This is a genomic window from Bradyrhizobium betae (assembly GCF_004123905.1).
Classification (GTDB): Bacteria; Pseudomonadota; Alphaproteobacteria; order Rhizobiales; family Xanthobacteraceae; genus Bradyrhizobium; species Bradyrhizobium betae_A.
Genome location: NZ_MZXW01000038.1, coordinates 1 through 112,908, shown reverse-complemented (window position 1 = coordinate 112,908; position 112,908 = coordinate 1). Strand labels below are relative to the sequence as shown.

The 112,908-nt window shown below is 60.8% G+C and carries 109 protein-coding genes, 1 tRNA gene and 4 pseudogenes (1 of these 114 only partly in view); 49 read left to right on the top strand and 65 right to left on the bottom strand.

Going from position 1 to position 112,908, the window contains the following annotated elements:
• Together B5V03_RS29075 and B5V03_RS29070 are read right to left on the bottom strand one after the other, a co-directional pair.
• Window positions 1-1,296 carry the 5' portion of a cytochrome-c peroxidase gene (locus B5V03_RS29075; protein ID WP_164988360.1) on the bottom strand. The gene continues 63 nt to the left of window position 1, outside the view, so only the first 1,296 of its 1,359 coding nucleotides appear in the window; it begins with the start codon at window positions 1,294-1,296; its stop codon lies off the left edge, out of view.
• Between the two features lie 222 nt (window positions 1,297-1,518).
• A complete protein-coding gene (locus B5V03_RS29070; protein ID WP_129273833.1) occupies window positions 1,519-2,088 on the bottom strand; it encodes an NADPH-dependent FMN reductase in 570 nt (189 codons plus the stop codon).
• Window positions 2,089-2,329: 241 nt separating this feature from the next.
• On the opposite strand from B5V03_RS29070, the gene B5V03_RS29065 reads away from it, so the two are divergent.
• Window positions 2,330-2,881, top strand: a complete 552-nt coding sequence (locus B5V03_RS29065) for a cytochrome b (RefSeq protein WP_129273832.1) — start codon at window positions 2,330-2,332, stop codon at window positions 2,879-2,881.
• 575 nt (window positions 2,882-3,456) lie between these two features.
• On the opposite strand, the gene B5V03_RS29060 is transcribed toward B5V03_RS29065, so the two are convergent.
• Both B5V03_RS29060 and B5V03_RS29055 read right to left on the bottom strand, forming a co-directional pair.
• On the bottom strand, window positions 3,457-4,524 hold the full coding sequence (locus tag B5V03_RS29060) for a hypothetical protein (RefSeq protein ID WP_129273831.1): 1,068 nt from the start codon (window positions 4,522-4,524) through the stop codon (window positions 3,457-3,459).
• 205 nt (window positions 4,525-4,729) lie between these two features.
• Window positions 4,730-5,491 carry a GntR family transcriptional regulator gene (locus tag B5V03_RS29055; protein WP_129273830.1) on the bottom strand — a complete coding sequence of 254 codons (762 nt, stop codon included), beginning with the start codon at window positions 5,489-5,491 and terminating at the stop codon, window positions 4,730-4,732.
• A 116-nt stretch (window positions 5,492-5,607) separates the two neighbouring features.
• Between B5V03_RS29055 and B5V03_RS29050 the strand changes: the two genes are divergently transcribed.
• The 5 genes from B5V03_RS29050 (at window position 5,608) to B5V03_RS29030 (ending at window position 10,478) form a co-directional block, all read left to right on the top strand.
• Window positions 5,608-6,816 carry a pyridoxal-phosphate-dependent aminotransferase family protein gene (locus B5V03_RS29050; protein ID WP_129273829.1) on the top strand — a complete coding sequence of 403 codons (1,209 nt, stop codon included), beginning with the start codon at window positions 5,608-5,610 and terminating at the stop codon, window positions 6,814-6,816.
• A 160-nt stretch (window positions 6,817-6,976) separates the two neighbouring features.
• A complete protein-coding gene (locus tag B5V03_RS29045; protein ID WP_129273852.1) occupies window positions 6,977-7,936 on the top strand; it encodes a Bug family tripartite tricarboxylate transporter substrate binding protein in 960 nt (319 codons plus the stop codon).
• Between the two features lie 169 nt (window positions 7,937-8,105).
• On the top strand, window positions 8,106-8,648 hold the full coding sequence (locus B5V03_RS29040) for a tripartite tricarboxylate transporter TctB family protein (RefSeq protein ID WP_129273828.1): 543 nt from the start codon (window positions 8,106-8,108) through the stop codon (window positions 8,646-8,648).
• 8 nt (window positions 8,649-8,656) lie between these two features.
• Window positions 8,657-10,222: a tripartite tricarboxylate transporter permease gene (locus B5V03_RS29035; RefSeq protein ID WP_129273827.1), complete on the top strand. Its 1,566-nt coding sequence runs from the start codon at window positions 8,657-8,659 to the stop codon at window positions 10,220-10,222.
• Between the two features lie 43 nt (window positions 10,223-10,265).
• A complete protein-coding gene (locus B5V03_RS29030) occupies window positions 10,266-10,478 on the top strand; it encodes a hypothetical protein (RefSeq protein WP_129273826.1) in 213 nt (70 codons plus the stop codon).
• 111 nt (window positions 10,479-10,589) lie between these two features.
• Here the strand turns inward: B5V03_RS29030 and B5V03_RS29025 are convergent.
• Window positions 10,590-10,964 (bottom strand): annotated as a pseudogene (locus B5V03_RS29025) (hypothetical protein).
• A gap of 417 nt (window positions 10,965-11,381) precedes the next feature.
• On the opposite strand from B5V03_RS29025, the gene B5V03_RS29015 reads away from it, so the two are divergent.
• Together B5V03_RS29015 and B5V03_RS29010 are read left to right on the top strand one after the other, a co-directional pair.
• Window positions 11,382-12,194: a hypothetical protein gene (locus tag B5V03_RS29015; RefSeq protein WP_129273825.1), complete on the top strand. Its 813-nt coding sequence runs from the start codon at window positions 11,382-11,384 to the stop codon at window positions 12,192-12,194.
• Window positions 12,195-12,336: 142 nt separating this feature from the next.
• The gene (locus B5V03_RS29010) at window positions 12,337-16,119 is read left to right on the top strand and encodes a hypothetical protein (RefSeq protein ID WP_129273824.1); all 3,783 of its coding nucleotides are present in this window, start codon (window positions 12,337-12,339) and stop codon (window positions 16,117-16,119) included.
• 221 nt (window positions 16,120-16,340) lie between these two features.
• Here B5V03_RS29010 and B5V03_RS29005 read toward each other — a convergent pair whose 3' ends face one another.
• The 3 genes and pseudogenes from B5V03_RS29005 to B5V03_RS28995 form a co-directional block, all read right to left on the bottom strand.
• Window positions 16,341-17,750, bottom strand: a complete 1,410-nt coding sequence (locus tag B5V03_RS29005) for a DUF2130 domain-containing protein (protein ID WP_129273823.1) — start codon at window positions 17,748-17,750, stop codon at window positions 16,341-16,343.
• A 334-nt stretch (window positions 17,751-18,084) separates the two neighbouring features.
• On the bottom strand, window positions 18,085-18,543 hold the full coding sequence (locus tag B5V03_RS29000) for a hypothetical protein (RefSeq protein WP_129273822.1): 459 nt from the start codon (window positions 18,541-18,543) through the stop codon (window positions 18,085-18,087).
• 14 nt (window positions 18,544-18,557) lie between these two features.
• Window positions 18,558-18,962: pseudogene (locus B5V03_RS28995) on the bottom strand (ArdC-like ssDNA-binding domain-containing protein); the annotation flags it as partial.
• 529 nt (window positions 18,963-19,491) lie between these two features.
• Here B5V03_RS28995 and B5V03_RS28990 point away from each other — a divergent pair.
• Complete coding sequence (locus tag B5V03_RS28990; protein ID WP_129273819.1) at window positions 19,492-20,943, top strand: patatin-like phospholipase family protein; 1,452 nt, start codon at window positions 19,492-19,494, stop codon at window positions 20,941-20,943.
• 313 nt (window positions 20,944-21,256) lie between these two features.
• On the opposite strand, the gene B5V03_RS28985 is transcribed toward B5V03_RS28990, so the two are convergent.
• The 8 genes from B5V03_RS28985 to B5V03_RS28950 all read right to left on the bottom strand — a co-directional run bounded on the left by B5V03_RS28985 (window position 21,257) and on the right by B5V03_RS28950 (window position 27,796).
• Complete coding sequence (locus tag B5V03_RS28985; RefSeq protein WP_129273817.1) at window positions 21,257-21,601, bottom strand: KTSC domain-containing protein; 345 nt, start codon at window positions 21,599-21,601, stop codon at window positions 21,257-21,259.
• A gap of 37 nt (window positions 21,602-21,638) precedes the next feature.
• Window positions 21,639-22,610 carry a hypothetical protein gene (locus B5V03_RS28980; RefSeq protein WP_129273815.1) on the bottom strand — a complete coding sequence of 324 codons (972 nt, stop codon included), beginning with the start codon at window positions 22,608-22,610 and terminating at the stop codon, window positions 21,639-21,641.
• 53 nt (window positions 22,611-22,663) lie between these two features.
• Window positions 22,664-23,848, bottom strand: coding sequence for a His-Xaa-Ser system radical SAM maturase HxsC (gene hxsC / locus B5V03_RS28975; RefSeq protein WP_129273813.1), 1,185 nt, complete (start codon window positions 23,846-23,848; stop codon window positions 22,664-22,666).
• Window positions 23,845-25,293, bottom strand: coding sequence for a His-Xaa-Ser system radical SAM maturase HxsB (hxsB, locus tag B5V03_RS28970; protein ID WP_129273811.1), 1,449 nt, complete (start codon window positions 25,291-25,293; stop codon window positions 23,845-23,847). Before hxsB ends, hxsC begins: the two co-directional genes overlap by 4 nt.
• Before the next feature lie 17 nt (window positions 25,294-25,310).
• Window positions 25,311-25,658 carry a hypothetical protein gene (locus B5V03_RS28965; RefSeq protein ID WP_164988359.1) on the bottom strand — a complete coding sequence of 116 codons (348 nt, stop codon included), beginning with the start codon at window positions 25,656-25,658 and terminating at the stop codon, window positions 25,311-25,313.
• The gene (gene hxsA2 / locus B5V03_RS28960) at window positions 25,642-25,917 is read right to left on the bottom strand and encodes a His-Xaa-Ser repeat protein HxsA2 (RefSeq protein ID WP_129273807.1); all 276 of its coding nucleotides are present in this window, start codon (window positions 25,915-25,917) and stop codon (window positions 25,642-25,644) included. Before hxsA2 ends, B5V03_RS28965 begins: the two co-directional genes overlap by 17 nt.
• Window positions 25,918-26,106: 189 nt before the next feature.
• The gene (locus B5V03_RS28955; RefSeq protein WP_129273805.1) at window positions 26,107-26,691 is read right to left on the bottom strand and encodes a hypothetical protein; all 585 of its coding nucleotides are present in this window, start codon (window positions 26,689-26,691) and stop codon (window positions 26,107-26,109) included.
• A 115-nt stretch (window positions 26,692-26,806) separates the two neighbouring features.
• Window positions 26,807-27,796, bottom strand: coding sequence for a hypothetical protein (locus B5V03_RS28950; RefSeq protein WP_129273803.1), 990 nt, complete (start codon window positions 27,794-27,796; stop codon window positions 26,807-26,809).
• A 217-nt stretch (window positions 27,797-28,013) separates the two neighbouring features.
• Here B5V03_RS28950 and B5V03_RS28945 point away from each other — a divergent pair, with 217 nt between their 5' ends.
• Window positions 28,014-29,018, top strand: a complete 1,005-nt coding sequence (locus tag B5V03_RS28945) for a hypothetical protein (protein ID WP_129273801.1) — start codon at window positions 28,014-28,016, stop codon at window positions 29,016-29,018.
• A gap of 283 nt (window positions 29,019-29,301) precedes the next feature.
• Window positions 29,302-29,481, top strand: coding sequence for a hypothetical protein (locus B5V03_RS28940; RefSeq protein WP_129273799.1), 180 nt, complete (start codon window positions 29,302-29,304; stop codon window positions 29,479-29,481).
• 59 nt (window positions 29,482-29,540) lie between these two features.
• Here B5V03_RS28940 and B5V03_RS28935 read toward each other — a convergent pair whose 3' ends face one another.
• The 4 genes from B5V03_RS28935 to B5V03_RS28920 all read right to left on the bottom strand — a co-directional run bounded on the left by B5V03_RS28935 (window position 29,541) and on the right by B5V03_RS28920 (window position 32,496).
• Window positions 29,541-30,020, bottom strand: coding sequence for a hypothetical protein (locus B5V03_RS28935; RefSeq protein ID WP_129273797.1), 480 nt, complete (start codon window positions 30,018-30,020; stop codon window positions 29,541-29,543).
• A 177-nt stretch (window positions 30,021-30,197) separates the two neighbouring features.
• Window positions 30,198-31,055 carry an AlbA family DNA-binding domain-containing protein gene (locus tag B5V03_RS28930; RefSeq protein ID WP_129273795.1) on the bottom strand — a complete coding sequence of 286 codons (858 nt, stop codon included), beginning with the start codon at window positions 31,053-31,055 and terminating at the stop codon, window positions 30,198-30,200.
• A gap of 142 nt (window positions 31,056-31,197) precedes the next feature.
• Window positions 31,198-31,860, bottom strand: a complete 663-nt coding sequence (locus B5V03_RS28925; RefSeq protein WP_129273793.1) for an SOS response-associated peptidase — start codon at window positions 31,858-31,860, stop codon at window positions 31,198-31,200.
• An 18-nt stretch (window positions 31,861-31,878) separates the two neighbouring features.
• Window positions 31,879-32,496: a hypothetical protein gene (locus tag B5V03_RS28920; RefSeq protein ID WP_245502368.1), complete on the bottom strand. Its 618-nt coding sequence runs from the start codon at window positions 32,494-32,496 to the stop codon at window positions 31,879-31,881.
• Here B5V03_RS28920 and B5V03_RS28915 point away from each other — a divergent pair.
• Both B5V03_RS28915 and B5V03_RS28910 read left to right on the top strand, forming a co-directional pair.
• A complete protein-coding gene (locus B5V03_RS28915) occupies window positions 32,495-32,704 on the top strand; it encodes a hypothetical protein (protein ID WP_129273791.1) in 210 nt (69 codons plus the stop codon). The genes B5V03_RS28920 and B5V03_RS28915 overlap by 2 nt on opposite strands.
• A 9-nt stretch (window positions 32,705-32,713) precedes the next feature.
• The gene (locus tag B5V03_RS28910; protein ID WP_129273789.1) at window positions 32,714-32,962 is read left to right on the top strand and encodes a hypothetical protein; all 249 of its coding nucleotides are present in this window, start codon (window positions 32,714-32,716) and stop codon (window positions 32,960-32,962) included.
• 94 nt (window positions 32,963-33,056) lie between these two features.
• Here B5V03_RS28910 and B5V03_RS28905 read toward each other — a convergent pair whose 3' ends face one another.
• The 4 genes from B5V03_RS28905 to B5V03_RS28890 form a co-directional block, all read right to left on the bottom strand.
• Entirely contained in the window at window positions 33,057-33,431 is a 375-nt protein-coding gene (locus B5V03_RS28905) for a hypothetical protein (RefSeq protein WP_129273787.1), read from the bottom strand.
• A 262-nt stretch (window positions 33,432-33,693) separates the two neighbouring features.
• The gene (locus B5V03_RS28900; protein WP_129273785.1) at window positions 33,694-34,452 is read right to left on the bottom strand and encodes a restriction endonuclease; all 759 of its coding nucleotides are present in this window, start codon (window positions 34,450-34,452) and stop codon (window positions 33,694-33,696) included.
• 55 nt (window positions 34,453-34,507) lie between these two features.
• Complete coding sequence (locus B5V03_RS28895; RefSeq protein ID WP_129273783.1) at window positions 34,508-35,515, bottom strand: nucleotidyl transferase AbiEii/AbiGii toxin family protein; 1,008 nt, start codon at window positions 35,513-35,515, stop codon at window positions 34,508-34,510.
• The gene (locus B5V03_RS28890) at window positions 35,508-36,107 is read right to left on the bottom strand and encodes a DUF6088 family protein (RefSeq protein ID WP_129273781.1); all 600 of its coding nucleotides are present in this window, start codon (window positions 36,105-36,107) and stop codon (window positions 35,508-35,510) included. The genes B5V03_RS28895 and B5V03_RS28890 overlap by 8 nt, the downstream gene beginning before the upstream one ends.
• 219 nt (window positions 36,108-36,326) lie before the next feature.
• Between B5V03_RS28890 and B5V03_RS28885 the strand changes: the two genes are divergently transcribed.
• Window positions 36,327-37,094 (top strand): S1 family peptidase, encoded by a 768-nt coding sequence (locus tag B5V03_RS28885; RefSeq protein ID WP_129273779.1) that lies wholly within the window; start codon window positions 36,327-36,329, stop codon window positions 37,092-37,094.
• Window positions 37,095-37,106: 12 nt separating this feature from the next.
• On the opposite strand, the gene B5V03_RS28880 is transcribed toward B5V03_RS28885, so the two are convergent.
• Both B5V03_RS28880 and B5V03_RS28875 read right to left on the bottom strand, forming a co-directional pair.
• A complete protein-coding gene (locus B5V03_RS28880) occupies window positions 37,107-38,015 on the bottom strand; it encodes an ImmA/IrrE family metallo-endopeptidase (protein ID WP_129273777.1) in 909 nt (302 codons plus the stop codon).
• A gap of 1 nt (window position 38,016) precedes the next feature.
• Window positions 38,017-38,397 carry a helix-turn-helix domain-containing protein gene (locus tag B5V03_RS28875; RefSeq protein WP_129273776.1) on the bottom strand — a complete coding sequence of 127 codons (381 nt, stop codon included), beginning with the start codon at window positions 38,395-38,397 and terminating at the stop codon, window positions 38,017-38,019.
• 163 nt (window positions 38,398-38,560) lie between these two features.
• Between B5V03_RS28875 and B5V03_RS28870 the strand changes: the two genes are divergently transcribed.
• From B5V03_RS28870 to B5V03_RS28840, 7 genes are all read left to right on the top strand, one after another.
• A complete protein-coding gene (locus B5V03_RS28870; RefSeq protein ID WP_129273774.1) occupies window positions 38,561-39,274 on the top strand; it encodes a multiubiquitin domain-containing protein in 714 nt (237 codons plus the stop codon).
• On the top strand, window positions 39,271-39,603 hold the full coding sequence (locus B5V03_RS28865) for a hypothetical protein (RefSeq protein ID WP_129273772.1): 333 nt from the start codon (window positions 39,271-39,273) through the stop codon (window positions 39,601-39,603). The genes B5V03_RS28870 and B5V03_RS28865 overlap by 4 nt, the downstream gene beginning before the upstream one ends.
• A complete protein-coding gene (locus B5V03_RS28860; protein ID WP_245502367.1) occupies window positions 39,522-40,103 on the top strand; it encodes a hypothetical protein in 582 nt (193 codons plus the stop codon). Before B5V03_RS28865 ends, B5V03_RS28860 begins: the two co-directional genes overlap by 82 nt.
• Window positions 40,100-40,999 (top strand): HesA/MoeB/ThiF family protein, encoded by a 900-nt coding sequence (locus B5V03_RS28855; protein ID WP_129273768.1) that lies wholly within the window; start codon window positions 40,100-40,102, stop codon window positions 40,997-40,999. Before B5V03_RS28860 ends, B5V03_RS28855 begins: the two co-directional genes overlap by 4 nt.
• A gap of 155 nt (window positions 41,000-41,154) precedes the next feature.
• Window positions 41,155-42,300, top strand: a complete 1,146-nt coding sequence (locus tag B5V03_RS28850) for an AAA family ATPase (protein ID WP_129273766.1) — start codon at window positions 41,155-41,157, stop codon at window positions 42,298-42,300.
• Window positions 42,297-44,519, top strand: a complete 2,223-nt coding sequence (locus B5V03_RS28845; RefSeq protein ID WP_129273764.1) for a S8 family peptidase — start codon at window positions 42,297-42,299, stop codon at window positions 44,517-44,519. The genes B5V03_RS28850 and B5V03_RS28845 overlap by 4 nt, the downstream gene beginning before the upstream one ends.
• A gap of 40 nt (window positions 44,520-44,559) precedes the next feature.
• A complete protein-coding gene (locus B5V03_RS28840; protein WP_129273762.1) occupies window positions 44,560-45,783 on the top strand; it encodes a hypothetical protein in 1,224 nt (407 codons plus the stop codon).
• A gap of 337 nt (window positions 45,784-46,120) precedes the next feature.
• Here B5V03_RS28840 and B5V03_RS41740 read toward each other — a convergent pair.
• The 5 genes from B5V03_RS41740 to B5V03_RS28815 form a co-directional block, all read right to left on the bottom strand.
• A tRNA-Met gene (locus tag B5V03_RS41740) sits at window positions 46,121-46,252 on the bottom strand.
• Complete coding sequence (locus B5V03_RS28830) at window positions 46,227-47,297, bottom strand: relaxase/mobilization nuclease domain-containing protein (protein WP_129273761.1); 1,071 nt, start codon at window positions 47,295-47,297, stop codon at window positions 46,227-46,229. Before B5V03_RS28830 ends, B5V03_RS41740 begins: the two co-directional genes overlap by 26 nt.
• Complete coding sequence (locus tag B5V03_RS28825) at window positions 47,294-47,812, bottom strand: plasmid mobilization protein (RefSeq protein ID WP_129273760.1); 519 nt, start codon at window positions 47,810-47,812, stop codon at window positions 47,294-47,296. Before B5V03_RS28825 ends, B5V03_RS28830 begins: the two co-directional genes overlap by 4 nt.
• Before the next feature lie 424 nt (window positions 47,813-48,236).
• Entirely contained in the window at window positions 48,237-49,217 is a 981-nt protein-coding gene (locus B5V03_RS28820) for a ParB/RepB/Spo0J family partition protein (RefSeq protein WP_129273759.1), read from the bottom strand.
• Entirely contained in the window at window positions 49,207-49,968 is a 762-nt protein-coding gene (locus tag B5V03_RS28815; protein ID WP_129273758.1) for a ParA family protein, read from the bottom strand. Before B5V03_RS28815 ends, B5V03_RS28820 begins: the two co-directional genes overlap by 11 nt.
• 598 nt (window positions 49,969-50,566) lie before the next feature.
• On the opposite strand from B5V03_RS28815, the gene B5V03_RS28810 reads away from it, so the two are divergent.
• Entirely contained in the window at window positions 50,567-50,827 is a 261-nt protein-coding gene (locus B5V03_RS28810; RefSeq protein WP_206736198.1) for a WGR domain-containing protein, read from the top strand.
• A gap of 182 nt (window positions 50,828-51,009) precedes the next feature.
• On the opposite strand, the gene B5V03_RS28805 is transcribed toward B5V03_RS28810, so the two are convergent.
• The 5 genes from B5V03_RS28805 to B5V03_RS41730 all read right to left on the bottom strand — a co-directional run bounded on the left by B5V03_RS28805 (window position 51,010) and on the right by B5V03_RS41730 (window position 54,992).
• Window positions 51,010-51,576 carry a hypothetical protein gene (locus tag B5V03_RS28805; protein WP_129273756.1) on the bottom strand — a complete coding sequence of 189 codons (567 nt, stop codon included), beginning with the start codon at window positions 51,574-51,576 and terminating at the stop codon, window positions 51,010-51,012.
• 22 nt (window positions 51,577-51,598) lie between these two features.
• Window positions 51,599-53,200, bottom strand: a complete 1,602-nt coding sequence (locus tag B5V03_RS28800) for a hypothetical protein (protein WP_129273755.1) — start codon at window positions 53,198-53,200, stop codon at window positions 51,599-51,601.
• A gap of 407 nt (window positions 53,201-53,607) precedes the next feature.
• Window positions 53,608-53,751, bottom strand: a complete 144-nt coding sequence (locus B5V03_RS41735) for a hypothetical protein (protein WP_164988358.1) — start codon at window positions 53,749-53,751, stop codon at window positions 53,608-53,610.
• A 63-nt stretch (window positions 53,752-53,814) separates the two neighbouring features.
• Window positions 53,815-54,126, bottom strand: coding sequence for a DUF736 domain-containing protein (locus B5V03_RS28795; protein WP_129273754.1), 312 nt, complete (start codon window positions 54,124-54,126; stop codon window positions 53,815-53,817).
• A gap of 698 nt (window positions 54,127-54,824) precedes the next feature.
• Complete coding sequence (locus tag B5V03_RS41730) at window positions 54,825-54,992, bottom strand: hypothetical protein (RefSeq protein WP_164988357.1); 168 nt, start codon at window positions 54,990-54,992, stop codon at window positions 54,825-54,827.
• A 148-nt stretch (window positions 54,993-55,140) separates the two neighbouring features.
• Here B5V03_RS41730 and B5V03_RS42510 point away from each other — a divergent pair, with 148 nt between their 5' ends.
• Window positions 55,141-55,341: a hypothetical protein gene (locus B5V03_RS42510; protein WP_129273753.1), complete on the top strand. Its 201-nt coding sequence runs from the start codon at window positions 55,141-55,143 to the stop codon at window positions 55,339-55,341.
• A gap of 131 nt (window positions 55,342-55,472) precedes the next feature.
• On the opposite strand, the gene B5V03_RS28785 is transcribed toward B5V03_RS42510, so the two are convergent.
• The 4 genes from B5V03_RS28785 to repA form a co-directional block, all read right to left on the bottom strand.
• Complete coding sequence (locus B5V03_RS28785) at window positions 55,473-55,952, bottom strand: hypothetical protein (protein WP_129273752.1); 480 nt, start codon at window positions 55,950-55,952, stop codon at window positions 55,473-55,475.
• Window positions 55,953-56,000: 48 nt separating this feature from the next.
• Window positions 56,001-57,233 (bottom strand): plasmid replication protein RepC, encoded by a 1,233-nt coding sequence (repC, locus tag B5V03_RS28780; protein ID WP_129273751.1) that lies wholly within the window; start codon window positions 57,231-57,233, stop codon window positions 56,001-56,003.
• 197 nt (window positions 57,234-57,430) lie between these two features.
• Window positions 57,431-58,450: a plasmid partitioning protein RepB gene (gene repB / locus B5V03_RS28775; RefSeq protein WP_129273750.1), complete on the bottom strand. Its 1,020-nt coding sequence runs from the start codon at window positions 58,448-58,450 to the stop codon at window positions 57,431-57,433.
• Entirely contained in the window at window positions 58,447-59,661 is a 1,215-nt protein-coding gene (repA, locus tag B5V03_RS28770; protein ID WP_129273749.1) for a plasmid partitioning protein RepA, read from the bottom strand. The genes repB and repA overlap by 4 nt, the downstream gene beginning before the upstream one ends.
• Before the next feature lie 1,701 nt (window positions 59,662-61,362).
• On the opposite strand from repA, the gene B5V03_RS28765 reads away from it, so the two are divergent.
• From B5V03_RS28765 to B5V03_RS28755, 3 genes are all read left to right on the top strand, one after another.
• Window positions 61,363-61,608, top strand: a complete 246-nt coding sequence (locus B5V03_RS28765) for a type II toxin-antitoxin system VapB family antitoxin (RefSeq protein WP_129273748.1) — start codon at window positions 61,363-61,365, stop codon at window positions 61,606-61,608.
• On the top strand, window positions 61,608-62,003 hold the full coding sequence (locus tag B5V03_RS28760; RefSeq protein WP_129273747.1) for a type II toxin-antitoxin system VapC family toxin: 396 nt from the start codon (window positions 61,608-61,610) through the stop codon (window positions 62,001-62,003). The genes B5V03_RS28765 and B5V03_RS28760 overlap by 1 nt, the downstream gene beginning before the upstream one ends.
• Before the next feature lie 232 nt (window positions 62,004-62,235).
• A complete protein-coding gene (locus B5V03_RS28755; protein ID WP_129273746.1) occupies window positions 62,236-63,375 on the top strand; it encodes an RHE_PE00001 family protein in 1,140 nt (379 codons plus the stop codon).
• A 6-nt stretch (window positions 63,376-63,381) separates the two neighbouring features.
• Here the strand turns inward: B5V03_RS28755 and B5V03_RS28750 are convergent.
• Window positions 63,382-63,652: pseudogene (locus tag B5V03_RS28750) on the bottom strand (DNA -binding domain-containing protein).
• Window positions 63,653-63,892: 240 nt separating this feature from the next.
• Here B5V03_RS28750 and B5V03_RS28745 point away from each other — a divergent pair.
• Both B5V03_RS28745 and B5V03_RS28740 read left to right on the top strand, forming a co-directional pair.
• Entirely contained in the window at window positions 63,893-64,630 is a 738-nt protein-coding gene (locus B5V03_RS28745; RefSeq protein ID WP_129273745.1) for a type IV toxin-antitoxin system AbiEi family antitoxin domain-containing protein, read from the top strand.
• Window positions 64,627-65,541: a nucleotidyl transferase AbiEii/AbiGii toxin family protein gene (locus tag B5V03_RS28740; protein ID WP_129273744.1), complete on the top strand. Its 915-nt coding sequence runs from the start codon at window positions 64,627-64,629 to the stop codon at window positions 65,539-65,541. Before B5V03_RS28745 ends, B5V03_RS28740 begins: the two co-directional genes overlap by 4 nt.
• A gap of 207 nt (window positions 65,542-65,748) precedes the next feature.
• Here B5V03_RS28740 and B5V03_RS28735 read toward each other — a convergent pair whose 3' ends face one another.
• The 11 genes and pseudogenes from B5V03_RS28735 to B5V03_RS41725 form a co-directional block, all read right to left on the bottom strand.
• Window positions 65,749-66,066, bottom strand: coding sequence for a DUF736 domain-containing protein (locus tag B5V03_RS28735; protein ID WP_129273743.1), 318 nt, complete (start codon window positions 66,064-66,066; stop codon window positions 65,749-65,751).
• Window positions 66,067-66,624: 558 nt separating this feature from the next.
• A complete protein-coding gene (locus B5V03_RS28730) occupies window positions 66,625-67,551 on the bottom strand; it encodes an ArdC family protein (protein WP_129273742.1) in 927 nt (308 codons plus the stop codon).
• 340 nt (window positions 67,552-67,891) lie between these two features.
• Window positions 67,892-68,479 (bottom strand): hypothetical protein, encoded by a 588-nt coding sequence (locus tag B5V03_RS28725; protein ID WP_129273741.1) that lies wholly within the window; start codon window positions 68,477-68,479, stop codon window positions 67,892-67,894.
• A 393-nt stretch (window positions 68,480-68,872) separates the two neighbouring features.
• Complete coding sequence (locus tag B5V03_RS28720) at window positions 68,873-69,286, bottom strand: hypothetical protein (RefSeq protein WP_129273740.1); 414 nt, start codon at window positions 69,284-69,286, stop codon at window positions 68,873-68,875.
• Entirely contained in the window at window positions 69,283-70,176 is an 894-nt protein-coding gene (locus B5V03_RS28715) for a DUF7007 domain-containing protein (protein ID WP_129273739.1), read from the bottom strand. Before B5V03_RS28715 ends, B5V03_RS28720 begins: the two co-directional genes overlap by 4 nt.
• Window positions 70,173-70,649, bottom strand: a complete 477-nt coding sequence (locus B5V03_RS28710) for a hypothetical protein (protein ID WP_129273738.1) — start codon at window positions 70,647-70,649, stop codon at window positions 70,173-70,175. The genes B5V03_RS28715 and B5V03_RS28710 overlap by 4 nt, the downstream gene beginning before the upstream one ends.
• Before the next feature lie 90 nt (window positions 70,650-70,739).
• Entirely contained in the window at window positions 70,740-72,425 is a 1,686-nt protein-coding gene (locus tag B5V03_RS28705; RefSeq protein ID WP_129273737.1) for a ParB/RepB/Spo0J family partition protein, read from the bottom strand.
• A 242-nt stretch (window positions 72,426-72,667) separates the two neighbouring features.
• A pseudogene (locus B5V03_RS28700) lies at window positions 72,668-77,771 on the bottom strand (N-6 DNA methylase).
• A gap of 168 nt (window positions 77,772-77,939) precedes the next feature.
• Complete coding sequence (locus B5V03_RS28695; RefSeq protein ID WP_129273736.1) at window positions 77,940-78,545, bottom strand: DUF1419 domain-containing protein; 606 nt, start codon at window positions 78,543-78,545, stop codon at window positions 77,940-77,942.
• 197 nt (window positions 78,546-78,742) lie between these two features.
• On the bottom strand, window positions 78,743-79,702 hold the full coding sequence (locus B5V03_RS28690; RefSeq protein ID WP_129273850.1) for a DUF3991 and toprim domain-containing protein: 960 nt from the start codon (window positions 79,700-79,702) through the stop codon (window positions 78,743-78,745).
• Between the two features lie 205 nt (window positions 79,703-79,907).
• Entirely contained in the window at window positions 79,908-80,084 is a 177-nt protein-coding gene (locus B5V03_RS41725) for a hypothetical protein (RefSeq protein ID WP_028143687.1), read from the bottom strand.
• Window positions 80,085-80,734: 650 nt separating this feature from the next.
• On the opposite strand from B5V03_RS41725, the gene B5V03_RS28685 reads away from it, so the two are divergent.
• Complete coding sequence (locus B5V03_RS28685) at window positions 80,735-80,992, top strand: WGR domain-containing protein (protein ID WP_129273735.1); 258 nt, start codon at window positions 80,735-80,737, stop codon at window positions 80,990-80,992.
• A 78-nt stretch (window positions 80,993-81,070) separates the two neighbouring features.
• Here B5V03_RS28685 and B5V03_RS28680 read toward each other — a convergent pair whose 3' ends face one another.
• A complete protein-coding gene (locus B5V03_RS28680) occupies window positions 81,071-81,802 on the bottom strand; it encodes an autoinducer binding domain-containing protein (RefSeq protein WP_129273734.1) in 732 nt (243 codons plus the stop codon).
• A gap of 425 nt (window positions 81,803-82,227) precedes the next feature.
• Between B5V03_RS28680 and B5V03_RS28675 the strand changes: the two genes are divergently transcribed.
• From B5V03_RS28675 to B5V03_RS28605, 14 genes are all read left to right on the top strand, one after another.
• Window positions 82,228-82,863 carry an acyl-homoserine-lactone synthase gene (locus B5V03_RS28675; protein ID WP_129273733.1) on the top strand — a complete coding sequence of 212 codons (636 nt, stop codon included), beginning with the start codon at window positions 82,228-82,230 and terminating at the stop codon, window positions 82,861-82,863.
• A gap of 39 nt (window positions 82,864-82,902) precedes the next feature.
• Window positions 82,903-83,472, top strand: a complete 570-nt coding sequence (locus B5V03_RS28670) for a type IV secretion protein (protein ID WP_129273732.1) — start codon at window positions 82,903-82,905, stop codon at window positions 83,470-83,472.
• A gap of 78 nt (window positions 83,473-83,550) precedes the next feature.
• The gene (locus B5V03_RS28665; protein ID WP_009859429.1) at window positions 83,551-83,847 is read left to right on the top strand and encodes a TrbC/VirB2 family protein; all 297 of its coding nucleotides are present in this window, start codon (window positions 83,551-83,553) and stop codon (window positions 83,845-83,847) included.
• Complete coding sequence (locus tag B5V03_RS28660) at window positions 83,847-84,185, top strand: type IV secretion system protein VirB3 (RefSeq protein WP_129273731.1); 339 nt, start codon at window positions 83,847-83,849, stop codon at window positions 84,183-84,185. The genes B5V03_RS28665 and B5V03_RS28660 overlap by 1 nt, the downstream gene beginning before the upstream one ends.
• Window positions 84,178-86,544, top strand: a complete 2,367-nt coding sequence (locus B5V03_RS28655; protein ID WP_129273730.1) for a VirB4 family type IV secretion/conjugal transfer ATPase — start codon at window positions 84,178-84,180, stop codon at window positions 86,542-86,544. Before B5V03_RS28660 ends, B5V03_RS28655 begins: the two co-directional genes overlap by 8 nt.
• Before the next feature lie 11 nt (window positions 86,545-86,555).
• Window positions 86,556-87,263 (top strand): type IV secretion system protein, encoded by a 708-nt coding sequence (locus B5V03_RS28650; protein ID WP_245502366.1) that lies wholly within the window; start codon window positions 86,556-86,558, stop codon window positions 87,261-87,263.
• Between the two features lie 2 nt (window positions 87,264-87,265).
• On the top strand, window positions 87,266-87,508 hold the full coding sequence (locus tag B5V03_RS28645; RefSeq protein WP_245502365.1) for an EexN family lipoprotein: 243 nt from the start codon (window positions 87,266-87,268) through the stop codon (window positions 87,506-87,508).
• A gap of 11 nt (window positions 87,509-87,519) precedes the next feature.
• Entirely contained in the window at window positions 87,520-88,506 is a 987-nt protein-coding gene (locus tag B5V03_RS28640) for a type IV secretion system protein (protein WP_129273727.1), read from the top strand.
• A gap of 350 nt (window positions 88,507-88,856) precedes the next feature.
• Complete coding sequence (locus B5V03_RS28630) at window positions 88,857-89,528, top strand: virB8 family protein (protein ID WP_129273725.1); 672 nt, start codon at window positions 88,857-88,859, stop codon at window positions 89,526-89,528.
• Window positions 89,525-90,376, top strand: coding sequence for a P-type conjugative transfer protein VirB9 (gene virB9, locus B5V03_RS28625; RefSeq protein WP_129273724.1), 852 nt, complete (start codon window positions 89,525-89,527; stop codon window positions 90,374-90,376). The genes B5V03_RS28630 and virB9 overlap by 4 nt, the downstream gene beginning before the upstream one ends.
• Before the next feature lie 11 nt (window positions 90,377-90,387).
• Complete coding sequence (gene virB10, locus B5V03_RS28620) at window positions 90,388-91,533, top strand: type IV secretion system protein VirB10 (RefSeq protein WP_129273723.1); 1,146 nt, start codon at window positions 90,388-90,390, stop codon at window positions 91,531-91,533.
• Complete coding sequence (gene virB11 / locus B5V03_RS28615) at window positions 91,530-92,561, top strand: P-type DNA transfer ATPase VirB11 (RefSeq protein WP_129273722.1); 1,032 nt, start codon at window positions 91,530-91,532, stop codon at window positions 92,559-92,561. The genes virB10 and virB11 overlap by 4 nt, the downstream gene beginning before the upstream one ends.
• Entirely contained in the window at window positions 92,527-94,473 is a 1,947-nt protein-coding gene (locus B5V03_RS28610; RefSeq protein WP_129273849.1) for a type IV secretory system conjugative DNA transfer family protein, read from the top strand. The genes virB11 and B5V03_RS28610 overlap by 35 nt, the downstream gene beginning before the upstream one ends.
• On the top strand, window positions 94,457-95,635 hold the full coding sequence (locus B5V03_RS28605) for an LPD7 domain-containing protein (RefSeq protein WP_129273721.1): 1,179 nt from the start codon (window positions 94,457-94,459) through the stop codon (window positions 95,633-95,635). Before B5V03_RS28610 ends, B5V03_RS28605 begins: the two co-directional genes overlap by 17 nt.
• Before the next feature lie 152 nt (window positions 95,636-95,787).
• Here B5V03_RS28605 and B5V03_RS28600 read toward each other — a convergent pair whose 3' ends face one another.
• On the bottom strand, window positions 95,788-96,120 hold the full coding sequence (locus B5V03_RS28600) for a hypothetical protein (RefSeq protein ID WP_129273720.1): 333 nt from the start codon (window positions 96,118-96,120) through the stop codon (window positions 95,788-95,790).
• On the opposite strand from B5V03_RS28600, the gene B5V03_RS41720 reads away from it, so the two are divergent.
• Window positions 96,119-96,277, top strand: a complete 159-nt coding sequence (locus B5V03_RS41720) for a hypothetical protein (protein ID WP_164988356.1) — start codon at window positions 96,119-96,121, stop codon at window positions 96,275-96,277. The two genes, B5V03_RS28600 and B5V03_RS41720, sit on opposite strands and share 2 nt — an antisense overlap.
• Before the next feature lie 148 nt (window positions 96,278-96,425).
• Here B5V03_RS41720 and B5V03_RS28595 read toward each other — a convergent pair whose 3' ends face one another.
• From B5V03_RS28595 to B5V03_RS42785, 3 genes are read right to left on the bottom strand one after another with little or no spacing between them, the layout of a single operon-like run.
• A complete protein-coding gene (locus B5V03_RS28595; RefSeq protein ID WP_164988355.1) occupies window positions 96,426-97,727 on the bottom strand; it encodes an ATP-binding protein in 1,302 nt (433 codons plus the stop codon).
• Entirely contained in the window at window positions 97,724-98,383 is a 660-nt protein-coding gene (locus B5V03_RS28590; protein WP_129273718.1) for a response regulator transcription factor, read from the bottom strand. The genes B5V03_RS28595 and B5V03_RS28590 overlap by 4 nt, the downstream gene beginning before the upstream one ends.
• A 3-nt stretch (window positions 98,384-98,386) precedes the next feature.
• Window positions 98,387-98,521 carry a hypothetical protein gene (locus tag B5V03_RS42785; RefSeq protein ID WP_283811548.1) on the bottom strand — a complete coding sequence of 45 codons (135 nt, stop codon included), beginning with the start codon at window positions 98,519-98,521 and terminating at the stop codon, window positions 98,387-98,389.
• Window positions 98,522-98,784: 263 nt separating this feature from the next.
• On the opposite strand from B5V03_RS42785, the gene B5V03_RS28585 reads away from it, so the two are divergent.
• The 3 genes from B5V03_RS28585 (at window position 98,785) to B5V03_RS28575 (ending at window position 100,852) form a co-directional block, all read left to right on the top strand.
• Window positions 98,785-99,540, top strand: a complete 756-nt coding sequence (locus B5V03_RS28585) for a COG4705 family protein (protein WP_129273848.1) — start codon at window positions 98,785-98,787, stop codon at window positions 99,538-99,540.
• A gap of 48 nt (window positions 99,541-99,588) precedes the next feature.
• Window positions 99,589-99,981, top strand: coding sequence for a hypothetical protein (locus B5V03_RS28580; protein ID WP_129273717.1), 393 nt, complete (start codon window positions 99,589-99,591; stop codon window positions 99,979-99,981).
• Between the two features lie 97 nt (window positions 99,982-100,078).
• On the top strand, window positions 100,079-100,852 hold the full coding sequence (locus tag B5V03_RS28575; RefSeq protein WP_129273716.1) for a COG4705 family protein: 774 nt from the start codon (window positions 100,079-100,081) through the stop codon (window positions 100,850-100,852).
• A 67-nt stretch (window positions 100,853-100,919) separates the two neighbouring features.
• Here B5V03_RS28575 and B5V03_RS28570 read toward each other — a convergent pair whose 3' ends face one another.
• The 6 genes from B5V03_RS28570 to B5V03_RS28545 are packed head-to-tail and all read right to left on the bottom strand — an operon-like array spanning window position 100,920 to window position 108,021.
• Window positions 100,920-101,576 (bottom strand): MarR family winged helix-turn-helix transcriptional regulator, encoded by a 657-nt coding sequence (locus tag B5V03_RS28570; protein WP_245502364.1) that lies wholly within the window; start codon window positions 101,574-101,576, stop codon window positions 100,920-100,922.
• On the bottom strand, window positions 101,573-101,803 hold the full coding sequence (locus B5V03_RS28565) for a hypothetical protein (protein ID WP_129273715.1): 231 nt from the start codon (window positions 101,801-101,803) through the stop codon (window positions 101,573-101,575). Before B5V03_RS28565 ends, B5V03_RS28570 begins: the two co-directional genes overlap by 4 nt.
• Window positions 101,800-102,540 carry a COG4280 domain-containing protein gene (locus B5V03_RS28560; RefSeq protein WP_129273714.1) on the bottom strand — a complete coding sequence of 247 codons (741 nt, stop codon included), beginning with the start codon at window positions 102,538-102,540 and terminating at the stop codon, window positions 101,800-101,802. Before B5V03_RS28560 ends, B5V03_RS28565 begins: the two co-directional genes overlap by 4 nt.
• Window positions 102,537-103,661, bottom strand: coding sequence for an OpgC family protein (locus B5V03_RS28555; RefSeq protein WP_129273713.1), 1,125 nt, complete (start codon window positions 103,659-103,661; stop codon window positions 102,537-102,539). The genes B5V03_RS28560 and B5V03_RS28555 overlap by 4 nt, the downstream gene beginning before the upstream one ends.
• A gap of 19 nt (window positions 103,662-103,680) precedes the next feature.
• Window positions 103,681-104,838: an efflux RND transporter periplasmic adaptor subunit gene (locus B5V03_RS28550; protein ID WP_129273712.1), complete on the bottom strand. Its 1,158-nt coding sequence runs from the start codon at window positions 104,836-104,838 to the stop codon at window positions 103,681-103,683.
• Window positions 104,839-104,850: 12 nt separating this feature from the next.
• The gene (locus tag B5V03_RS28545) at window positions 104,851-108,021 is read right to left on the bottom strand and encodes an efflux RND transporter permease subunit (RefSeq protein WP_129273711.1); all 3,171 of its coding nucleotides are present in this window, start codon (window positions 108,019-108,021) and stop codon (window positions 104,851-104,853) included.
• A 159-nt stretch (window positions 108,022-108,180) separates the two neighbouring features.
• Here B5V03_RS28545 and B5V03_RS28540 point away from each other — a divergent pair, with 159 nt between their 5' ends.
• Window positions 108,181-109,113, top strand: coding sequence for a LysR substrate-binding domain-containing protein (locus B5V03_RS28540; RefSeq protein ID WP_164988354.1), 933 nt, complete (start codon window positions 108,181-108,183; stop codon window positions 109,111-109,113).
• Between the two features lie 352 nt (window positions 109,114-109,465).
• Here B5V03_RS28540 and B5V03_RS42505 read toward each other — a convergent pair whose 3' ends face one another.
• Window positions 109,466-109,804: a Crp/Fnr family transcriptional regulator gene (locus B5V03_RS42505; protein ID WP_245502363.1), complete on the bottom strand. Its 339-nt coding sequence runs from the start codon at window positions 109,802-109,804 to the stop codon at window positions 109,466-109,468.
• Between the two features lie 5 nt (window positions 109,805-109,809).
• A complete protein-coding gene (locus B5V03_RS42500) occupies window positions 109,810-110,193 on the bottom strand; it encodes a Crp/Fnr family transcriptional regulator (protein WP_245502362.1) in 384 nt (127 codons plus the stop codon).
• 850 nt (window positions 110,194-111,043) lie between these two features.
• Between B5V03_RS42500 and B5V03_RS28530 the strand changes: the two genes are divergently transcribed.
• A complete protein-coding gene (locus B5V03_RS28530) occupies window positions 111,044-112,507 on the top strand; it encodes a porin (RefSeq protein ID WP_129273709.1) in 1,464 nt (487 codons plus the stop codon).
• Window positions 112,508-112,908 lie beyond the last annotated feature (401 nt).

Here is a 112,908-nt window from a genome sequence, read left to right as displayed (position 1 = left end):
CGACAGAGCCAGACGACCAACTTTGCTCGTGTTCATATTGGCGGTCGACTCCGGCGCTGGCCAGCAGGTCGTGCCTTCGCCCGGATCATGGGACTGGCAGCGCGGCAGCACATCGCGCGTGTTGTAGAAATGCACGATCTGCTTCAGGCTGGTAAAATATCCATTATGCCCGTAGGCCTTCACGAAGGCCGGATCAGGCCGCTTGTCCACGTTGCGCAGCGTCGGCACCCGCATTCGCGCCTGGTTGTCGGATCCCAGCTTGAGCCATCGCGCATCGACCGCCGAGGGCTGGCTGAGCAGATGTCCGTTGCTGAGAAAAGTACCGACGCCCCCATCGACGAAGGACGATCCCAGCGGATTGGCGACATAGCCCCACGCGTCGGGCCGATCTTGGCCATAGTATGGAAGCCTCGGGTTGGCGGGAGTGCCGATATTGCTGGCGGTGAAATCGGTAAAAAGCGGATCCTCGCCAGGTCCGCCGTCGCGGTGACATTCATTACATCGCGCCTTGCCGCGGAACAGATCGTAGCCCTGCTGCTCCTGCGGCGTAAATTGCGTCTTCTTGGCGAGCACCGCGTCGAATTTCGAAGTGAACGACGTCACTTCGGCCGAGGCTTCATAGCCGGCAATCGACTGCGCCAGCTGATCGAAGGTCGCGCCGACGCGGCCGCGATCGATTGGGCTCAGATGGACCGGCAACGGGTCGGCGGCGGCCGGCGGTCCGGGCCTGTTGCAGAGCTGCTCGACGTCGCCCGGCCAAGCGACCGCAAAACTCTGCGGTCCCCACACGCTCTCGAACAGGGCGCGATAGGGCCGCTGGGAGACGCGATAGACCGCGCAGGCGATGTCGGGCAGCCCCATCTCCACGGGATTGGTCGGCGGACCTTGCGCCTGCTCGGCGGCCGGATTGCCGAGCCGGCGTCCCGTCGCGCGCATGTCCCAGAAATTGCCGCCGACGAGGTCGCCCTGCCCGGGATTGTAATGCAGCACGGGCGACAGCGGCGCGTAGGCGTGCGATTGTGGCTTGCGGTCGCTGAAACGCGTGCGCACCGACCCCGGGTAAGCGCCCGTGGTTCGGTTCAACTCCGACACCGGACCCGTAAAGCCGGTCTCGGGCATGTGGCAAAAGGCGCAAGCCTCGTTGCGGTTTACCGACAAATCCTTGTCATACAGCATCAGCTTGCCGAGCAACTCGATCTGCTGGATCTCATTGTCCGGCGGCGCCGCAAGCCGCTCGATTGTTTCCGCTTCGATGCGGTCAATCTCGGCCTCGACCTTCGCAATTTCCTGCAACACCTGAGGCGAAAGACTTGAGTTTCTCTCCTCCGCGCCCGCGCCCATAGTGACTGCTAGAGTCGCTGCCGCGATCGACAAAATTGTGCAGCGTATCTCCATTTCGGATATTCCTCAAGCCGGCGCCGAATGGCCTGTGCGCCGGCATTTTAGGAGTTTGCAACACTACGTGCCAATAGGCGACACGCACATCGCCACGGGGCAGCTGCGTAACGGCCGTCACACTCAGGCTGCTGCTCGAACAAAGCGCGCAGCCCGGATCTCCTCAAGGAGGTCATCGACGCCCGCCAGCGCAAAGCGCAGCGTGGCTTCGTCGACAAGGCGCCCGTCGCGGACCTTCTCATGCACGCTCCCGATCACGATCTGGGGCCGAAGCACAGGGCGTACCGGGATCGATGCGAGTGTCTCGTTCATCTGCTGCTGTGCACGCACGCCACCAGTGAAGGCGGGCGAGGCCGTCATCGTCAGTACCGGCTTGCCCCTCAGCACCGAACGTCCATAAGGCCGGGAGGCCCAGTCGAGCGCGTTCTTCAGGACGCCGGACATGCCGTGATTGTACTCGGGCGAGACCATGACCACGCCATCCGTTGTCTCGATGGCCGAACGCAGGGCGCGCACCGATTCCGGCGCGTGCTCGCCATCTTCATCCTCGTTGTAGAGCGGCAGCCCGTGCAGGGAGAAAATGTCGAGCCGAGCCGTGGGCGCAAGCGCGTCCTGAAGACCGCGAAGCACCGCGGTGCCGTTGGAAGCCCGGCGCAGGCTGCCGGAGAGGCCGAGAAGTCGGAGTTGGGTCATCGCGCAGTTCCAGACGGCTGGAATTTTGTGCCACGACAAACATCATCCAACGCCGGTCAGCTCAAGTAAATTTGAGTTTAATGTTCGACTTATGAGCTCCGCGTTGGCCGTCGCGCGAATTCCGACGAATTGCCCAATTTGCGATTGCGCAATCTTAACGGATTTTGTGGCGCTCAGCTCTTGAGGTTTCGAAAGTGCCAAATAGCTTCCGAGGGGCGGGTGCAGCTGGAATTGGATTGAAATGCAATGGCGCAATAATAGCAGCCGGTATGGGGCATTGGCGCTTGCAGCACATTGGTTGACGGCCTTGCTCGTGCTTGCCTCCTGGCTTCTGGGAACCTACGGCGATTTGTTGCCGCGAGGTACGCCTAGTGAAGTTGGCCTCATAGTTCACATGTGCGTGGGTCTAACCGCGCTCACGATCTCGCTTTCGCGTCTGGCGTGGCGGCTAATCGACCAACAACCCATTCCTGAGCGGACGCATCTCGGAGTACGGGGGGAGCGGGTATCGACAATCGTTCATTGCGCGCTCTATGCCTTGCTTTTCGCGGTGCCCATTCTCGGAATTCTGACGCAATTTATGCGCGGGCACCCACTGCCGATCTTTGGATTGTTCGAAATTGCTTCCCCTTTATCGGCCGATCGAAGCCTTGCCCGATCCTTGAAGGACGCCCACGGATGGCTCGCAGACGGCATTCTGATTTTGGCAGCACTGCATGCGGGTGCTGCGATCCTACATCATTGGGTTCTTCGAGATAATACGCTGCGTCGTATGCTTCCTATTTCACGCTAAACCTCGGCTAACTGCGACTTGTGAGCCCAACAGGGACATTGGCCCTCTTCATGCGACGCAGTTACTGAACGAGCTTGAACCTTTCCCCCTCGCTAAACAAAGTTTTAGTGGTCAGCTGGGTCGGCTCTTTATTCGAGAAATGCTCGCATAACAAAGGAGGCAACCATGAAGTCGTCGGTAAACGCATCACGCTCTCCGTTCGCGGTCGATCACGATGAATGGATCAGCTATTCTCACTGGGGCTGCGACGAAAATCTTCGAACTCGCCCGAGGGGGCATGAGCTCAGGTTGTTTCCCGCGGAAAAGCGCACTGAGTTTTGCGGTCAGGCACTTTCTTCAGGAATACGGGGACAGCTGCGATAGCGGCTCTGACGGGAAGCTGACCGCAAAGCCCGATCGCAAACAGCCGAAAGTGATCTCGCCTTCCGATCCATCGTCGGCATGAACGGCGAAGGCCAACAAGCGTGTGCAGTTCGGTATAGGCTCAACTATCTTATCGCGTCGGAGCAACGCGGTGAGTCTTGTTGTTCTGCATGACGTACGACCGCAAGACAGCCAGCGCCTCGCCATCCGCCTCAGGCCGCCTTCTTGCGATTTTTTTCGAGCAATTCGTCGACCAGCGCCACGTTGGCGTCGATTACCGGATGGCTAAGGCCCTTTTGTCTGGCGATCAGCTGCACCAGCTTGTCGGCACGTTCGATATTGGGAGCGCCGTTGAACAAAGCGCGCGCGGCCGAGGCCGGACGCGACAGGCTTTGGGCGGCGGCGGCGTACTTCTCGAACGGCACCAATTCGTTTGGGTTGGCGCCGAGTTTGACGCAGAGGTCGAACACGAAATTGTAGACCGAGCGGCACTCTTCGATGTCGGTATGCACGGCTTCCTTCGCAGTGCGCACGCCGTCAGTGGTAACGCAGCGATAGTTCCCCGCCAAGAGCATCGACCATTTCGCAAGCGGCACGAAAATTGAATCGTGCACCTTGAGCTTCACGGGCAGTTCGATTTTGCCCTCCGGCGCGTCGAAACGCACTGCCTCGATCTCCGTTTCGATCTGGCGCAGGATCGAGGTGTATCTGTCGTCGTCGAACCTGGCGACCTTGAAGTTGGTCGGGAGCGTGACCTGCAGCACATTAACTTCTTCATTCGGCGGCCGGATTGCCTGCGGGTCGGGGCTGCACAGGGTCAACAAGCCTGGTTCGAAAGCGTCCCACACACTCGCATCCGTATAGGCCGGCTTCAGGGCATCGTAATCGAGACCGGTCATCCGCTTCACGTAAGGCAACGGGGGCATGTTCATGATCGACATGCAGGGCACTTTGGAAGTCGCAACCAAATGGAGCAATTCCCGCACGCCGGGCGAGCGGTACTGCGGCTCCTGCATGGCGAGCCCGATCAGGTCGTACTCCCCAGGGTTTACGCCAGCCGCGCCGCCGGCCGTGACCTTGCCAGGCAGATTGCGCGAGTTGAGTTCGACCGGGTCCTTGCGACCTCGCACCGGCAGCCGGACGCGAAACCCCTCGGCATTGATCAGGTCCGCCTCCGCCGGAAGGCAAACAAGATGGATCGAGTGGCCGCCAAACAACATTTTCGAAGCCAGCAGCGATCCGTAAGACGCGCCCATGATCAGGATTTTATAGGTTGCCATAACGTCCTCCCTGACTTGGCTCGGAGTGCCAGCTCAGGCAAGGCACTAAAGGAGCCTCACCCGGGCCCGCTCGGCCAAGATGAACTCAATTATGGCATACAAATTAAGAAGATTGCATCCATAATTGGTCGGACGGGGAGAATGGGGGCATTGCAACTGCGGCGCCGCTCTTTCGGCGTTCCTGGATCGTTTCCGGCGCGTCGCCTCAGGGCGTCGACGATGTGCTCGTGGGCGCGCCGGTGGCGGCAGCGCCCTCGCTGAGGTGTTCGACGGCAGCCGCCCGCTTTTGGCGCAGATGTCTGAACAGAATGTCGCTGAGTTCGTCGCCGGCTCGTCGGCGCAGGGCGTCCAGGATGGTCTCGTGCTCGCGCATAGCCTCGCCCCAGCGCTCACGCTTGCGGGCGAAGTTGGCGGAGTAACGGATCCGGCGAATCCGACCGGCAAAACTGCCGTAGGTCGCCAACAGCGTCGCATTGCGTGACGCCTCGACGATCTTCTGGTGGATTAGTTGGTTGACCCGAAAATAGCCGGGCATGTCGCGATGCAGGTAGTAACCGTACATTTCGTAATGCAGGCGTTCGATATCGGCGATCTCATGGTCCGTAATATTTTCGCAGGCGAGTCGGCCGGCGAGGGCTTCTAGTCCGCCCATCACGTCGAACAGTTCCCGCAGATCCTGCTCGCTCAGTTGGCGAACCCGCGCGCCGCGGTTCGGCAGCAAATCGACAAGGCCCTCCGAAGCCAGCACTTTTAGTGCTTCGCGCAGCGGCGTGCGGGAGATGCCGAACATTTCGCAGAGTTGGCGTTCCGGAATGCGTCCGCCGTCCGGGATGTTGCCTTCCACGATGTAGTCCCGGAGCCGGGCAAGCGTTTCGCCGTGAAGCGAAAGTTCGTCACGAGGCTGCTCTCTCCCAAGGCTAGTTACAGCCTGCGTCGAGGCCGGATCGATCGGAATCATGGTTTTCATGGCCAAAGCTTAATCCAAAATGGCACGGGCGTCGATGAACGCATTTTTTAATTTGCTGAATCAAAAATTGAATGCAATATTGATGGTCTGTTTTACTTGCAATCAGGGAACGCGTTATGACACGGCATCAGGGCCGCCATTTCTTGCAGATACCCGGCCCCAGTCCGGTCCCCGATCGCGTGCTGCGCGCCATGGACATGCCGGTAATAGATCACCGCAGCGCCGAATTCGCCGAATTGGGCAGGGCCGTGCTGCAGGGGAGCCAGAAGGTTTTCAAGACCGCCGGTCCGGTCATCATCTTCCCGTCGTCCGGCACCGGCGCCTGGGAAGCTTGCATCGTCAATACATTGTCGCCCGGCGACAAGGTATTGATGGTCGAGACGGGCCACTTTGCGACACTTTGGCGCCAGATGGTGGCCCGGTGGGGGATCGAGGTCGATTTCCTGCCGGGTGACTGGCGTCATGGCGCCAGTCCGGGGGAGGTCGGTGCAAAACTCGCGCAGGATACCGGCCACGAGATCAAGGCCGTCATGGTCGTTCATAACGAGACATCGACCGGGGTCACCAGTCGGATCAGCGATATCCGCGCCGCGATCGACGAGGCGAAACATCCCGCTTTGTTGCTGGTCGACACGATCTCCTCGCTGGGATCCGTTGACTACCGCCACGATGAATGGGGCGTGGACGTCACCGTCAGTTGTTCGCAGAAGGGGTTCATGCTGCCACCAGGGCTCGGCTTCAATGCGATCTCTGAAAAGGCGCGCGCTGCGGGGAAAACCAACAAGATGCCGCGTTCGTACTGGGATTGGGAAGAAATGCTGAAGCCCAATGCTGGCGGCTTCTTCCCTTACACGCCGGCGACGAACCTGCTCTACGGGCTTCGCGAAGCCATCGCCATGTTGTTGGAAGAGGGGCTGGATGCGGTGTTCTCGCGTCACCAGCGTCTCGCCGCGGCGACGCGTGCGGCCGTGAAGCATTGGGGCCTGGAAGTTCTCTGTCTCGAACCTGCGGAATACTCTCCGGTGCTGACCGCGGTCCTGATGCCGCCCGGACACGATGCCGATCAGTTTCGACGCATCGTGCTCGACAACTATAATATGTCGCTCGGTGCCGGGTTGTCAAAGCTGGTCGGCAAGGTCTTCCGCATCGGTCATCTCGGCGAATGCAATGAACTCACGTTGCTGGGCGCGCTGTCGGGCGTCGAGTTGGGTCTGTCCGCAGCGGGTGTGCCGCACCGGGCGGGCGGCGTCGCCGCGGCAATGGCTTATCTTGAGGGACCCGTGGAAGCCAATGCTCCCATGCACCTCAAGGTCGTCGATATCTGACACGGCTGGCCAACCGAAATTCGGTTGTGCCGGAGACAATGAGATCCCGGTGCATGGTCGCCAGCGACGTGTCGATCGAACTGAGAAAAACATCAGGCGTCAACGCCGACCGGAAACGAAAGGGATGAAGCAGATGGGCAAGGTGTTAGGCGGATTTGTCATGGGGCTGGCCTTCGCTGCGACAAGCGCGACGGCGATGGCCTGGGAGCCCACCAAACCGGTCGAGATCGTGGTCGCCGCAGGAGCCGGAGGCGCTTCCGACCAGATGGCGCGGATGATGCAGGCCGCGATTCAGAAAAATAATCTGATGAAGCAGCCGATGGTGGTGTCGCTGAAGGGCGGCGCGTCGGGCGCTGAAGCGCTGATGTACATGAAATCCAGCGACGGCGATCCCAACAAGGTCCTGATCGCCTACTCGCTGATCTACATGCTGCCGCTGTCGGCGAAGATCCCGTTCAACTGGCGCGACCTGACGCCGGTGGCGGTCGTCGCGATGGACCAGTTCGTGTTGTGGGACAATGCCGGCGGCCCGAAGACGGTGAAGGAATTCATCGCCGCCGCGAAGGCGGCATCGTCGCCGTTAAAGATGGGCGGCACCGGTTCGAAGCGTGAGGATCACGTGCTCACGGTGTTCATGGAAAAGAAGACCGGCGCGAAGTTTTCCTATTTGCCGTATAAATCCGGCGGCGAGGCGGCGACGCAGCTGGTCGGCAACCACACCGAAGCCAACGTCAACAACCCAAGTGAAAACCTCGAAGTCTGGCGCGCCGGGCAGGTCCGCGCACTCTGCGTGTTCGACAAGGAACGGATCTCCTACACGACGAAGGTCACCGAGACGCAGTCGTGGAACGATATTCCGACCTGCAAGGAAGAGGGCATCGATGTGCAGTATCTGATGCTGCGCGCGATGTTCCTGCCCGGTAAGGTGACGCCGGAGCAGCAGGCGTTCTATGTCGATCTGTTTCAGAAGGTGACCCAGACGCCGGAATACAAGGACTACATGGAGAAGCAGGCGCTGAAGCCGGTCTTCCTGAAGGGACCGGAGATGCTGAAGTTCCTCGGAGAGGACGACGCGCTCAACAGGTCGCTGATGACGGAAGCAGGGTTTGTGGCGAACTAACTGATCGCAGCCATGACGCCTCAGAAAAGCAACGCAAGCAATAATCCAGCCCGCCGCGGAGGGGGAGCTCGCTGGATTATCCACGTCCCCCGGCAAATGCCGAACGATGGCTTCGCGAGCCTCTCTTTTCGCAGCTTGTGCTTTCCTTCGTCCCTTCGATTGAAAATCCATGACCAGCTCTGATCTCGAAATCGTTGTCGAAGATCCTACCGCGCCGGAGGCCGACTCGCCTTCGGTGGTCGATACCCGCACCATCGAGATCGCGGTCTCGCTGCTGCTGCTCGCGCTGGCCGTAGTGCTGGGTTACGACAACTGGCGCACCGGCATCGCCTGGGACTCTACCGGGCCGCAGCCCGGCTATTTCCCGTTTTATCTTTCGGTCATTCTCGGCGGCGCCAGCCTCTATGGTCTGGTCACGACGTTGGTGGCGCATGGCGCTGCGGCCGAGACCTTCGTCAGCCGCGCGCAGCTGCGCCGCGTCCTGCTAGTGTTCGTGCCGACAGCGCTGTTCTGTCTGGCCATGCAGTATCTCGGCATCTATGTCGCAAGCTTCGTGTTAATCGCCGGCTTCATGCGCCTGGTCGGCAAGATTGCGCTCTGGAAGTCGCTACTCACCGCTTTCCTCTTTACCGCCATCATGTTCGTAACCTTCGATCTCGCGTTCGACGTCATCATGCCGAAGGGGCCGCTCGAAGCGGCCTTCGGATATTAGGACTCGTCATGGAAGCCTTCGGTCTACTGCTGCACGGCTTTGCCGTCCTGATGACCTGGAAAATCCTTCTCCTCATGATGGTCGGGCTGGTGCTCGGGATTTTCGTCGGCGTGCTGCCGGGCCTCGGCGGTCCGAACGGCGTCGCCATTCTGCTGCCGCTGACCTTCGCAATGGATCCGACCTCGGCCATCGTGATGCTGTCCTGCATCTATTGGGGCGCGCTGTTCGGCGGTGCCATCACCTCGATCCTGTTCAATATCCCCGGCGAAGCCTGGTCGGTGGCCACCACCTTCGACGGCTATCCGATGGCACAGCAGGGCAAGGCTGCCGAGGCGCTGACCGCGGCATTCACTTCGTCTTTCATCGGCTCGCTGGTGGCGGTGCTCCTGATCACCTTTCTGTCCCCGACCATTTCGTCGTTTGCACTGAAATTCGGTCCGCCGGAATTCTTCGCGGTCTATCTGTTGACCTTCTGCTCCTTCGTCGGCCTCGGGCGCGAAGCCAAACACAAGACGGTCATCTCGATGGCGCTCGGCCTCCTGATCGCCGGCGTTGGCATGGATACCGTGTCTGGCACGCTGCGTATGACCTTCGGCTCCACCGACCTTTTGCGCGGCATCAACTTCCTCGTCGCGGTGATCGGCCTGTTCGGCATAAGCGAAATCCTGCTCACCATGGAAGAGCGCCTCGCGCTGCGAGGCCACGCTGCCAAGATCAGCCTGCGTGTGGTGCTGAGTGTCTGGAAGGACCTTCCGAAATACTGGGCGACGCTGCTGCGCTCGTCCTTCATCGGCTGCTGGCTCGGCATTACGCCGGGCGGCGCGATCGCCGCTTCGTTCATGGGCTACAACCTCGCGAAGCGCTTCTCCAAGGATCCGGAAAGCTTCGGCAAGGGTCGCATCGAGGGCGTATTCGCGCCGGAAACTGCGGCACACGCCTCGGGCACCGCGGCGCTGCTGCCGATGCTCGCGCTCGGCATTCCCGGCTCCGGCACCGCGGCGATCCTGCTCGGCGGGTTGATGGTGTGGGGCCTCAATCCGGGGCCGCTGCTGTTCGTCGAGCACAAGGACTTTGTTTGGGGCCTGATTGCCTCGATGTATCTCGGCAATGTCGTCGGCCTCGTGCTGGTGCTCACGACAGTGCCGATCTTCGCCTCCATCCTGCGCGTCCCATTCGCGGCGGTGGCGCCGATGATCGTGGTGTCCTGCGCGATCGGCGCCTACGCGATCCAGAACGCGATGTTCGACATCTGGCTGATGCTTGGCTTTGGCGTCGCCGGTTATGTCTTCAAGAAGATCGGCATTCCGCTGGCGCCGTTCACGCTGGCGCTGGTGCTCGGCAGCCGCGCCGAGGATGCGTTCCGCCTGGCCATGATTGGTTCCGGCGGCAGCGTCGGCATATTCTGGTCCAACGGCCTGGTCGGCGCGATCACCACGCTGGCCATTACGCTGCTGTTCTGGCCGGTGATCGATAAGGTGTTCACCGGCATAGGCCAAGTGTTGCGACCGGCGAGGGCGCAGATAATCGGCCCGGTCAAAGTGAGTCGTGTACCTAGGCAATCATCAACAGAATAATCGATTGCGTTTTCAATCATGATGACGCTCCCGATGATGTCAAATGCACATCAGCCGTACGAAGACCGCCTTTCCACAAGCACCGTATGCCGAAGGTGTGCATGACGAGGGTTCGATTCCCTTCGCCCACTCGAAGTTCAACAACACTGATAAACTGGCTTTCAATCACGCGCCCATTACGGAGCTGGCGGCCGATCGTCGCCTGGGGAAATTGAAAAGCGTCGAAAAGCGTCGATCTCCTCGACAACGCGCTTGACCGCATCGCAGGGTAGGTCAGCCGCCACGAAGCTAGGAATATATTCCATAATGAAGGTTATGCGAATCAAGAAAGTTGATAAAAATCAATATGTTACGCTTCGGACCTTCCTTACGACGCGCTCGCCTGTCTTCGCCGTAGAGTCTCCCGTTGGCGGCGCTTTCGGTCGCGCTTGCGCCGAACTGAAGGCATCGGTGATGGAGTGGCCTGCGTCGGCTCCTCGACCGCGCCAATGGGACGTGGCTCCATGGTCGCGAGAACCGAGCGTCCCTTGTCGGCGATACGCCAGCCGCCGTTCATCCGCTCGATGAGACGTTGGGAGAAGATATCCAGGTGGGGGACGCGGGCCGCCAATCGCTTCGTGCGATCGGCCTAGTCCCGTCCGCTGGTCGCCAGGATAGCCGTGTCGCGCTTGAGGTCCGCCATGGCGGCGAAGCGGTCTGGATAGCTGACCGGCACCTTGAGAACCGTCACCTGGAAGTTCACTGCCCTAACCGTACCCAGCTTCCGCGAACTTACTTCCTCGACGCTATCGCCTCTATGAGACCGTCCCGCTGTATCAGGAGGCCCTGACCGCAGCGGATGACAAGCCCGCCGCGGACCTTCTGATCAGCTCGGCGATGGACCTCCAGGTCAAGCTTGACAATGACGGACACGTCTAGAAGGCCGCGATCACAGCCCGCGGGCTGCCGGACTGGGCCATTTGGCGGGACGAAATCTTCGGGTTCACGCTCGAACCGGCTGTCATCGTCTACAACAAGGACGCCATCGAGCGCTCCGAGGTCTCAATTAATGGCATCGCAGAGCTGACGCTGATCTGGCGACTCTGATCCGAAATGCATATCGTGACGATCGTATGTGATGCGGCGCCGATCTGCGCAGGCTGCTAGTTCTGGGGGACGCATGACGGACAAACGAGCCTACCTAGGCCGGAGCCTCAATCAACGCGCCTATGATGCAGCGGACAACGCCGCCGCCGCCTTCGAAACTTTGATGCGGCAGAATGCGGCCGTGGGACGACTCGCCAGCGGCCATACGTTGATCGGGTTCAAGACCGAGGCGCTGCGGATCCTCAATGAGGAGTTCGTCAGCGCCGCCAGCTTCGCCCTCAACCTTCTGGATTCGGTTGACGGAGAGACTTCGCAAGCGGTCGCTTATTTCGCCAATCGGCTTGTCGAGCTGATCTATGGCAAGCTAGTGATCTGTGGTCCTGGCACCGGCATAGCTGAAGCAACGGTGGCGCGCGAACTGAACAACATCAAGATCGCCCTCCAGGAACGGCGTGATCGGGTGCTGGATGATTTCGCGCACGGCATGGCGGGTGACCAGCGGATTAAGAGTGATTCGGTCGTAAGTATCGCCAATACCCACTCGAACAGCCCTGACGAAGCTCCGGCTTCAGATCGCGTTGTCCGGATCGACCATAACAGTGCGGGCTATCGCGAGACCGAAGAAGCGCTCGACACTCTTGAGCATGGCCTGAAGTCGACCAATGACTTTCTGGGCGAACCGGAGGAGAAAGACCAGTTCGTCGCGGAAGTATCCGCCGCGAGGCGGCTGTTGCAGGCCGCCCGTGTGCGCATCGCCGCCCTGGCTGAGCTTCTAAAGCCGTTGCTTGTGCAGTACGTCGCGAAAGTGAAAGACAACGTGATTGCGACTCTGGCGGCAGCTGCCGGCGCGGCAATCCTTGCTTGGCTTGGCCACATCTTCGGTTAAGCGCCGTTCCTGGGACGGATGAAGCTTAAAATCGTATATGCGATTGCACGTCTTCGTCGTCGACCCAAGTGTGATCAAAGTTAGTTGGCGAGAAACCAGCAAAGCTTGCTCTCTAACGCCGACCCTGTAGGCTTCTAAGCAGATGAGCGATTCCGACATTCCACCAGAATTTCCGAACATCGAAGAGCTGCTGGCGCGAATGGCACCGCCAGGCACGCCCGACGAGGCGCTGGCGCTGGCGCCCCACATGATGGATTTGGTGCCGGGCCTAGATACGCTAAAGGCCGTTGCTATCATTGCTGGCTTGGCCACCGATTCACGTTTTCAGGCTCACCAGGTTCGATTCGACTATGCCCTTCGTATTGTCCTCTCCTCGGCTCGTGGATCGCGGAGACCGAGGCAGAGCGATCTTGCCGAACTGTTAAATTCTCAGCTCACCCAGGCGCGAGTTGCTAGGCTTGAAGATCCGATCGAAGACTTCTTCGTGGAGTTGCTGTTAACCCGGGAAGGCGAATTCCTCCTTTTTTCAGGAGGATGGGAAAAGGCGTCAATCCATACGGAGATGATTCTGGATGCGTTTCGCCGGCTGCCCAACGGCGAACCTAAAGCAAAGTCATTGCGCCACGCTTTTGCGCTTCTGAAGTTGAGCACAGAGTTGGTCCGCCGCGCCGGAATAGAGGCCGGTACGATCGGTGCGGGGTGTCCGAACGGCGATATCGCAGTGCCATCTGATACCCGGCTTGCAACGTTGGCAGCGCGGGTGCGATTTACCGACGCAGAATTGCACAAACTTGGAATCTCAGCTGAAGATTTGGAGCCCTTTTTCTTAGCACCTTCCTATTGGCCCATGGTCGGTCCAACAGAGCCAGGTTCCTCGCCTTTGGAGTTCAGACCTCTTTTCAAAGTAAGAAATGGGCTGATCGTTGGCGCCCCGGCCAATATCTCCACAGCCGTCCGTGCGATTCTAATTAGCACGGCTGTGACGTATGACCTGGGCTCGTTCTTGCACTTGAAGTTGCTTGAGGCCAACGCGAGACTGCTCAGTCACAGCGGCTTTCGTCCCATACCAACAGCTCGCGCAAGCCTGTGCGATGACCAGCTTTACAGTGAGACGCTGGTTGAACTTTCCGCAGGACGCTTCCTGCATGTGATCCTCTCCGTCGACGGCTTCGCGAGTTGGCCTGGTCGAGCCTTTGGCTCAAGCACGCCCAGCAGCCAGCAGCTGGTGGATACCATCATCGGCTCGATGCAGAGTGCCAGAGCCAAGGCGGCAGCAAATCCCAATTTTGCCGAGGGAATGACTCTCTGGCTATGCGGTGGATGGGGCGCAGGCCGCAGCTTCGAATATTTATCCGAAAACGAGCTTGCTGACTGGACATTCACCGCGGTCGAGCCCGCCGATATGTCGACTATCACCATCTGCGAGGATGGAAAACTCAGCGATATCTGGCGATTACAGAAACAAGTCTCGCTCGTCGGTGAACAGGGCTTTCACTTCTTTGCCACGAACGGGCTCTTGAACCTTTTCAATTGGTGGCGAACGTCCGATCATGCGTTGGTTCCTCCACACGAGATCGACGCAGCCCCTCCTCTTTCGATCAATTTCGACACCAATCTCCTGCTGGATGCCAGGAAGGAGGCGTTAAACGCTTTCGGCAGGCGGGTCGTGCAGGACGAGCAAGGTCGCTGGCACATGGTCGCCCGCCTGGAGAGGGGAGAGCAGTATCAGGCTCTTCAGCACGTCTACGGTTCTTTGGATGATGCTCAGCGGGCAGTCTTGGCGGGTGTGGTTGCCGATCAGGGCTCCAAGTGGTGGATAAGGCTTCGAGCCGCCGATGATCAGGTAAATCGCGACGCATTCGAAACGTGGCGGACGGTCCTCATCTGGGCTGGCCAAGTCCTGCCAAAGTTCCTTGCCACTGTGAAAGTCAGGGACATCGTCGATACCATCGGCTTCGATGTCACCGCCGATGGATTTCCGGAGGGTTACGATTTCCGGACGAACCCTGCTCCATCCGACCGCGAAATTGATGATGCGCTGATCGTAGCGGCCGATTCGTCCCGAAAAAACGTCTCCATCCATTTGAAGCCAAAATGGTTCGCCGGATTCTACCGCGCCGATAACTACGCAGAACGCGCAATGGCAGTAAGCCTCTTACGCGGCGCATGCGGGATTTTCGGAATCGAGCGATCGCCCGAGGATATTCAGCAACTCGTCTTGGCTTCGGTGGGGTCCACCGATTTTCGACACCGCCACGCCTTCCTTGTGCAACGGCCGATCGATTACCTCGTTTCTGCCGGGCTCCTATCGAGCTTCTCCAAAATTCCAACTTCGGCCGCTGCTTTGGCAAAATGTGGCTCCACCTGGCGGGTGCATCCTCGCAGCGAGGGCGTGCGCATTGAGGGGAAGGAGCAATGCCTATCTCTGATTCGTCAGGTGGTGGATGATTGTCAGGCGCGATTACTGGCCGATGTTGGCACCTACGATAGGCAGCCCCTCATTGTGTCTCTGCTTGATGGCCTTCAATCTGCGATGGCCGAAGAAGGACACTGGCGTCGTTCCGCCAGAGCCCTCAGGGCCATCCATGGCGTGGAGCGCGATTTCGAATTGAGCCTGGATCACGTGATGGCGGCAAATGGTGTGTTGCGCGCCAATTCTATGCTGGTCGAAATTGCGGCTGTTGAAGCACGACCGGAAGGCGGTAGGCCCGCCGGAACAATGGATATCGAGGAATTGCAGGCGCGGGCGCTCCAAGTCTTCCAGACCGCCGACAACTATCCTGCCTTCCTTGCCGACCGGATCGAGCCTGCGATCCATATAAGCCCGACCGGCGACATGCTGTTTCAACACGACTTCCACGAAGCCGCAATTGCACGTAACGCCGAATTGCGTCATGCGCGCGAACGTTCCGCATCGAGCGACGAGTATGTCCGGCGGTTCGAACCAGAGCGTCCGGGAAAGGACCCGGATGCTGACTTCATACCGGCCCTCCAGGCCGAATACCGCGTCCCCGTTGAGACGTTTCGGGAGCTGGCAGCGGTCACGGCTACACTGGCACGGCAAAAGGGCCAAGGCGTCATGATCCTGAGGAGGTTGGAGTTCGTGACGGCGCTTCGACAGTTTGACGCCCTGTCGGGTCTCGATTTCGAACCGCTCATTGATCGCCTCATTCTCCCCTACCGCGCGAATTGGCGCGAGATCCCAAGCGGCTGCACGCCGAGGGATTTCGATCTCTCCAAGTTCGACCGCCGCTTTTCCTTGATCGGACGCCCGATCGTCTCGCTGTCCAGCGACCCCGATCCGCTCTTGGCGGTGGCGCCGGGATTGATAGAGCGGGCACTCGCGCACAATGTTAGCGGAGCGGCCCACGGCCTTCTGCAAAACGAGTTTTGGACCAGCCCTGAAATGAGGGCGTATTCGGGCACCACAGGTGCAAGGCTCGGAATCGAGTTCAACGAAGCCCTGGCCCAGCAGATCTCGTCTCTGGGATATACGGCCACTTCCTCCGTCAAACCTTCAGCTTGCCTGAATCAGAAGGCAACGGATGAATTGAAGAGGTTAGGCGATATCGACGTGCTAGTCGTGGCGGGAGGAACGCGCGTCTGGGTCTGCGAAGCCAAGGACCTCAAGATGTGCCGCACCTTGGGTGAAGCGGCCAGCCGAGTGTCAGAATATCGCGGTCAGGTTATGAAGAATGGAAAACCGGACAAATTGCTTCGGCACCTTCAGCGCGTTGACTACATTCGTCGACATACTACTCAATTGGCCAAGCGGCTTGGGTTAGACACGGAGCCGACCGTCCATGGCGTGATGATCGTGAACTCCCCTCAGCCTATGCAGCAGCTTGCAGGTGAATACTCGAAGGATTCGACAGTCGTTATGCTTGACAGGATCCAGAACGTCCCGTGGACGGACGGTTGGTAAGCGGCATGGGACTCGATTGCTCGAATCGCCTCCCGCAACGGCTACCAGGTATTCGAAAGACTAAGCGGGCTCTTTAAGCTCTGAAATCAACTGCCGTGCAGCCTGAACAAGTCCTGGCGGCTAAGCGCGTCCCTTCAGGGATGAATCTTAAAATCGTGAATGCGATTGCACGATTTCACGCCGCCGACCTGGCCTCTTCGTGACCAGCAGAGGAAGTCGCCTTATTCAGCCGCTTCTGCGGGCAGGTTCTTAAGCTCCGCAAATTTCGCCGCCATCGTTGGGTTGCCCCGGGTCAGCTTCTTGATCGTCACGTCCTGCGCCTTGTCATTCGCAAGGCGCAGGTTGCGGTCAGCCCCGATCAAGGCATCCTTGGTCTTCTGCAGGTGATCGATGGACTTATCGATCTCCGCGATTGCGGTGTGGAAGTGCCTGGAAGCGAGATCAGTGTTCTTCAAGAATCCGTTCTTGAACGTTTCCAGCTGGTTTTCGAACTGGGTGATGTCGATATTCTGCGCCTTAACCAGCGCCAGCTCGGTCCGGTACTTCAGGGAGTTGAGAGAGGCATTCCGCAGCAGCGTGATCATCGGCAGGAAGAACTGCGGCCGGATGACATACATCTTCGGATAGCGGTGAAAGACGTCGACGATGTCGGTATTGTAGAGTTCATTATCCGGTTCAAGCAATGAGACCAGGATCGCGTACTCGCAGGCCTTCTCGGTGCGATCGCGGTCGAGCTCCTTGAGGAAATCCTCGTTTTTGCTCTTCGTCGCGGTTTTGTCGCTCTCGTTCTTCATCTCGAACATGATCGAGATGAGCTCGGTGCCGGCTTCGTCCGCATCGCGGAAGATGTAATCGCCCTTGCTGCCGGTCCGCGCGTCGTTGTCTTTCTCGAAATACGCCCGCGGAAACGCCATCGAGCGCACGCGGTTGAACTCGGTCTCGCAGTGCTGTTCAAGGGTCTCACCCACCATCTTGGTCGAGAGACGGGCCTTCATATCCTTGAGGCGTTCGATCGCGTCATCACGATCCTTAATCTGGGTTTCGTACTTGTCCTTGAGCGACTGCTCGGAGAGCTGCTTTTCAAGCTGGACCTGCTTGATGCCGTTCTTCAGCTCATCGCGCTCTTTTTCGATGGCACCGACGGCTTCGGTCACCGCGAGCTTCTTCTCCAGCTCGACGGCGTGGAGCTTAGCCTTCAGCTCCTGAATTTCTTTTTCCTTGGCCGCCGTGATCTTGTGCTGCTCGCTGGCCAGAAGCGCCTCAGCAAGCTCTGAGGCAGCCTTCTTCTCGCGTTCCGCTTGCGCGAGCGCGTTCGCGAGCGTGTCACGCTCTTTCTCGACGGCACTGAGCGCTTCGGTGACAGCTTGCTTCTGAGAGACTTCACTCGCCTCCAGCTTGGACTTCAACTCCTGGATTTCGGCATCCTTTCCGGCCGCGGTCTTTTGCAGATCGCCGCTGACCTGGGCTTTGGCCAATTCGATAGCGCTCTGCTTATCGCGCTCAGCCAATTCCAGCCGTTCGTGCAGTTGCTTTGCGAAATCGGCGTCACGGACCTGCTTCAAAATATCGGCGTAGCCGGATTCATCGACCTTGAAGGCCTTGGCACAGTGGGGACAGATGATCTCGTGCATGGTTTCTGCCCGGATGGGCGTTTCCTGTTTTCGTTGACAAGCTGGCTCCGGGGCACACAGAATCGCCCCCGCGCATTTGAGAACAAAATTAGAACAAGCTCTTTTGGAGGGTCAAGCCAGAAGCTGCGGTTTTGCGCATGTTCAGGCGAAAATCCCCCGATTCTTCAGTGAAGGCCTGCAGCTTCAGGCGCAGGCACGGGAAACTCCGCGCGAGCGCTTCTTTGGCCTTCGCGTGGATGCCCCTTGCTGGCACGCACTGCGGGCCTATTCAGCCGGCCCAACCGGCCGGGATGGGGCTACTCCAATCAACAGAGCCGAAATTGAAGCCGTAAACTCAGTCCCACATTGCCCGCACGCCAAATCCGACGTCCGGAAAACGCTTCTGCATAACTTGCTTGGCGGCTTCGACCCCTGCCTCGGCTACGGAAAGCGCTTGGTCTCTCTGTCGCCCATGCCTTCCGAAATCGGACACACGGTATCCAACACCGCCAATGATTGTCGTCTCGCCCATTGCGATTAGCGCCGAGACCACGGAAGATTGTGAATCGTAAATAGCGAGATCGGCCCACCCGCATACATCCGCGACAAACTTGCCGCCGTCTACGTATCGGGCCGTGAGAAGAAAGCTGTCGACCGCGGCCTTGGCCGCGGTGTGTGCTTCCGCCAACGCGGATTTGACGTCGGCGATAAGCTCCGGCGTCGCCTCGGGCTGTTCAAACGTCTTAAGAGAGCTAGAAGGCAGATCCTCGAGCCGGAGGTCTGCGGCATCTACAGTCGGCGAGATAGACGCCAACTGTTAAGTGACAAATGCTCAGGCAAGCCGTCGATCTGCTCGACGTTAAAGACGGCATATCCCTTGAGGAACGGAATGGCGTGTTCGGAATCCTCGCCCGTTTTCGCGTCGGTCTCGGTGCGGATGATCTTGTCGGCATAGACAACAAGGCTGCCATGCTCGCCTTTGCGGACGCTGGCCTTTAATTCGGTCGCCTGTTTGAAGGTCATCCAGACCGGCGCGGCGTAACCCTTCTCCATCGCTGCCGACCACAGCGCGATTACATTTATTCCCTTGTATGGAATCCCGTTACCTTGTAGGGGGCGCGTGATGCGACCTGCCGCATGCTCGACATTCCACGGCTTGAGCCACGGCCTGACGCCTTTCTCCAACTCAGTCACGATCTGATCGGTGATCTTCTGATAAATATCGGTCCTCATCTTTCTCTCCTAGTTTGCGGTTGCACATGCAACCGGAGCTAGGCGAGCGCCGATGAGCGGCGGGGTTGGCCGTCAGAGGCCGACGCGCGGTTGAGGGGGATCACCCGTTCTGAACAAGCTCTTGCGCGGAAGAACGGGGATACGCCCCGCGTCGCTTGCAATGGCCTTGACGGCCTGGGGGCCGCAGGCCCCGAATGAGAGGAAATGAATTCAGCCGTGGGCCATCGTGCTCAACTCTTAGGCCAGCGCGCGCGAAATGTTCTTTTCACATAGGTGATAGTCGACCAATATGCTTCACAGCGCGGTCGCTGGGGCCGCCGCTCGGAGCGGATGTTGCCGAATGGTCATCGAGAGCGCTGAGCCACCGAAGCGCGGATTGGTCATTCAGGGCGGCGGGGCGAAAGGAGCATTTGCTCTTGGATGCATGCCGGCTTTTCGAGACAACACCATTGTGTTTTCCGCCGTCTCCGGAACATAGGCGGACGGTTTATGCGCCATAATCTTCGCAACGGGCCGTCTCGATGAAGGTGTGAAGGTCTGGAAAGACATCGACCACGGTGGCTTTTTTGGTCGACGACCCGAAGGGTGTTTTCGTCGCTTGATAAAATTTCTCTGCGTCATGGGAAAGTTGTTTGCAAGTTACATCAAGAATGTCGAACCGGAGGGACGGCCCAACAACGCTAGCGATATCTTCTTCTCACTGTTAATTGGAGTTTTCGCGTGGCTCTTGCTATTTGGCATGATGCCAACCTGGTTATGGATCGTGTCTCTGATCCTCATACCGGTTGTTGGATTTTGTGCGTTCGCAAATGAATTGCCTGTAATTAGCTGGGACAGCCGCGTACGCGAACTCATAGTCAGTACCATCACGTTCGTCGCTCAGACGAGACTGTTGGTTTCGCTAACATGGATGCTCCTGTTGAGAGCAGGTCTTGTCACCATGGAGACCCACATAACGTTGTGGGACGCCTTAGATGCTGGCGCCGTCCTCGCCATGGTGCGACTGCCCATCAAGATTCAAACGACCCTGATGGAGGGAAAGTTGCTAGCTTCGCATATCAGCAGCTTTCTTTCGTCAGAGCTACGGATGCCGACCTATGTGACCGTCGCGGAGGAACGATCTCCTAACTCCCCACATTTCTTGTTGCCAACACCTGGCGTGTTCAAAGCCAACTACGTCGCCCTTCACAAGGCGCCGGAAGAACTGAAGGCTGCATTTGCCTACGCTAGTGCAGCCCTGCCGTTCGGTATACTTCCGCATGTAGTGATCCGCGGAAGGACGTTCGTCGATGGCGGCGTTGCTGACAACACGCCATTACTGCCGCTGCTCATGGAAGATATCGATGAGGTTTACGTCATCAACCTCCGACCAGCTCTCGTTGATTTTTCCGAGCATATCCGCAATGTGACGATGCAAGCGATCTTCGCCGACGGCCCGCCGCAATTTGGCAAGGCGTTTGGATTGCAGGAAGAACGGCTCAAGCAGATTAAGATAATAAATCTAGCGCCATCTGTCTCTCTTGGCGGGCTGCTTACCGGCACGCTTAATTTCAACCGGCGACGAACCGAAGCGTGCCGGCGGCATGGATATCGGGTGACAACACGATCGCTTCGAAGGCAAGAGGCGGAGAATGCCGCGCCGCAGCGGATCTACAATCCCCAATACGGATTACTAACAACGCTCAAGCTTCTCCGTCGCGCGATGCCTCCATGCAGCCTGCGGAACTTGTTTGTACGAAGCGACGCAGGGACGAGCGAGACGGCTGACTTCCATATACCGAAAGATGTTCGTCCCCCGCCCGGAGAGGAAGGCAGCGCGGCATGGTCGTGGTCTGTGATGATGCTCTGGACGCTTCTGATTACCGATTCCGTCGGGAGCGAGCATCCCTGGAAGCATGCCATTTGGTACACGGCTATCTCGTTAATGATGCTCGTGTTCCCGACATGGTGGGCGCGGATGAAGCGAAATACGGGACTTTAATCGAGCGTGAGGCGTCAAAGAGCGCTTGTTTCGCGTCGCTTGCTGGTTTTGGGGGCCGCGGGCCCCGCTTATGCGATGTCCGTCAGGATCATCGCCCAAGAGATATAGCGTGTCAGACGGAGCGCAGCGGAGTGAACCCGCGGACGCCGAGACCGGTTAACAGCGGCACCCGACGATGTGGCAGTGATAGCGACGCCGGCATGGAATGACGGCGGGCCACCTCGGCGAGTGCCCCCGGCGAGACGTTCAACAAACTTGCGGCGAACTATCTGGCTTTCGTCAAGCTCGCATCAATCGCATTTCGTTGCGCGCTCTAATACTTGGGCACACGATGCGTACGGCAGTCAAAGGGACCATCAGAGCCCGTGCCTTTAATATTCGCGTTGTAGTATTGCCCCATTGAAGGCGCGGTCACAAAGGCTTCGAAAGCCGTCGCCGGCAGCTCGCAGTACGGATAGTAAACCGACTTCAACTGCACGACCATGAACTGCTGCGCCTTGTCGTAGCAGGCGCGGTCGATAAAACTGCTCCGGGTAATATCCGTGCAGGCGAACGGGGCGAGATCCAGCTTCCCGTAATATTTTACGTCGATGGTCTCCGCGCTCGCCCAAGTGGTACCTGCAAGGGAGGCTGTGATCAAGAAGATGAGTCTCAGCATGCGCAGCCTCCCCTGTACTTAACTTCTAAGGTCCGGCTCAAGGATGCTTCTCGGTCTTCGAGGCCCGGTCTTCGGCTACAATGGCTTCCTTCTCGCACATGTAGGCGCCGCGCTTTGTGGTCCCGTAACTTTTCGTGCCGGCGAAGTGATAGACCTTCGAAGGCAAGTTCACCCAAACCACCGTATCCGTCGGGCAATGCCCCTTTGCCGAAGCTTCGTCCGCAAACTGCCCCGCTTCCAGGGTTGGTCCGTCCCTTGAGGCTGACGGTTGCAGCATCGGAGCTGGAGGTGGCGCGGGCGCGGCAGTAACTGTGGGCGCGGATCTTTGCGGTGCGGGAGCCGGTGCCGCCTGCGTGGCTGTTGGAGCGGGCCGTGCAGGAGCCGGAGGCGGTGTCGCGGCAGTTGGTTTCGGCTCGGGAGCCACAGCGCTCGGCATGGCGCCGCCCGCCTTGCACTGCTCAACATACGCCTTCTGGGTGACGCCCCGCGCTTGCATGCCCGCCTTGTCGGCTCTCCATTCGGCAATGCACGCCGCCGCGGTCTTTTGCGAAGACGACGTACCGGCCAGCGGCGGGGGTGCCGCAGGCGCCGGAGCGGCAGCAGTCGGCTTTACCTCCGGCGCCGACGCGGCGGGAGCGGCCCCCGTCTTACACTGCTCGACATAGGCCCTTTCGGTAACGCCACGCGCCTGCATACCGGCCTTGTCGGCACGCCACTCCGCGGTACAGTCCTTTGCCGTCTTTGAACCCGTGGTCGATGCCTGCCGCGGTGGCGGCGAGGCGGCTACTGGCGCCTCTGCTGGTTTGGCGGAGGGGGCCGCCGCCGTTGGCTCCGCCCCACCCTTGCATTGTTCAACGTACGCTTTCTCGGTCGTGCCACGCGCCTGCATACCGGCCTTGTCGGCACGCCACTCCGCCGTGCATTCCTTCGCGGTCTTGGCGAAAGCGCCGAAACTCAGGCTGACGCACATGATGGCCGCGGCGGTAAGCAGAACATTGTGATTTTTCATCTTCGTTCTCCTGATCATCGATGGCTGTCGCCGCGGGACAGTTCAAGGATTAGCTAAGCAGTGATGGCATGTATGCCGCGGCTGAAGCGCGGACGTCCGGTCGTAAAGAAACCGCTGCAGTCAGGTTTTTCGTCGCATCGGTTGCATTCGTCGACAAATCCGTTTTTCCAGTCCGAGATCGACTGCAGCGCATGGGGCCACACCGAGCGCGCCAGAACGCATTTCGGCAGATTATAGACTGATACGTTGACACCGGCGGCGGTCAGATGATCGACGGCCAAGGCGAGAGCGTCGCGGTAATCGACCGGATCAATCCAGAGCATGGCATCGTTCGCAATGGCAAAACCGGTGTTTTCGAGGCCCATCAACGCGACGTGATCGACGAACGGCAGATTGCGGGCAATCCACCGGCACGTCTCCGCGATCATCGGGGCGGTCAACGCGTGAAGGACAACGCGTATTTCAACACGCTGGCGCCGGTCCTTGAGCTTTAGGATACCCAGAACGGTTTCGTCGAAAGCGCCCTTCGCCTGCACGACGTGATCGTGGAGATGATCGACCGAAGCATAGAGCGGAATTGCCGCCATCAGCTTCGGGTGCGCGATATCGCGCCAGGCGTCCACGACCCGCGAGTCTGCGAAGGCCCTGCCGTTGGTCAGCACTTGAACGGCCGTCCTGGGAAGCCGGTCGCGGCATTCCTTAAGAACCTCGATGAAGTCTTCCCAGTCCGATAACGTCTCGCCACCGGTGAAGGTCAGAGCGTGCGTGTTCGGGTCAATGAGCGCCAGGCTCTCCTTGATTTCATCGAGGAGCCACCGATCATCTACATCTTTCGGCGGCTGCGAGCACATCAGGCAGTAGTTGTTGCACCGCTCCGTGACGAGCAGAGAGTTATGGGCGGAGTTCTTCCGAAACAGCGTCCGGAATTTCTTCGACGAATGATCGAACCCGAGAACGTCGCCATCTCTCAGATAGTCGTATTTCTGAGGAACCGTGACGACCCTGCATTCAAGCGCTTCGGAAACAGGCCCCGGAATTGAACCGTCTGAAACAATGAATATCGATGGCCAGTTGGCTTCGACCGCGCGGCCGAATTCTTCCCCAGTCTTTACAAGCGCGAAGTCCGCCGCATGGCGTTCCGAATTGCTATCGACCGATTGCAGTCTCAGAACCGAGCGCGCCCTGTCAGTCTGAAATCCAGTGCTGAGCGAGGCCGTACCATACAGGGGAAGGGTCATGCGTTCGCCCACCGCCGCAGGATCGCCGCGTCTTTCGGCGAATTTTCCAGGATGTCGAGGAGCAGGCCCATGATACCCTTCTGCCGGGCACAGAACGCAGACAATGGTTTGATGCCCAACGCGTCACCTTGCGTCGCGTGGTGGTAGACGGGGTCCGCGCCACAGTGGCTCTCATATACGCAGGTTGAGCATTCCGGTGCGCATTGCGTCAGTGACGACGAAACTGCATCGATGAGCTTGTCGGAGAGGACAAGTGATTTGTAGGTGTCGTGGTCTACATGCCCGAGCCGGAACGCGTTATCGCCGGCCTCGGCAAGCATTCTGCCCTCGTCGGAGGCGAAAACGCTTCCATCATAGTTGTAGACCAGCGCGCCCAGGCCGACACCGGCCGGGCTGCGCAGATCGACGTAGCCGATCGGCCTGTCAGACAGCATGCGTGTAAGGATCAACGCGGCATAGAACTCCCGGAATGGCGTGCCTTGCCGGTTGATTTCCAGAACCCGGCGCAGCCCGCGCTCATAGAAGTTCAGCCATTTGTTAGCGTCGTATTTCTGGAATTGCTTTGTCTTGACCGCGAAGCCGAACGGCGACAGCGGGCGAAGGAATATCCCATCCAATCCTAGCTGAAGATATTGGTCGATAATCTCGTCGACACGATCGAGGCTCGCTTCCGTCGTCGTCATCAAGGCCCCGACCCTATCGGGACCGAGAACCTCACGGGCAGCCCGAATCCCCGCGACCGCCAATTTGTGACTGTTTCCGCCGGGTCTTGGTCGGTTCTTATTATGCAGATCAGCGGGGCCGTCGAGGGAGGTCGAAAGCAGGATGTTGTTCGCCTTGCAAAAGTCGAGAACGGTGTCGTCCAGGAGCGCCAAGTTCGACGCGATGACGAAGTCGACTTTTTTGCCTGAGCGCGCCTTCGCGGCCTCCACAATCGTTCTGATCATCGGAAAATTGAGGAGAGGCTCGCCACCCTGAAACTCGATCTTGATGCGACCCGACGGGCTGGCGAAGGCAATGTCCAGCGCACGCATCGCCGTTTCCTCGCTCATATCGAAGCGCGAGCGATCGGTGCTTTGGCGCGAGACCTGGCAATAGGGGCAGGAGTGTTCGCAGCGCAGCGTCACGACGAAGATGTGCAGCGGGGTAACCTGCCGCAGGAACGACATCCGGCTTCTCAGCCGCGCCGCCAGAAGCTGTCGTTGCGCTGTCTGGTTGGTACCGGTGATGAGATGAGCCGCATAGGCTTTTTCATACAGGCCGTCGCCAGGCCGTATTCGGAGATCAACCAGCCTGTTCAGCTCATCCTCGGTCAGGCGGATAAAATCGCCGACCATGTTGGCGACGAGATACTGATTTGTCCCGGTGCGCTCAAGGTTGAATGGCAGCAACGAAAGATCTTCGGTCGCCGCGCTGAAAGCTTCGGGAGCCAGAAAGCGGGCCATGTTACTCCGGCTGGAATTTAACCGGCATCTTGTTGAGCTGCCAGGGACCCGAAAGCGAGAGCAAGGATGACATTGCGGACCCCGTCGGTTCGCTCGGCGACGCGTGCCCGTAAGTTTTCGTCGGTGACCAGGTTCAGAAACCGTTCCTTGAGTTCATCGGGACTCAAGCCGTCGCGTTTTTGTGGGCTGGCGGATGGTGTAAGGTGGCAGACATAACGGTCTTCCACCCGGTCTATCTGACAGGTTGCTGTTCCGATGAGCCGGTAAGCGGCTGCGTCCAGAGCATGCAAGCTCTGAATGCCAGAATCAAAATCGACAGCTATCCCGACCGGAGACGCCGTGAGATCCTTAGCGGCTTGAAGCATGGGACGCATGGGAAGCATGCGATGCGTGCGAGGCATGCTGGGCGACGATCGTTCCGTCAGCCTGCTTCGTCATGACGAATCCGAGCAGGTCTTCACCCACCTGGTAGTGGGCATTCGGCTGAAGCTTGGTAGCGGCGTTTTCGGTCGCCGACGCGCTGACATTGTTAGCAACTGCAGCATCAGCTCCCTGGACTGACATGCCGGTGAGCGATGCGAGCGCAGCGCCAAGCGAAAGCACAATTTTGGATTTCTCAGCCATATGGAATCCCCCGAAGCCAAATTGCTCAATGAATGACCCACCCTTACAACTTCCAAGGGCACCGAGTCCATCGTTCTATTGACTGGATACCGGGATATTTTGACCCGGACGGGAAGTGCCCTGCGCCCAAACCTGTTGCATTTCAGCCCCCGGACTCGAGCCACAGGCAGTGAAATCAAAACTGGTGGTTCAACGGGTAGTGCTCACAGGCAGAGATCGGAATGTTTTGAGCGAGGGATGGAAGCCCAGAGGGACGAGACCTCTTCGGGCTCGGCGCGCGACAGCCCGGTCCGGCATAGCCGGGCGCGCCGAGACGGCGAAAGCTATCTCATTCGTCCGGGTAGTCCTCGGGATTGAGCTGGGTTTCAAAATGATAGCTGCGGATACGCGCCTGACAGATTTGAACCTGCCGGCAATCAACATTTGCATGACGAGGCCAAGCGCGTCCGTGGCCATTGATATTCCTCCGGTCAGGATTTTATTGTGAACCTGCCAGTAGCCGACGGAAAGAGAGGGCTCCCCGCCACGTTGCTCCAGGTCAGCCTGAGAGACGTCCGGAAGAAAAGTCACTTCGACCGCTTCGGCCTTTTGTCTGAGCTTGCTTGGACGAAGAACCTCCCCACGAACCAGCAGATGGCGGTAGTCGCTGTAGCGCCGGTCATCGTGCCGAGCTGCATTGACGCCAAAATGGTAGCTCCAGTCCCAATCCGTGATCTGCAAAATATAATAGGATGTAGATAGCTCTGGGCGGCCACGCCGTTTCGTTTTCGCCATGAGATAACCTCGGCCTCATTGTGCGCGCGAGTATCTTCATCGGATGGCCGAGACGCAGCATCCCGGTTTCGGAATCTGCGGGGCTTGGTGAGCGCAGCTCGCTGGACGCGCCACCTTACTTTTCCACGGGCCTTAATGCCTTTGCCTTCTCCATCGGGTCAGTAAGTGTTCGCGCCAGCCGGTGCATGAAACGATGACAGTTTGGGCAGACGAGGCAAAAGTCGGCTTCGGTCGTGTAGCGAATGCCTTCTTCGAGCGGGTTCATGTGATGAACGTCCAGCAAAGATCGCGCCGTAACGGTGGTGTGGGCTGCCTTGTCCGCCGGATCGAAATTGCAATTGTCGCAAACGAGCTGTCCTGATTTAGCGCGCCGTCGGACAAAGCGCTCGGCAAGCCACGCCGCACGCCTGCGGACCTTGGCCTTCTGCTCCTCGCTCATTCCTTCGAGTGCTGCGAGAGCGAGATCGCCATTGATGAGTTTGACGGTATCGGAGTTGATTTGGCTTTGCTCGGCCATTTTCGCTTCGTCCTCGATCCCAATCCAAGCATTGACAGTAGGCCGCGGCTCAATTTCCAGTTCCGCGATCTGGCTTCGTTCGTCATCGTTAAGAGGTCGCAGCGTCCCCGATGGATGCCCAAAAACTCGCGCCATCGCCTCCGGCGACAGAACTGCGTTGGCGTAGCGGTGCGGTACAAGCGCATAGCTTTCGATGATCGGGAATGCGACCGACCAGCGATAGCGCTTGTCACCATCGGCCCACATATTTTGCAGCTCCTCATATTCCTGGTCGCCGAGGATCGCCTTCAGAGACCTCGCTGATGCTCGAAGGCGATGTACGGCGATGAACTTACCAGCGACTTCGCTGTGGGACGCCTTTTCGGCAAGATAGCCGGCGTCGGTTTCGTATCCGGGGTTCGGGTCATCGAACTTGAGCGTTACATACTCAATGATGTAGCCGCCGTTGATTTGCGCATTGATGGCGGCGCGGCGCTGCTCCCGTGCGTTTGTTGAACCATTCCTTGGCGTAAAGCCGATCCAATGTGTGCCAGGGAGCCAATCGGCCTTGGCCGCGGTGACGGGGGCAGGCAGGTCCTTGATCCGCATGAGAATCGCCGGGTGGGAGGGGAGCGCCTACCAGTCTCGCGGCGTTGTGCCGGTCTGTCAAAGTTCGTTCTTTAGGAGCATCGCCGGTCTGTAAACGGCACCGCTCCTCTCCATTCTTTACGACACCAAACCGGCGATGTGATCGGCGCCGGCACTTTGATCGCGAGCGATAGGAAGCGGCGCCGGTCGCAGGTCGAATCAGCTAGAATCCGGGGCCATGAATACCAAAAAGGTGCCCAAGGCGTTTCGTCCCATCAACAAAAGGATCTACTCCCGCAACCGCTGCTTTTATTGTGGCAACTTGCTTCGCAGCAAGAATTCCAAGGAGCACGTTTTTCCGAAGTGGTTGCAGGAAAAGTTCAATCTTTGGGATCAAACGATCCACCTACTTAACGGGACGACGATCCAGTACTCAAAACTGACGGTGCCGTGCTGCCACCGCTGCAATACCGTCCATCTGTCGAAGCTGGAGAACCGTGTTAAGCGGTATTTGTTTGGCGAGCCCATTAGTGTGGCGCGTAAGCATTCGGGCGACATTCTTATCTGGGTGTTGAAGATCCTTCTCGGCATCATCTATGCGGAGCGGCTGTTGCCGTGGCAACGCTCCAAACCGGGCGGCAGGCGAATACTCCCCCGCGAGATGAAAGATTCATTGTCCATGACACATTTCTTCGTGCAGGGCCTGGATCTCAAAATTGAATTCGAGGCGGAAGGACAGATCAGGATTCCGGGTTCTGTTTTCATATTCAATTTGAAGCAACTGCCCGACCCTGCCGAGCATTTTACCTTTCGCGACGACCTCAATTCGCTGTCTGTCTTCATGAGGCTCGGCAATCGAGGCATCATCGCAACGGCAGACGGAGGAGCGGTCGACTTCGACGTCGGTGGCGCCGTAAGACGGGATGGCGCCGTCAAGCTGCATCCTGTCCAGTTCAGCGAAATAGGGGCGAAGATTTTTTACAAAGCTTCGCTTTTCAATCGCACGGCCAAATACATGACGATGTACTCAAACAAGACATATCGCGTGATGCAAATGCCCCTTGCAGGCTTGTCACCCAGGCCGGTGTTTGATGATTGGGACCATTTTGCGTACGCTCACTTTCTGGCGTTATTTATGAACGTGGACGTTTCCAGAGTTACCTCGGCGGATCAATCGTTGGTGTCAACCTGGCTTTATGACAAAGACGGAAATCGAACCTATATCCCTATCGACACGAAATAGAAGGCTTGCACTCGGACCGAGAAGAGCCAGCCCGCCTATAAAGAGAGCGCTGTCTGTCGCTTCAATTCGCTAACGTGAACGTCCATCTCGTCGAGGATTTCGGATGCCGAAACGACAAACTCGTTAAGGTCCTTTGCGCGGACGAGAGTATTTCCGTCATCCAGAAAGCGAGTGCAAGCACTCCTCCTCTCCGTTTCGGCCGCAGGCGATGCAGCCGCCTCCTCCGTCGCAGAGGCCTCCGTCAGAAGGCCGCGGTTGGCGCGGTCAAGTGATGGAGGAAACAGTGCCGCTTTGGACCGTGACCGAACTGATGCATCTGACGCGCGACGAACTATGCGATCTCGCAGACCGGATCGTGACAATCGTGCCCGAGCTGGAAGCCGGTTCGCTTGAACGGCTGAGAGCCTTAACGAGCCTGGACAACATTCGCAGGGTGATGGCCCTGCGGGATCTTCATCCGTGAACTGAGCAAGCTACAGCGTCGCTCAAGGTCGAAAAAGTGTCGAACTCAGACATTGCGTGCTATTTCCACGGCTTAGGCTTCTTGATGGCCAGCTTGTATGTCGTGAGCGCTTCGATTTGCGCCCGCAGTTCTCGCGCTTCATCCGCCTTTTTATTCAAGGCCGCGGCTTGTTCGGTCGAGATGTTCGGCTTCAGCGAACGCGGCACATGGATGACCTTCCCGCCCTCCATGAATGGTACCCACAACCCGTGCGCCACGGCATTCCGGATGTCCGCGAGTGCTCGCGCCTTCTTAATGAGCGCTTTGAATTCCTTGATCCGATCAGGCTCCTTCTCGAAGGCTATCTGGAAGACATGGTCCGCCGCCGTGCACAGCACCGCAAAGTCGTGGACCATGATTGCATTGAAGTACTCTTCCGAGACCCACGCCTCTTCAGCTACACGATGGCGAATCTCGTATTCGAGCTGGGAGAACTCGAATATGAAGCGGCCGATCGCCTCGTACGTCCTGTTCGAGACGTTCCTTTGCTTGGAAACCATTACCTATTGCACCATCAAATGGATTGCGCCGAGTTGAACGGCGGTCGTCCCGGCTAAGTCACCAGACTATGATTTCAGAGATTTGCTCCGTGGCAGCGCATCGAACTCCCGTGAGCCAGTTGCTTCGAACGATGCATTGAAAGCGACGACGCGCCATCTATGCCCACCTCTTTTGTTTCATTCGTAACTATCAATGATCGCTTCGAGCTTGTTAGCGATGTCCCTCGCCCTCAGCTCGATTTCGTACAGCTTTCGCTTTAGGGCTTCTGTGAGCCGCGCGTTCTCGCGCTGCCCCTGATCGACCGTCTCGATGATTGAGTTGTATCCGTCCACTTCCGCAAGCACAGAAAGCGCCTTCCGGTCTTTCTTCTCCAAAAAGATTACGGCCTCGCCGGATGCGCGCAGATCGTTTGAGACGCCAATTATCAACGTGGTTCTCGGGACATGACCGTTTCCTGGCATCGCATACCTCTCAGCCGCCGCAGCTCTCAAGCGTCGAACCTCGACCAAGATGTTCCATGCGAGCCCGAACTTTCGGCCGAAGGCAATACTACGGCGCATGGCGTCGCGGACTTCATGATCTCTCATTGGTTCGGATTTGAAGTTGTGCCGCCGATAGTATTTGTTGTCCTTTTCGTTCTGGTGCGGGGCCATTGCTGTTGCCTGGGCCATGCGAAGCACTACCGCTACCTGGTTTGGGCCTTTGCTCGGCAGCGGAACCATTACGATTTCTAAATCCTCGATCTTCGGGCGAATGTTGCTCGTGAGAATGTCCTCGATCCACTCTTTAGTGATAGCGGTTCTATCGGTGCCTTGATCGATCCCGGTCGGCTCGTGCTTATCTTCAGTGATCCCGTAAATAATCATACCGCCTCCCGCGTTTGCGAAGGCGGACGTGTCCTTACACAACTCCTTCGTGTCGGCCTTGCTGAGCGACCGGGAGTCTTTGTAGTCGAGGGCGTTGCTCTCCTGGATTTTGCCCTTAACGAAGTGCTGATCTAAAAATGCTTCGTCCCATTCCTGAAGCGGCTTCATTACTGCTCCCCATTTCGGGCGATCCTATCCCGGCTACTGCATGTTGCGAGGCGCTCACCTGTGCGCACTCTGTTGAAGGGTACCCCGGTCAATCAGACGATTGCTAGGAGGGAATGTTAGCCGTAGCTGGGATATTGTGTTCTCACGCCGCTGCCCGATCCTCTTTGTCGGCGCCGCGTGCGACAATCCGCAATGCATCATCAGGCAGCGGCCGTTGCAAAGCCCTCGCCTCATCCCATGGCGCACGCATCCACACGTCGCGCTCTTCGTCAGTCGTGAGGATCACAGGCATTGCCTTTGGATGAATCGGCTCGACGATCGCGTTCGGCGCAGTGGTCAGAAAGCCGTAAACAAGATGAGGTCCGGGAATTGGTTTTGACTTGGTGCCACGGTCACCTTTGAATTCGGTCCAGAGTCCGCCGAAAGCGAACAGGGGCCTGTCATCGTTCAACGCGAACCATACGACATCCTTCTTGCCGGTCTCCGGGTTGGGCTCCGGCGCGTATTCGGCGAAGCTGTTGGCGGGCACCAAGCAGCGGTTCTCGGGTTTGAGCCACCCACGCCAGTGCAGTGATGCCGTGTTGCGGACGTTGGTCACGGGTGGGCCGCCCGTGCGTGGCAGCGGCGGCATGCCCCAGCGCATCATGAGCATCTCGCGCTCGGTGCCGGCGTTGCGCACGACCGGCGCCGGATAGTCGGGAAACACGCCGGGCATGGGCGCGAGGTTGCCGACATAACGATTCACGACGCGAAAGAGCGCGCGAATGGCCTCCTGATTGGTCGTGATCGAATAGAGATTACACATCGTGATCCCGCAAATCTGTCAGCGCGTACCTCGCGGATCGAACTTCGGCCAGTTCGCGAGCGGTTTCAAGGACGGCAGATTGGCCGGCCGCTCGGGATAGTGAAACTCGGTGCCGCGGAGCCACCTCCCCTCGAAGCGATCCCAGAACAGGATGGCGTCCATCTGCCAGGTGAATTCATAGACCTTCCATACGCCTTCGTTCTGAATGGTCTCGCCGGTTGCATTGAACGGCAGGCTGTTGAGCCGACAGAGCGCATCGATCTCATTCCAGTGGGCGCGAATGTAAGTGTCCTGCAAGGCAACGTGATAGGGTCGATCGGCGCGCAGATGTGGCCCGCTTCCACGCGGATGAAATCCCTGCCGCTGCATCATGAATTCGGGAATGCGGCTGATGGCTTTGCCGATCCGGCGCGCTTCCTCGGCGGTGAGTTTGCTGGCACCGAAACTGTAGGTCTGTGTCTCGTCGCGGCAATAGAGCCACGCCAAAGTCACACCGTTGGCGTCCTGGACGACATAGCACTCCGAATTCTCCCGGATCAGGGTCCAGGGCGGCTTAAAAGGCGGGTTGACCGGCTTGACTCCATAAGAACAAAATCGGAACATAAAGTCTAGCGGGTCAACCTGGAACAGCGTCATGTCTTCTGGTTCACAACCGAACGCACAGGACGTGGACGGGCTGGAGGCTGCCGTCGATCAGGCGATCGCAGCGTGTGACGGCGACATGCGATCCACGATCCGCGCGTTGATCGTTGCGAACGACTATTTGGAATCTGAGGTGAGCGAACTGATGAAGGCCGTCTCTCACGCCTATGTGCGCGGGAGATTTCTGACCTATTCCGGCTAGGAGCGTACCATGGCGGAGGTAACCTACTTCGTTGCGCTGCCCTTCGTCGCCGCCGACGATGGTATTGCGGCCGGCGAACCAATGGAATGCTTCAATCCGACTGCGGTCGTGATGCGTGCGGAAGCTTTGTCGCGCAAGCCAGGACATGTGGGCGCGGTGGCATTCAGCCGGACCGGAGATCCCGCGACGGGCGATTTCGGAGACGCGAAGATCATCCGGAAGTTTGGCGACGTGCCGGACGATTTGAGCACGCTTTGAGAGCAGGCTTGTTTGACGTGTCCGGGTTGAATTCAGACACGATCCGACTGACACAATGGAATTTGAGCGGCCCTTGGAAGAAGCGCTGTCGGGCTTAGAGCATCGCGTTGACGGGCGGATGCAGCCAACCGCCGTCCCGGCCAACGCGAAGCGTGGCAAAATCCTCCTCGCTACCGCGATGTTCGACAAACGGTATTCCCTCGGCATCTGCAGTGCGTGGTGTGATGTCCTTCAGTTTGCCCGTGGGCGTGTGACGCACAACGCTGTGTGGGACGAGCCAGTGGCCGCCGATCACCAGCCAGCCGCGAACAATCTCATGGTCAGGGTGCTGTCGGGCAAATTCGGCGCAATTGTCATGACAATCGTTTTTCCGAGCACCGTCGGCGGGTTCGAGCAAACCACCGCGTGCAACGCCGGAGCGGGCGACAACGTCATCGAAGTAAGCCGTCGTCCGGTCGACTTCAGTCAAGCTAATCCTCGTTCGTCAAAACGGACGGCAAACAGCCGTGCCGCAAGTAGTAGCGCGTAAAGCCGGAACGTACAATCGTCGGCATCGGACAGACCAGGATGCGAGCCATGCGGATGTAGCCTTTTCACCAAGCCGTTCACATCTACATTCTGAACCTGCACATCGACACGTCGAACGAAAAGCTAGGAATTTTCGGTAACCGAGAAGATGAGCGAGTGCTTACAGTCTCGTCCTTTGGTTCGGGTGCCGAGCGAGTAGCTTGTTATTCACCGCCAGTCTGGTTGTTGCGGTCTCTGATTTCTCGAAACTTGGTGATAGCTAATTCACCGTGCTGGAGGCACGCGTCCAAAAGATCACGATACCCTACAGCGTTCATGATGTCGGCAGGAAGGCCATTGAATTTGCCCGTAGGATCAGGAATATCCTTTAACGGCAGCGACGGATAGTCATTACGAAGTTGACGTGAATAACTCGACAGCGACATAGCGAACCAGCCGAGGGGATCATGCGTCTCCTTGAGAGAAATGAATTCCTGTTGATCGGTTTCGGGTAAACTGGGAAACCATTGCGGAAGAAACGGCTCGGAGTAACTCATCAGCGGATCGAGTTTAGCGGTCATCACTAGCGTAAAGCAATTTTCAAGCCAGCTCGCCTGGAAAGCATCTTGAAATTGATCCCAGGTTACCAACTCGACATTCGTCATCTGTGCGGCATCGCGGGAGCCAGACTGAAAACCCGAGCTGGAGATGATGTAGCCCTTGTGGGCGCCAACATCCGCCATCACGCTACGAAAGGAATGGACGACGGTTTGAGGAACGGCGGCTTTCCAATGCTTGCACTCGCATAGGATAACGTACTTTCGTCCCTTCAGAGTTTCCTCCGCATAGACGTCGATTTCTGCGTGACCGCGGACAAGCTTCACCTTCTTTTCGACTTCAACTGCAAACCCGCATTCTGCGAGGATGCGCGCAGACTGTTGCTGAAGGTCTTGCCAGCTAGACGGGGTTGTTGATGTGATCATACGAAGGTGAGTGCGAACAGGATCGTAACGGACGATTGAGCGGAGCGGTCTTTGATCAAGATTGCCCGTGGGCACGCTTCTGCAAGTCTGCGCAGCGCTTCATCAGATCAGCAAAAGGTACAACGTCGCCGAGGAGCAAGCCCGCATCGACCATTTTCTGATAGTCAGCCTCAAGCTCTTTCCGCATCTCACCATCGGGGACCAGCTGTAATTTGCCCGAGACGGCAGCGTGATAATCGATGACATTGCCCTCACTATCTTTTTCACGGAAAAATTTGCTTTTCCAATCGGCGACTTCTTTCGCAAGGTTCTTGTCGTCAAATGCCGCCTTGGCGTAGCCAGCATCATCGAGCTTCACAAGGTCATACCAATGGCGTGAGATACGGTCACCCTCGATGCCTTGTGCGCAAAGGACGTGGATAGCCGTGGCTTTCTCCCAGAAGGTACGCTGAGGCAACATGACCTTGGGTGCCGCAGCAGGAAATTGGAGTTCGGACAGGGAGGGTGCAGCATCGCAAGTCACCTCACGGACTTCGGCCGGCTCACCGGTCGATCGAGCACCAAATTCCAGTTTAACGGATGGCGCTACATATTCCGAGCCTTGGGTGAGCTGCTCATAGTCGACATAGATCACGTCATTTTCGACACGGAATTTTACGGCCACTCCGGTCGCTGCGGCGTGCTTTTCGAGAACCGGCAATGCTTCGTCTCTGACCCACACCGGCAGCCGCTCCCGCGCCGTCTTCGACCATTTGTCAGCCTGGCTTCGTGTTTCAGGTATCGGCGGATCGCCTTTGGCGAGTTCGGGAATGATCTGACGAACATCGTAAGTGAGGTCGATATCTTCGGAGAACCGCTGAATGATGCCATAGCCCTTCGAGAGCGAAGTACCGCCCTTGAAAACGAGGTGCTCACCGAGTTTCGATTCGAAGAGGCCATGCAACGCCCATACCACCCAGATATCTTTTTCAAGCAAATGAACCGGCCGGCCTGAGGCCGTGGCAGCAACGCCAAGCGCCTCAAGCCGGTCGTTTGCGGAGAGCTTCTGGTATGGTTCAGCCATAGCTTAGAAGCGATCGGCTGATAGACTTCGACATCCACGAAGGTAGAGCGGCGCGCACCGCGACAAGATCTTGCAAAGTGTTCTCAGACAGCTTCTGCTTTAGCGTCCGCAACGCTTCGTTCGCTTGCCGCTCACCAAGCCAATCCAAAGCACGTATGGCCTGCCCTGCCGCCGGCTTCGTTGGCAGTAACATCCAGTCTGGCGCATGCCTCATCTCAACCGTCTGTGCACCCAGCTTGAACTCACGATCGGGACCAGACGTCAGATAGATAAGCTTGGTTGGTACCTGGGTCGTGAGACCAAGCGCGTTTGCAGCCGCGGCCCCATGCGGAACGATTGTTTCGGCACGCCTGGAAGCAAGCGCCTGGACAACCTTCTCCGCTTCCGGCGCTCGCACGCCGAAGCGAGTTTTGACCGGCAGCACATAAAAGCCTTGGGCAAGACGCATCAGCTCATTGCGTTCGGAAAGCCGCTTGAGGGCTTGATCGATCGCCGCGCGGCTTCCCAAATGCAAAGCATCCTTAGCACCGATCAAAGTGCCTTCGGGTAGTGCATGGGCATATTGCAAAATGCGTTCGGCTACGGTCTGCATGGCCTCCTCCATCTGTCAGAAATATATAGCGTTTTCTGACAGCTTGCAATACTTATCAAGCTTGCTAAGTAAAATCAGCAGGTTAGCTGCTTGAAGTATCGAGCAGATAGGCCGAAATCAACCCATTTACCTTCGCCATTTGCGTGATACTACTCACGTCAGCACCCTATGATAGGGTCATAGTCAGCACGTTATGCAAGCCAACAAGCCTCACTCCCGATGACCAGGATAGATCGCTACTCGCTGGCAGTCGCACCGATTGAACAGCTCTTCAATGAAGAGAGCTTGGGTAATGCGACGGGATTCGTCTGGAAGCGGAACGAACGCTTCTATCTCGTGACCAATTGGCATGTGATCACCTGTCGTCGCTTTCCGACTGGCGAGAATTTGCATAATCACGGCGCGCGGCCGAACAAGCTTCGGGTTTTATTCAACGTCGGTTTTCAGCAGTTCGGCAAACAAGAACATCTGATTTCCATACGTGATGAGGACGCCAGGCCGCATTGGCTTATTCACGGGACTCGAAATGTAGATGTAGCCGTGCTTCCTCTTCCTTATGATGGAAAAGACCCTGTCTTTGCGCTCAATCCCATCAACGGCAGCGAGGATCCGGACCTCTTTGTCGGCGTTGGCATGGATTGCTTTATTTTGGGGTATACATTCGGAGTCAGTCCTCCCGGATATCCCGTTTGGAAACGTGGAAGCATCGCCAGTGAACCTGACCTTATCCGGATGACGGGCGATCACATGCTGGTCGACACCGCATCACGTCCGGGAATGTCGGGCGCCCCTGTGATCTTGCGGACATGGGGCTACCATCTCTTAGATGACGGCAGCACAGAAATTGATGAAAATGCTCGAAGTAGATTCGTTGGCATCTACTCGGGTCGACTAGCCGCGCAACCCATGGAAGCACAGATAGGCATGGTTTGGGGTAGCTATTTGATCGATGAGATTATTGCTGGCGGTCAACGCGATAAAGATTGACCAGGAGATCAATCACGCAAAGACGTTCGGCGTCAGCGCCTTCGCCGGATAGACCAAGATCAACACGTTGAACGTGGTGTCGAACGCTTCTGCCAGACATTCGTGCGCTTGCCCGTTCAGATCGGTCATTGAGACCGACGTCGCCCCCGTCATCTTGCGCCCAATCGGCAGCACGCGCCCAAGCGAGTGGCGGCGTGTGATGACTGTCTCCGTCGGTCGCCCGAAGCGCTGCGCGAAAGACGGCGAAACTTCGATGCGCCGGACCTCGGCGCGCGGCCCCGTCTCCGGGTGATAGGTGATCGGCTCTAGTACATAGACGGCGCAGGCACGATGGTTGGTGCGCGCGAACTCACGGCACGAAGCATAGATGGAAGCGCCGAACTTACTCGCCAGCTTCATCGGTGTCTTGATGGTGAGTGCGTAGTCAGCGGCCATGTCCCGGTAACCGTCACCTTGGAACATCACGAACCGGGCGAAGTTATTCGCCTCGCGCTCGAACAGGTCGGAGATTTTGGGATCCAGCATTTTTTCGCAGTCTTGAAAGATACGAAAAATCTTACGATGCGCCGGAAGTTCGAGATGACCGGCTTCATGCAGCTTCAGGAAGTTCTGCTTTGATTCTCGAACAGTGTGATCGATATGGATCGTGTTATCGGCGGTGTCGGCGATGCCAAACATCTTGGAGATTGCGGACCGAACAGCGACTGCGGTGCTTTCAGCCTTACCGATCAAATATTCCATGATGCGCCACGGATCAAAGATACTCGCGGGTGCCACCTTGATGTTGGCGGCCGTTAGGACGTCCGCAATCGGCGTCGGATAGACGCCCCACCCCGAAGCGCGATCGAGAGCGCGCCGCGCAGCGAGCTGCACGGCGCGCAATTCATGGGGGTCGAGACTACTATCGTCGGTTCGAGTCACCCTACTTCTTCTTGCTCCGCAAATAGCCGAGGAATTTCACGAGTTCGGCTTCTTCCTCGTCTGTCAGATTATGTTCGGCAAATGTCGCAACGCGACCGTGCCGCTGCTCGGGAGCACGTCGCGAGCGCGTCGGCACAACAAAGCCGGCGCGTTCCATCAGTCCATCATAGGGAACGGCGTAAAGCTCAGCGAGCGCATGCAGAATGTTCGGGCTGGGTCGTTTGATCTGATCGGTCTCGATCTGACTCAAATAAGCGTTGGACACGACCTTCTCGGTCTCCCTCTCCACCTCGCGCAGCGACAGGCCGCGGTCGGCGCGAATTGAGGCGAGATATTGACCGAGCGTGAGCTTCACCTCCGGCTCATCGTCGGCGTTTTTCATGATCTCCTCCACAAAACCATTGATTCATATCAAGAATTACGCGCAAACGCTAGGAAAGTCAAGCGCGCTTGAGACTGCTTGACAAACCTAGCATGCCACCCTATCTTAGCACCAGGCTTGGCGCTGTGCCACGTCGCACGACGAAGATGACGGAGATAGAACCATGGAAAATGCAGTAACCGGCGGCCATGGCCGCGATGTCGGCGGCGCGGGCCAGTCTGAAGCGCGTGGTGCCGGCCCGGATGGGCAGTTCTTCACCAAGGTGAACGGCCTAGAGGTGAAGTTCGCCAACCCCGACCCGAAGGGTGAGCACATCCTCGAGAAGGCCGGGTTTCAGCCCGCCGGGGATTTCGCGCTGATCCAGCTTCTGGGTCATAGCAGCCGCTCGATCGGTCTCGATGACGAAGTCGATCTGCGCGGCGCAGGTACGGAAGAGTTCCGCGCCTTCAAGACCGACCGGATCTATCGCTTCACGCTCAACGGTCATGGCTTCGAGTGGGGGACGGATAAGCTGGAAGAGAATGAGCTTCGCGTCATCGGCCACGTTCCCGGCGACGAGGTGATCGTTCTGGAGCGCGAAGGCGAAGACCGTGTTCTGGAGCCCGCCGATGTTCTCGACCTTGGTCACGGCGGCACCGAGCATCTCTATACCGAGAAGCGTCTGATCACGGTGTTCTACGAAAACGAGCCCCGCGAGATCCCGCGCGGCACCTACACCACCGAGGCGCTGAAGACCCTCTTCGGTGTGCAGGAGGGCTACATCCTCGAAGTCATCAATCACGAGGGGCAGCTGACGCCGCTGAAGCCCGGCGCCAAGCTCCGCGTCAAGGAGGGGATGAAGTTCTTCGAGCAGGTCCCGTGCGGGGGATCCTCGTGAGCGACCAGACCACGCAGTTCGCTGGCCTCAAGGCCATGCACAATAGCGCCGTCCTCCTGTCGGAGGGCGGCCAGCCGGTCGTCTTGATGCCCGGCTTCGGCTTCACCGCGGGCGGGCAGGCTCAGACGATGGACCTGCTGCTCGTGCCGTTCGCTCATTCCGGGTACGTTACCCGGCTGTTCTTCGCGCAGCAGATCCCGGGGCGCGGCGCGAACTGGAAGGACTACCGGATCGTCGAACGTAACTGGTGGGCGCCTTCCTGGAACCACGTGCCGGCGACGTTGCAGTGGACGAAGATGTTGCTGGCGCATCTGAGGGCCGTCGAATGAACATCCGCTTCAAGATCACCAGCGCCTTATTGAAGACCATTCGCGACGACCTGAACCGGCCGCATTCGTTCGCACATGAGCGCGTCGGCTTCATCAGCGCCGGTCTCGCCGCCGCGCATAATGAATTGCTAATTTTGGCGCGGAGCTATGAGCCGTTGCGCGATGACGAGTATCTGCGCGACACGCGCGTCGGCGCGATGATGGGTGATCAGGCGATCCGCCGTGCCCGGCAGGCGGCGATGGATAGCCGCGCCGCCGTCTTTCACGTGCACAGCCATGGCGGATCGGGAATCCCCGGCTTCAGCGGCGTCGACAACCGCGAGAACGCCAAGTTCGTGCCGAACTTCGTCTCGGTGGCGCCGCACAGCGTGCATGGCGCGATCGTCCTGAGCAACACCGCGGCGTTCGGGCAGGTATGGATTGGGCGTGCCGGCCCCCATCCGTTCGTCAACCAGTTTACCGAGGTCGGAATGCCGATCAAAAATTGGAGGGCCGCATGAGCCGTCTCGACCGCCAGAGCTTTCTCGGCGCCAACAGCGATGTCATCCTCGACGCCGCCACCATCGGGATCGTGGGACACGGCGGCGGCGGCTCGCATCTCGCGCAGCAATCCGCCCATATGGGGATCGGCGGTTACGTCAACGCCGACCCCGACTTCATCGAGGACACGAACACCAACCGCTTGATCGGCGGCACCTTGGCCGACGTCGCGGTAAAGCGCAGCAAGGTTGACATCGCCGAACGGCTGATCCGCGGCTTGGTCCCCAACGCAAGGATTATCTCTATACCTGATAAGTGGCTGACGGCCGTGGATGACCTCAAGCTTTGCGATGTCATCATCGGCGCCGTCGACGGCTTCCAGGAGCGTGAACAGCTGGAGCGTTTCGCCCGGCGGCATTTGATCCCTTACATCGATATCGGAATGGACGTTCATGATCTCGGCACGAACGGCTTTTTGGTCAGCGGGCAGGTGATCCTGTCGATGCCGGGATGCCCATGCATGCGCTGTTGCGGCTTCATCACCGACGAGCGGCTGGAACAGGAAGCCAAGAAGTATGGTGCGGCCGGGTCACGTCCGCAGGTGGTGTGGTCCAACGGAGTGCTGGCTTCGACGGCGATGGGCTTGCTGACGCAGATCTTGACGCCCTGGTATCGCGATCCGCCGCGCTTCGTGTATCTGGACTATGACGGCAACAGGGGCACGGTCATCCCGAACAAGCGCATGGCGCTGCTGAAGGACCATGTGTGCCCGCATCACCCGCCGGCTGAGGCTGGCGATCCGCTGTTCGATGTGCGCACACAGAGTTTCGCGCCGAGGCCGGCGGTGTCGTCGATTACGGCGAAGGCCTCCTGGTGGCGCCGGACTTGGAATCGCCTGCGGGCGATCACAGGCTGAAAGAACTGGATGATATCCCACCGATCTAGGCCACAGGTAACAAATTGTAATATCTAAGATATTTTAGCATGTGGACGATTTTACAAACGGACTTTGAAAATTCGTCCACTCGGCTCTACTGTGCTCCACCAGCGCTTCCTTCCCTGAAAGTGGACATGACACAGCCGAATAAAAACACTTCAATCGAGGCTGACTATCTCCAGCTCGCCCGCATCGCCCTCTCCGGCCGCACGCAAGATGTCCAAGTGATCTTGCGGCGTATGGCCAAACGCTATGCCCCAATTATTCCTGAACTCGCTGATGCTTTGACGACGCTCTTACATGAGTTGCCGACACCGACATCGCCATTGCGCCAGCAGGCCGATGTCCCGCTTCCTGTTGATCTCGACACGCGGCTGCACCTCTTGCGAGTCGAGACCCAGCCTGTTCTCGATCACGAACCGATCTTTGCACCGGGCGTGAAGACCGCGCTCGCGCAGATCGTCGAGGAACGCCGCCATCCGCAAAAGCTTGTTCGCGCCGGCCTAGATCCCACACGCGCGGCGCTCTTCCTTGGCCCCCCTGGCGTCGGCAAGACGATGGCCGCGCGCTGGCTGGCGCGCGAGTTAGGACGCCCGCTTTTGATCCTCGATCTTGCGGCGGTCATGAGCAGCCTGCTCGGCCGTACCGGCACCAATCTCCGGCACGTCCTCGAATACGCCAAAACAATCGACTGTGTTCTGCTCCTTGATGAAGTCGACGCCATCGCCAAGCGCCGCGACGACCACAGCGAAATCGGCGAACTAAAACGGCTCGTAACGGTGCTTATCCAGCAAATCGACGATTGGCCGGCCTCCGGTCTGCTATTAGCCGCCACCAATCATCCGGACCTGCTTGATCCGGCCATATGGCGGCGCTTCGAGTTGCACATGGAGTTCCCGCTCCCGGATGAGGTGGCGATCACCCGTTTTATCGACGGCATGCTGGCGCCGCACTTTCCGGCGGTCCAGATGTGGAGCAATTTACTTGCCCTCACCTTCGCTGGTCGTTCCTTCAGCGATGTCGAACGCGACTTGTCGGTTTCGCGCCGAGGCGCGGTTTTGGAAGATATTTCGTTGGACGAGCAATTTGGGCGGTTGCTAACGAACGCGAATGTCGCGAAGCGCAGCCGCATCCGGATTGCAACGGCCATTGTCGAGCAGGGCCTCGTTTCGCAGCGTAAAGCGACCGAGCTTACAGGCGTGTCACGCGACACCATCCGGAGGCGAACGACGCCCAAAAAGAAAAAGGCCAAGCAACGCAATGGAAGGGACACGTCGTGACAAAGCGGAACTTCCTGATTGGTAAAGGCGAGCGCCTCGTCGACGATGTCGCCGGCGTGCGCGGCGGCGGTGCCAAAAATCACCCCTATACTTTCGCGCAAGCCCGCGAGCGCCTCGCGCCGATGCTAGCACGCGCTGTGCGCGGCATCGATCATCTGCCGGACAATGCTTGTCCGGGTGATCGCGCGGTCGCCACCGTCACCCTGAACCCCGAATATATTGCGAAGTCGTATTTCCCAGACAAGCTGCTGGAGACCGTCGGGCTTCAGGCTGTCGGTAGCCGCCCGCGCCGAGTAACACCTGAACGGCGGTCTAAGGGGCGGGAGCCGGAAGAGGCCATTAGCACCGAACTGTTCGTCATGGGTCCGCGATCGGCGTTCCGTGCCTGGCGCTCGTCGCTGCCCAAGTGGAGCGAGGAATTAACCGGCGCGGATGAACTTGCGACGATCGAGCAGGTCGCCGCGCCGACGCCGCAGGATAAGATTAAAGGCCGCCTGCCAAAAACTGGAACCACTGTATTCGAGGCGGTCCTTCACGGTGACGCTGGGAGCGGTCGGACCGGCGTTGTGACGATGTTCCGCGACTATCTCAAGGAGATCGGCGCACCCCAGAGTCTTGATCGCAAGTTTTCAGCCGGCGGACTGTGTTTCGTCGAACTTGAGGCACCCGTTGAACTTGCCAATCAGATTGCAACCTTTACGCCGGTGCGCGCGCTTCGCCAGATGCCAAGCTTGCGCATGCTTAGGCCAACTTTCAGGTCATCGCGGGTATCGATGGCGAACACCATGCTCCCGGCGAAGGGGCCGATCGATTCCAATATCCGCGCAGCGATCTTCGATGGCGGAATTCCGAAAGGGCATCCGCTGACGAAATGGGCCAAAGTCATCGAACCCCCGGGGATCGGAAAAGCTATTCCCGATTTCCTGAAGCATGGCGTCGGTGTGACCTCCGCTTTCTTGTTCGGCCATATCGATCCGGCGAAGGCACTCGGCCAGCCTTACGCGTTCGTCGATCATTATCGCGTCTTGGACACGGCGCCTAACCAAGACCCGCACGAGCTGTATGAGGTATTGGGGCGCATCGACAAGGCCTTGGTCGAAAAGGAATACGATCTCGTCAACCTCAGCATCGGACCGCGGCTGCCGATCGAAGATGACGATGTTCACGCCTGGACAGCCGTCATCGACGATCGCCTTTCGAAGGGCAAAACGTTGGCGACGATCGCCGTCGGTAACGACGGCGACAGCTCCGCTAAGGATCAACTTAACCGAATCCAAGTACCGGCCGACTGTGTCAACGCACTCGCGGTCGGCGCTTGCGATAACTCGGAATCGCCTTGGGAGCGTTGCGCGTATAGCTCAGTCGGTCCCGGCCGCAGTCCAGGTCTTGTGAAACCTGATTTCCTAGAATTCGGCGGTTGCCTGCAACGGCCGTTCATCGTGGTCAGTGACGCCGCGGCAGGTGGGCTTGAAGCGACGGAAGGCACTTCGTTTTCTTCGCCGTCGGTATTGCGGCTTGCGGCTGGCGTGCGCGCTCACTTCGGTGACAGCCTGAGCATGCTTGCGATTAGGGCGTTGCTGGTACATACGGCGGAAGCCAGCGATTTTCCATGCGAAGATGTCGGGCGCGGCCGGGTTGCCCGCTCCGTTCAGGACATCGTGCTGTGCGAAGACGACACAATCCGTGTTGTTTACCAAGGCGAGATCGCGCCCGCGCGCTATATCCGCGCTCGCATCCCGGTGCCGTCAAGCACGATTCCCGGCAAAGTCACGATCACGGCAACCTTGTGCTACCCGACAGGCGTCGATCCTCACCACCCGGGTAACTATACCCGCGCCGGTCTGGAGCCGACATTTCGTCCGCACGATCAGAAGCGAAAAGACTCGAAGCAGGTTCATGCCGACAGCAAGGGCTTTTTTGGCAAAGCGCAGAGCGGCCTACTGGAGGACGAACTCAGGCGTGATGCGTGGAAGTGGGAGAACTGTCTACACACCAGTGTCACTTTCATGGGCAAGACGCTGCGCAATCCCGTGCTGGATATTCATTACAATGCGCGTCTCGACGGCAAGAACTTCGCACCGAAAGAAAAGCTGCCTTACGCTTTTGTGATCAGCGTTCACGCTAAGCACCTTGGTGACCTCTATGACCAGATCATTCGCAAATACGCCGGACAACTCGAGGCACTGCGACCTGTCGTCGAAATTCCGGTCAAGGTGTAACCCTTCCCAGACAATGACATCAGTACATCAGGTTGATTGCATGAACGTAGGCCGCGAATTTCAAGAAATCGCCCATTGTGGAGGGCAAGTTATTTTCAACGTCACCACAAACAGCGAAGGTCGGCGCCTCGTTCAAACTACTTTTCAAGGCAGCCGGCCGGTCCCAATGGCGCTCTATGCTATTTATGCGCTGCCGCAAGGCATTCCCGTTTCCGATTTGCCGATGGGCGGGATCGGTTCACCTTTTCCTCCGCCTCCCGTTCCTGGCTGCGTCCCGGTGTTCATAGGCTCAGACAGCGAAGGAAAGTTTGGCTTCCAATGTGAGCGCTGCGGTCAATATTGGCGCGCACGCGGCGGAGTAACGATTTGTCCATATTGCGGGGTACGCGGCGATCGCCACAACTTTTTATCTAAGGCGCAGCGCCTGTACGTAAAACTTTACTGTCACAGGCTCGAAGAGGCCTTCGCCGCGGACGACGATGGGGTACACATCATTGATATGGATGCGGTCGCAGATGCGGCAGGCAAGGATGTGGAAAAGCCGCCGTTTTATTTCGCTGAGCAGACTCAGCAAAAGCAATTCAACTGCTCCGCTTGCGGCGAATTCAACGACATCTTGGGGCGGTTCGCCTACTGTTCGGTCTGCGGCACTCGCAACAATTTTAGTGAGTTCGAGGACGTTATCGTGCCAGCTATCCGCGAGGAGCTAAATCAAGGCGGCGGTCCAGCTGGCTGCCTTAAGGACCTTGGCTCGGCTTTCGATACCTTCGTCGGGCAATATACGGAACAGCTCATCCAAAATAGGCCGATGCGCTCGGCACGCCGTGAGCGGATTCTTAAAATGCGATTTCATGATCTCGCCTCCACAAGAAGAGAGCTTTTGGGCGGCTTCGATATCGACATCTGCGAAGGCATGACGGAAACCGCAATCGCGTCTGCGACGCGCTTCTTTCAACGTCGTCATGTTTACGAACATAACGGTGGTGAGGTCGATGAAATGTATCTGCGTGACAGTGGCGATACATCAGTTCGCCTAAAGCAAGCCATTCGAGAAACGCAATCTGGCGTCCATGAATTTGCAAATCTTACGCTGCGTATGGCCCGCAATCTTCATCGCGGCTTTCATGACATCTATGAACCAATAAAGGGGCCAATCGATCGTCACGAGGTGGAAAAAAAGCGCCTGGCAGCCTTTCAGCGTCCGACCGGACAACTCGACAACCCGCCAGTTCATACTGCCAAGCATCAGCTGCGAGGCTCGTAGTTGGGCAACATTAGAGCTTGGTCATCGGGGATCAAAACCGCTGGCGGGGCGCCGATCTATGCGGGCCGAATGTAAGTTCAACGGTCTCTAACGACGTCCGAAAGATCTTTCGGTGCCGCCTGCGAGCATCTTAACATGGCATTTTCGCTCTGAATTTTGTGCCGCTTTGTGCCAGTTTTGTGCCGTGGAGTTTTTGGAAGCCATTTGGAATCCGACGCGGGATAGCGCTAACCGATTGGCAAACAACGGTTTCTTCTCGAACAGACTGGAAAAGGTTTGTAAGGAATGAAAAAGCCCGCCAGAGGCGGTCTAATTCCTTGATATCACTATCAAATCTTGGTTGCGGGGATAGGATTTGAACCTATGACCTTCAGGTTATGAGCCTGACGGTGATCTCTCGCGAAAAGGTTCGAAGAATAATTGGTCCGGACCTCCGGGGCTGCTTATCTGGTCCGCTCATCGCCTCGCGTGTCATCGCGCCGGTCGGCAACGACGCCCTGTTCCGCTCCACCCCGCTGGTTATTGGCAAGCTCCGAAAGTTCGTTCTTCAGCGCATGCCGCCGAGTTTCGACCGGCGGCATATCGTTGACGAATTGCCGAACCTGGCGAGCCAACTCGTGATCTGCTGCCACTCTTGAGCGCTGTAGCTCCGCGGCATACTCGAGATATCGTCGCCTAGTCTCGTCCTGACGTGACCTAATCTGTTCGTCCCAAGGATGTTTGGCAGCCTTGCCGCCCCTCACCTCCGAAACCACTTTCTTTCGGGCGAGCCGATCGACCTCGGGCGTGATCTTTCGCTTGCGCAAAGCGACCACCGCCGCCCGATCGGCCTTCCTCACCCGTCCGCGGGTTCGTCGCGGCGTTGCCTCCGCGGCGATCCCGCGAAGCCGGAGCTCGCCAGCAAATCGTTCTCGCCAGGCCTGAAGATCCGCCTTGCGGGGGTTGAGGCGCTTGCCGTCCTGGCCTAGGGACCGAACGGTCAAGTGCACGTGGGGATGCTTGTCGTCGAGGTGCTGGACGAAGACGTAGTCGTGATTATAGCCGAACGTCTCGATGGCAAATGCCCGGGCTGAATCCTTCACGGCGACGGCATCGGTGCCAGCCGGCATAGACAGAATGATGTTGACCGAGAGCGACCCATCGCGGCGGCGCTTGTCGTCGAGACCGGCATCATCCTCCCAGCGTTGCTGCAGGTCTTTCAACCCGGAACGACCCGCCAGTGTCGCGCCCTGCTCTGTTTCCACGTCAAGCCCGCCATTTCGCGTGATGTAGGCCAGGTGCGACTTAAGATGAGCTACGCCCTTGGTGCGACCGGTGATCTTAACCATCACCTCTGGTGCTCGACGCACGATGCGTTCGAGCTTTGCACGCATCGCCGGCGTAAGGCGGCCTGGAGCGGCCGGATCTGGGATATCCCACTCGGCCCGCCGTGGGCGCCGATTGGGCGTTTCCCAGACATACGAGATCGGCGGAAGTTCGGTCAGGTCGGTCGGCCGCGGCGAGCGCCGGCTCATCGCCGTCCATCCCAATAATCCGCGTTGCCGTGCAGCGCATCACGAAGTTTCGCTAGCTCTGCTTCAATGACCGCTTTGGCCTCTCGAATTACGGATAGATCGGGCTCAACCGCCCTGCCCTGCAGCACGCTGGCGTTTGCGGCACGCGCAATCTGATTGATGTTGCCGCCGATCCGGTTGAGCTCGCGAACGATCGCGCGGAGCGCCTCATGCTCGTGCGGGGAATGCTGCACTGGTGATCCCAATCGCGAGCGCACTAAAGCGACGATCCAGCCGGTTCGCGTCATGCCGCGCTGATGTGAGACTTCTGCGAGCTGGCGCATCTCACTCTCGCGAAATCGCACCGTCACCTTTTCCGGCCGTCCGACCGGCAACGCCAAGATGCGCGGCGCTGGTGCGGCTAGTGCATCAGCAATGAGACGCCGCAGCAGCGCGGATTTGCCGCCCTGGGTAGCTGCAAGAATTGAGAACTCCGCCGCGAGTTCGTCGGAGACGCGAAGCGAGATCAGCGCCATGCAGTCCAGTCCCAATTGCGATGTAGTACATCGCTGGCGCGAAGCCTATCCTGCACTAGAAAACGCGAATCCTTCCACCCCCTCCACGTTGGTTCAAACCAACAGGCTCGCCATTCAAAACTCGGAACTTGCTGCCGGTGAGATCCACCCCAGCCGACGATTGATGCGGAGAATTCCTCCGGGAATGACGCAGCCGTCGCCCCTGATCCTTGTGCTCCACGAACGCCGCGCGTGCAGATCGGCAATATTGGCACCGAATATGTGGACCGGGGCTTTCCAGCAGCCTCCGGCCTCTCTACAGCGCTGTGGGGGGCGCGTTCGGCCTCCGGCTGCTGCGCTAACGCGCCATCCTTCGGATGGGAAATCCGCTCCGCCGGCGCACCAACGGCGGCAATTTCTCTGAGGAGGCTGTCTAAGACAAGCTTCATGCGAAAAGGATCTCTTCGATTGTGATGGTGGATACCGGAACCTCTTCCGCTTCTTCTGCACCATCAGCCAACAGGACTGCGTGCCGGGAGCCTTGAGACGCGAGTCGATCGACCAGAAGACAGCCAGTGCGATCTTGGTGACGCACTCTGATCGTCAGTGACGGGCTCATGCGCGCGTTCCGATCGACCGAAGGGTTGGGGGACTTTTCCGCGATCGCGGTTACACGATCTCTCTCTGTGGGTCGCAATGCCACTTGCGCTGCGATCGGGCTTCGTGCCGGTTGAGCTCCAGGCGGCCCTTCGCCATCAGCAGGGGAGCCGCGGATTTCCGTCCGAACTTTGCGAGCCAATTGACGGGCCTGGGCATCGGTGAAACTCTCCTGTGCTGCGCATAAAGTCTCGACGGCGTTGGGCTGCTCACGCCAAGCCTGATACAATTCATACACAGCACGGATTGATGAGCCCCCAAGCTTCGACTGGAGGAACTCCGGCATGCTCTGGACCGACGCGTAGCGAGACACCCAGTCCCTCGGCTTGCCGAGCTTGCGCGAAATGTCAGCTTGGTTATCGCCCTGCCCCAAGCGGTCCGCGATGAACGCCGCAATTTCGGGGGCATTGAGGTCGTCGCGCTGGATATTCTCGATCATCTGAACATAACGATCCGCAGAACCAACGGCATGAATGAAGGCCGGGATATCACGGAGCCCGGCGCGCTTAGCAGCACGATACCGCCTCGCACCCATGATGATCACGTAACGGCCTTCCTCCGCCGCTTGCCGCAGCACGATCGGTTGCAGCACGCCATGCTGACGGATTGATTCCGCAAGCTCCTTGAGCTTCTGTTCGTCGAAACTGCGACGCGGCTGGTCCGGATCTTCGTCAATACGATCGATCGCGATGCAAGTCGGCTGTCCGATTGTGGCGGCCCCGTCTTCCGCGGCGTCGATGAGCTGCTTAAAGCTGAGATCAAGCGCCATGTGACGGCTCGTCCATCTGCGCGACGATCTTGGCGAGAACATCGCGGATTTCCCGACCAGCCTCCTGGGCAGAGCGCCGCTTGAGCTTCCAGACCGGCAGGCGTTCCGCAACGGCCTCAGCGTAGCCGTCCCTTGCAACGATCTGGCCTGGAAACACATATTTGCCCGCCTCGCGCAAGAGTTGCTCAAGATGGGTCCTTTGACGGGGCGATTTCGTATTGAAGTTCGAAGGCAGCAACCCGAGGAACTTCGTATCCTGGCGGCCATAGCGCCTCTGCACGCCGATCACGGTCTGCATCAGACCTTTGACGCCCTTGATCGAATAGTCCTCCAGATAGATGGGGGCGAGCACATGCGACGCCGCCACCAAACACCCGACACTGCGCAGTCCAAGGGATGGCGGCGTATCGATGACGCAGGCATCGAACTGATCCGACGCGATGGCGAGGTTCTCTTGCAGAGTCGTTATGGCTGCCGCACTGCTGCGATCAAGATCAGTCAGCGAGCTATCGGCCGGCGCGAGCGTTAGGCCTTCGTCTTCCCGAGCTACGACCCGCATCCCCGGCTTAAACAGATCCGCAGCTAACGTTGAACCGGCGTAGTGCCTCAATGTATCCGATGCATTGCTCTGCGCATCAACGTCGATCACGAGAACGCGGAGATCCGCTTCCGCCATGAACCAGGCCAAATGCACAGCAAGCGTCGTCTTGCCGACCCCGCCCTTTTGATTGTTGATGACAATGGTCTTCATCTTAAGGTCCGAAATGGATCTAACAGCGCGGGAGTCATGTTCTTGTCCATCATGTCGTGGGGGATGTTGGTTTGAACCAACAGACGGTTGCGAATCCGGTCACCGGAACGATCCCGGAATTCGTCCGGCGAATCCCCTGCCACAAGAGTCAGGTCAGCCCATAGCCATCGAGGGAAATTCTGGGACGCGAGACTGGGATTGTGCTCGTTGCTGGGCGCTCCGCTACAGGTCGCGAGCGGATCGCCACGCGAAGGCGCGGAGACCGCTTGTGGGCTCCGGGAGCGTCGCCGCGGCGCGAGTTGAGCCGTCCCCGAAGGGGCTCGCCCAAGCAGGCTGGGCTGGAAGTGCCGCAGGAAGCATTGAACTAGGAACCGATCTCTTGCGGGCTCCTATTCTGATCAGGACTAGCGCAATTGGAAGCCAAGTATTGCACGCGCGCCCCGATGGCGAAGTCTCGATCGAGGAGAGATTCAATCCGGCAAGAGGACGGTCCGCGGTATTTCCGGCGCAACGGACCTATTGATAAAACGAATCGATCTGCCCGGTCGATTCATAAAACTCATTGGACGCCGCTTCCCTCGGAAGCGAGACTCTGTCCGTGCCGAAACCCGAACCCGAACCGCTTCATCTGCGCCGCATCGATGCCGCGCGCAATATGCGTCGATTTTATGCGCTGTCCACGCAGCCCACCTTGTTCGGAGAAATGTCGCTGATCCGCAATTGGGGCCGGATCTGCACAAGTGGCAAGACCATGGTGCAGACCTTCGATGGTAGTGCGGAGGCGATCGAAGCATTCGTACGCCTGGAGCGTGCCAAGCGGAGGCGCGGTTACGCTGTCGCGGACAAAAGACCGTCTTAGTCTGACATTCTTTCGAGGATTACGGCTCTGCCTGTGATGGCGGCTCTATCTGTCGCGGCCTTGATGCCAGACCAGCAAAATCGAAACAAGACGGAGCTCACACCCCACTAAGGGACGTTATCCTTGACGATGAGTAGGAAGTCCTATGGTTCTGCGAACGACGTAAGCCAAATTGCTTTGAGTCATAACCCAAGCGCGATCTCGGCCCATTTCAACATGCGGTCGCTATTGAGGAACGCCAGCACCGCCGGCTCCAGTGGCGCGGGCGCGCCCGGTCCAACCAAAGCCGTAGCGGCAACCATGTCGCAGCGCTGATTGAAGGCGAGTGAGAGCGCGGCGTTGCGATTTCCCTCGACGCGATAGGCCCGGCTGCGGCCGCGCATCGGACCGACGATGATCTCTCGGCCGGCACCGATCGGCGTTGCCTTGCCAATCAGCGCCAGGTCGCCCATTTGCTCGAGGTCGCCATCGTCGGCGACGCCGGTGGCGCAATTGCAAAAGCCGAGCTTGGCGCGAACGTAGAGTTGGATCTCGCCGCCGCAATCGTCGGCCTTGCAGCGGAACGCTTTTCCTTTACCCCAGGGATCTGCGCCGAAAGGCCATTCGGTTTCCGTCCACACCGCGCGGACCTCGCCGGATGCCGCTGTTGCGCTTGCCGGTTCACCAGATCGCAAGATCCAGACCGCAGCGGCTGCGCAGAGCAGTGTGGTGGCTGTGCTGATCGCAAAGAATTTGCTTGTCAGGCGCATGGAAGGTACCGCGGCACTTTTGCTAATTCTGAGCCATGAACTTTCGTGCGGCCGCGAGGTCCTCGCGCGAGGAGTCGCCATTGCGCGCCATGTCGACGACCTTTGCGTAGTACTGCCGCGCCTTCACGGCGTCACCCGCCTTCTCGGCGGCGTGAGCGGCGCCGATCGTCGCGCCAAAGCGGTTCGGCTCCTTGCGCATGGTGCTTTCGAACGCGACCAATGCCTCCGTTGCCATGCCGCGTTCGAGCAGCATGGTCCCGTAAAGCTCGCGTGCCGGGGCAAGCGGTCCCGGCGTCACGATGGATTTTTCGGTCTTGTCTTCGGCGTCGGCGGCAAGACGCATCGCTTCCAGCGCGTCCTCCTGTTTTCCCTGGGCATTGAGCTGCCAGGCTGTGGCGACCTGCCGCTGAATATCGACGATCTCAGCCCAATAGGCGTCCTTGTCCTGCTGCAGCTTGTCCCGCAGCTCCGCCAGCTTGGCGATGTCCGCCGTTGCTGCGTCTGCATTGCCGGAGCGCGCGGCGCCAAGGGCGCGGGCGAAATAGGTGATCGCATCGACATAGGCAAACCGGCTCGGCTCGACCTTCAGCGCGGCAGCTCCCTGCCAATCACCGCGCTCAACCATATAGCGCGCCTGGCTGGCCGCTATCGCGTAGGGACCGGCGCGGACGGCCGGCGCATACCCCGTGGTCGCAACCATGTCCGCGATGACGTCGCGGGCTCGGCTGTCCTGCGCAAGCTGGAGCAGGGCGTAGACCATGTAGTCGTCGGCATGCAGCTGCTCGCTGGGGTCCTTGCCCTCCTTGGCAGCCTTGGCGGAGCGGCTATTGGCGTCGATGGATTCGTTCCAGTAGCCGACGCGCGTGAAGATGTGCGACGGCATATGTAAAGCGTGCGGCGCCGCCGGCGCGATCTCGGAATAGCGCTTGGCAGCGTCGAGACCTCGTTCTGCAATCGCCGGATAGTCGTAGAGGTGGATCAGGTAATGAGCGACGCCGGGGTGCCGCGGCTGCCGCTTGAAAATCGGCTCCAAGATGGCAGCGCCCTTGAGCTGGTTGGCATAGGTCTTGTCGTTTGGTGACGCCGTGACATTCAGCGTGATGGCGTAGGCGATCTGCGCCTCGTCATCGTCGGGATAGCGCGCGGCGACGGCTTCGGTTGCCTTGAGATAGGCCTGCGCGCGTTGACCAAACGTCGTCTTTTCGTCGCCCGAATAGAAGGCAAGCAGCGCGTCGATATAGTCACGTTCGCGTTCGCTCTTGGCGCCGAGCGCCTTGGCCTTCTGCAGAGCGCCGAGGCCCTCGGTGAGATTTTCCTTCGGCGCTGGAAAATGCGGATTGTAGAGCAGGCTCAGCGCAATGCCCCAATAGGCGATCGCGCAATCCGGATCGGCCTGCAACGTCTCCTCGAAAATCTCTTTCGCAGGCCGATACCAGAACGAGTGCTGATAGCGCATCCCGCGGTCAAAGCGGCGCTGCGCCACCTCGTTGCAGGAGGTCTGGAAGTGAACCTTGCCAAACTGCTCGTCCGTCCCATCCTCCGCGCGTGCGGCAGGCGTGGTGGAGATCGAGCCCAGGATAGCGAGGGCGAGAAGAGAGACGGTTCTCAAGGCGAGCGCGCGCATCGGCCCCTCCGTTTCTGTTCAGAAAGAATTTACTCAGATGGCGCCGATAAAGGCCGGGGCGCCGAAGTTCATAGTGCTGAAATTGGCGGTGGCAATTGCGTTGTTGGAAGGATTCGCCCATTCGCAATGCGAGTCAATACGAGCGGGCGGATTTTGGGTTAGGGAAGCACGCCTGTCAGGCTCCATCCGCCCGTGCGCGAAATCGCAAGGCGGATAGGAAGCGTAGTCCGCCATTACAGGGGCCGATCTGCCGCCGGGCGGGCACCGATCAGGCCGCGCGGGGGCGTTGCCGGTCGTTGGCCGGCTCGACCTGTGCGTAATGGTCGGGAAGATTGTGTTCGAGCTCATGAAGTATCGATCCTGATCGCGTAACGACGGTGCGTCGTAAGATGCAGGAGGAGGGGGGCTTATGCCCCCTCCTCGGCTGCGAGCGCTTCGTTGCGTTGGCGGATGAGTTCGGCCAGTTCGACTTCGAGCGCTTTGCGCTCGGCCGGCGTGAACACGCATTCGCGCAGCTCGGCGCGCAATTCTTCAATGGTGTCGACGGTCATGATCGCATCTCCGGTGGAAGGGGAGCGGGCCCCGCCTTGCGGCGGAGCCGACTTCCTGGAGCTTCAGTCGCGGTTCGGCCGGGACCAGATCAGTTGGAGGCCTTCCGCACCTTCGACCTCGATCAGTGTGGCGTAGATCGGAGCCGGGAAGCTCGGATCGTCCAGCTTGACGGAGAGGTAGTCGCGCTCGGTGTCCTTGGCGGTCTTCTGCCAGGCCGCGCCCAACTCGACGTTGCCGGAGTAGATGCGGAAGTGCGGTCCCTTGTCGGAAGGGGTGTCGACGCGGATCAGCTTGGCTTTGACGTTGAGGTTGAGCGTCTTGATCGCGCCGGAGAAGCCATTGCCCGTGGAGGCGAAGGTGCCGATGGTAGCCATTGTCTCATTCCTTGGTTTTCTCGGGCCGCGCCTATCGCGACCTCGATGGCGGTCGTGAGACCGGAGGCGATCGACCTGCACCCAAAGGGCCGAAATGAAATGAAGGGCGGCCGGGAGCGACTTTCTTGGACCGCGAGGAATGGTGCGCAGCGCCAGGGGAAGAAAGTCGAGGCCGGACGTTGCAGGGACAAGATCGAGAGCCCGCGAAGCGGGATCGGCCTTCGGTCAGACCAGCCTTTATCGAGGACGCTGATGGGTGCGCCCGTCGCGAAAACACATGGAATGAAGACAGGCGCCCCCAATCCGTTCGGCCATTCGGATCTCAGGCAATGGGCGCGGCAAGCAAAATGCAGCTCACCTTAATTAGGTCACCTAGACGGCGCGCATCAACCGCAATGGGGATCGTCATCGTCAGCATCTCGGCGTAGCTGTCGAAGTTGCCAGCGCAAGATCGATAACGAGGCTGGCGACGTACTCGCCATCTGGATGCAACCTCGCCCTCCGATCGACCGTGCTGCGAGGCGTGAAACAGATGCTAGCGTCGCTGGGCATGCCGGCCCCGAGTCCGGGATGATTCCGCCGGCACGCGCGATGGAACGAAGCTGGGCGTTCGGGGTGCCACTCCCCATCGTCGGAGAGGGTTGTGAGCACAATCGGCCTCTGCAGCAATCCGACCCGGACTCGATTCAACTCGAACGTTATTTGGCCGGAGGTCGCAGCGGGCTTTCCGCCCACTTCCGGGCGACGGGATCGCGCAGCGGATCGTCCTCGCAGACCACGCAGACGTAGCGCGGCCGGCCGGGCACGGCCGTCATCGGCTTACCGCACTTCGGGCACAGCTTCCGGCTGAGGTAGAGCGGAGTCATGATTTTTGCCTGCCGGGACCAGCTTAGTTCCCCGTGCGCCGCGAGCACAAGTAGATCGCCTAAAATTGTCCGCATGCACCAGGCCGCTTGACGCGGAGCGCGTCTCACGTTGAGATCCGATTTTAAGTGATGTTGCGGGGGTGGCGTCGTGGAAGACTTTTATAGGGGCTTCGCACAGCGGGCGCGCGATCTGGCGGAGAACGCGGACCCGTTCACCAAGCGGCGGCTACTCGACCTAGCCCATCGATACGATCTCAAGAGCAAACCGGGAGCCCCGGGCGGTCGGACCCTCCCGCCGCCGCGCGCGACGCCACCGACGGCGCTGTTTTCCGGCTCCGGCGAAGCTTAAGACTAGTCGGAGCGCGGCCCGGTCGTCGGTTTTTTATGTGTTCATCGACCGGTCCGGGTGTCGGCCGCCCGCGGTTGCGGTGCTCGCGTTAGTACAAGCTGCACTGAACCGCGCACGCGCGCCGCGAAGGGTCATCGCCTGCGCCGCGCGATTTCGTCAGCGATCATGCCCTCCGCCCGCACCAGCCGCTCATGCAGGGTCTCGAACATGTCGAGGATGTCTTCATTGGATTCATTCTTGCCCTGCTCGATCGCTTCGGCGACGAGTTCATCGAGGGGCGTCTCCTTCAACTGGCCTTTCTCCAGAAGCTCCTCAAACAGACTATCGCTGCTCGGCTGCGGTTGGATGCGACCGTCGGAGTTGCACCAAACGGTGAATGTCTGTTGTCCCAGAACGGCGTGCTCGACAATCTCCGCATCCAACGGAATCAGGGTCCCCCAGGCCTCCCCCGCCTCGTCCGCGAATCCCGCCACGTAGATCCGTTGCTCCGCGGCGCCTTCATCACGAGGCTGGAAAAACGGCGTGAGGACGATTGGGGCGTGTTTTGCCATGACGATCTCTCCGAACGGCTTTGCGTCGACGCAGCGCAGCAGCCGGGTCAGCACGCGCATCTTCAATCATACGAAAAAGGCAAGCTCTGGGAACGGCGCCTCATCGCCTCACGCCCGCTGCTTGTCTCGCCGGCGAGAATTGATCTGCGCCATCAGGATCGGGCCAAGCGAAAATTCGCCGACCTCGGCTTTTCGCGTCAGACCGCGCAGATAACCGCCAGCGGAATTGATCGCCGTCCCGCGCTGCAGGATACACGCGACGACGACCGCCGCTTGCGTTTCACCCAGGACGGTTTGCGCCTCCTCCCAGGCGCTCGGACTGATCCCCAGCATCGATCGTACAACGGCCGCTGTGGCCAGGAAATCGCGCCAGTTCGAAACCCCACCCTTCGCATAATCGACGATGTCCGGGCATGCACTCAGGACCATTCCCAATGGATACGCCCCCTCCCCGACTCGCGATGGTTGAGGCTTTGGCTCAGCTCCCGCCGCCCTGCCTTCTCGAAAGACAGGTTCAAGATCAATGAGGGCATCTGGATTTGAATTCTGTATGTGGCGCTCAGAATGGGACTCATTGGCGCTCGGATTCTTGGATTTGATATGTGTTTCCAGAAGATTGAGCACGTCGTCGGCGAGCTGAGACAACTCGTCGGCGATCGGCTCGAGCTCCTGGCGCGTCGCCGTGCGCGGAATCTGATCGACGATCGCGCGGAAGGCAGCGTGCACGACCTGCCAATCGGCAGGCCCCTGCCCTCCCCTTCGCGTTGGGACGGCTTCCTCGATGCCAGTTGCAATCATCTTCGCGATGTCGCGCCGGCACAGTGTAATCCGCTCACGCACGAGCTTGAGTGCGCGGGCCTCGGCTTCGATATCGGCCGCCAGGATCTCGAACTCTTCCGAGCGCACGACAAGCGGTGAGAGATCGAAGCCGAACGCGAGCTCGATTTCGCCAGCATCGTCCTTTCGCGCATATCGCTTGCCATTTGGACTGTCGCGCCGAACGATTAGCCCCGCGTCGACCAGCACAGCGAGGTGGCGTCGCAGGGTCGATGCCGGCATGCCGTGCGCTCGCCGAGCGAGCTGATGGTTCGAGGGGAAGACAATCAGATCATCCTCCCCTGTCAGCGCGGTCTCCGGATGGAAGGTTAAGAGCGCGTTTAGCACCGAGAGCGCGCGCTCCGACACCCCAAGGCGCGGCCGTGCCGTGCAGATGGCGTGGAAGATCTTCCATTTGTGGACGATCTTTTCGGGAGGACGTTCGGTTGCGACCATCTGGCTTGCCACATGGGCAAGCGTCAGCGATCGCCGCCCAAAGGGCGTCGTTGGAGAGTGTGACTGCATGTCTTTGCCTCAGTTGGGCAAAGAAAATCCGCTCGCCGAAACGACGATAAAATCGCGTAGAAACTCTTGACTGCGATTCGCGAAAGTGATTCTCTGTCAGTCGCCAAACTTGAAGAGAAGGGCTTCCGGAACTCCGTTTCGGGGGCCTTTTTCTTTTGCCTTGTCTGCTCCTGGTTCGTGTTTACGGGACGAGACCGTCAGGCCTCGGTATTTTCCTGACCACTGCTCTTCTTGGAAAAGGCGTCGAACAGGGCCGGGAGTTGGTCCACAAGAAATGCCGCGAATGTCGTCGAGACATTCTTGTCGATGGTAAGCTTCAATTCGCGCTCGGCCTGACGCACGTGCGCAATCTTATCCCCGGACACGGAAAAGACCGGCTTCTCGTCCGGCTCTTTCCGGGGCTCCCCGCGAGATGGACGGGTTGCTGCGGAGAATGCTGCAAGAAATCGTGCGTCGGTTTCGCGCTCTGCAAATTTAGGTTCGGCGATCGCCGCTCTGACACGTTTGAGCGCCGCCGAATCCTTGATCAATTCAGCGAATGACTGCCAGCGGCCGCGGCCCACTTTCGGAGCTTTCCCGATTGCTTGAATAACCTCGGCAGGAACCGATCGAGCCACGGCAAGAAGTTTCGAGGCCTCCGCCCGATCAACCGACAACGCATCCTGCACGACTGAGCGGCTATGCCCGGCATCCTCGATATGCATCGCGAAGCTGGCGCGCTCAATGAAACTCAAATCTTCGCGCGGTGCGTTCTCGAGGCCTTGCGCCACGACAAGCGCTTCATCTGACAACGGTCGCAGAATCGCTTTGACGGAAATACCTAGTTCGCGCGTGGCGCGGACGCGGCGATGACCATAGGCGCTCTGATAGCGCCCTTTCGCTTCAGGATGCTCCCGAACGAGAATGGGCACCTCTTGGCCACGCTGTGCGATCGACTGTTTGAGCGCTTCGAACGAGCTATCATCCTGATCGCGAAAACGGTCGGCCAGCGGTGACGGATCGACGAGCGAGGGGTCGATTTCAAGTATCACAGCCCCAGATGCAATTCTTTCGCGAAGCTCCTCGTTCTCTTTCTCAACCTCCGAGAAAGAGTCTTTCAAGGAGCGAACCGAGCCCGACGAGACCCGCGGCAAGGCAGCGGGCATGTTGTCAGCTGACAACGCACTTGATTGCGGGGCCGTGAAAAGGCTCTTGATCGTGTCAGTACGTTTGCTCATCGACCCCACACCTTCTTAAGAAGTTGCGCGATTTCGGCATTGACCGCGTCGACCGATTCTAATGCCCGGTCGTAGGCGCCCCGCCCTACGGCGCCGCGCTCCAGCTCATAAAGTGATTGCTTGGTGAGACCAGCATTGGCGATCGCGGTCGATTTCCACACAGTCGCCTGGAGCACATCTGAACCAAAGAGGGTGCGGAGGAGAGCCACGATTTGAGCCTCAGGCACGTCATTGGGATCGTGACGCGTGATGACATACCGGATGAAATCGTGATCGAGGCGCCCGCCAGCTTCTTCGATGACGGACATGAGATCCGACGTCATGAGAAGAAATTGGCTCATGGATGCGACATCGACCATCTGCGGATGGATGGTCACGAGCATAGCGGTCGCCGCGTTTAGCGCGCCCATGGTCAGGTAACCAAGTTGGGGTGGGCAGTCGATAACAATGACGTCGTATTCGTCTGCAACCTGGTCGATGGCACTGGCGACGCGGCGAAAGAACAGGTCGTGTCCGCGTTCTCGCCGCTCGACCATTGCTCGAGGCGTAGTGTGCTCAAACTCCATAAGCTCGAGATTGCCTGGAACGAGCCCTATCCCGTCAAAATAGGTCGGCCGGACAATCTCGCGCAGTGGCCGGCGGTGTTCGTCATATCGGATGGCCCCGTACAGGGTTTCGTTCGCCCCAATGTCAAACTCGGGTTGGTACCCGAACATTGCTGAAAGCGAAGCTTGCGGATCGAGGTCAATCGCGAGGACCCGAAAGCCGGCAAGGGCGAGGTATTGCGACAGATACAATGCCGTCGTCGTCTTGGCGGAGCCGCCTTTGAAGTTTGCGACGGTGATGATTTGGAGCTTGTCGCCTGGGCGCCGGCGCGGAAGGAATTCCATTGCTTCGCGCGGCCGCGCAGTGGCTAGATACTCGCGCAACTCATGAATCTGACCCAGAGTGTAAGACCGTCGCCCCCCGGTTCCTGTCGCTGGGGTTGGTCCAAGTCCGTCAAGAGAGAGCTGCCGAAGGTACCCATCGGACACGCCCGCAATTCGCGCAACCTCTCCAGAGGTGAACGACCGGAGCGACTTGCTCGCCGAAGGCGGGAAAAGAGTTGTCGCGAGCGAGCGAAGCTGGCCGGAAAGAATGCCCGCGTGCCGAGTGATCCGCGCAGACGCAGTCTCGCTCATGGTAGCCGAATCTTCCGCTAAGATCGCCATTTGCCTTCTCAAGACGGTTTCTGCTCGTCAGACGCCTAGTCTCCGTCTTGAGAGATGGCCACGATTCTGTGATTTGAGCAAGAATTAAAGGGTTAACGAGTCATTAAACGCTCGATGACGTGCCAAACGGCGCGCGGGCCCTTTTTTTGGTGCACCGCCCTGTTGTTGTCAGCTGACAACAACGGCTCAGCGCGAATGGGATGAGCCTCCACTATGGCGTGAGTCGGCTCGCCTTCACGAGTCCCCAGAGCGTCATTTTGTAGCTCGCCAACCGCTGCGCTGAACGGTGCTGCCACGGCTGGAGTCCGGGCGACGGGACACGCCATGGCTCGCAGCCTCAGTTCAGGGCTCTGATCTCAGGTCATGTAGGCAGCGTCGGCTCCTGCCCGCCATTGCCCAACGTCTGGCGCCGCGGTCCCGCGAGAAGCACCCTCCCCGCCTCGTTCACGACAACGGCTCAGACGCCCGCGCTGAATGGCAAGACACCGTAAAGCGACGATGTCGTCTCGCTTGGATCGGCAGCGCGCCGGACCTTCCCGGGTGTTGATCGGGGGGGCTGGCGCGTCACTTCGCTGCGCCGCCGCTCGCCCCAAAAAGGGCAAGCAGAAGAACCGCACTGTCGCAGGGGGTCCACCGGGGCCGGACGAACAGGTAGCAAGCAACCGAGCAGACACACATCCCAGGTCATCCGCGCTGGCCCTTCTCTTGCACTTCCGTGTGGCCACACCGACGGATCGCCAGGCACGACATCGACTCAGGGCTCGGCGCTGCAACGGAGACCCTCCTGCCCTTTTCAACGATGCAGGAGTGCCGCAGCGCGTCGATCATCGCTTCATCCCGGGCGCGTGCGATCCGACGAAGGAACGGCAACGGGCCGCCACCTCGTCCGGGATGCCGTGGTGCGGATCCAATCATGAGCGGGGAGCTCGACGCCGGGCCTTCAGATCCATTCGCGGGAATGCTCGCCGAGGTCGCCCGGGTTCCAGATAGGGACGGTTTCCTCGAAAGTCGGCATCGTATCGCCACGCAGGAACCTCTGTTGACTCGTTTCGACCGGCGCAACAATGGACCGGCGTGAGGGGCTAAGCAGGCGACCGCATTCAGGACCTTTGGGCGAGATCCAGGCCGAGCTCGCGGTTGAAGGCCCTGTTTAACGGGAGGTTGACCGAAGGCGTCCGGCGTGGGGGTGCTCCTTTGGCGAGGCGGCAAGGCCGCCGAATGAATACGATCTCTGGATGGTGGGTGCTGGCGCGGATATCGAGCTGCGTGGCTCTCGAACGAAGCCGATCTGCCCCATGGACGCCCTTGGGTCATGGCAGCCAGCAGCGACCCGCTTGGGCGATTGTTGTCAGCTGACAACAGGGCCCTACCAAGGATGGATGTTGTCAGCTGACAACAATTTGGGACCTGCGGTCGTCAGTCGCTTCAATTCGCTAAGGCGCGTCGCACCAGTCGAGTCACGATCGGTATCACATCGGTAGTCGACGTCGATCCGCCGCTGCGAGGACAGCCCTGAGGGAAGCCGCGATCCGGGCGACGGAGACGGCAGGTGTTCATAGACAACTAACCATAAAAGTTGCCCTCAGACGCCACGAAGGCCGCGCGTCTTAGTTAGGGGCGAAAACGACGAGGCCGGCCCTTCCGTCAGTGTATCTGTGATGATATATCGGTATACACGATGCGGTCTAGAGGAGCGCGCCCGTGGCCTTCCACATCAAGAACCCTGAGACCGACGCGCTCGCTCGCAAGGTGGCCTCGCTAAAAAAAATCGGCCTCACCGAAGCAGTGCACGTGGCGCTCGCCCATGAGCTCGAGCGCGAGCAGGGCAAGCCGTCTTTGGTCGACCTTGGCGTCCAGTTCTGCCGGGATCTACGCGCGAGAGGTGACTCCGCCAAGGGACAGCCCGTAGACAAGGCGTTCCGCGACAGCTTGTATGAGGACACCTGATGTTCATCGACGCTTCGGCTTTGACCGCGCTCCTAACCGACGAGGAGGAGGCACGCGAGCTTTTGGCTCGCCTGCAGCAGACCGGAACGCGTCTGACGTCACCGTTAGCAGTATGGGAGGCGGCGGTCGCGGTCGCGCGCGTGCTGGATCTTTCGGTCAGGGCCGCCGCCGAAGCGGTCGATGAGTATTTGGCGCTGATGGAGATCGCCGTAGTCGCGGTGCCGTCTGAAACGGCAAGGCTCGCGCTCGACGCCTTCGACCGATTCGGCAAGGGCCGGCATCCGGCGAGCCTCAATTTCGGGGACTGTTTTGCCTACGCTTGCGCCCGGCATCTGGGGCAGCCCTTGATGTTCAAGGGCGGTGACTTTCCGCAAACCGATATCGAAGCCGCCTAAGCGACCCGGCTGGGGCGGCCGCGGCGCGCGGAAAGAAGGGGGCTTGTCCGGACCAGGGCAGGGAGTTTACCGGGCTGCGGCCTCGGATCGCTGATGCGCTTTAACGGCCTGCTGAATCGATAAGCAGTGGTTATTGACAGCGAGCGCCACGGGGAACCAGCCTGTCGCTATGACCGAAGTTATTCCCGTGATAGCTTCCGTTTGAACGATTCCTGTTAAGGTTATCAAGACCTTGCAAAACGGTTACTCAATTCCCGATCCACTGCCTTGGGCTCAGCTAGCCGGCCCGCTCGCCATCGCCGAGGACGCGCTTGCCCGGCTCGACGAACGCCTGGCCAAGAGCCCGATCCGCGACGGCTGGATTGCGCGCACACATTATACTGACGCCTGCGCCAGTCTGTGGCTGGAAGGCGAATTGGTCCACCTCGAAGATCTGGTTCTCCACGACGCCGGCATGGACATCCGCGCCCCGACCCACGAACTCACCCGCGCCCACGCCATGCTGCGGACCCGGCGCCGCATCGCCGACGCGAGGCCGGATTGGGCGCCATCGCCGGCGGGGCTCGACAGACTGCGCGGCCGCACCGGGCAGGGCGAGTGGGAGGAGGGCAGGGGCATCCGAAAGGAAGGGGAGCGAAGCTTCGTCGGCGGCTATGATAGCGGAGACGCTGATCTCGACACGCCGCTTGGCGGCATCGAGTCCGACCCGCACCTGGCCGCCGCCTTCGCCGCGGTCGACGCCGCGAATGCCAAGGCGGAGCGGACACTCGCCGGCGGGAGTCGCACCCAGTCCGAGCGGGACCCACTGGTCTACGACCCCGACTGGGACGAGGACGCGCGTCTCGACGAGTGGCGCGCCGTGGTCGAGCAGACCCGCATATTGCCGCCGACGCTCGCGGCCGCGCTTGCGACTGAGGCTTGGGACGCCATCGCCCCGCTGCAGCACACGCCCTGGCTCGGCCGGCTGCTGGCAGCCAGCGTGTTGCGCGCGCGGGCCAAGACCCGCTGGCATCTGCCCTGCCTGCATGACGGGTTGAAGGCCATCCCCCGCGAACGCCGGCGGCCGCGCGACGCGGCGGCGCGACTCGCCGTGCAACTCGAGGCCATCACCGCTGCCGCGGCGGCCGGTCTCAAGGACCACGACCGCTGGCTTAACCAGCGAACCCTGCTCGCCCGAAAACTCGCCGGCCGTCGCGCCACGTCAAAACTGCCGGCGCTGCTCGACTATATGCTGACCCGGCCGATCGCCTCGGCCGGTATGATCGCGAAGGAGCTTAAGATCACGCCGCGCGCCGCTCAGGACCTGGTCGGCGAGCTTGACCTTCGGGAGGTGACCGGCAGGGGACGATATCGGGCCTGGGGGATTCTGTAGGCGGCCTCAGTGCGGTGCCCCGCCCCGCAGCAGATCCCGGTAGCCATGCCTGGTGATCCAGCGGGCATGGGCGAGATGGGTTTCCCACGCCCGGCGCGCCCGATCCGGCTCGCGCGCGACGTCAGCATGGTCCGCGCGACCTCTTTCCAGTCGGCGCCATCGGCTGCGGCATCGAGCAGACGGAGATAGGTGACCAGTGCTGCTCGTCATAGCCGGTCAGAACCGGCGCGGTCGGCGCGGCATCGGCGACATCAAGATTGGCCGCTGACTTCTGCATGGGGTGTATTCGCCGGCAGGGTTTCTTGTCAGCGGAGAGTAGGCGCGTTCGTGCACCGGTGAGTAGTTGCGCACCACGTGGTGCCTGTCGGGTATCACCGGGCATAGCGCAACCGCAGCTGACGGGTTCATGGCTGATCTTGAGGTTCCCTTAGCTTAATCCGGATTATCGTAGCCTGACTACGACTTCAGCTTCCAATTCAAGCTTGCAGAACTTTGATATTATTCTTATTATCGTAGCATGGCTACGACCCAAAGAAACAAACTAAACAGGCTCTATACCCGCTTGGCGCCGGGGGCGCCGCTGACCTCCGGTGACCTCGCCGTCCTCGGGATATCGGCTGACCTTGCCGTCCACTATGTCCGCGCCGGCTGGTTGCAACGGTTGGCACGCGGCGTCTATTGCCGGCCAAACGATCCGCCCACTTTGTACCCGAGCCTCGTCCTGCTGCAGCGGAGCTTCGAAGGATTGCATGTCGGCGGGAAGTCGGCCTTCGACTGGCACGGCATCCGCCAGTACGTCCCCCAGCGGCCCGTCCTCCATCTGTACGGCTGGAAAGCGGGACGCCTCCCGGAGTGGTTCACCCAGCGCTTCCCGGCCGAGTACCACCGCAAGCGACTCTTCAAGGAAGAACCGGGCGCGCTGCTTCATGTCCGGCCCTTCGAGAGCCGCAAGGGCGGCCCGCTCGTCTCGGCGCCGGAACGCGCATTGCTGGAGGTGCTGAGCGAAGTCGGCGTCCGGCAGCCGCTGCAAGAAGCGCGCGAGCTGGTCGAAAGCACTTACAGTCTGCGGGCCGATCTGCTGCGAGACCTGCTCAAGCGCTGCACCAGCGTCAAGACCGTGCGTCTGTGCCTGCAGCTTGGCCGCGAACTCTCACAGCCCTGGGCCGGCAAACTCGATCCGTCTCAACTGCCCAAGGGCAGCGACAGGGCCTGGGTGTCCCGCTCCGCTGACGGGCTCCTGGTGCTGAAGCCATGAACCAGGTCTACCTCGACAGCGCGCGGTTGCTGACGCGCGTGGCGCCGCTGGTGCTCATCGACGATACGTTCGCACTCAAGGGCGGCACGGCGATCAACCTGTTCGTGCGCGACATGCCGCGGCTCTCGGTCGATCTCGATCTGGTGTTTCCCGACCACACACTGCCGCGCGAGCAGGCGCTGCGGCGCATCAACGAGGCCATCCGTCAGTCGGCCGCGCGCCTGCAGAAGCAGGGCTTTCTGACCCATGCGCCGGCCGCGACGGATTCCGGCGAGACCAAGCTGATGGTGCGGCGAGGGGGCATTGAGGTCAAGATCGAGGTCAACTTCGTCATGCGCGGCACCGTCCATCCGGTGCACATCGCGTCGCTGACAGAGGCCGCGCGCGACACGCTGCAGGCGGATCTCGAAATCCCGGTGGCGTCGTTCGAAGACGTATATGGCGGCAAACTGGTTGCGGCGATGGACCGCCAGCATCCCCGCGATTTGTTCGACGTCACGCAGCTTTTCGCGCACGAGGGAATCACGGCCGGCATTCGCCGCGCTTTCGTCGTCTATCTCGCGAGCCATAACCGGCCGGTGCACGAGGTCCTGTTTCCATCGCTGCGGGATCTCCGCCAGGAGTTCGAGCACAATTTCGCGGGCATGACCACCGAGCCCGTTGAACTTGACGCGCTCTTGGCAGCGCGCGAGCGAATGATGCGCGAACTGCAGCAAGGTCTGAGCGCCGACGAGCGCCGCTTCCTGCTGTCGCTGGTTGCCGCAGAGCCCGAATGGTCGCTACTAGGCGTGCCGCACTTGGAGCAGCTTCCCGGCCTGCGATGGAAGCTGCAAAACTTGGAACGGCTTCGGAAGGCCAACGCCCGAAAATTCACCGAGCAATCGAATGCGCTGGCTCGGCTATTTGGATGAGCGTAGGTGGGCCGTCGCCACGGCCCGCAGGTGATGCGGTGTGACTGCCGACGAGGCCCTGCCGGCCTCCCCATCAGCTATCCGTGAAGGGATAAGCTGCACGATGAGGCAGCGCATGCCGACCTTACGCGCGCGTTCAAAATCGTTTCTCCTTTCCGCCTACGGGGTGAAGGCCCCGCCTCGCGGCGGGGCCACCTGCGCGGCGTCTCAGTCGCGACTCGGGCGAGACCAGATGAGCGAGTGGCCTTCCTCGCCTTCGACCTCGACCAGCGTCGCGTAGATCGGAGCCGGGAAGCTCGGGTCGTCCAGCTTTACCGAGTGGTACTCGCGGCCCGTGTCCTGGGACTTCTTCTTCCACATGGCGCCGAACTCGATGTTCGCGCCCGCGAAGATGCGGTAGTCCGGGGCCTTGTCTGAAGTGCGTTCGGCCGGAACGATCTTGGTCTTGACGGTGCCTAGAGCGAGGGTCTTGACGGTGCCGACGAAGCCGTTGCCGTTGACGATGAAGTTGCCGATGGTAGCCATGTTCGTGTCCTCTTTCGTTCTCGGGCCGCGACCAGGCGACCTCGATGGCTGTCGTTGACCGGAGGCGATCGGGCCGCACCCGAAGGGCCGCCACGCAGTAGAGGGCGGCCAGGGCGAGGCTTTCTTGTCTCGCGAGGAATGGGCGCGCAGCGGCCAGGGGAAGAAAGCCGAGAACGGCCGTTGCGGTCTTTTGATCGAGGCGGAGCGCAGCGACGACGGCCTTCGGTTAGACATGCCAAATCGAGGACGCATTGGGCGCGACAGGCCGAACGATGAGGATACGGCTGAGCGACAGGCAAGCCACACCGCACGACGGCGGGCGCATTGGTGAAAGGCACTCGCGCGCGCCGCGTAAGCTTTCCGCCAGTCCAGCGGACGCAATAACAACCCCGGACTGTCGTATCGTGACGACACTAGCCTTGGAAGCGCCGCCTCTCCAGTCGCCGACACAGGCATGATGATGCACAAAAGAACGGCCTCGCCGTGAGACGACGCCTTCGCCATTGTCTAGAAAGGTGAACGATGAGCGCAAGCGGCCGAGACACGGATCGTTGCGCCTCATGCCGCCTGGTCGATCTCGGCCGGCTTGGGTTGAAGATCGTGCAGATAGGTGACTGCCCGCTGAGCGTGGGCGGCCGCGCTGAAGATGAAGCGCCTGTCGTTGGCTAGCACCTCCAACCACGATGCAAGGTAACTCGCATGATCGGCACGCGGCTCGAGTTCGGGCACGATACCAAGGTCCGCGCTGAGGAAGCACGCGCCAAGTTCCGCAACCAGCTCTTCACGGGCGCGCTCGCAACGATCCTTTGCGTAGCGGCTGAGATCGCGATTGACGCGATGCGCCGGCGCAGTCCAATGCACGCATTCATGCGCGAGCGTGGCGGCATAGCTCTCGGTGTCACGGAAATTTTCGAACGGCGGCATCTGGATGATGTCGAGCGATGGTGCGAAAAAAGCATTGTCACCGCCATGCCGGATGGTCGCGCCGGTGTTGGCGAAGAAGGCGTCCACATGCTCGATGCGCTGCGCCGGCGTGATGGTCGGCGCCGGGCGCCCGTAATAGTGATCCGGCAGGTCGTCGATCTGATCGACGCAAAACACCGTGTAGGCGCGCAGGAACGGAACGGCCCGTTCGACTTCATCGCCATGCTCGTCGGTCTCGGTCTTGGTGATCTTGTTGGCGTAGACCACCATCGTTCCGCTCTCGCCCTTGCGGATATGGCCGCCGAGTTCGAGCGCCTGTTTGAACGTCATCCAGATCGGTGACGTGAAGCCGCGCGCGACGGCTTCCGACCACAGCAGCACGACGTTAATGCCCTGGTAGCGCATGCCGTTGTGACGCAGTGGACGCGTGATGCGCCCAGCCGCGTTGGCCGCATTCCATGGCTTGACCCACGGACGCACACCGCGCGCGAGATCTGCGACGATGCGATCGGTGATCCGCGCATAGATGTCGGCGCGGGGTTTGGTTTCCTTACCGGTCATGATCCTAACCTCCGTTGGAGGCCGCGCCCGTCGCGGCCCGTCACGGCGGTCCGCTGCGAAGGCCTGCGGGGTCGCGCATCCGGTGACGCTGGTGGTCGGGGTGAGGGGAGAGACGCCGGACCGGAACGCAGTGGAGGACGGCAAAGCCGTTGCGCTGCCGCGCCGGCCGGAGCATCGACCGAAAGCCGGTACGGGCCGCAACGTGCGCTCCATCCCGGTTCATTTCTCTTTGCTCGTTTGCGCCGCCGCGCCGTGCGACATGAAAACGGCCGGCCCGCAGGGGCCGGCCGACATCGGATCGCGAACGAGAAAAGGCGGGGCCGAAGCCCCGCCGGCGGCATCACCCGAACGCCGCCATCTGAACTTCGGCCGCCTTGCGGCTGACGGTCTCGCCCGGCTGGTCGGGCTGGCGTTCGAACGGCTTCCAGCTCTCGCCGATGACGTGCTCGTAGGCGGCGACGGCCCCTTCGGCCGCCATGCGCAGCGCGTGCGCCTGGATGCCGACCTCGGCCGCGAATTCGCGCTTGCGCTGGGCCGCGGATTCGAACCCGACCGGTCCGTCGAGGTCCTCGTCGCGCGTGTCGTTGGCGAGCTTTGCCGTCGCCTCGCGGGCTTCGGTGACGGCGCGGCTGTAGAACTGCCCGGCGCCGTGGGCTGAGCCGACATAGGAGCCGACGATTCGCTGCAGATGGATCTGCATGGCGCGTTCGTTGACGCCTTCGCCGAGCGCGTCGGCGGTCTCGCTGATGAGCCGCTGATGCAGGTCGCGGATGGCGTCGCTGTCGAGGACGGGGAGGCCGAAGCTCTCGGCGATGCGGGTGGCCTGGGCTGCGTCCGGGCAAACGAGCCGGACCATTTCGATGGTGGTGCCGCGGCGAAGCGGGACGACGCGGGCGTTGGTGCGGGGTGCGCGAGCGGTCTTGGTCATGGTGAAGTCCTTTTCTGGTTTCGCCGTCGGGTTCGGTCCGGCCCCTGCCGGCTCTCCCCTCGGGTGCGGTCGCCCAGCGCCGCCGGGATGAGGGCCGCTTCAAGGTCCGGGCACCGCCAGGCGAGCAAGGTCCGGTTGCGGACAAGCGGGGTCCCAGCCTGCTGGGCCCTGCGCCGGACGCGGCCGGGCCTTGCCGAGATCGGCGGTCTCCGGTCGCTTGCGACTTGGCCTTGAAGCGGACCGCCGGGGGCGCAGACCGCAGCAACCCGAGGGGAGAGGCGACAGAGTACGGGCCGGGTTGGCGATGCCGGAAAGGTTCGATCTGGCCTCCGCCACATCTGCCCTCGCAACGTGTGGCCGGGATGCCGCGCTGTATGCACCGGCGTTGGTCCGCTATGCCGCAGCGCCATGCCGCTTCCCTGGACGACACTCGGCCGGAGTGCGACATTCGTCCTTGCGATGTGCGCGCTCCGGGTCGTCACGAGCGTGTCGAGACTCCGGCGCGCACCGAGCCCGCAGCATCTCGATCGCGGTATCCTGCCGGGCGAGCTTGCGCGATAACGCGTCGATCTCCGGCTGGCGCGCTGCCGTGATCGCCGCAAGATTCCAGCGGTAGCGTTCCAAGAACGCACTCGGGTCGGGCGGCTTGCCGCGGCGGTATCCCGACCGCTTGCGACCGAGCTGTGGGATCAGCGCCGTCATGCGACGGATGATCTGCCGGTCGATCATGTCGAGTTGGCGCTGCGTCTGGCGGCGCGCCTCCTCCATGCGCGAAAGCTGGGCGAGGCGCTCGGGGGAGATCTTCATGGGGACGTCCTCCCTTGCCAGGTGACGAAGCTCGATGGCCCGGAATAGGCCGGGTGGCGGGTCTCATCGACGACGAAGCCGAAGCGACCCATTCGGTACTCGTCAGACGGGACCAGAAAGCGCCGCTCCTCAGTGCCTGCACCACGTCGGCCGCCGGGCGTGGCGACGACTTCGACAAAGCCGGGCTGCTGGTCCGAGGAGATCGCCGACACGACGATCCAGTCGCCGGCATGCTCCTGCTCGAAAGCGCGCCGATCCTTCTCCCGGGATTCGCCAGGCTGGAGCACAGTCCCAAAGATCGCCTCCCACGCATCAGGCCAGCTATCCCTAATCGTGCGCTCCGCACAGCGTCGCTCGTAGCTCGTGAACAGATGCGGGAAGGTGATCGCCACGATCGCCCAGCCCTCGTCCTCCTCGTACCAGCCACCCCGCGCGCGCAGCATCGAATTGACGCTGCGGTTGCGTTCGGCGGAAAGATGAAGGCCGCCGTGTCCTGCCGTCGAATGGCAGACGACGCCTTCCGCATAGACGGTCGCGCCCTGCGATGGGCCCCAAGGCGTGTTCGCCGTGGAGGCGATGTCGCGGCGGCCGAGCGCACGCGCCTCGCGCTGGTGCTCGGCGTTCTCCGCGATCTTCGCGCGGAAGGCGGCCTCGTCGGCGAGCTCGCCCGAATGGCCGTAGAAGTCGGAGTGCTTCCATTCGGCGATCGGCCGGCCGATGCGCCAGCCGGTTGCGAGATAGTGGCGGCCCTCGCGTGCCGGCAGCATGGCGAAGGCGGTGTCGGCAACACGCGCGGCGAGGAAGCCGTCGCTGCTGCGACCAAACTCGACCTCGGGAAATCCGGAAGCCGTACTTTCCATCATGGTGGGGAAGGGAGGGGACGTGGTCATGCGGCCGTCCTCCAGTCTACCACGCCCGCCGCAGTCGCATCGGCCGTCACCTCGTCGAGAACGGCATCCGGATAGCCGTGACTCTCCAGCCAGGTTTCGGCATCAACGCGGCTGTTGGCGAGGTAGACCAGCTCCGCATCCTCGCCGGCCCGGTCGAGCACGCGGACCGCACCGAGCTTCGGCCGTTCGGTCACGACGAACGTCAGGTCGCGGTCGACCGGGAAGGTCCGGTGGACGCGAAGCACCACGACACCGTCGCCGCCATAATCGCCGGTGTGCAGCGTGATGCTCGCACTGATGACGGTGTTGCCGACGCGGCGTTCGGGTTGCTTGCGGATCAGCCGGCCGCCGCGATTGCGGTATTCCCAGGCCGCGAGCTTCTTGCGGTGCCGCTCCGGCGGCCGCGGCGTGCCGTCGAAAAACCGGACGATCGCGCCGAGTGGGACGAGGTCGAAGATCAACTGTGCGGACATGACGTCCTCCTGTTCATTGGGGCTGGAAACCAAGCCGCCGCCGGCTGAGACGGCGGCGGGGCGTTAGTCGGATTGTCGATGCGGGCCGGCCTATTCCACCGCCTCGCGGAACGCGTCTTCGACCGAAGCTTCGCCATCGTCGGTATCGCCGGCCTCCGGGTCCTCGACCTGGTCGGCGGCCGCGTCATCTGCTACGACGGCGTTCTTCGCCAGCCACGACGACACGGCGGCCTTGTCCGGAGCGAACAGCGCAGCCGGAGGCACGAAACGGCCTTCTTTGAAGTGCTCGACCAAAGCGGCGCGGGTGTCCTTCACCTTCTGGCGCGGGAGAACCGGCGTGTCCTTGCACGAGCCTTCGAGCGCAGCGCGCGACAGGCACGACAGGAAATCGTCGGTGCCCATGTTCGGCAGGAAGTTGGCCGCGCCGACAACGTCACCGGCGACGCGGGCGACGATGCCGCTGTCGGTGCGGTTCTCCCGGCACGACAGGACATCCGAGAGGGTTGAGCGCGCCGCGACGCGGAGTGTGTCGATGTCGAGGACGAGCTTGCCATCCTGATCGAACAGCGCGGCGGCATGGCGGGCGATGCGCCGATTGCCGTAGTAGGTCCCGCCGCTGCCGGACTCGACCGAGACGTTCTGGCCTGCGAAGGCGAGGATCAACAGCGCCATCAGCGTGTCGTCCTCGATCGGCGCGCGGGCGAGCGCCTCGTGCAGGGCATCCGTCCGGAAGTCGCCGATCATCTCGAGGCCTTTGCGCGTCATGTCGGGACGCGGCTTCGAAACTGTTGCGGACTCATCCGCAGCGTCACTGTCGACCGCCGCACCCTTGCCCGTCGCCTTCTTCGCCGCGGGCATGCGGTAATGCACGCTCTGCACCCGGCCGTCACGGTCGAGATACATCGCGGTGCAATCGCTCTTCGAGGCCTTGCCGTAGACGCGCTCTGCCTTCGGCGGCAGCTTGACCTCGCCCCAGTTCGTCGTCTCAGCGATGACGCCGCGCTTCGGCAGGTTGTTCGTCATCCATTCCTGCTGCGCGCCGAGGAAGGCCTCGACATCCGTGGTATAGCGGCTGTCCTCATCTGCTGGCGCGAACAGATCCTCTGCCCATTGGATTCCGTAAGCCTGGACGAGGTCGTCGCCGAAGCTGGCATCACGTGCGTACATGCGGGCCTTGGTCAGAGCCTGCGCCACGCTAAACCACGACACCTGCGGATCGGCCTTGGAGGGCTTGTGCTTCTTCCAGACCTCCTTCTGCTCATCCAGCGAGGCGGAGGCGATGGTGCGGAGCTGCCGCTCCTCGGGCATGTCGCCCTTCGCCATCTGATCGAGCATGGCGGGCAGCACGTTCGCCAAGAGGCGGAGCTTTCTGATCTGTCGCACCGGCAGCGCCAAGGCGACGCCGATCACCTCTTCGGTCCAGCCGAGCGCGACGAGGCGTTCGATCGCGCGCCACTGGTCGACGGGATTGAGCGCTTCGCGGGCGATGTTCTCGATCATCGAGCGCATGGCGCCGTTGTCGTTCGCCGCCTCATCGACGAGGACGTCGATCTCCTCGAGGCCGGCGGCGATCGCCTGCTTCACGCGGCGATGACCGGCGTTGATGACATAGCCGTTGCCACCGCCAGTCTCAGGCGTGATGACGGGCGGCTGGACGATGCCGACGGCCTTGATCGTCGCCAGCAGCAGGGCGTCGGCCTGCGGCGTCGACTTCGTCTGGCGCATGCGGTCCGGACTCTCCTTCAGCGCACGCGGATCAATCTTGATGAGTTGCATGGGATTTCTCCTGTTCGGGGTTGGTGGACCGCGCCTCGCGGGTCCTTCCTCGTCTTCTTTCCGAAGACATCCTCCGGCCCGCGGAGCGGTCGGGCCGGCACAACAGCGGCCGAGCATCCCTGTCCGGCCGGACAAGCAGGGCTCTTAAGCCCTGCGAAGGACGACGGGCCGGGATCGCGCAGGCGGCGGTTGAGCGTCAGCGTTGCCGGCTTGGCCGATCTGCGAGCGGCTTTCCTTCTTCATCACGCTGCAATGGCGTTCTCGCCGCTCCCCTCCACATCGCTCGCAAGGGCCTTCTCCACCTCCGCCAATCGACGGCGCTTCTCCCTGAGCTCGGCGGCGAAGGCGAAGTCGCCGTCCTCGCGCGCCTGATACGAGGTGAGCCTGCGGCGTGTATCCGCGAGACGCTGGTGATAGCGCTCGCGCTCGCCCTCCAAATCGTCGAGCGCATGCTCCAGTCGCGAGATCGCGCCGAGCGGCGTGACCGTGACGGGCAGCTCGATCTCGGCTCCCGCGCCGGTGCGTAGCAGCACGGTGGTGTAGCGGTAACCGTCGCGGCCGAAGCGTTCGCCGGAATATGCGAGGTCAAAGCCGCCGATCGTGGCGATCACAATCTCGCCCTCCTGCTGAAGCTGCACGAGGGTCAGGATCTCCTTCATCAGCGCGCGGCCGGCCTCCTTGCGCTCGACATAGCGCTTGCCGGCCACGCTCGCGGCGAAGGCGTCGCCGGCCGTCGCAACGCAGCGTTCAATATCCTTGCCGACATCTGCGATCCGCCGCGTGCAGAACTCGATGTCGCGCTCCGCGTCGCGGATCTGCCGGCGGACGGCGTGATGATCGTCGATATGCGCCGCGCGGAGACGTTCCAGCCGCGCGATGTCGGCTTCCAGTCCCGCCTTCTGCATCAGCCGTTCGTCGCCGCTGGCGATCGCCTTGGCCATCGCGAACTGGTTGGCCTGACCTTCGCCGAGGTCCTCGAGCCGACGAATCGACGTGTCGCCGGAGAGCGCCGCGGCGATGAAACGGGCCTTGCGCTCGTTGTTCTGCCACATGCTCGCGTCGAGCGACCCCTCCGTGGCATAGGCAAAGATGTCGATGAAATCGTTCTGATTGCCCTGACGCTCGATCCGACCCTCGCGCTGCGCGATCTGCGACGGCAGCCACGGCACGTCGAGATGGTGGAGCGCCTTGAGCCGAAGCTGCGCGTTGACGCCAGTTCCCATCGTGTCGGACGAGCCGATCAGGAAGCGGACCTTGCCGGCGCGCACGTCGCCGAACAGGCGCTGCTTGGCCTCGGACTTCCTAAAGTCCTGCATGAAGGCGATCTCGGACGCCGGCACGCCCATCCGGACAAGCTCGTCTCTGATCCAGCGATAGGCCGAGAAGCCGCGTGTCTTCTCCACGCTGATGGTGCCTAGATCAGAGAAGATCATCTGCGCGGCGCCTGGCAGCTCGTAGAGCTTGCCGTCGGCGCGCACGTAGCTGTGTTCCGATGTCTCCTTCCAGATGCGGAAGGCGTTGGCGACGAGCAGGTTCAGCTTGTTGTCCGGCTCGTTGTCGCTACTTGGATCGACCAGACGCAAATCGATTGCCGCATGGCGGCCATCGGTGATGACGGAGAGCAGGATGTCGTCGCCCGGCTCGGGCGGCCGATCGCGCATCTCGATTGCCTTGATCCGCGCGTCTAGCAGGGACTGATAGCGCCTGAAGGCGGGGGTTGGCTTTGCGGTCAGGATCTGCCGCTTGCCCGTCGAGATCGCCGGGACCCTCACATATTGCCGTAGATCTTCCGGCATCACCACGTCGGCGAAGGATCGGAACATCGCGATCAGCTCGGGGACGTTCACGAAAGTCGCGAAGCGCGTGACCGGCTTGTACTTGCCGGACGGCTGGAGCTCGAGCTCGGTCGAGACGTCGCCGAAGGTCGAGGCCCAGGCGTCGAACTCGTGCAGGCCGCGATCCCGAAGCGCCGCGTAGCCGAGATAGCGCTGCACCGAGAACATCTCGCCGAGCGTGTTGGTGATCGGCGTACCGGAGGCGAGCACCAGCGCCCGGCCGGGGTTCTTTGTTTCGATGAAGCGGGACTTTACATAGAGATCCCAGGCGCGCTGCGAGCCGTTGGGGTCGACGCCCTTCAGCGTCGACATGTTGGTGGCGAAGGACAGCTTGCGGAACTCCTGCGCCTCATCGACGATGATCTGGTCGACGCCGATCTCCGAGAGGGTGAGGAGGTCGTCCTTGCGCGTAGCGAGTGCTTCGAGCCGTTCCTTCAGGCCCTCCTTCAGCCGCTCAAGCCGCTTGCGCGAGACACGGTCCTCGCTCTCGACCTTGGTCAGCAGTTGCTCGTACAGCTCGAGCTCGTCCTGGATCATCTGCTGCTCGAATGCGGACGGCACGCCAATGAAGCGAAACGCCGAATGCGTGATGATGATCGCGTCCCACGTCGCGGTCGCGGCGCGCGACAGGAAGCGATGCCGCTTGTCTTTGGTGAAGTTGGTCTCGTCGGCGACGAGGATGCGGGCACCCGGATAGAGCGCCAGGAACTCACGCGCGGCTTGCGCCAGGCAATGGCCGGGAACGACCAGCATGGCCTTGGCAATCAGGCCAAGACGGCGCTGCTCCATGATGGCGGCCGCCATGGTCATCGTCTTGCCGGCGCCGACGGCGTGGGCGAGATAAGTTGCGCCCGAAGCGATGATGCGCCAGATGCCGCGCTTCTGGTGTCCGTAGAGAACGAACGCGCCCGAGGCGCCCGGCAGCTTCAGGTGCGAGCCGTCGAAAGCGCGCGGCACGATGTTGTTGAAACGGTCATTATAGACCCGCGCCAGGCGATCGGTCCGATCCGGATCGGACCAGATCCAGTTCTGGAATGCGGCCTTGATCTTGTGCAACTTCTCCTTCGCCGCCTCGGTATCGACGACATTGAGGACACGACGCTCGCTATCGCCGTCCTTGATGGTGTCGAAGATCTGGGGCACCGAGGAATTGAGCGCATCGGAGAGAAGCTGTCCGGCGTGCCGCCGCTCGGTGCCCCATTCGGAGGTGCCGGCGGCCATCCAGCCGAGCTGCCGGGCTTCCACGGTCCACGACGCCAGTTCCGGCATGTGGTGGATCTTGATCTCCGCACCCATCGTCTCGTGGACGAAAGCGACGATATCGGCGGCGGGGATCCACGGCGCCCCGAGCCGCGCCGTGATGTCTGATGGCCGGAGGTCGACGGGTTGCACCTCCCGCAGGGCCGCCACATTGCGCCCATATTCGGGGTCGAGCGCGGCCGCGGCCTCCGCCGCCGCGAGCTTCGATCGGACGGCGCCTGAGAGATAGGCGTCGGCGGTCTGCCAGGTGCCGTCGGCCGGATCGCGGAAGACGGCGCTGCCGAGCTCGGCGATGACGTCGTCCCGATCGCGATGCACGAGCTCGGCGATGTGGTCGGGATCGACATGGCCGCGCTCGTTGAGCACGACGGCCAGCGCGTCGGCGGCGCTGGTGATGATCGGCGGCGCCGGCGGGGCGATCACCCGCTCGGTGAAGATCGGGCCCGGCCTCGCCGTATCGGATTCGAGATCGTAGTCCTCGATCGACGCGACCAGCCAGCAGTCGGGGATCATCGAGGAAAGGCTGGAGGTTCGGCCGGCGATGGGTCTCGCGGACTTCGCCGGTTTCCGGGTCTTCCGTCGTCGAGACGACGGTCGTGTTGATCGGGCCGAAGGCGCGGACGAAGTTCGACCAGGCGATGCGCAACCTGACCTGCGCGTCCTTCCACGGCCGGTCGAGCTCCTGGCATTTCAGCGTCTCGCGCACCGCATCGCGGATCGGGATCAGTTTCTGGATGATCCGGGCATGCTTTTCCGGAATGCCATCGGCGCTGCGGCCCTTGCGCACCGCAACAGGGACTGGCTCACCATCGAGGATCTGCATCAGGCCTAGCCGGTGATCGAGGAGATAGCTGCCCTCGCGCGCCGTGAGGCTCGCGGAGCTATCCGGCTTCGCCGGCACGACCTCGTCCTCGCCGTCAGAGTCGATCACCTCTGGTTCGCCGTCATAGATGGCGTCGGGAAGGAGGGTGATCGCCTCGGCCAGTACGGGCGCGAGGTCCTCGCCGGCCTTGGAAAGACAGGTGTAGGTCTCTCCGAACGGACCGGAGGTCAGCGCGTGCGCGCCGAGCACAAGGCCAGGATGGCGCGCAAACCAGCGATTGACGCGAATGGCGCCGTCGTCATCGGTCGCCGGGCGCACCTCCTCGACGTCGAGCCAGGACAGGTCGCCCTCCAGCTCGCCGTGCTTGCGCCGGCGGAAGAACAGGATGTCGACCACGACGTCGGTGCCGGCATCGGCGCGGAAGCTGCCTTCCGGCAAACGGATCGCACCGAGGAGATCGGCATCCTTGGCGATCAGCTCGCGCGCGGAGCCATCCACCTTGTCCATCGTGCCGTGCGAGGTGACGAAGGCGGCGAGGCCGCCCGGCTTCAACAGCTTGATCGCCTTGACGAGAAAAAAGTCGTGGAGGCGCAGGCCTTGCGAGCGCAGGGCGCGATCCGAACGGACGGTGCGATCGGAGAAGGGCGGATTGCCGATCGCAAGGTCGAACCTCGCCGGTAGATCGGCGCGCGCGAAATCGCCGGTGACAATCCGCGCCCGCGGCTGCAGCAGCCGCGCGATGCGCGCCGTGACGGGATCGAGCTCGATGCCAGTAACGTGCGAGACATGGCGTAGCGCTTCGGGCATCAGTGCCGGAAACAGGCCAGTGCCGATCCCAGGCTCGAGCACACGTCCGCCGCGCCAGCCGAGCCGCAGCAATGCCGCCCAGATCGCCCGCACGATGAACTCCGGCGTGAAATGGGCGTACTGCGTGCAGCGCGCGAGCGAGGCGTAGTCGGCATCACCGACCGCATCCTGCAGGTCGGCGCCGATCTCGTCCCAGCCCTTCGCGAACTCGGTTTCGCCCGGCCGGCGGAAGATGCCATTGGCAAGCTCCGACGCGCCAAACCCGGTAAAGCGGATCAGTTGCCGCTGCTCCTCAACAGTCGCGGCCCGCTTCTCGGCCGCGATCTGGGCGGCGAGCCGGACCGCCGCGACATTGTCGCGGGCGCGCTGCTTCCAGTTCCTTGCGAGGCCGCGCGCATCAGCAAGGTAGAAATTGTCGCCGCGCTTGCGCGAGCCGGCCGGGGAGGGCTGCGTCGACGAGACCGCCGGCCCTGCGGGGACCGACGGCGACGGCGGCGGATCGTCATCATGATCGTCGGCGCCGCCGGGATCGTGGCCGAACGCGGTAACGCCAAGGCCGAGGTCCGACGAAAGGGCGGTGTTGCCGAAGAGGCCGAGGGTGAATGGATCGTCATGCGCCATTTGGAAATGTCCTTCTGCTGGGCGCGCGCAGCCGTCCGCCGCCGCGAGCTGCGACGGACGGCATGGGCGCTTGCGGGATTGACGGAGAGCCGGCGCCAGGGCCGGGTGCGGAAATGCGAAGCCCGGCGTGTGGCCGGGCTGCTCGCAGGTCGGGAAGGGAAGGGCAGGCTAGGCAGCGACCCTCTCCGGCAGATGGCGCAGCTGCACCGGCAGCTTGGCCGCGATCTCCGCCTCGGTGAGGTCGTCGAGAAGCTTCAGGATGGTGCCGCGCTGGCCCGTGTAGACGAGCACGGTGCGGCGACCGCGCATGGTCGTGGGCCAGCGCTCGCTGGCATAGCCGCGATAGTCCTCATGCGTGCTCGACCAGATGTGCTCGAGCCGCTCGTCGCGCGTCATGGCGCGGACCGGCCGCGATTCGCGCTCGATGATCGCCGCCTTCATCCGCTCCGGCGACCCCCGGTCAGACAAGTCGCAATAGCCGTGGAACCAGCGCCGCCTGCCGTCGATGGTGAGCGCGAAGAAGATGCTGGTGACCCTGCCAGTCATGAATTCGCGCATCGCGAACATGTCGGCGCGCATCCATAGCGGCGGCAGGATCTCGAGCATATAATCATGATCGCATTCCGCGATCTCGAACCACTCGCCCGCAAAGAGATGCGGGGCGTCGCCTTCGGCCATTGCCGGATCGCCGCGATGGCGGTGGAACATACGGTACATCTCAGGGCGCGTGGCGAGGCCTTCGAAGATTTTGCGAATGATAGGGGAGGTGTGCATCGGCGGCTCCTTTTCAGCCTGACCGGGCTGAAGCGCGAGCGATCCGCCTGATCTCCTCATCACTTCAGTCCTTCGTCACACCTCCTCGGCAGCCGCCTCTCCGGTCCGGTGGGTCAAGGGCCGCGGCACGCGGGCGAAGCTTCACCCTTGACGCGCCGGCCGGGCATGCGGCAGCGATCCTCGCTTTTTCTCATTCCTCATATTCGTTCGCCTTCCCGCAGACGACATACAGCACGGGACCATGCCGTGCCTTCCTGTCGACCTCCGATTCGGGCGGCGCAGAGGTCCTCGTTCCAATCGTCGGTGCGCGGCTGCGACCGCAGGAAACGAGAGCCGGCCTGGTCCGCGATCTCCCGAATCCGACGGGCGTAGACTTCGCCCTGCCGATTGTTATCGGTCGCGGCGACAATGAGGGCATTGGCGCGCCCGGCCAAAGCGCGGATCGCCGTCTCTGTCGCAGGCGCCCATCCCCCGCCCGTGCTGATATACAGAGTGTCATCACGCAGCTCTTCGATAGCGGCGAGGCTCATCGCATCGACTGCGGCTTCCGTCACACAGATGCGCAAGGAATCCACGGAACCCAGGCGGAACAGCTCTTTCGCACCGCCCGTCGCAAACCCGCGCCAGCTCGGGCCACGCTCCTCCCAGCCAGTGATGACGCCGACCGAATTGCTGTGTGCCGCCCACATGCTGCCTTGCGGGCCCTCGCGAAGTCGTCCTTCGGCAATGGCGGCGGCGAAAATCCGTTCGGGGATATGCCGCTCGTCGACCAGGTAGCGCCAGCTCGCGGAGCCGGGCCGAGGTTCCGATCGGCGACGCCAACGCTGCGCGATCGAGGCGAGCGGTTTTGGCCTTGCGGTCGGCCGCCAGGCGGGCGCGCTGGGCACGAAGCCGACGACGCCGGAAACACGATCACACGCGTCAGCGAATCCAACGGCGCCAAGATGTTGGGCGAGCAAAAACACGTCCCCCTTCGCCGTCGAGAGGGGATCGAACCAGCCGCGACCCTGGTGGATGACGATGATGATGTTGGTGTCGCGGCGATACTTGATCGCACGGCGGGTACTTTCCTTGAGATCGACCTTCCAGCCGTCTTTCTCCAGCAGGGCTGCGCAGCCAACGTTTTTGCGCAGCTCTTCGATTTCTCTCTTGTCCATTGTTTGCACCGGCGTCGCGTAGGCGACAACCGGCCCCTTCTTCTGTTGGTCCACTTGGTCCTGGCCTTGCGGCACATCCCCGACCGGCCGCGAAGCCTGCCGAATGCAAGGGCGCGCGTACAAGCTGTCGAATTCGTCAGATAGCTGGGCGCGGCGTAGCTTCCCTTGCAGCCGGCATGGCGCCAGCGGCAGCCGGTCACCCGGCTCAATGAGCCGGGCACCAGGGGTCGTATTCATGGACGATGGCGTCCTGGTCGCCGTCGTATTCGCTGGAGACCATCACACCGAATTCGCTCTCAGCCTGGAAAAGGATGACCGGCACCATCAGCGTGCGGGCCAGATCGAAAGCGTGGTTCTGAGCGAGGGTGAGATCGTGCGACATCGAAAGGCTCCCGTCTTGCGGCGGGGACCATCCCCGCTCGACAGGCGCCGACGTGTTCGGGGATGGCTGCGGTCACCTCGCAGGCGAAGCCGAAGAGGTCGCACGCTTGCGTAGCGAACCCCTTGCGGGTTGATCGTGGAAGGCCGCACCAGAACCAAGGAAAGCCCATTCGAGAGCGGGGTTGGTCCATCACCGAAAAGTATGGCGAGCCAGCGCGCACATCTTTCGTCCAGCGGACGCAGTGTTAGTCTGATTAACAGCGAGAACTGCCGCCGTCCTTTTGTCGGGAGCGAAAGTGGATTTGCCCACCTGGAGGTTGCTCTGCGAAAGGTCCGACGCGAATATACGGCAGCTTTCGATGACTCAGCAGCTGTCTTGTTCGGGGACTCGGGCCGTTTCGCGTCAGGGATGGCAGCCCGTAAGGGGGGAAGACCCGCTCGCCGGGCTTCAGCGCAGCCTCCAGCCCGGCCCGCAGGGCGACGCCCACTTTCTTCGCAGTCGGAGGCGCACAACAGCCGATATATTTTCCGAAACCGCTCGCTGAGCACCCTCAATGGCTTTCAGCACCGGTATTAAACTTCTGAATCGATAGGCCTGATCGATTCGATATCTTAATTGGACGGCGGTTTCGACAGGTGCGATTCTTGCGCATGTCCGAACTCACGGTGCCATACCTCGTGCTCCAACGTTGCGATCCGGCCCGCAATATGGCCAGGTTCTATGTCCTCACGATCGAACCGACTCTGTTCGGTGATACGGCATTGGTGCGCGAATGGGGACGTCTGGGCCAACGCGGCCGCCGGCGGATGGATCTGTTTGCCGGGAGGGTCCAGGCCGTCGAAGCGCTCGAGGCTTGGCTCGTCCGCAAAGCACGCCGTGGTTATGCTCCAAAGACTCCCGCGTCTTGAATGCAGCCGCCCAACCTACCATCCTGATTGAACCGTCGATTTTCGAACTTCTTTACAAGCCGAACAGCTGTTTTGCGCTTACGGGAGCAATCCCTGTCGAAACGCAAGCGCCACAGCGTGTGGAAGGGTCGATGCAGCGAGATTTCGCCTGGCATTGTCCAGGTGAAACTTCACGCCTCGCGGTTTGATACCGAGAAGCTCAGCTACATCTTGCATTGTCTTGCCGTCAGAAATCCAACCGAGACACTGCCGCTCGCGCTGAGTCAGCGCGCAACCCTGCTGCTCGTTCGGGATCGTGCATCCAATTCTAGCGGCACTCACATGTGCATGGTATGTGTGCCCTATCATTTCCAACATGTCCTGCGAGGTCTCGATGAAACGTTCGAGTCCCAGGCTGCGCTCGTCCACCGCCAGCGTAAACGCCGCGAACTGGTTTTGGCTTGAGGGAATGCGAATGGTCAGGCCGGTCCTGATCTTGAAGCTGAGCGCATCATCGAACAGGCGGCGCTCTTTCGCCGACTTTGCGCTTCGCGCCTCACGTCCATCCCACAGGAACACACGGCTCGTGTTTCGCGGCTCCTGAAGAACGGGATCGATGTTGTGATAGCCTTCGCGAAAATAGTGGCTGGTCCAGCTCTTCGGATAGGATGAGATCAGAATGGGGCCATTGGCGCGCTGACCAAAATAGGCAAACCACCGGAATCCCAGGGCATGCGCAGCTCGTTCCGCAACACGCCCAAAATCATCTTCCGTATGGGCAGCGTGCAGACAATCGACGAATTCATCGCATGCTCTTTTGACATCTTTCATTGCGCCACTTCAGTCTTTTCTTAGTTCCCACAACGCGAATATTCTGATGATTCGCGCTCCACGTGCAGGCATGTATTGCGACGTTGCGGCAGCTTTGCGGCACGAACAATTCGATATCGCCCTGTCAAACTACAGCAGCAACGCGCACATACGACGGAGGAGAACAACCTCCGACTGCAGCCACTCAAAGCAGAATATTTTCTCCACTTGGTAGAGGCTAAGGAATTTCATTCCCTGCGCTGTCAGACCTGCGCATCACGGAACTTATACAGTTTCCAAAGTGCGCGCGCGGATAGCCGTGCCTTGCGAATACGGTTCGCCACCCAACAGATCCATAAGCGCCCTGTCAGAACTGACAGCGCAACATTGTGATCGCGCCTGCTTTCTTGATCTCGAAGCTGTGATTCGTAACTTTGAGGTTAAGAATGAAGGTCATTGTTCGCACGCGTGCGGCGCTTCTGCAGGATTCTGAACTGGCAATGGGAATGCACCGCCTGCGAGGGCGTGTATTCAAGGAACGGCTCGACTGGGACGTCTCTGTCTACGACGGATTGGAGATCGATCAGTACGACACCTTCAAGCCAACTTATCTCCTGGCACTCGAGCAGAACGACGTTGTGGGCTGTGTTCGCCTGCTGCCCACCACCGGACGCAATATGCTGGCCGATACGTTCCCGGTGTTGCTCGATGGTAACGCGGCGCCGAGGGCGGCCAGAATTTGGGAGAGCTCGCGCTTCTGCGTTGACACCAAAAGTGCGGCGGCAACAGCAGAGAATGGTCTGCACAAAGCGACATTCCTGCTGTTTGCAGCCATGATCGAATGGGGGCAGCAGCACAATCTTCAGGCCATCGCAACAGTCACTGACCTGCGCATGGAACGCATCCTGCGCCGGGCCGGATGGCGGCTCGATCGCCTCGGCATGCCTCGCCAAATCGGCTCGACCAAAGCCGTCGCCGGTTTGTTGCCGATCACTAAGGAGGCTCTCGGCGCGATCCGAGCGGCCGGGCAGATTTCAGGGCGTGCAATTGACGCACCATCAAGCCTGGCGATCGCAGCCTAGCATCCAACCTCTCAGTTCCTGACAAGAAGGCTCTCAACCATGGATCCAGCTGCATTCGCAGCTCTGGCCGAGCGATGCGCCCCGACGGCAATGGTCCGGCCGCTGACGGCAATCGTGCGGCAGGCAAGCTCGTTCGAGCCGCTGCTCATCACGATTGAAGGACGCAAACCAATTCCGATTCAGGCCACTGATCGTGACGAAGCCATCCAGCTCGCGACCGAGGCCATCGCCTCCGGTCAGAAGGTCCGAACGGGTCTCGGTCAACTTGATGCGGAGGAAACACGGAAGGCCGGGCTAACGGCTAGTACCACCTTCGATGCGTGCCAGCACATTGCCGGGCTTGGCAGATTGTTCGATGCGAGACTGCAAGCGGCGAGCCTAAAACGCGCAGACCGCGACCAGGCGTTTGCCGAGGTTGTCGCGAGCTTCGCGCCGAAGGCTTCCAGTCAAGTCTCGGAGCCTCGTATCGAGCCGATGGCGACCACCGGTCGCGATCGCCCCACCGGCGATACGGCGATCAATCCACCCGCAGCCTCTACCAGCGAGCGCCGGCCCTGGGACGTTTATCGCTCGGGAATAGGCACGTCAGCCTTTGTTTACGAACGATGAGGATCGCCGTTTTTTCTCAACTCACTGCCGCGGTCCGGGCTGCTGGGGTCCGGCTGCAGTGCCAATCGGAGCCGTGCCATGACTTCTCCTGTTAAACACTCCGCTGCCCTCCTTTGCTTGGGCGCCGTTCTCAGCGTCGCCTTGGTTGAGCCGGCGTTCGCGCAGACGGCGAACATCGAAGGCGTGCTGCAAAACATCGTCAACATGCTGACCGGCAACGTCGCCCGCCTGCTGGCGACGCTAGCGGTCATTATCGTCGGCATCGCCTGGATGTTCGGGTATCTCGATCTGCGCAAGGCGGCCTATGTCGTGCTCGGCGTCGCCATCACGTTCGGCGCCTCCGAGGTGGTTTCGACCTTGACTGGGGGTCATTAATGACCGAGGCCGCGCGTCTCACGGAGGACACCTTGTTCCTGGCCTGCACGCGTCCGGCCATGGTCGCCGGCGTCACGATGGAGGCTATGGCGCTCAACGTGATGTTTTCCTGCATCCTGTTTCTAGTAGCTGGCAGCATTCTCTACGGCTTGGTCGCGGTCCCGATCCATGGCCTTTGCCGCATCATCTGCCGGCACGACCCTAACATGTTCCGGATTCTGCTTGCCTTGATCGAGACGCGAGGGCGCACGCGCAACGCGTCATTTTGGGGCGGATCGTCCTGCACGCCGCTCAAGCTCGTTCGGCGATATCGAACAAGAGACCTTGGCTATGCGTAACGCAGCGCTGAAGACCCGAGAGATCGGGCCAGACGTGTACCTGCCGTTCGGCCGGCATGTGACGGATACGGTGATCAGTCTCACGACACGAGCGCTGCTCACGGTGATCAGGCTTGACGGCACTTCGTTCGAAACCGCCGAGACGGCGGATCTGAACGACCTTCACGCCAAGCTGAACCTCACGCTGCGCAACGTGGCGGATCCACGGCTGGCGCTATGGACCCATCTAATGCGCCGCCGGACGTCAGACTATCCGGCTGGTGCGTTTCGCTCGCCATTTGCGGCCGCGCTTGACGCACAATATCGCGAACGGCTTCGCAACGAAGCGCTCTTTCGCAACGATCTTTATCTGACGCTGGTCTGGCATCCCGGCCGCGCCACCACGGACGTCGCCGCGGCGTTCTTCAAGCAGCTTGGCCGACGCGCTGCGCAATCCGTCGAAGTCGACAGCGACGCCTTGAAGCGGCTCGAGGATGCCAGGCGCGACATGGTCGCGGCACTGGAGCGCTACGGTGCCCACACCCTTGGATTGGTTGAGCGCGACGGCGTCGTCTTTTCAGAACCGATGGAACTGCTCCACGCCATCACAAGCGGGGAGTGGATGCCGGCCCCATTGCCGCAAGGGCCGATCGGCCCCGCGCTCTATTCAAACCGTGTCATCTTCGGCCGCGAAGCCATCGAAATCCGGGGTGCCGGCGGATCGCGCTTCGCTGGCATGTTCGGGATCAAGGAATATCCGGCGTCCACCCGGCCTGGGCTGCTGAACGCACTGCTGTCCGCGCCCTTTGAGATCATCCTCACTCAATCTTTTGCGTTTCTCTCAAAAGCCGACGCCAAGACCGTTCTGACGCGCAAGCAGAACCAGCTGGTCTCGGCGCAGGATCCGGCGGCCTCGCAGATCGACGAGCTCGCTGACGCGCTGGACGATCTCGAATCCAATAGGTTCGCGCTCGGCGATCATCACCTCTCGCTGCTGATCTATGCGGAGACGCCTTCCCAGCTACAGGACCACATGAGCGTGGCGCGGCGCGCACTGGCCGACGCCGGTAGCGTGGTCGCGCGCGAAGATCTTGGACTTGAAGCGGCTTATTGGGCGCAGCTCCCCGGACTGTTCAAGTATCGGGCACGAACTGGAGCGATCAGCTCACGCAATTTCGCGGCGTTTTCCCCGTTCCACACCTATCCCACCGGAAGGGCTGCCGGCAACCATTGGGGGCCGGCTGTTGCGATGCTCAAGACCGCGTCAGGCTCGCCGTTCTACTTCTCGTTCCATCACGGCGATCTCGGCAACACCTTCATCTGCGGCCCGTCCGGGTCCGGCAAGACCGTCGTGCAGAACTTCCTGCTGTCGCAGGCCGAGCGGCTTGGCGCCACTTACGTCTTCTTCGACAAGGACCGTGGCGCAGAACTCTTCGTACGCGCTGCCGGAGGGGCCTATCTGACGCTCCACAACGGCGTTGCAACCGGCTGCGCGCCGCTCAAGGCGCTGGAGCTGACGCCAGCGAATCTGTCCTTTCTCGGCGCACTTATCCGGAAACTCGTCACGCCGGAAAACCGGCCACTGACGGTGACCGAGGAGGAGCAGATCGATTCCGGATTGCGCGCTCTTGGTCATCTCCGGCAAGCGGAACGCTCGTTCGGGGCGCTGCGAGCCTTTCTTGGCCAGCAGGACCGCGAGGGCATTGGTGCCCGGTTAGAGAGATGGTGCCGTGGCGCGCCTTTCGGCTGGGTGCTCGATGGCGAGCAGGATGCCATCGGGCTAGAGGCCCGGTTCATCGGCTTCGACATGACCGATCTCCTGAATCATCCGGCCGTTCGCACGCCGCTGATGATGTATCTCTTCCATCGGGTCGAGCGGCTGATCGACGGCCGGCGCCTGATCATCGACATCGACGAGTTCTGGAAGGCGCTCGGCGACGAGGCATTTCGTGATCTCGCCAACAACAAGCTGAAAACCATCCGCAAGCAGAACGGCGTCATGGTGTTCGGCACGCAGTCGCCACGCGATGCGCTGGCCTCGCCGATCGCACATACCATTGTCGAGCAATGCCCGACGCAAATCTTCCTGCCGAATGCGCGGGGAACGCGGTCGGACTATGTCGACGGCTTTCATCTGACCGAGACTGAATTCCGCCTGATCAAGGAGGAGCTCGCGCCCGAAAGCCGGCGGTTCCTGCTCAAGCAAGGCCACAACTCGGTGGTGGCCGAACTTGATCTCAGCGGCTTCGACGACGCACTCGCCGTGCTGTCGGGCCGGACGGAAACGGTCGAACTGCTCGATCGCATTCGTAGCGAGGTCGGCGACGATCCGGCCCGGTGGCTGCCAGTATTTCACGCGGAGCGGAGGAAAGTCCGATGATAGTTGAGCGCATGTCGGGGATGTTTGCCTCCGCGTCAGTCGCGGCCCTCCTGATGGCGTCTCCGGCTGCAGCCGAGATTGTGTTCGACCCGAACGTCTTTGCGCGGCAGTTTGAGCAACTGACCGAACTCAAGAAGCAGGTCGATACCCTGACGTCGCAGCTCAAGGTGGCGCAGGATCAATTGAACCAGGCCAAGCAGCTCTATGACAGCTTCAACAAGCGGACCAACGCCAACGATATCGGGTCGCTCTTGAACACACCGCAGTTCCGGAAAACTCTGCCCCAACAATTCTCAGACATCGAACGTCTCGTCGCCGGGCAGGGTGGCGGCAACTTCGCCGACGCGATCAACCATTATCTGTCGCAGAACCGTGCTTATGCCGGTAACAGCGGCAATTCCTATTACCAGAGCGAGCTCGACCGGATCGCGCGGCAGACCGGCGCCAAGCACTCCATGGGCCAAGCGGTCTATGACGCGGCTTCGCAGCGTATCGACGCGCTCGAGGAACTCAGAACTCGCATCAGCACGGCGACCGACGTCAAGGAGACATTGGATTTATCGGCCCGGCTGCAGGCCGAACAGGCGCTGCTGCAGAACGATGTGCTCCGGATGCAGGGCCTCGCGATGATCCAGCAGGCCCGCGCGGAGATGGACGGGCAGCGGGAGCGGGAGAGACGGCGACAACTCATCGATGAAATGAAGGCGGCCCTGCAATGAGGATGAGGCTTGCCATCGTTCTCCTCACCGTCGCCGCGGCGGCTCTTACGGGCTGCAACGACGCCAATGAGGGTGAGCATGTCAGAACTGTCGGTTGGTTTCTGGATCATCGGGATGAACTTGCGATGGCCCTCAAGGCGTGCCGCGACAATCCGGGCGAGCGCGGGAAAACTCCCGACTGCATCAACGCCAATGAAGCCCGCAAGAAGGCCTTCGTCAAAGAGATGAAGGACGCCATCAAGTAAGGACCGCCACGATGCACGTAAACGTCTTCGACAGTTTCCTGAAGGAGTTCGAGCAACCGATAACGGCATTTGTGTCGACGTCGGTTTCGAATCTCGCGTCGTACATCGATGGCCCGCTGCGCGTGGCCGTGATGCTCTATGTGGTCCTCTACGGTTTTGCCGTCATGCGCGGCGCAATCTCCGAGCCGATCATGGAATTCGCCTGGCGGGCGATGAGGATCGTGGTCGTCGTTCTGCTCGCGACCAATTCAAGCGCGTTCCAGCAATACGTCACGGGCCTTTTCTTCGACTCGTTGCCCAAAGAAATCGGCAATGCATTAGCGGGCTCAGGACTAAACACCAGTTCCGGAGCTCCTTTCGATCAGCTTCTCTCGAAAGGGATCGATGTTGCCAACAAGATCTACGATCAAGCAGGAATAACCGACGTAGCGCCGGCGCTCATTGCGGGCATTCTGCTTGTGTTCGTGGCGGTTGGTTCTTTCTTGCAGTTTGCCATCCTGCTTTACGCGAAAGTTGGTCTTGGCGTCGTCATCGCGCTCGGACCGATCTTCATTGCGCTGGGGCTATTTGAGGCGACGCGGCCGTTTACGGAAGCCTGGCTTCGGCAGGTCGCAAATTTCGTAATCCTGCTGGTGCTGGTGGTCGCGCTGGTCGGACTGATGTTAAGCACGGTCAGCGGCTTCATCGACAGGTTCGCAGCCAATGCGGGCACAGCCGGCGAGATGGTGGTGGCCGCGGTCGCGATCAGCGCAGTGCTCGGTCTGTCCGGATACATCGCACTGCAACTGCCGATCATCGCAGGCGGTCTTGCCGGGGGCGGCGCGTCGCTCGCAAGCCGGCTGGTCACAAGTCCCCTGATTGCCAATGCCACGGCCGCAGCCGGCGGCGCTTATGCCGGCGCACGCTGGTCGGCAAGCCGGGGTCTTGCTGCAGTCAGAGCCAGCCGGCAGGGCGGCAGTATGCGAAGGATCCGATCCCAGGGCACGACGACAGCGTAAGCAAGGATCGCCGGCATCAGGCGACAAGAAAGACAGGGGCATCAGAACGATGTGGCGTCGACTATTCATCATTTGCGTTATCGCATGGCAGCTTGGGGCCTGCGCGAACTGGACAAAGGGGCCGCCGTCCTGTGACGGTCTGACGCGCCGCCCACTCAACCGTTCACTTTGGGATTGGGAGAACGGCACGCCGCTGGCGGCGCCCGAAGCGCCAATTCCGCCGTCCGGGCCAGCACCCATCATCCGCAAGGGCGAGATTGGGCCGTCAGCGCCATCCAGCCATACCGCCAATTCGAGCTCTCGGTTGGACATTGCAGCCTCTTACCGCGCCTGCGGCAAGGAGGCGTGAGATGGTCCGGCAGGATGATCTGAAGACTTATTTCGACAACGCGCGCCGGTGGGAACAGGATCTGTTGCTGTCGGCCCATCGTTCGCGCCGAACGGCATGGGTGATCGCCGCGGGTGCCTGTGTATTGGCGGCCGCCTCGGTCGGTGCGGTGGCGGCCCTTGCGCCGCTCAAGACAGTCGAGCCGTTCGTCATCCGGGTCGATAATGCCACCGGCATTGTTGATACGGTCTCCGCGCTTAAATCGACGCCGGCGCGCTACGATGAGGCCGTGACCAAGTATTTTCTTGGCCGCTACGTGCGTGCACGCGAGGGCTACAGCTATCCCGAGGCGGAAGCCAACTTTCGAACCATTTCCTTGCTGTCCGGGGCGGGCGAGCAAGCCCGCTTCGCGGCATGGTACCGCGGATCGAATCCCGAAAGCCCGCAGGTCGTCCAAGGCCGGTTCGGGGTCGCCACGGTACGCATCAAGGCGATCTCGCTGCTGGCCGACAATGTCGCATCCGTGCGGTTCATGAAGGAGAGCCGCAAGGGCGAGGAAACCCGCATCACCCATTGGGTCTCGACGCTGACGTTCTCCTATGCCAGTGCGCCCATGTCCTCCGCCGACCGTCTTATCAACCCCCTCGGCTTTGTAGTTTCGGAATATCGCGCCGATCCGGAGGTCGTGCCATGAAACGTTTCGCCCTTTTTATGATCTTTGCGCTGGGATTCGCGGGGCCGGTGCTGGCGCTGCAGCAGCCGGCACCTGGTCAACACGACGCTCGCGTGCGCACGGTCACTTACGATCCGGCCAACGTGGTGCGGGTCAACGGCGTCATTCGGGCCTCAACCCAGATTTTGTTTGCCGAGGATGAGGAGGTCGCGCATGTCGCGATCGGCGACTCCGTCGCATGGGAGGTTGCCCCCGCTGGCTCGATTCTGTTCCTTAAGCCACGGGAAAAGCATCCGCCGACAAATCTGCAGGTTGTGACCACCCGGCCCGACGGCCGCAAGCGGTCCTACCAGTTCGAATTGTCGATCGCCGAGACCACGCTTGCGGACAGTTATTTTGTCGTCCGCTTCGCCTATCCCGGTGACGAGATAGAACGCCGTCGCGTGGAAGCCGCCGCGCGCGGCGCCGAGCGGGAAGGCGCGCTGATCGAGCAGACCTTCGACTTGCATCATGCCTATGGGGCGCGCAACTGGCGCTTTTCGGCGCAGGGATCGATCGACCTCGAGCCGGAAGCCGTGTTCGATGACGGCAAAGAGACCACTTTCCGCTTCGCGGGCAATCGCGAAGTTCCGGCGATCTACCTGATCAACTCAGACGGCTCGGAAAGCCTGGTGCCCAAGGATGTCCGCGGCGAGCTCGTGGTCGTCCATGCCACAGCACGAGAGTTTCGGCTACGCAAAGGCGAGAACGTGCTCTGCATTTTTAACGAGGCATTCGACGCGGTGGGGATCAACCCCGGTACCAATACCACCAGCCCCTCGATCGAGCGGCGGGCGAAGAAATCACTTCCATCCCTGAAGTCACGATAGGCGGGCGCGACATGACTGAGCATCACGATGAGACGATTGCCGGCGACCGCGGCATTACCCCCGTGGGAGGCGGGGACAATGGTCGAGCGGCGATGCTCAAGCGCGGCTTCGGCGCGCTGGCGCTGACCGCTTTTGCCTTTCTAATCATCTGGAGCACCTGGAAGAGCGATAAGCCAGTGAGCGATTCCGCCCGCAAGCTCATGATCCGGCCGGCGGCGGCGTTCGAGCCCGCACCGGAACCGCCGTCTGCACCAATCATCACGGCTTCAATTGCAGCCACGCCGGTCGCAGCTGCGCCAGCGGCGCCGGCACCCGCCTCCGACCAGCTGCTGGAGAGCGCCCGGCGCGCCCCAGTACTGGCGTATAATAGGCCGATTTCTTCCGGGCGTCCCGCCCGCGATAGCGTGACCGGAAGTGTCATTGCCGATCCCTATGGGTTTGGACGGGGCGAGCCGCGCAACGACCTTGCCGACAAGCTGAAACCTACGCCGATCGAGGGCGTGCGCGCCGCGCAGCTTCCCAACCGCAATCTGCTGGTCACCAAGGGTACTTCAATTCCGTGCGTACTGGAGACCGCGATGTCGTCTGATGTGGCCGGCTTCGTCTCCTGCGTCGTCATACGCGACGTGATGTCGGACTCCGGCAACGTGGTGCTGATGGAAAAGGGCACGCAAGTGGTTGGCGAGTACCGCGGCAATGTGCGGCGCGGTTCAAAACGCCTGTTCGTGCTGTGGACCCGCGCCAAGACGCCGACCGGCGTGATTGCAGCACTGGCCTCGCCGGCCACCGATGCGCTGGGCCGCGCCGGCTTCGATGGCGAGATCGACACTCACTTCTTTGAGCGGTTCGGCTCGGCGCTGCTGCTCTCGATCGTCAGCGATGCCTCATCGATCGGTCGTCAGCAGATGCAGGACGGCTCCATCCAGATCAACAACACCGCGGGCGCCACCAACACCGCCGCCGCTATTGCGGTTGAACAGTCGATCAACATCCCGCCGACGCTGAACAAGAACCAGGGCGAACTCGTGAACATCTTTGTTGCCCGCGACGTCGATTTCTCCTCGGTTTACCAACTTCGGCGAATTGAGACCCGGACCCAGATTCTCGACCGCACCATCCCTGGAACCATCGTGGCCCCGGCTGTGGTGACGAAATGAGCGCGGGTGCATCGAGCGAACGCGACGGTGGCCGCCTGGTCCTAGAGCGCTATCTGGAGCCGCTGGCACCATACCTGGCGGACAAGACCCTGACCGAAATCGTCATCAACCGCCCGGGCGAGATCTTCGTGGAAGGGCCGGGCGGTTGGACCCGGCATGAGGCGCCGGCTTTGACGCATGCCTACCTCTCGCATCTGGCAACTGCCGCCGCCGGTCACACCCGTCAGGACGTCGGTCCAGAGCATCCGGTGGTGTCAACCAGCTTGATCGGCGACGAGCGCTGTCAGATCGTGATCCCCCCGGCTGTCCCGGCCGGGACAATCAGCCTGACAATCCGCAAGCCATCGACCCTGACCATGACGCTTGACGCGTTCCAGCAGGCAAGACTGTTCGAGGAGGTGCGTGTCACGGGGAACGAGCTCCGCCCTGACGAGCATCGCTTGCTTGCCTTGAAAGAAGCCGGCGCATGGCGCGAGTTTCTCGAACTTGCGGTGCGGAGCCGCCGCAACATTCTCATTTCTGGAGCGACCGGCTCCGGCAAAACTACCCTGTCCAAGGCGCTGATCGCGGCAATTCCAGCGCATGAGCGGCTTATCACCATTGAGGACACCGCCGAGCTTGTCATCCCGCATCAGAATTGCGTGCGGCTGCTCTATGCCAAGGACGGGCAGGGCGTCGCCAAGATTGGACCGCGCGAACTGCTTGAGTCCTGCTTGCGGATGCGGCCAGATCGGATCCTGCTGCAGGAGCTGCGGGATGGAACGGCATTCTTCTATCTAAGGAATGTTAACTCCGGCCATCCAGGATCGATCACGACGGTCCATGCCGACAGCGCCCGGCTTGCCTTCGAGCAACTGACCTTGCTGGTGAAGGAAAGCGCGGAAGGCCGTGACCTTCATCGCGACGATATCCGCTCGCTCCTGCTGCTTCTGGTCGACGTCGTCGTCCAGATGGAGAAGCGAGACGGCCGCTACCGCATCTCGGAAATCTATTATGACCCCGTTCGCAAACGCGACCACGCCCACTAGGCTCGCGCTCGGTACTGCGCTTGCGCTCGGCGCCATTGGGCTGTTTCTGCTGGTCGCCTCGAATGTTCTGCTGCTCGGGCTCAGGCATCACGACGGAGGCATCCATTGGTCCGAGATCGCCACGGGCTGGCCCCGATACGGCACTGACCCACGCTTTGACCGCTGGCTGACGCTCTCAACTCTAGCAGGGGTGATCGTCGTCTTTGGCCTGCTCGGCGCTATCCTCCGGCAGCGTCCTCTGCCGCTTCATGGCAGCGCCCGTTTCGCCTCGGAGCGCGAGATCAAGGCCGCCGGCCTTCGATCCAAGGAAGGCGTGCTGCTCGGCCGCAAAGACGGCGCACTGCTCTGTTTTGGCGGATCGGAACACGTCCTGGTCTACGCCCCAACCCGCGCCGGCAAAGGTGTCGGCTATGTCATTCCGAACCTGCTCAATTGGCCGGATTCAGTTGTCGTGATGGATGTGAAGAAGGAGAACTGGGATCGCTCGGCGGGCTTTCGTGCAGCGCATGGGCAGGAGGTCCATCTGTTCGACCCTCTCGAGGAGAGCGGCCGCACGGCACGCTATAATCCGCTAGGTTATGTGCGCAGCGATCCCGCCGATCTCTATGACGATCTGCAGCGCATCGCGGTGATGCTGTTTCCGGCCGAAAGCCGCGGCGACCCATTCTGGTTCGAGGCGGCGCGGTCGGCTTTTGTGGCCATTGGCGGCTATGTCGCGGAAACGCCGGGCTTGCCCTTGACGATTGGCGAGATCCTGCACCAGCTGTCCGCGGCCCCTGACCTCAAGTCCCATTTTGAGAAGATCATCGCCGCTCGAAAGTCCGGCCCTTCGCCACTGTCGCGGCACTGCATCACGGCCTTAAACGATTTCCTCGCAGCTTCCGAAAACACCATGAACTCGGTGCGCAAGACGGTCACGGCGAGGCTGGGCCTTTGGCTCAACCCTCGCATCGATGCGGCGACATCGACCAATGATTTCGACCTGCGGCAGCTGCGGCAACGGCCGATGTCGATCTATCTTGGGGTCACGCCTGACAATCTCGACCGCATGGCGCCGCTCCTCAATCTCTTTTTCCAGCAGGTGGTCGATCTCAATACTCGCGAACTGCCGGAGCAGAATTCCAAACTCAATCGCAAGGTGCTGCTCTTGCTTGATGAGTTTCCAGCGCTGGGCAATGTCAATGTGCTTGCGAAATCGGTCGCGTTCGTCGCCGGATACGGCATCCGCCTTCTCACCGTGATACAGAGCCCAGCGCAACTGCGCGCGATCTACGGCATCGATGCCGCCCGCAACTTCATGACCAACCACGCCGTCGAGGTGGTGTTTGCGCCGAAGGAACAGGACGTAGCAAATGAGCTGTCCGAGCGAATCGGCTACGACACGGTGAAGGCGCGCAGCCGCAGCGGACCAAAAGGGCTTGCGATGCGCTCGATGAGCGAGACGGTCTCCGAGCATCGTCGCGCCCTAATGTTGCCGCAGGAGTTGAAACTCTTGCCGAAATCCAAGGCGTTCATCCTTGCGTCGGGCCTGCCACCCGTTATCGCCGACAAGATCGTCTATTACGAAGACAAGGCATTCCTGCGGCGTCTGCTGCCCCCGCCTGCCCCCGAGATGCCCAAAGGTCGCTCCAATGCGCTGATTGAGGCTGAGATCAAAGAGCTTCGGTCCGAGGTCGCTGAACTCCGGACTGTGTTTCGATCGAGGCCAATGACAGACGAGGAGGTGGCCGATCCCTCCGCGATTCCTGACGGCGCCAGTTTCGACTTCGGCGACGTGGACGTGGACCTCGAAGGGCTCTCTGAGGAAGAGTTAAAGGCGTGGACCCTGAGCTACATCGACGCCGAGGCCATTCCGCCGGCGCGAGGGTCCGGCCGCAAGCAGAACGGGCAGCAGCATGAACGACGCGCGTGACAACAGCGAGGACTTCAGCCTTGAACGGCAAGATCGCACAGGGCGTGGTCCGGGGAAATACGAATCGGGCGACCAAGCGGAAGCAAAGTCAACGTCAGCCGCCAGGTCGTCCGCCCCGATAGTTGATGACAATGCGCTCCCCGAGCGCATCAGTCGCAAATATTACGTCGTTGCAAATGAGACCGGAAGAGATCGGCATAGCGGGGAAACGCGCCTCTATGCCGACGAGCGTGGCGAGTATCTGGCTTTCAAGATCACCGAAGATCGTCTGGTCACGCGTCTGGCCGCCGCGGAAGTCATCCGCGACATGGTCAGCGTGGCGCAACATCGGCAGTGGGAGGCACTCCACGTCCGCGGCTCCGCGGAATTCCGACGCGAGGCCTGGCTTGAGGCTGGCGCCCGCGGAATCGAAGTGCAGGGGTATCAGCCGACCGATCTCGATCGGCAGGCTTTGGCCGACCGAAGAGACGTCCGAAACCGAACATACCCTCGCCCGCATGAGGCGGAGGTTCGTTCAGTTGAAGACAAGGACGTATCCACGGGAAGGCTTGACTACGACAAAGGCGTCTCAGGGCGCCTGATCGAGCTCGGCCGGGCAACCTACAGCAATCAGAAAAATGCCGAGACATCGGCCTATGTGGCCATCCAGGTCGACAACGGCCAGCAGCATAAGGTGTGGGGCGTGGGCCTGGAAAAGGCGGTCGCCGACAGCAAGGCAGGCCCCGGCGACCGAATCCAACTGCGCAGGGAGGGGGTCGATCGCATCCTCAAAAGCATCAAAGTCGTCGATGCAGCAACGGGGAGTGCGCGAACCGAGTGGCGGCAGGTGTCGCGCAACCGCTGGCGGGTAACAGCGGAGAAATTTCGATCCGCCGATAGGCCGACGGCGGCGCGCGATCCCGACCTGGTCGCAGCCCAATCGCAAATGGCAGTCATCGAGAAGGCGCTAGACCATGCATTCCCCCAGAATGAGCCCGCGCGTGCAAATATCAGGGAAGCAGCGAGGGAGCGGATTGCCCAACACCTCGAAAGGGGACATTCGTTCGCCCGCGCGTCGGTTATGGAGTCCATTCAAGCTGGTCATCGGTCTGGACGCCATGAAGACAAGGGCGACCGAAGCCAAAATAAGGAACGCGAGATAACGCGGCAGCGAGAACGCTGAGGTACTCGGATCCTCACGGGAAAGCTCCTGCGCCAATGCTGTGGGCAAGCCGAGCGTTTCCGGGACGACGGCCCGCGAAGAGATCAAGGCTGCCTGTGTTTACAGCCCTTCGATATCCCCAATCAGCAGGACAGGTTTTCACCCACACATCGCTAAGTCGAGCGCGACATCTCATATTGAATGAAGCCGACCACCATCATCGCAATGCCGCCGACAACGGATTGACGACGATGTTGCAGGTGAACTTTTTTCAGCCGCAGCTTGGTCGCGAGGAGCTCTGCGCTTGCTGACAAGGGCTCCTGGTCCGTGATGCCGATGAACGTCGCCGCCCACCTCGGCTTCATAGAATATAATGACACCGCGCACAGGCTTGTCAGGGGAGTATTTCGGTGCCGCTGCGTTCGGTTTGTTTCAGCGTCGTGGCAGCCGCGCATCTGCGCAACATTGCAAACCAAGCCGACCGGCTCCACTCGATTGACCGGCATGACCGTACGGCTCATCTACGAAAGCGGCAATGGCGACGTTTGGGCGCTCGCGCGCGATCCGACCTCGGACTTGCCAGCTGTGAAGCACCAGCCGAACGCCAGTTCGGGCGGGCAGACATCCTGGACGGAGATCGGCGGGAACGATACTGTCGTCTGACTCCGATTTGGTCGCGGGCCTCACATCGCAAATCGCCGGAGGGATTTTACAGCGTCGGAACGCGGCTAGCCGGCTGAGCTGTTGCGCATCCTGGGGCACTCATCAGTTCGGTCGGCAATCGCCTTGTCAATTCGGGGGCACGACACCTTCAGTCCAGCGCCGGCAATCTTACAATGACGCGAAGGCCCGTCTGGTCGGCCCCGGTCAGATTTTTAAACTCCATCGAACCGCCATATCTGTCGACGAAGCGCTTTACGATCGACAGCCCAAGCCCGGATCCGTCGCCGGTCGGCCTGCGTCCCCGATAGAACGGCTCTACTATCCGTTCGACGTCCTGCGGCGGAACGCCGGGTCCGGTATCTTCGATCTGCAGGACGGCCTGCCCGGATTCGCGATAGACGCCCACATCTACCCGCCCTCCATCCGGGGTGTATCTCACCGCGTTTTCCACGACGTTGCGGACGACGGAGACCATGGCGACCGGATCGGCGCTCACGGAAACAGGTTCTGCCACGGTGAAGCCGAGATCGACGTTGCGCGCGGAGGCTTCCGCCAGGAGATCCGCGACGACTGCCATGGCAGTACGGTCCAGGTGGACCGTCTCTTTGACCTCCGAAGAGGCCAGATCTTGCCGTGCCAGTGCCAAAAGTTGATCGAGCAGATGCCGGGTCCGGCGCATCCCGCTTTTCAGAGCTTCGAGCCGGTCCCGCGCCGCCGGGGACATGTCGAGCGGGTCGAGATTTTGAGCCTGCAGGCTAAGAGCCGTAATTGGCGTGCGAAGTTCGTGGGCGGCGTCCGCCACGAACCGCCGCTGCTGCTCCACCATGGCCCGGATTCGTTCGAGCAGGCCGTTGATCGAGCCCAAGAAGGGCTGCAGCTCGCTGGGTGCACTCTCCCCCGGGAGCAGTCGCAGGTCGTCGGCCCTCCTGACGTCCAACTCTTCAGCGAGGCGAAACACGGGACGGAAGGATCGACCGATCACCAACGCGGTGACCAGCAGCAGGCAGGGGACCAGCGCGGCGAACGGCAGCAAGGTCCGAATCGCCATATCTCCGGCGATTTCCACACGAATCTCGTCCCCTTGCGCCACGGCGAACCGGCTGCCGTCCGGACGGCTCCAGAGCGACACGCGGATCTGGCGGCCGTGACGCACGTCGTCGTGCAGGCCATCGTGCAAAGTCCAGAGCCTGCGATCGTCCGCCGACCCGTGCGGCATCGGCCCGAGCTCGAGCAGGACTACTTCCGACTCGGCATCGACGCCTCCGACGGGCTGGCTCTGCCTGGTCGATGCATTCATCGCGAACGTTCCGATCTGGGTCAGGACCGAATCCTGCATTTCGATGGCTTCGTTGTAGGCCCACAGGTATGCCAATGTGCCGCCGGCAGCGCCCGTGAGCACGATGATCGCGGTAAGGCCGGTGAAGAGGCGCCCGCGCAGCGATCTGATCATGACGGCCGGTCCACCATCCATCCGACGCCTCTGACATTCCTGATCGCCGTGGCGCCGAGCTTCTTGCGGACGGCATAAATTAGAAATTCCACGGCGTTGCTTTCAACCTCTTCGCTCCAGCCGTAGATGTGGCGTTCGAGCTCGCTACGGGACAGGATCGTGCCGGGGCGCGCGAGTAGGGCCTGAAGCAGTGCGAACTCACGGGCGCTGAGCACGCTCTTCTCTCCGAAGAACGACGCTTCGCGGGTCGCCGGATCCAGTTGGAGCTTGCCGTTTCCGAGTATCGGCGAAGCACCGCTGCCCTCGCGCCTCATCACGGCTCGCATGCGCGCCAGCAACTCGCCGATCTCGAAAGGCTTGACAATGTAATCGTCGGCCCCGAGATCGAGACCCCGGATACGGTCGGTCAATGCGTCGCGCGCGGTGAGGATGATCACCGGTACGCGACCGCTCGAGCGAATCTTCTTCAGCACGTCGAGACCGTCGACGAGCGGCAGACCAAGGTCGAGAAGCGCGATTTCGTAGGTCTCGCTGCGGATCGCTTGCATGGCCAGTTCGCCATCCTGCACCCAGTCAATGGCGTAGGCGGCGTCCTTCAGCGCCTCCACCACCGCAGCGCCGATCATCTTGTCGTCCTCGACCAGGAGCACTCGCACGCTTCAACAACCTCGTCGGCCGAGGAAATTTTCGTATCCCGCCCGCGCGGCCTTCGCATTGGCGTGCTTTTCGACGATCCCGAGCGCCGCATCCAGCGAAATCTTGACCGATGCGTTCGACCAGGCGTCGCCCGTCATGGCGCGCGGCTTCCGCCAACGCTGCGGCGGTCTTCAGAAGGCGAGCATATGGCGAAGAATGCCGTCTTCCAACTTGAAGGTTCCCTCCATGGGTTATGACCGCGCCGACTTAGGCAGGACTTAGGGCCACTGGAGCCCGCCTGCCGGCGCCTCCGGGCCTAAGCCGGAGCTAAGTCTGCACGTGCACGCTGCTCCCCGATAGCGGCCCCCGCCGAGTTGGAGAGGAGACAATCGACGTGCTTGGGAACAAACGCATCGGCGACATGCTGAACAAAGTCCCCGAGGTCACCGTGATCTTCTGGATCATCAAGATCATGTCGACCACTGTCGGTGAGACCGGCGCAGATTATCTCGCCGTCCATGTCGGTCTCGGCACTACGCTAACTGGTCTCCTCATGGCGAGCCTGCTCACGGTGGCCCTCGTCGTCCAACTTAGTATGAACCGCTATGTGCCATGGATCTATTGGTTGACGGTGGTGCTGGTCAGCGTCGTAGGCACGCAGATCACCGATTTTCTCTCGGACAAGCTGGAGGTCAGCCTCTACATCAGTACGGCGGCGTTCGCGGTCATTCTAGCCGCCACCTTCGCGAGCTGGTACGCGGTCGAGCGGACGCTGTCGATCCATACGATCGTCACAACGCGGCGTGAGCTCTTCTACTGGGCGGCTATCCTCTTCACCTTTGCGCTCGGCACCGCGGCCGGCGACCTCGCGACCGAAGCGCTTGGACTTGGCTTCAGCGTCGGGGTCCTGGCTTTCGCCGCGCTAATCGCGGCCGACGCCGGCGCATCCGCACTCGGGGTCGACGCAGTGCTCACCTTCTGGGTCGCCTACATCTTGACCCGTCCCCTCGGCGCTTCACTGGGCGACCTCCTTTCGCAATCTCGAGAGTATGGCGGTCTCGGCCTCGGCACCATCTACACCAGCCTCGCTTTCCTCACTGTCATCATCACCCTGGTCGCGTGGCTCTCCTTTGAAGGAGAGCGCGCCAGCAAAACCCAAGCCTTCCCAAGCAACTAACCTTTTTTTTGCGAGGGTTCGACCAAACCAAACATAAGGACCGATAAGATGAAAAAGACTGCGATCGCATGTGCTGCGGCGATCCTTGCCCTCGCGACTGGCCAATCGGCTCCCTACAGGGACGGCGTTCTTCTGCCCCGCGCGGAAGCCGCACAATCCAGGCTCGGAGATCTGACGCCGTTCCGCAACATCGCTGCCGAAGTCGCAGCACTTGTTGACAAGGGCGACCTTCCCGGCGCCAAGATACGAATCAAGGATCTTGAGACCAAGTGGGACGAAGCGGAAGCCGGTTTGAAGCCGCGCGCGGCGGCGGACTGGCACACGGTCGACAAGGCCATCGACCGAGCACTCGAAGCCGTCCGCGAAAGCAATCCTGACACCGCCAACTGCAAAAAGGCGCTCGCGGATCTCCTGTCCGTCATGGACTCCATGAAGGCCTGACCCCCCGCCGACCCGCGCGATCGCGGCCCGCCGGTCTTCGTCACCGGCCGTCACAATGCGATGTGCCGGCCGCACCACCTCAAGAGAAGGAATCCGGATGAAAGACGGTATTGTAGAGAGCAAGGTTCCGGAAGTAACGGTGATCTTCTGGATCATCAAGGTGCTCGCGACGACGCTCGGCGAAACCGGCGGGGACGCCGTATCCATGTCCATGAATCTGGGATACTCGGTGAGCAGCGCGATCTTCGTAGGGATCTTCCTGATCTCGGTCGCTGGCCAGATATCGGTCCGGAAGTTCCATCCCTTCCTATACTGGTTCGTGGTCATCGCCACGACCACGGCCGGCACGACCATGGCGGACTTGGCGGATCGTTCGCTCGGCATCGGCTATCCGGGGGGATCCTCGCTTCTGTTCGCGCTTCTGATGATCTCGCTCGTCGTGTGGTACCGGTCGGAAGGATCGATCTCGGTCAACACCGTTTCGACCCCGCGCGTCGAAGTCTTCTATTGGACTTCGATCCTCTTCTCGCAGACGCTCGGAACAGCGCTCGGCGACTGGATGGCCGATACCAACGGTCTTGGCTACGAAGGCGGAGCATTGGTGTTCGGCGCCGGACTTCTCATAAGCGCAGCGGCCTACTACTTTACCTCTGTGTCGCGCACTGCACTATTCTGGGTTGCGTTCATTCTAACGCGGCCTCTCGGAGCCACACTCGGCGATTTGCTCGACAAGCCGCTGGCCAATGGCGGAATGGCATTCAGCCGTTATACTGCGACGGCAATCCTAGCGGCGCTCATCGTCGCTTGTGTGACCCTTCTTCCACAGCGCCCCGGCGGGCATGCTGGACGGCCCGAAGCAGCCAGGATTTGAAGGCATCTACGCGATGAAGATGGTCCAACTTCGTGATAACGCACCGAGTTGGGCCTCAAGTTCGATGTTAGCCTCCCTGAGGTTTCGGTTGACACTGAGAAGGGCGCCGCACATCGGGGGGCTCCTCCGATGATGAGTCGCCGGACGCCGTAATATCATGTCCGCAATTCGTAGCCGTAGGCAAGCAATCGAGCGCTGCTCTATGCCGGACTTTCTCAATACGCCGCTTGAGAATTGCCAAAATCAATATAAAGCTCGACTTTTCCGGTACCGCGAACTCCCGGAAGATGAACTCATCGAGAGCGGCCTGTTGTTGGACGAGATCGCCGAGCTGCCGGTAAGCCTTGTCGGAGAGCGACAACCGAACTACGCGTCGGTCCGTTGAACAGGGTCTTCGGTGCAGCAATCCCCTTTTCTCCAGCGCTTTTGACTGGCTCGTAACAAAAGACGCCTCAACGTGAAGCATTTTCGCAACGACATTTACGGCAACACCGTCACCCATGGACAAAGCCATCAGAAGCCTAAATTGCGGATAGCTCAGCCCCAGCGTGTTTGCCCAGATCTGATGGATTTCTTCCAGATAGGCATTGATCGAAGCGATCTCCCAGGCAAGCTCTCTGGTAGTTTCTTGTCCAGCGGACCGGATGGTCAGATCCGCATCAAGTGGATTGCGGCGGTTTGGGCCGTCCATGCGGCGGTTTGGCGTTGCTCGACGCGAGTTCATATCGGATCTCCGCCTTTGCGCACGTTCCGGCGCTCCCTCGCGGCGCTCAGTGTATTCAAAACGAGCACTACAGGACATCCCATCGCAAGTACCGTCCCGGCCAGAAGCAGCGTCTTCGGTGATGCGGTGGCCAGTAATGCGGACAGGGCGACGATGCCACAGATCTCGAGGGCAAGAGCGCCGTCGTCGACGAAGAGCCCGATGAGTTCGCGGAGCACGCCCTTCATGCGGAAGCCCTCTGATCAGGGCGGCGTGCAAGGACGACGGCCACGCAGCCGGCGCCGAAAAACACTAACGCAAAAGCGATGATGGCGAAATCCGACCCCGGCCAGGCAATGCCGAGTGCTTCACCCGTCCAAAACACGCCAAAGGCGGATAGCAGAACTCCGACGATAAACTTGAGTGCATTTTCGGGAACGCGAGCTAAAGGACGGTGGATAGCCAGACCAAGCAAGAGAACAAGGCTGCAGGCTGCAATCGCTCCGGCGGCAGCAGAGGCAAACATCCCTTTCCCAGTACCCAGAGCGATGACCACAAAAATGACCTCCAATCCTTCCAGCAGAACCGCCTTGAAGGCCGTGAGTGACGCGATCCTGTCGAGCCTGGCTTCGCTTCGGTCCACTAGTCCTTGAAGTTGGGAGGTCTCGGCCGCAAACGCAGCCTCCTCGTCATGTAGAGCGATCAGACCGGCTGCGCGCAAAATCGCCTTTCGCAGCCACCGAAGGCCAAACAGGAGCAGAAGCACTCCGATGATGAATTGGAGCAGGTGCACCGGGATTTGATCCAGCGCCGGTCCGAATAGAACGACGAGCCCGGACAGAGCGCATAGTCCGGCGAAAAGTCCGATCGCAGCCGGGCGCCACCCCCTTATGGTGACGACCGCCAGGACGATAGTGAGAGCCTCCACCGCTTCCACCAGGGAAGCGAGAAAGGCAGCCGTCACGATGGGCCAGGCCAGATTCACGCCGTTCTCCCTATTCGCATCGGCGGGGGTTTCAGCCTTCCGGCCATGGCGTAGGCGACCGTTGTCATGAGAGCCAATCCCGCCAAGCCGGCCGTCAACTGCACCCACAGCGCGTTCGAGCCCAGTTCGATCAGGGCGTGCGCGCAGAATGAAAGCACGACACCAAAGCAAAACACCGGAAGCGAACGCTTGCCGCAGGCGATCATCGGCGCAAGCGCTCGCCAGCGCAACGCCGGCGAATCCGGCCGCAGCAGATTGTTGGCGACAATAGCCAGCGCAACGAAATGGATGATCCGCGACGGCGCGAGATTGGTCTTGTGTGCCGGGTCGAAGGGATTGGGGATCCATGCCGGCAGTACCCCGAATTGAGCTTGCAACGCGATGGCCAAGGTCAACCCCAGTACCCCGACCGCGATCCAGAACACCACATCCGATCGCAGGATCGGCCCGATCGGTATCGCAGCTCCGAAGCCGACCCAGGCGCCGAGGAAGAACAGCAATTGCCAGGTGAAGGGGTTAAAGAACCAGACTCCAGCATGGACGCAGGGAAGGTTCCAACCGAAGTGGCGGGATGCAAGGTACAAGCACATCGAAAGAGCGAGGGTGAGCGATGGCTTCCTCGCCAGCAACCACATGCCCGGTATGAATGCGCCCAGCAGCGCGATGTAGAGCGGTAACACGTCCAGGTTGACGGGCTTGTATGTCAGCAGGAGCGCGTGCGCCAACGCGCTGAAAGGTGCATCCGCGAATACGGCCACATTGAACTGGTTGACGTCATCGGGATCGCCCGAAATGTAAGACACCCAGACGATCGCGCCGGCATAGACAAGCAGGACGGTAAGGTGGGCTGCATAGAGCTGAAAAACCCGTTTCGAAACCTTCGCGGCCGCCGCCACATAGCCTTTTTCACGCAAGATCCGCAGAAAGACCAGGGCGGCCGTATAGCCGGAGATAAAGACGAACAGGTCAGCAGCATCGCTGAAACCGTAGTTTCTGACCGTCAACCAACTCAATATCTCATGCGGGGTGTGGTCGAGAAAGATGGCCCAGTTAGCCAAGCCTCTAAAGAGGTCAAGCCTCAGGTCGCGGCCACAAGACGCATTCGCAGTCGAGCCGCTCATGACGATCTCCGTCCGGACATCAGGATGACGCTGGCGCAGCGGCGATCTGAACTAAATCGCCGTTCGCGAGCGTCTCCGGAGGATTGTTCACGACGCGATCGGATGCCGTGAGACCGGCAAGGATCTCCACGCTATCCCCGAAGTCGCGGCCAAGCTGGACGCTCTTCAGCACCACCTTGTTGTTGGCATCGAGGATCGCAACCTGCGCGCCCTTGTCATTGACGACGAGCGCCGTTGACGGAAGCCGGAGATGGTTGGGATCCGATGGAATCTGAAAGTGCACGTTGCAATAGGCGCCACCGAAGAACTTGCCATCCGCGTTGTTGGCCTGCAGCTCGACCTGCATGCTGTGGGAGGTGCTGTTGATCGACTTCGAGATGTGCGATAGCGTCGCGTCGAACTGGACACCAGGGTACTGCGGCATCTCGAAGGTGGCGGCCATTCCCTGCTTCAGCCCGGCTGAGAAGGACTGCGGCACCTGCACGTAGATGCGGACCTTGTGAAGGTCCGACACCTCGAACAGGGGCTGTCCTGCGCCTCCCGAGGAGATCAGCATGCCGATCTCGACGTTGCGCGCCGTTACGATGCCATCGAAGGGAGCCGCCAGCGTCTTGAACGACTGCATCGCCTCGAGCTGCTTGACGTTGGCCTCGTTGGCATCGACGACGGCCTCCTTCGCCTTGGCGTCCGCGTCGGTCTGGTCGGCGAGCTGCTGCGCGACGATCTGTTTCTGAAGCAGGACATTGTTGCGCGAGGCTGTCAGATTCGCGATCTGCAAATTGGCGCGCACGCTTGCCAAAGTCGCCTTGGCCTGGCTGAGCTGCTGGTCGAGATCGGGCGCATCAATGTTCGCCAGCGCCTGGCCGGCATGGACCGGCGTTCCGATGTCGTGTTCCCAGCTCTTCAGGTAGCCGTTCACCCGTGCGTAGATCGCGGCCTTGTTGAAGGGCTGGACGTTGCCCGGCAGCGTCAGTATTTGGTTCGGCGGCGTCGGAATGAATGATGCCAGCGAAACCGTTGCGGTCGTCTGCTGGCTCGTCCAGTCCACGACCTCCTGCTTGCTCTGCGCCCGGCTAATGAAGCCGTAGCCTGCGATAATCCCGGCAAGTGCAAGGACGGCACCGGCAATGGTCAGCAGGCCTCGTTTTGCGGGAATTTCAACGCCATCCGTCGACATCGGTCGCTCCGCTCAATCCGTTGAAGTTGTCTCGGGCGAGGCGCGTCGATGCCCGCCGTGCGCCAGGCTGAAGATGGTCGGCACCAGGAAAAGCGTGGCGCAGGTCGCGAACACGAGTCCGCCGATGACCGCGCGCCCCAGCGGCGCGTTCTGGCCGGGCTCGATCGCCATCGGAAGCATACCGATGACCATCGCAAGCGCGGTCATCAGCACCGGGCGGAACCGCGAACTTCCCGCGTCGAACGCGGCCTCGAACGCGCCCGCGCCCTCCGCCATGCGCTCTCGCGCAAAACTGATGACCAAAATGCTGTTGGCGGTCGCGACGCCCATGCACATGATCGCGCCGGTCAGCGCCGGCACCGACAACGTGGTGCCCGTGCCGAACAGCATCCAGACGATGCCGGCGAGCGCGGTCGGCAGGGCCATCACGATGACGAACGGATCGAGCCAGGACTGGAAGTTGATGACGATGAGGAGGTAGATCAGCACGATGGCGGCGGCCAGTCCGACGAAGAGCTGCCGGTACGCGCTGGTCATCGTGCTCACCTGGCCGCGCAGCGCCACGCTGGCTCCCTTCGGGAGGTCGTTTGCGGTATCGTCGATCGATTTCCGGATATCGGCAGCGAGCGCGCCCAGATCGCGGCCCTGCGGCGTGGCGTAGATGTCGATGACCGGAGAGACGTTGTAGTGCGAGACCACGGCATCGCTGCGGCTGCGCGCAACGTCGGCGATGCCGCCGAGCAACTGCGTGTTCGCTCCCGTGCTTGAGGTGACCGGAATGTTCTTAAGCCCAGCCATGGTGTCGATGTCGCGTTGCGGTGTCTGGATCGAGACCGCATAGGACACTCCACTCTTCGGATCCAGCCAGTAGGTCGGCGACGATTGGGAGCTTCCGGACAGCGTGGTGAGCATGGCCGTCGCGACGTCCTTTTCGCTGAGACCCGCCAGCGAGGCCAACGACCGGTCGACATTGACGTCGAGTGTCGGCTGCTGGAACGCCTGCTCGATGCGCGCATCGGCAATGCCGGGGATCGCCTTGATCCGGGTCAATAGCGCGTTGGCGTAAGTGCGGTTGGCGGCCAGATCCCTGCCGGCGACCTGTACGTCGATCGGCGCCGGCACACCGAAATTCAGCACCTGGCTGACGATGTCGGCGGGAAGGAACGCGAAGGACGTGCCCGGGAATTGCTGCGGCAGCTTCTCCCGCATGGTTCTGATGTAGTCGTCGGTCGGCGCGTGATTGGGATTGAGGCTGATCAGGATGTCGGCGTCGCCGACGCCGATCGTGCCGGAATTGTTGTAGGCCATGTTGATGCCGCTGACGCTGAGACCGACGTTGCTGACGATGCCTCCGATCTCGTTCTTCGGAATGATCTTCTGGATCTCGGCGCTGACCTTGTCGCTGAGACTGACCGTCTGCTCGATCCGGGTCCCCGTCGCGGCCCGGATGTGAAGCTTGATCTGGCCGGCGTCCACCGTCGGAAAGAAGTCCTGTCCGAGATATGGCGCCAGTCCGAACGACAGGGCGCTGACGATCAGGAAGCCGGCGATGACTTTGACGCGGTTCGTGAGGCAAAGCTGTAGCAGGCCGCGGTAGCGCGCGCGAACACCCTCGAACATCCGTTCAAAGCCGCGCTGGAACCGGGTGAAAGGGTTCCGTGATGGCGGCGCGCCGGCGCCCTCGCCGCCGTGATGGATCCGGTGATTGCGCAGCAGATAGTTGGCCATCGTCGGCACCAGGGTGCGCGACAGCACGTAGGAGGCCGCGAGCGCCAGGATCACGGCTTCGGCGAGCGGCCGGAACAGATAGCCGGCGACACCGCCCAGGCCGAACATCGGAACGAACGCGATGCAGATGCAGAGCAGCGACACCGTCGCCGGCACCACGATCTGCCGGGCACCGTCCAGGATGGCCGGCTCGATGGCCTTGCCCTGCTCCATGTGCCAATTGATGTTCTCGATCGTGACCGTGGCATCGTCGACCAGGATGCCCACCGCGAGCGCAAGCCCGCCGAGCGTCATCACGTTGATGGTCTCTCCGAGGACCGAGAGGCCCGCCAGCGCGGCCAGGATGGCGAGCGGAATCGAAAGCGTGATGATCAGCGTGGACCGCCAGCTGCCGAGAAACAGCAGGATCATCATGCCGGTGAGGACTGCAGCGATGATGCCCTCCTTGACCACACTGGAGACGGCGTCGGTGACATAGACCGACTGGTCGCCGACGGGGATCAGCTTGAGACTGCTCGGCAATGTCTTCGAGATCGACGGCAACAGCGCCTTGACGTTGTTGATGATGTCGAGCGTCGAGCTCACGCCGGCCTTCATGACCGTCAACAGCACGGCGCTGGCGCCGTTGACCCGGACCGCGTTGGTCTGTGGCGGATTGCCGTCGTGAACGTAGGCCACGTCTCTCATGTAGACCACGGTGCCGTTCACCGTCTTGATCGGAAGATTATTGAAGGCGTCGATGGCTTTCGGCGAGTCGTTCAGATTCACAGTGTATTCGTAGGAGCCGATCTTCTGCGTTCCGACCGGGGTGATCAGATTCTGCAGCGAGAGCGCGTTGATCACGTCGTTCGCAGAGACGCCGTACTGGTGCAGCGCCCGCTGATTGAGATCCGCCTGCACCTGCCTCACCTTGCCGCCGAACGGCAGCGGCAGCGTCGCGCCGGGCACGGGCGCCAAGGCCGGCCTGATGAAGTTGAGCGCAGAATCGTAGACCTGCGTCTCCGACATTTGGGAGCTCGACAGCGCGAGTTGCAGGATTGGGACGCTCGAAGCGTTGAAGGAGAGGATCAACGGCGGCGTGATGCCCGGCGGCATCTGCTTCAGCACGGTCTGCGACATGCCGTTGACCTGCGCCAGCGCGGCGTTGATGTTCACCGTCGGCTGGAAGAAGATCTTGATGATGCCGTAGTTGACGATCGACTGGGATTCGATGTGCTCGATGTCATTGACGCTGTTCGGCAGAGAGCGTTCGTAAAAGGTGACGATACGGCCGGCCATATCGTCGGCCGGCAACCCGGTGTAGCTGAACACGACGCTGACAACGGGAATATTGATGTTGGGGAAGATGTCCGTCGGGGTGCGCAGTGCGGCCGTCGTGCCGAAGATCATGATCAGCACGGCCATCACCACGAACGTGTAAGGTCGCGCGAGGGCGAGCCGCACGATTGCGATCATTCGAATCTCCTGCCGATGGCGGAACGGATCGGGGGTGGGTCGATCCAATTCCGACGCCGAGGTTCACACTCAACACTCGAGATAATAACGTTGCCTATCTAATTAAGGTAATGCATTCTCGTCATTCGGACATGGCTATCCCGAATTATGGAGCGCCCAGTGAAGAAGTCGGCTCCTCGCCTCGCGTCGATCGACCTCAATCTGTTGGTGGTCTTCGACGCTGTGATGCGGGAAAGATCGACGACCCGAGCTGGAAAGCGACTGGGCCTTAGCCAGCCCGCCGTAAGCCACGCGCTGAAACGCCTCCGACACATGCTGAAGGACGAACTGTTCGTCCGCGGGCCGCTCGGCATGATGCCCACGCCCCGCGCGGAACAGCTTACGATGCCTGTCCGAGCGGCGATGGACGGTTTGCAGGAAGCGCTTGAACCAGATGAATTCGAACCCGGCACGGCAACTCAGTCCTTCAAAGTCGCCGTCGATAACTATGCGGCCATCGTGCTCGTCGCTCGGATTGCGGCGAACGTTGCCAAGCTGGCCCCCGGGCTAAGGTTGGATTTTCGCCCGAGCGGAACCCTGAACGTTCTCGACCTCCTCGATCGAAGCGAATTGCATCTCTCGGTCGGTGCGTCCGATGTCAACGCCGAGCGTTTCACGCGGAAGCGACTGCTCCAAGACGAATTCGTCGCGGTCATGCGCCGGGACCATCCCTTGTCGAAAGATGAGTTAGTCTCCAAAGAGGCGCTCGCCGACGCCAGGCATTTGGAAATATCGTCCGCGCAATTCGGGAACGAGACGACGGGCACCGAGACTTCTGCCAGGCCGAAACGGCAGACCGGAATACGTGCTCCCATTTTGTCCGCTGCGCGCATTCTCGCTACTTCGGAGTTCGTGTGCGTCCTCCCCCTGAAGGTCGCCATCGAGATGACTCGGTCCCGTGAGCTGGCATACCGGGGGCTCGCGCGCCCTCCCAAGGCGATCGAAACGTCGATGCTTTGGCTTCGCAGATTGGACAATCAGCCCGCGCACGCCTGGCTTCGGAACGAGATCGCTAAGGCCGTTGATAGTCTCACTGAAGGCGGATCTCGGTAGGGCTAACAGCGAAGCGATTGGACGGTTGACGATCGCGTTGAACAAGTGCCCCCACCGAGTGAAATCGTCTCGGCGGGGCCTTGGGCGACCACGAAGCCCACCGAGGCGTTAACGCGCTGCGGACCGCACCTGACCACGCTGCCCTGCTAGACTTAGGCGAGGCTTAGGGCCCGCATTGCCTCAACCGCCCCACTTTTTGCGCGAAGTGACAGTTAAGGCGCCGCTGCAGTCGCTCTTCGTCGCGTTCCTGGTCGGAGTTTGGGTCACGACCGGCTCTTCCTTTCCGGCGAAGCGGGCTTGAGTTCAGCACCGCTTGGGCCGCGCGGAACGGCTCAGATGGCATCCGATTCACCTACTGCATCACCCCGCACAACGTATTCATCGCGAAAATTCCCTCGACCACGAGGCGCACGGTATCGTGGCATTCGCACGCCGCCGCCGCCAGCCGCGACCGCTCGATCTCGATCTGGCCTCGTCGGTCAGATCTGATCGCTCCGGAGTCGCGCAGATTGCGCATCAGGAGCGTCACCGTCGTTCGTCGCAGACCGAGCATTTGCGACAGCGCCTCATGGGTGAGCGGGAGGACGTCGTGGTCTACGCGGTCGCGAAGAAGGAGCAGCCAGCGCGCCATGCGGGCCTGGGCGGGATGCAGCGCATTGCAGGCCATGCCGAACTGAAACTGAATCAGCATCGCCCTCAGTGCATCTGGATTGCGTGCCGGATCGCAGGGCTCCGGTTGAACGCGGCCTGAAATCGCCGTGCGGAGATCCGCGAGGCGGTGCCCGCCGCACGAACGATGGCGGTGCTGGCTGAAGGTGACGGCCCTAGCACGGAAAGAACCCCTACTGCTCCCTCGCGCCCAACTGCGGCGGTGGCAACCGTCTGCCCGTTCGCCATGTCGATCATCAGCGAAACGGCGCCGCTATGAGGGAAGAACACGTGCTCGATCTGTTCGCCCGCTTGCGAGAGGACCGCGTCCTGATCGAGCCCGATCATCTCTAAGCCGGGCACCAGCAGACCGAAATCTGCTGGAGCCAGCGCTGCCAGAAGGCGATTACCAATTTCGCCGCCACGAATCACCGCAGGCAATCCGGACTAGGCAAGTCGCGCTTTCTGGATTCCGAGCGCGGCGGATTGATCGCGGCGCCCGGGACGCCGAAGGCGCAGGCAATACACTCTGCGTCGAGAATGCGCACGGCTGCATGGACTGCTCTTATCTTCATGTGAGACCCCGCTCAGTGCTGTTGGCCTGGCAGCATCTTCAAACTGCGAGGGGTGCATCTCAACGAACTTGATTTTATTTTCCATGCTATGACAGCGCGCGTAATTCTTCTGAATATTCAGTGGATTAGCCAAACAGGACAGTGGAAACGGTATGTCGAGAGCGTCACGTCGTGAGGCTTGCCCTGACGTCTTTCGACTGCCGCCGCGGAGCTCCGTGGTCACCTCTTGTTCGCCGATGGCAGACGTTTTTCCGTGTGGCCCATGTCAGCTTGTGCCGCCCTAAGCGGACGTCGCTGGTGACGCGGCCAGATCTACCCCGGCCAGACAAGCCTAAGCCTGGAAGGAAATAGTCGCTACCTGTGAGCTATGACTTGTGCGTCGACACGGTGAAGATCGCCGCGCGATCCAGCAAGCGGCGAAGCCGCACCAAATCTGCGTGTCCGTCCGGCTCACGATCGGCGAGGCACGCGGAGCGGGGTCCATAGCTATCTGGCGGCTGGATCGCGAGCAGATGGGCCCGACGGATCTCTGAAGGGACCACGACCAAACGGACGTTTGGAGGTCGTGGTGTTGCCCGTCTGCAATTTACCAGGAACGATCCGTGCGGTAGCGTTGCTTCGATCTTGTCGTGATCCAAAGTTCCAGAACCGGGCGGGTAAGCTTGGCACAGCACGCGACCGTGCATATCAACGTGGTCGGAGGAGCCATGAGAAAACTCACTATGGCCGCAGCAATGATTCTCGCGGGCTGCGGGGAAGCATCGGCCGACGACGCCATGGTGACAAAGACCGGATCCGCCGTGCCTGCGACGATATCCTCGCAACCGGCAGCGTGCGGGAGCATCGAGGATTTTTTCCTGACGAGCTGCGCGCTCACTTCGAGCGGTATCACCGTGTACGGCATCGTCGACACCGGCGTGAGCTGGCGCAGCCATGGCGCGCCGTTCAGCGGGACATCCGCCCCGGGCGTGGACTATCTCGTCCAGAAGTACAGCAACCGCCCGCGCTGGGATGTCGGGCCGAACGGCTTGAGCCAGTCGAACATCGGCATCAAGGGCAAGGAGCCGATCGCGCCCGGATGGGATTTCATTTTCGATCTGCAGGCCGGGTTCGATCCCTATTCGCTTCGATTTCCGAACGGGCCGCACTCGGCGGCGCAGAACGCCGGAATACCGCTTACCAGCCAGGACTCCTACGCCGATTCCAGCCGGGCCGGACAATTTTATAATTCCGTCGGCTATGCAGGCGTCAGCTCTCCCTACGGCACGTTGACTCTCTTCCGGCAAAACGCGCTCACGCTGGACGCGGTTTTTGCCTATGACCCAATGGGCGCCTCATATGCCTTTTCGCCGCTCGGCTGGCAGGGACTGACCTGCGGCGCGGGCAACACCGAAACCTGCCGGCACAGCACGGCCCTGAAGTACCGTGTCGACATCGATCAGTTCAGGGTGGCGGCACTCTGGCAATTCGGTGGCTACGAACTGAACAATGCCGCGACCGGCACCTATCAGCTCCAGGTCGGCGGCGACATCAACCTCGCCGGAGGCAAGCTTTCGCTCGACGCGATCGGCAGCTACGCGCAGAATGCCGTGGCGATGGGGCTCGCCGGCAACACGCTGCCGGCGGTGCTGCCGCAGGTTCTCACCGCCACGCTCTCCGACAACTCGGCCTTGATGCTAGTCGGCAAATACACGCGCGGGCCCTGGCAGCTGTTTGGCGGGTACGAATTCATCCGATATGCACCGCCCAGCAACCCCTTCGCCCCCGGCACCGGCTTCATCGATATCGGCGGAGACTTCGTTTGCACCGGCTGCACGACAATCAACAACACCAACATTAACAACACCGCGTTCAGCGCCGGTGACAAACTGTTCCACGTGGTCTGGACCGGCGTGAAATACGCCGTCACCGACGATCTCCACGTGGTCGGCGCCTACTATTACAACGACCAGCCGGCCTTCGGTGCGCCCGTCAACTGCACCAACCCCACGGCGTTTGCGAACTGCCACGGCACGCTGAATGCTGCCTCGGTCGCAGTCGATTGGCAGTTTGCGAAGAAGTACGACGCCTATGCCGGCGTGATGTGGTCGCAGGTCAGTGGGGGCCTTGCGAACGGCTTCCTCAACCGTGCCTCGGTCGCTCCGACGGTCGGGTTACGCTTCCGGTTCTGAAGGCAAGCGGCGGATTACATTGGGGCAGTGGATTGTCGCTGGTCCGCCCCACGCGCTAGCGGCGGCGCTTGCCTGCCAGAGCGGCTCGAATGGTGGAAGAGCAGCGGCGTCTCGGCATTGCACACCAGTTCCGTTGTCGCGCGAGCACTGCTGTCAGGTACCCTCAAGATGCCAATCTATTGAACGATGAATCGCGTGGGCCTGTCGGACCGGGAGCGACAATAGGAGATTTGAGGCAGCCGCCCAATCGTACCAGGAAAAGTGTTCGATAACTAAAAGGGATCGGGCGAATAATACGGAGGTTTAGGGTGCTGGCACGTTGCGGCTGATGTGGCTTCGCACTAACGATCGCGGAACTCGATGATTATCGCGGGCTTTGCGGTCCACGGGTTGTGGGCGAA

Bases quoted from the DNA above. Each gene is read 5' to 3' on its own strand.
- B5V03_RS29070 (WP_129273833.1), bottom strand. From the start codon at position 2,088: ATGACCCAACTCCGACTTCTCGGCCTCTCCGGCAGCCTGCGCCGGGCT.
- B5V03_RS29065 (WP_129273832.1), top strand. From the start codon at position 2,330: ATGCAATGGCGCAATAATAGCAGCCGGTATGGGGCATTGGCGCTTGCA.
- B5V03_RS29060 (WP_129273831.1), bottom strand. From the start codon at position 4,524: ATGGCAACCTATAAAATCCTGATCATGGGCGCGTCTTACGGATCGCTG.
- B5V03_RS29055 (WP_129273830.1), bottom strand. From the start codon at position 5,491: ATGAAAACCATGATTCCGATCGATCCGGCCTCGACGCAGGCTGTAACT.
- B5V03_RS29050 (WP_129273829.1), top strand. From the start codon at position 5,608: ATGACACGGCATCAGGGCCGCCATTTCTTGCAGATACCCGGCCCCAGT.
- B5V03_RS29045 (WP_129273852.1), top strand. From the start codon at position 6,977: ATGGGGCTGGCCTTCGCTGCGACAAGCGCGACGGCGATGGCCTGGGAG.
- B5V03_RS29040 (WP_129273828.1), top strand. From the start codon at position 8,106: ATGACCAGCTCTGATCTCGAAATCGTTGTCGAAGATCCTACCGCGCCG.
- B5V03_RS29035 (WP_129273827.1), top strand. From the start codon at position 8,657: ATGGAAGCCTTCGGTCTACTGCTGCACGGCTTTGCCGTCCTGATGACC.
- B5V03_RS29030 (WP_129273826.1), top strand. From the start codon at position 10,266: ATGCACATCAGCCGTACGAAGACCGCCTTTCCACAAGCACCGTATGCC.
- B5V03_RS29015 (WP_129273825.1), top strand. From the start codon at position 11,382: ATGACGGACAAACGAGCCTACCTAGGCCGGAGCCTCAATCAACGCGCC.
- B5V03_RS29010 (WP_129273824.1), top strand. From the start codon at position 12,337: ATGAGCGATTCCGACATTCCACCAGAATTTCCGAACATCGAAGAGCTG.
- B5V03_RS29005 (WP_129273823.1), bottom strand. From the start codon at position 17,750: ATGCACGAGATCATCTGTCCCCACTGTGCCAAGGCCTTCAAGGTCGAT.
- B5V03_RS28985 (WP_129273817.1), bottom strand. From the start codon at position 21,601: ATGCTGAGACTCATCTTCTTGATCACAGCCTCCCTTGCAGGTACCACT.
- B5V03_RS28980 (WP_129273815.1), bottom strand. From the start codon at position 22,610: ATGAAAAATCACAATGTTCTGCTTACCGCCGCGGCCATCATGTGCGTC.
- hxsC (WP_129273813.1), bottom strand. From the start codon at position 23,848: ATGACCCTTCCCCTGTATGGTACGGCCTCGCTCAGCACTGGATTTCAG.
- hxsB (WP_129273811.1), bottom strand. From the start codon at position 25,293: ATGGCCCGCTTTCTGGCTCCCGAAGCTTTCAGCGCGGCGACCGAAGAT.
- B5V03_RS28965 (WP_164988359.1), bottom strand. From the start codon at position 25,658: ATGCTTCAAGCCGCTAAGGATCTCACGGCGTCTCCGGTCGGGATAGCT.
- hxsA2 (WP_129273807.1), bottom strand. From the start codon at position 25,917: ATGGCTGAGAAATCCAAAATTGTGCTTTCGCTTGGCGCTGCGCTCGCA.
- B5V03_RS28955 (WP_129273805.1), bottom strand. From the start codon at position 26,691: ATGGCGAAAACGAAACGGCGTGGCCGCCCAGAGCTATCTACATCCTAT.
- B5V03_RS28950 (WP_129273803.1), bottom strand. From the start codon at position 27,796: ATGCGGATCAAGGACCTGCCTGCCCCCGTCACCGCGGCCAAGGCCGAT.
- B5V03_RS28945 (WP_129273801.1), top strand. From the start codon at position 28,014: ATGAATACCAAAAAGGTGCCCAAGGCGTTTCGTCCCATCAACAAAAGG.
- B5V03_RS28935 (WP_129273797.1), bottom strand. From the start codon at position 30,020: ATGGTTTCCAAGCAAAGGAACGTCTCGAACAGGACGTACGAGGCGATC.
- B5V03_RS28930 (WP_129273795.1), bottom strand. From the start codon at position 31,055: ATGAAGCCGCTTCAGGAATGGGACGAAGCATTTTTAGATCAGCACTTC.
- B5V03_RS28925 (WP_129273793.1), bottom strand. From the start codon at position 31,860: ATGTGTAATCTCTATTCGATCACGACCAATCAGGAGGCCATTCGCGCG.
- B5V03_RS28915 (WP_129273791.1), top strand. From the start codon at position 32,495: ATGTCTTCTGGTTCACAACCGAACGCACAGGACGTGGACGGGCTGGAG.
- B5V03_RS28920 (WP_245502368.1), bottom strand. From the start codon at position 32,496: ATGACGCTGTTCCAGGTTGACCCGCTAGACTTTATGTTCCGATTTTGT.
- B5V03_RS28910 (WP_129273789.1), top strand. From the start codon at position 32,714: ATGGCGGAGGTAACCTACTTCGTTGCGCTGCCCTTCGTCGCCGCCGAC.
- B5V03_RS28900 (WP_129273785.1), bottom strand. From the start codon at position 34,452: ATGATCACATCAACAACCCCGTCTAGCTGGCAAGACCTTCAGCAACAG.
- B5V03_RS28895 (WP_129273783.1), bottom strand. From the start codon at position 35,515: ATGGCTGAACCATACCAGAAGCTCTCCGCAAACGACCGGCTTGAGGCG.
- B5V03_RS28890 (WP_129273781.1), bottom strand. From the start codon at position 36,107: ATGCAGACCGTAGCCGAACGCATTTTGCAATATGCCCATGCACTACCC.
- B5V03_RS28885 (WP_129273779.1), top strand. From the start codon at position 36,327: ATGACCAGGATAGATCGCTACTCGCTGGCAGTCGCACCGATTGAACAG.
- B5V03_RS28875 (WP_129273776.1), bottom strand. From the start codon at position 38,397: ATGAAAAACGCCGACGATGAGCCGGAGGTGAAGCTCACGCTCGGTCAA.
- B5V03_RS28870 (WP_129273774.1), top strand. From the start codon at position 38,561: ATGGAAAATGCAGTAACCGGCGGCCATGGCCGCGATGTCGGCGGCGCG.
- B5V03_RS28855 (WP_129273768.1), top strand. From the start codon at position 40,100: ATGAGCCGTCTCGACCGCCAGAGCTTTCTCGGCGCCAACAGCGATGTC.
- B5V03_RS28850 (WP_129273766.1), top strand. From the start codon at position 41,155: ATGACACAGCCGAATAAAAACACTTCAATCGAGGCTGACTATCTCCAG.
- B5V03_RS28840 (WP_129273762.1), top strand. From the start codon at position 44,560: ATGAACGTAGGCCGCGAATTTCAAGAAATCGCCCATTGTGGAGGGCAA.
- B5V03_RS28830 (WP_129273761.1), bottom strand. From the start codon at position 47,297: ATGAGCCGGCGCTCGCCGCGGCCGACCGACCTGACCGAACTTCCGCCG.
- B5V03_RS28825 (WP_129273760.1), bottom strand. From the start codon at position 47,812: ATGGCGCTGATCTCGCTTCGCGTCTCCGACGAACTCGCGGCGGAGTTC.
- B5V03_RS28820 (WP_129273759.1), bottom strand. From the start codon at position 49,217: ATGGCGCTTGATCTCAGCTTTAAGCAGCTCATCGACGCCGCGGAAGAC.
- B5V03_RS28815 (WP_129273758.1), bottom strand. From the start codon at position 49,968: ATGAAGACCATTGTCATCAACAATCAAAAGGGCGGGGTCGGCAAGACG.
- B5V03_RS28805 (WP_129273756.1), bottom strand. From the start codon at position 51,576: ATGCGCCTGACAAGCAAATTCTTTGCGATCAGCACAGCCACCACACTG.
- B5V03_RS28800 (WP_129273755.1), bottom strand. From the start codon at position 53,200: ATGCGCGCGCTCGCCTTGAGAACCGTCTCTCTTCTCGCCCTCGCTATC.
- B5V03_RS41735 (WP_164988358.1), bottom strand. From the start codon at position 53,751: ATGACCGTCGACACCATTGAAGAATTGCGCGCCGAGCTGCGCGAATGC.
- B5V03_RS28795 (WP_129273754.1), bottom strand. From the start codon at position 54,126: ATGGCTACCATCGGCACCTTCGCCTCCACGGGCAATGGCTTCTCCGGC.
- B5V03_RS41730 (WP_164988357.1), bottom strand. From the start codon at position 54,992: ATGACTCCGCTCTACCTCAGCCGGAAGCTGTGCCCGAAGTGCGGTAAG.
- B5V03_RS28785 (WP_129273752.1), bottom strand. From the start codon at position 55,952: ATGCGCGTGCTGACCCGGCTGCTGCGCTGCGTCGACGCAAAGCCGTTC.
- repC (WP_129273751.1), bottom strand. From the start codon at position 57,233: ATGCAGTCACACTCTCCAACGACGCCCTTTGGGCGGCGATCGCTGACG.
- repB (WP_129273750.1), bottom strand. From the start codon at position 58,450: ATGAGCAAACGTACTGACACGATCAAGAGCCTTTTCACGGCCCCGCAA.
- repA (WP_129273749.1), bottom strand. From the start codon at position 59,661: ATGGCGATCTTAGCGGAAGATTCGGCTACCATGAGCGAGACTGCGTCT.
- B5V03_RS28760 (WP_129273747.1), top strand. From the start codon at position 61,608: ATGTTCATCGACGCTTCGGCTTTGACCGCGCTCCTAACCGACGAGGAG.
- B5V03_RS28745 (WP_129273745.1), top strand. From the start codon at position 63,893: ATGGCTACGACCCAAAGAAACAAACTAAACAGGCTCTATACCCGCTTG.
- B5V03_RS28740 (WP_129273744.1), top strand. From the start codon at position 64,627: ATGAACCAGGTCTACCTCGACAGCGCGCGGTTGCTGACGCGCGTGGCG.
- B5V03_RS28735 (WP_129273743.1), bottom strand. From the start codon at position 66,066: ATGGCTACCATCGGCAACTTCATCGTCAACGGCAACGGCTTCGTCGGC.
- B5V03_RS28730 (WP_129273742.1), bottom strand. From the start codon at position 67,551: ATGACCGGTAAGGAAACCAAACCCCGCGCCGACATCTATGCGCGGATC.
- B5V03_RS28725 (WP_129273741.1), bottom strand. From the start codon at position 68,479: ATGACCAAGACCGCTCGCGCACCCCGCACCAACGCCCGCGTCGTCCCG.
- B5V03_RS28720 (WP_129273740.1), bottom strand. From the start codon at position 69,286: ATGAAGATCTCCCCCGAGCGCCTCGCCCAGCTTTCGCGCATGGAGGAG.
- B5V03_RS28715 (WP_129273739.1), bottom strand. From the start codon at position 70,176: ATGACCACGTCCCCTCCCTTCCCCACCATGATGGAAAGTACGGCTTCC.
- B5V03_RS28710 (WP_129273738.1), bottom strand. From the start codon at position 70,649: ATGTCCGCACAGTTGATCTTCGACCTCGTCCCACTCGGCGCGATCGTC.
- B5V03_RS28705 (WP_129273737.1), bottom strand. From the start codon at position 72,425: ATGCAACTCATCAAGATTGATCCGCGTGCGCTGAAGGAGAGTCCGGAC.
- B5V03_RS28695 (WP_129273736.1), bottom strand. From the start codon at position 78,545: ATGCACACCTCCCCTATCATTCGCAAAATCTTCGAAGGCCTCGCCACG.
- B5V03_RS28690 (WP_129273850.1), bottom strand. From the start codon at position 79,702: ATGGACAAGAGAGAAATCGAAGAGCTGCGCAAAAACGTTGGCTGCGCA.
- B5V03_RS41725 (WP_028143687.1), bottom strand. From the start codon at position 80,084: ATGTCGCACGATCTCACCCTCGCTCAGAACCACGCTTTCGATCTGGCC.
- B5V03_RS28685 (WP_129273735.1), top strand. From the start codon at position 80,735: ATGTCCGAACTCACGGTGCCATACCTCGTGCTCCAACGTTGCGATCCG.
- B5V03_RS28680 (WP_129273734.1), bottom strand. From the start codon at position 81,802: ATGAAAGATGTCAAAAGAGCATGCGATGAATTCGTCGATTGTCTGCAC.
- B5V03_RS28675 (WP_129273733.1), top strand. From the start codon at position 82,228: ATGAAGGTCATTGTTCGCACGCGTGCGGCGCTTCTGCAGGATTCTGAA.
- B5V03_RS28670 (WP_129273732.1), top strand. From the start codon at position 82,903: ATGGATCCAGCTGCATTCGCAGCTCTGGCCGAGCGATGCGCCCCGACG.
- B5V03_RS28665 (WP_009859429.1), top strand. From the start codon at position 83,551: ATGACTTCTCCTGTTAAACACTCCGCTGCCCTCCTTTGCTTGGGCGCC.
- B5V03_RS28660 (WP_129273731.1), top strand. From the start codon at position 83,847: ATGACCGAGGCCGCGCGTCTCACGGAGGACACCTTGTTCCTGGCCTGC.
- B5V03_RS28655 (WP_129273730.1), top strand. From the start codon at position 84,178: ATGCGTAACGCAGCGCTGAAGACCCGAGAGATCGGGCCAGACGTGTAC.
- B5V03_RS28650 (WP_245502366.1), top strand. From the start codon at position 86,556: ATGTCGGGGATGTTTGCCTCCGCGTCAGTCGCGGCCCTCCTGATGGCG.
- B5V03_RS28645 (WP_245502365.1), top strand. From the start codon at position 87,266: ATGAGGCTTGCCATCGTTCTCCTCACCGTCGCCGCGGCGGCTCTTACG.
- B5V03_RS28640 (WP_129273727.1), top strand. From the start codon at position 87,520: ATGCACGTAAACGTCTTCGACAGTTTCCTGAAGGAGTTCGAGCAACCG.
- B5V03_RS28630 (WP_129273725.1), top strand. From the start codon at position 88,857: ATGGTCCGGCAGGATGATCTGAAGACTTATTTCGACAACGCGCGCCGG.
- virB9 (WP_129273724.1), top strand. From the start codon at position 89,525: ATGAAACGTTTCGCCCTTTTTATGATCTTTGCGCTGGGATTCGCGGGG.
- virB10 (WP_129273723.1), top strand. From the start codon at position 90,388: ATGACTGAGCATCACGATGAGACGATTGCCGGCGACCGCGGCATTACC.
- virB11 (WP_129273722.1), top strand. From the start codon at position 91,530: ATGAGCGCGGGTGCATCGAGCGAACGCGACGGTGGCCGCCTGGTCCTA.
- B5V03_RS28610 (WP_129273849.1), top strand. From the start codon at position 92,527: ATGACCCCGTTCGCAAACGCGACCACGCCCACTAGGCTCGCGCTCGGT.
- B5V03_RS28605 (WP_129273721.1), top strand. From the start codon at position 94,457: ATGAACGACGCGCGTGACAACAGCGAGGACTTCAGCCTTGAACGGCAA.
- B5V03_RS41720 (WP_164988356.1), top strand. From the start codon at position 96,119: ATGACCGTACGGCTCATCTACGAAAGCGGCAATGGCGACGTTTGGGCG.
- B5V03_RS28600 (WP_129273720.1), bottom strand. From the start codon at position 96,120: ATGCCGGTCAATCGAGTGGAGCCGGTCGGCTTGGTTTGCAATGTTGCG.
- B5V03_RS28595 (WP_164988355.1), bottom strand. From the start codon at position 97,727: ATGATCAGATCGCTGCGCGGGCGCCTCTTCACCGGCCTTACCGCGATC.
- B5V03_RS42785 (WP_283811548.1), bottom strand. From the start codon at position 98,521: ATGACGGGCGACGCCTGGTCGAACGCATCGGTCAAGATTTCGCTGGAT.
- B5V03_RS28585 (WP_129273848.1), top strand. From the start codon at position 98,785: ATGCTGAACAAAGTCCCCGAGGTCACCGTGATCTTCTGGATCATCAAG.
- B5V03_RS28580 (WP_129273717.1), top strand. From the start codon at position 99,589: ATGAAAAAGACTGCGATCGCATGTGCTGCGGCGATCCTTGCCCTCGCG.
- B5V03_RS28575 (WP_129273716.1), top strand. From the start codon at position 100,079: ATGAAAGACGGTATTGTAGAGAGCAAGGTTCCGGAAGTAACGGTGATC.
- B5V03_RS28570 (WP_245502364.1), bottom strand. From the start codon at position 101,576: ATGAACTCGCGTCGAGCAACGCCAAACCGCCGCATGGACGGCCCAAAC.
- B5V03_RS28565 (WP_129273715.1), bottom strand. From the start codon at position 101,803: ATGAAGGGCGTGCTCCGCGAACTCATCGGGCTCTTCGTCGACGACGGC.
- B5V03_RS28555 (WP_129273713.1), bottom strand. From the start codon at position 103,661: ATGAGCGGCTCGACTGCGAATGCGTCTTGTGGCCGCGACCTGAGGCTT.
- B5V03_RS28550 (WP_129273712.1), bottom strand. From the start codon at position 104,838: ATGTCGACGGATGGCGTTGAAATTCCCGCAAAACGAGGCCTGCTGACC.
- B5V03_RS28545 (WP_129273711.1), bottom strand. From the start codon at position 108,021: ATGATCGCAATCGTGCGGCTCGCCCTCGCGCGACCTTACACGTTCGTG.
- B5V03_RS42505 (WP_245502363.1), bottom strand. From the start codon at position 109,804: ATGCTGATTCAGTTTCAGTTCGGCATGGCCTGCAATGCGCTGCATCCC.
- B5V03_RS28530 (WP_129273709.1), top strand. From the start codon at position 111,044: ATGAGAAAACTCACTATGGCCGCAGCAATGATTCTCGCGGGCTGCGGG.